Source organism: Varibaculum vaginae, assembly GCF_900604285.1.
Taxonomy (GTDB): domain Bacteria; phylum Actinomycetota; class Actinomycetes; order Actinomycetales; family Actinomycetaceae; genus Varibaculum; species Varibaculum vaginae.
Window position 1 is genome coordinate 403,701 of record NZ_UWNY01000001.1, and the last position, 115,343, is coordinate 519,043.

At 51.3% G+C, this 115,343-nt stretch carries 96 protein-coding genes, 5 tRNA genes, 2 pseudogenes and 1 riboswitch (2 of these 104 cut by a window edge); of the genes and pseudogenes, 55 read left to right on the forward strand and 48 right to left on the reverse strand.

The window, feature by feature from the left end; all coding sequences use genetic code 11:
• The 6 genes from EFB02_RS01685 to EFB02_RS01710 form a co-directional block, all read right to left on the reverse strand.
• Positions 1-183, reverse strand: the 5' portion of a protein-coding gene (locus EFB02_RS01685; protein WP_122819782.1) for a proline dehydrogenase family protein. It extends 3,312 nt beyond the left edge of the window; 183 of the gene's 3,495 nt are visible here — the first part of the coding sequence; it begins with the start codon at positions 181-183; its stop codon lies off the left edge, out of view.
• 182 nt (positions 184-365) lie between these two features.
• Positions 366-2,042 (reverse strand): sodium/proline symporter PutP, encoded by a 1,677-nt coding sequence (gene putP, locus EFB02_RS01690; protein WP_122819784.1) that lies wholly within the window; start codon positions 2,040-2,042, stop codon positions 366-368.
• 369 nt (positions 2,043-2,411) lie between these two features.
• Positions 2,412-2,987: a 2-C-methyl-D-erythritol 2,4-cyclodiphosphate synthase gene (gene ispF, locus EFB02_RS01695; RefSeq protein WP_200831522.1), complete on the reverse strand. Its 576-nt coding sequence runs from the start codon at positions 2,985-2,987 to the stop codon at positions 2,412-2,414.
• Between the two features lie 67 nt (positions 2,988-3,054).
• The gene (locus tag EFB02_RS01700) at positions 3,055-4,062 is read right to left on the reverse strand and encodes an NUDIX hydrolase (RefSeq protein WP_234992691.1); all 1,008 of its coding nucleotides are present in this window, start codon (positions 4,060-4,062) and stop codon (positions 3,055-3,057) included.
• 151 nt (positions 4,063-4,213) lie between these two features.
• Positions 4,214-7,033, reverse strand: a complete 2,820-nt coding sequence (locus EFB02_RS01705; RefSeq protein WP_122819788.1) for an RNA degradosome polyphosphate kinase — start codon at positions 7,031-7,033, stop codon at positions 4,214-4,216.
• 59 nt (positions 7,034-7,092) lie between these two features.
• Positions 7,093-7,716, reverse strand: coding sequence for a hypothetical protein (locus EFB02_RS01710; RefSeq protein ID WP_122819790.1), 624 nt, complete (start codon positions 7,714-7,716; stop codon positions 7,093-7,095).
• A gap of 287 nt (positions 7,717-8,003) precedes the next feature.
• Here EFB02_RS01710 and EFB02_RS01715 point away from each other — a divergent pair, with 287 nt between their 5' ends.
• Positions 8,004-9,440: an FAD-dependent oxidoreductase gene (locus EFB02_RS01715; protein ID WP_122819792.1), complete on the forward strand. Its 1,437-nt coding sequence runs from the start codon at positions 8,004-8,006 to the stop codon at positions 9,438-9,440.
• A 128-nt stretch (positions 9,441-9,568) separates the two neighbouring features.
• Here EFB02_RS01715 and htpX read toward each other — a convergent pair whose 3' ends face one another.
• The 5 genes from htpX to EFB02_RS01740 all read right to left on the reverse strand — a co-directional run bounded on the left by htpX (position 9,569) and on the right by EFB02_RS01740 (position 16,994).
• Positions 9,569-10,450 carry a zinc metalloprotease HtpX gene (htpX, locus tag EFB02_RS01720; RefSeq protein WP_122819794.1) on the reverse strand — a complete coding sequence of 294 codons (882 nt, stop codon included), beginning with the start codon at positions 10,448-10,450 and terminating at the stop codon, positions 9,569-9,571.
• A gap of 213 nt (positions 10,451-10,663) precedes the next feature.
• Positions 10,664-13,510: an ABC transporter permease gene (locus EFB02_RS01725; protein ID WP_122819796.1), complete on the reverse strand. Its 2,847-nt coding sequence runs from the start codon at positions 13,508-13,510 to the stop codon at positions 10,664-10,666.
• A complete protein-coding gene (locus EFB02_RS08795; RefSeq protein ID WP_234992692.1) occupies positions 13,511-14,665 on the reverse strand; it encodes an ABC transporter ATP-binding protein in 1,155 nt (384 codons plus the stop codon).
• A 4-nt stretch (positions 14,666-14,669) separates the two neighbouring features.
• Positions 14,670-16,286, reverse strand: a complete 1,617-nt coding sequence (locus EFB02_RS01735; RefSeq protein WP_122819799.1) for a hypothetical protein — start codon at positions 16,284-16,286, stop codon at positions 14,670-14,672.
• Positions 16,287-16,994: an ABC transporter ATP-binding protein gene (locus EFB02_RS01740; protein ID WP_122819801.1), complete on the reverse strand. Its 708-nt coding sequence runs from the start codon at positions 16,992-16,994 to the stop codon at positions 16,287-16,289. It abuts the gene before it with no gap.
• A gap of 242 nt (positions 16,995-17,236) precedes the next feature.
• On the opposite strand from EFB02_RS01740, the gene EFB02_RS01745 reads away from it, so the two are divergent.
• The 3 genes from EFB02_RS01745 to EFB02_RS01755 all read left to right on the forward strand — a co-directional run bounded on the left by EFB02_RS01745 (position 17,237) and on the right by EFB02_RS01755 (position 19,868).
• Complete coding sequence (locus tag EFB02_RS01745; protein WP_234992693.1) at positions 17,237-18,379, forward strand: sensor histidine kinase; 1,143 nt, start codon at positions 17,237-17,239, stop codon at positions 18,377-18,379.
• Entirely contained in the window at positions 18,376-19,065 is a 690-nt protein-coding gene (locus EFB02_RS01750; protein ID WP_122819803.1) for a response regulator transcription factor, read from the forward strand. Before EFB02_RS01745 ends, EFB02_RS01750 begins: the two co-directional genes overlap by 4 nt.
• A 68-nt stretch (positions 19,066-19,133) precedes the next feature.
• Positions 19,134-19,868 carry a glycerophosphoryl diester phosphodiesterase gene (locus EFB02_RS01755; RefSeq protein ID WP_200831523.1) on the forward strand — a complete coding sequence of 245 codons (735 nt, stop codon included), beginning with the start codon at positions 19,134-19,136 and terminating at the stop codon, positions 19,866-19,868.
• On the opposite strand, the gene EFB02_RS01760 is transcribed toward EFB02_RS01755, so the two are convergent.
• Both EFB02_RS01760 and EFB02_RS01765 read right to left on the reverse strand, forming a co-directional pair.
• Positions 19,865-21,136, reverse strand: coding sequence for a UDP-N-acetylmuramate dehydrogenase (locus tag EFB02_RS01760; protein WP_234992694.1), 1,272 nt, complete (start codon positions 21,134-21,136; stop codon positions 19,865-19,867). The two genes, EFB02_RS01755 and EFB02_RS01760, sit on opposite strands and share 4 nt — an antisense overlap.
• Positions 21,137-21,145: 9 nt before the next feature.
• Positions 21,146-22,147 (reverse strand): sugar-binding transcriptional regulator, encoded by a 1,002-nt coding sequence (locus tag EFB02_RS01765; protein WP_234992695.1) that lies wholly within the window; start codon positions 22,145-22,147, stop codon positions 21,146-21,148.
• A gap of 98 nt (positions 22,148-22,245) precedes the next feature.
• On the opposite strand from EFB02_RS01765, the gene glpK reads away from it, so the two are divergent.
• Positions 22,246-23,772: a glycerol kinase GlpK gene (gene glpK / locus EFB02_RS01770; RefSeq protein ID WP_122819805.1), complete on the forward strand. Its 1,527-nt coding sequence runs from the start codon at positions 22,246-22,248 to the stop codon at positions 23,770-23,772.
• A 128-nt stretch (positions 23,773-23,900) separates the two neighbouring features.
• Here the strand turns inward: glpK and EFB02_RS01775 are convergent, their stop codons facing one another.
• The 4 genes from EFB02_RS01775 to EFB02_RS01790 form a co-directional block, all read right to left on the reverse strand.
• On the reverse strand, positions 23,901-24,572 hold the full coding sequence (locus tag EFB02_RS01775; protein WP_122819807.1) for a response regulator transcription factor: 672 nt from the start codon (positions 24,570-24,572) through the stop codon (positions 23,901-23,903).
• A 3-nt stretch (positions 24,573-24,575) separates the two neighbouring features.
• On the reverse strand, positions 24,576-26,426 hold the full coding sequence (locus tag EFB02_RS01780) for a sensor histidine kinase (RefSeq protein ID WP_122819809.1): 1,851 nt from the start codon (positions 26,424-26,426) through the stop codon (positions 24,576-24,578).
• A 2-nt stretch (positions 26,427-26,428) separates the two neighbouring features.
• Positions 26,429-26,623 (reverse strand): hypothetical protein, encoded by a 195-nt coding sequence (locus EFB02_RS01785; RefSeq protein WP_122819811.1) that lies wholly within the window; start codon positions 26,621-26,623, stop codon positions 26,429-26,431.
• Between the two features lie 93 nt (positions 26,624-26,716).
• Positions 26,717-27,934: a pyridoxal phosphate-dependent aminotransferase gene (locus EFB02_RS01790; RefSeq protein WP_122819813.1), complete on the reverse strand. Its 1,218-nt coding sequence runs from the start codon at positions 27,932-27,934 to the stop codon at positions 26,717-26,719.
• Between the two features lie 213 nt (positions 27,935-28,147).
• On the opposite strand from EFB02_RS01790, the gene EFB02_RS01795 reads away from it, so the two are divergent.
• The 5 genes from EFB02_RS01795 (at position 28,148) to rplA (ending at position 30,868) form a co-directional block, all read left to right on the forward strand.
• Positions 28,148-28,220: transfer RNA gene (locus EFB02_RS01795), tRNA-Trp, on the forward strand.
• A gap of 85 nt (positions 28,221-28,305) precedes the next feature.
• Positions 28,306-28,554, forward strand: a complete 249-nt coding sequence (gene secE, locus EFB02_RS01800; RefSeq protein WP_122819815.1) for a preprotein translocase subunit SecE — start codon at positions 28,306-28,308, stop codon at positions 28,552-28,554.
• Positions 28,555-28,609: 55 nt separating this feature from the next.
• Complete coding sequence (gene nusG, locus EFB02_RS01805; protein ID WP_234992696.1) at positions 28,610-29,473, forward strand: transcription termination/antitermination protein NusG; 864 nt, start codon at positions 28,610-28,612, stop codon at positions 29,471-29,473.
• A gap of 163 nt (positions 29,474-29,636) precedes the next feature.
• Positions 29,637-30,071 carry a 50S ribosomal protein L11 gene (gene rplK, locus EFB02_RS01810; protein WP_122819820.1) on the forward strand — a complete coding sequence of 145 codons (435 nt, stop codon included), beginning with the start codon at positions 29,637-29,639 and terminating at the stop codon, positions 30,069-30,071.
• Positions 30,072-30,151: 80 nt separating this feature from the next.
• On the forward strand, positions 30,152-30,868 hold the full coding sequence (rplA, locus tag EFB02_RS01815; protein WP_122820622.1) for a 50S ribosomal protein L1: 717 nt from the start codon (positions 30,152-30,154) through the stop codon (positions 30,866-30,868).
• 329 nt (positions 30,869-31,197) lie between these two features.
• On the opposite strand, the gene EFB02_RS01820 is transcribed toward rplA, so the two are convergent.
• From EFB02_RS01820 to EFB02_RS01845, 7 genes and pseudogenes are all read right to left on the reverse strand, one after another.
• The gene (locus tag EFB02_RS01820) at positions 31,198-31,410 is read right to left on the reverse strand and encodes a FeoA family protein (RefSeq protein WP_122819822.1); all 213 of its coding nucleotides are present in this window, start codon (positions 31,408-31,410) and stop codon (positions 31,198-31,200) included.
• Between the two features lie 37 nt (positions 31,411-31,447).
• Positions 31,448-31,669, reverse strand: a complete 222-nt coding sequence (locus EFB02_RS01825; protein ID WP_122819824.1) for a FeoB-associated Cys-rich membrane protein — start codon at positions 31,667-31,669, stop codon at positions 31,448-31,450.
• 15 nt (positions 31,670-31,684) lie between these two features.
• Positions 31,685-32,986 (reverse strand): nucleoside recognition domain-containing protein, encoded by a 1,302-nt coding sequence (locus EFB02_RS08800; protein ID WP_327395319.1) that lies wholly within the window; start codon positions 32,984-32,986, stop codon positions 31,685-31,687.
• Positions 32,987-33,277: 291 nt separating this feature from the next.
• Positions 33,278-33,696, reverse strand: a pseudogene (locus EFB02_RS08805) (FeoB small GTPase domain-containing protein); the annotation flags it as partial.
• 201 nt (positions 33,697-33,897) lie between these two features.
• Positions 33,898-34,368 (reverse strand): septum formation family protein, encoded by a 471-nt coding sequence (locus EFB02_RS01835; protein ID WP_122819826.1) that lies wholly within the window; start codon positions 34,366-34,368, stop codon positions 33,898-33,900.
• 17 nt (positions 34,369-34,385) lie between these two features.
• Positions 34,386-35,432 (reverse strand): inorganic phosphate transporter, encoded by a 1,047-nt coding sequence (locus EFB02_RS01840; protein WP_122819828.1) that lies wholly within the window; start codon positions 35,430-35,432, stop codon positions 34,386-34,388.
• Between the two features lie 3 nt (positions 35,433-35,435).
• Positions 35,436-36,059, reverse strand: a complete 624-nt coding sequence (locus EFB02_RS01845) for a DUF47 domain-containing protein (RefSeq protein ID WP_122819830.1) — start codon at positions 36,057-36,059, stop codon at positions 35,436-35,438.
• A 582-nt stretch (positions 36,060-36,641) separates the two neighbouring features.
• Between EFB02_RS01845 and EFB02_RS01850 the strand changes: the two genes are divergently transcribed.
• A complete protein-coding gene (locus tag EFB02_RS01850; RefSeq protein WP_122819832.1) occupies positions 36,642-37,640 on the forward strand; it encodes a LasA N-terminal domain-containing protein in 999 nt (332 codons plus the stop codon).
• 589 nt (positions 37,641-38,229) lie between these two features.
• Here the strand turns inward: EFB02_RS01850 and EFB02_RS01855 are convergent.
• The 7 genes from EFB02_RS01855 to EFB02_RS01885 all read right to left on the reverse strand — a co-directional run bounded on the left by EFB02_RS01855 (position 38,230) and on the right by EFB02_RS01885 (position 45,711).
• Complete coding sequence (locus tag EFB02_RS01855) at positions 38,230-38,874, reverse strand: MusI family membrane protein (protein WP_122819834.1); 645 nt, start codon at positions 38,872-38,874, stop codon at positions 38,230-38,232.
• Positions 38,875-38,909: 35 nt separating this feature from the next.
• On the reverse strand, positions 38,910-39,959 hold the full coding sequence (locus tag EFB02_RS01860; RefSeq protein WP_122819836.1) for a LacI family DNA-binding transcriptional regulator: 1,050 nt from the start codon (positions 39,957-39,959) through the stop codon (positions 38,910-38,912).
• A gap of 103 nt (positions 39,960-40,062) precedes the next feature.
• Complete coding sequence (locus EFB02_RS01865; RefSeq protein ID WP_122819838.1) at positions 40,063-40,974, reverse strand: carbohydrate ABC transporter permease; 912 nt, start codon at positions 40,972-40,974, stop codon at positions 40,063-40,065.
• Positions 40,971-41,816, reverse strand: a complete 846-nt coding sequence (locus EFB02_RS01870; RefSeq protein WP_122819840.1) for a carbohydrate ABC transporter permease — start codon at positions 41,814-41,816, stop codon at positions 40,971-40,973. Before EFB02_RS01870 ends, EFB02_RS01865 begins: the two co-directional genes overlap by 4 nt.
• Positions 41,817-42,045: 229 nt before the next feature.
• Positions 42,046-43,374, reverse strand: a complete 1,329-nt coding sequence (locus tag EFB02_RS01875) for an ABC transporter substrate-binding protein (protein ID WP_122819842.1) — start codon at positions 43,372-43,374, stop codon at positions 42,046-42,048.
• Between the two features lie 264 nt (positions 43,375-43,638).
• Entirely contained in the window at positions 43,639-44,904 is a 1,266-nt protein-coding gene (locus EFB02_RS01880) for a C40 family peptidase (RefSeq protein ID WP_122819850.1), read from the reverse strand.
• A gap of 258 nt (positions 44,905-45,162) precedes the next feature.
• The gene (locus EFB02_RS01885; protein ID WP_122819851.1) at positions 45,163-45,711 is read right to left on the reverse strand and encodes an inorganic diphosphatase; all 549 of its coding nucleotides are present in this window, start codon (positions 45,709-45,711) and stop codon (positions 45,163-45,165) included.
• 126 nt (positions 45,712-45,837) lie between these two features.
• Here EFB02_RS01885 and dacB point away from each other — a divergent pair, with 126 nt between their 5' ends.
• The 9 genes from dacB (at position 45,838) to EFB02_RS01930 (ending at position 55,697) form a co-directional block, all read left to right on the forward strand.
• Positions 45,838-47,277, forward strand: a complete 1,440-nt coding sequence (gene dacB / locus EFB02_RS01890; RefSeq protein ID WP_122819853.1) for a D-alanyl-D-alanine carboxypeptidase/D-alanyl-D-alanine endopeptidase — start codon at positions 45,838-45,840, stop codon at positions 47,275-47,277.
• Complete coding sequence (gene tilS, locus EFB02_RS01895; RefSeq protein ID WP_122819855.1) at positions 47,274-48,371, forward strand: tRNA lysidine(34) synthetase TilS; 1,098 nt, start codon at positions 47,274-47,276, stop codon at positions 48,369-48,371. The genes dacB and tilS overlap by 4 nt, the downstream gene beginning before the upstream one ends.
• Before the next feature lie 18 nt (positions 48,372-48,389).
• Entirely contained in the window at positions 48,390-48,941 is a 552-nt protein-coding gene (gene hpt, locus EFB02_RS01900) for a hypoxanthine phosphoribosyltransferase (protein WP_122819857.1), read from the forward strand.
• Between the two features lie 154 nt (positions 48,942-49,095).
• The gene (ftsH, locus tag EFB02_RS01905) at positions 49,096-51,093 is read left to right on the forward strand and encodes an ATP-dependent zinc metalloprotease FtsH (RefSeq protein ID WP_122819860.1); all 1,998 of its coding nucleotides are present in this window, start codon (positions 49,096-49,098) and stop codon (positions 51,091-51,093) included.
• 3 nt (positions 51,094-51,096) lie between these two features.
• Positions 51,097-51,663: a GTP cyclohydrolase I FolE gene (folE, locus tag EFB02_RS01910; protein ID WP_122819862.1), complete on the forward strand. Its 567-nt coding sequence runs from the start codon at positions 51,097-51,099 to the stop codon at positions 51,661-51,663.
• 97 nt (positions 51,664-51,760) lie between these two features.
• Entirely contained in the window at positions 51,761-52,645 is an 885-nt protein-coding gene (gene folP, locus EFB02_RS01915) for a dihydropteroate synthase (protein ID WP_122819864.1), read from the forward strand.
• Complete coding sequence (folK, locus tag EFB02_RS01920) at positions 52,636-54,570, forward strand: 2-amino-4-hydroxy-6-hydroxymethyldihydropteridine diphosphokinase (RefSeq protein ID WP_160115350.1); 1,935 nt, start codon at positions 52,636-52,638, stop codon at positions 54,568-54,570. The genes folP and folK overlap by 10 nt, the downstream gene beginning before the upstream one ends.
• 4 nt (positions 54,571-54,574) lie before the next feature.
• A complete protein-coding gene (locus EFB02_RS01925) occupies positions 54,575-55,069 on the forward strand; it encodes a DUF3180 family protein (RefSeq protein ID WP_160115351.1) in 495 nt (164 codons plus the stop codon).
• 22 nt (positions 55,070-55,091) lie between these two features.
• On the forward strand, positions 55,092-55,697 hold the full coding sequence (locus tag EFB02_RS01930) for a hypothetical protein (RefSeq protein WP_122819870.1): 606 nt from the start codon (positions 55,092-55,094) through the stop codon (positions 55,695-55,697).
• A 1-nt stretch (position 55,698) separates the two neighbouring features.
• On the opposite strand, the gene radA is transcribed toward EFB02_RS01930, so the two are convergent.
• Complete coding sequence (radA, locus tag EFB02_RS01935) at positions 55,699-57,087, reverse strand: DNA repair protein RadA (RefSeq protein WP_122819872.1); 1,389 nt, start codon at positions 57,085-57,087, stop codon at positions 55,699-55,701.
• 100 nt (positions 57,088-57,187) lie between these two features.
• Between radA and EFB02_RS01940 the strand changes: the two genes are divergently transcribed.
• Positions 57,188-57,856: a potassium channel family protein gene (locus EFB02_RS01940; RefSeq protein WP_122819874.1), complete on the forward strand. Its 669-nt coding sequence runs from the start codon at positions 57,188-57,190 to the stop codon at positions 57,854-57,856.
• Between the two features lie 104 nt (positions 57,857-57,960).
• On the opposite strand, the gene EFB02_RS01945 is transcribed toward EFB02_RS01940, so the two are convergent.
• Positions 57,961-59,337: a TrkH family potassium uptake protein gene (locus EFB02_RS01945; protein WP_234992697.1), complete on the reverse strand. Its 1,377-nt coding sequence runs from the start codon at positions 59,335-59,337 to the stop codon at positions 57,961-57,963.
• Between the two features lie 340 nt (positions 59,338-59,677).
• Between EFB02_RS01945 and EFB02_RS01950 the strand changes: the two genes are divergently transcribed.
• From EFB02_RS01950 to EFB02_RS01980, 7 genes are all read left to right on the forward strand, one after another.
• The gene (locus EFB02_RS01950) at positions 59,678-59,893 is read left to right on the forward strand and encodes a helix-turn-helix domain-containing protein (protein WP_122819878.1); all 216 of its coding nucleotides are present in this window, start codon (positions 59,678-59,680) and stop codon (positions 59,891-59,893) included.
• 91 nt (positions 59,894-59,984) lie between these two features.
• Positions 59,985-60,083: a 30S ribosomal protein bS22 gene (locus tag EFB02_RS01955; RefSeq protein WP_005504750.1), complete on the forward strand. Its 99-nt coding sequence runs from the start codon at positions 59,985-59,987 to the stop codon at positions 60,081-60,083.
• Positions 60,084-60,351: 268 nt separating this feature from the next.
• Entirely contained in the window at positions 60,352-62,187 is a 1,836-nt protein-coding gene (locus tag EFB02_RS01960; RefSeq protein WP_122819880.1) for a glycoside hydrolase family 2 protein, read from the forward strand.
• The gene (locus EFB02_RS01965) at positions 62,187-63,263 is read left to right on the forward strand and encodes a carbohydrate ABC transporter permease (RefSeq protein WP_122819882.1); all 1,077 of its coding nucleotides are present in this window, start codon (positions 62,187-62,189) and stop codon (positions 63,261-63,263) included. The genes EFB02_RS01960 and EFB02_RS01965 overlap by 1 nt, the downstream gene beginning before the upstream one ends.
• Positions 63,260-64,162, forward strand: coding sequence for a carbohydrate ABC transporter permease (locus tag EFB02_RS01970; protein WP_122819884.1), 903 nt, complete (start codon positions 63,260-63,262; stop codon positions 64,160-64,162). Before EFB02_RS01965 ends, EFB02_RS01970 begins: the two co-directional genes overlap by 4 nt.
• A gap of 24 nt (positions 64,163-64,186) precedes the next feature.
• Positions 64,187-65,560 (forward strand): extracellular solute-binding protein, encoded by a 1,374-nt coding sequence (locus EFB02_RS01975; protein ID WP_122819886.1) that lies wholly within the window; start codon positions 64,187-64,189, stop codon positions 65,558-65,560.
• Between the two features lie 104 nt (positions 65,561-65,664).
• Positions 65,665-66,690 carry a LacI family DNA-binding transcriptional regulator gene (locus EFB02_RS01980; RefSeq protein WP_234992698.1) on the forward strand — a complete coding sequence of 342 codons (1,026 nt, stop codon included), beginning with the start codon at positions 65,665-65,667 and terminating at the stop codon, positions 66,688-66,690.
• A gap of 104 nt (positions 66,691-66,794) precedes the next feature.
• Here the strand turns inward: EFB02_RS01980 and EFB02_RS01985 are convergent, their stop codons facing one another.
• Positions 66,795-67,097, reverse strand: coding sequence for a WhiB family transcriptional regulator (locus EFB02_RS01985; protein ID WP_122819890.1), 303 nt, complete (start codon positions 67,095-67,097; stop codon positions 66,795-66,797).
• A gap of 292 nt (positions 67,098-67,389) precedes the next feature.
• Here EFB02_RS01985 and guaB point away from each other — a divergent pair, with 292 nt between their 5' ends.
• From guaB to EFB02_RS02000, 3 genes are read left to right on the forward strand one after another with little or no spacing between them, the layout of a single operon-like run.
• The gene (guaB, locus tag EFB02_RS01990; protein WP_122819892.1) at positions 67,390-68,946 is read left to right on the forward strand and encodes an IMP dehydrogenase; all 1,557 of its coding nucleotides are present in this window, start codon (positions 67,390-67,392) and stop codon (positions 68,944-68,946) included.
• 56 nt (positions 68,947-69,002) lie between these two features.
• Positions 69,003-69,689 carry an exonuclease domain-containing protein gene (locus EFB02_RS01995; RefSeq protein ID WP_122819894.1) on the forward strand — a complete coding sequence of 229 codons (687 nt, stop codon included), beginning with the start codon at positions 69,003-69,005 and terminating at the stop codon, positions 69,687-69,689.
• Complete coding sequence (locus tag EFB02_RS02000; RefSeq protein ID WP_122819897.1) at positions 69,686-70,960, forward strand: hypothetical protein; 1,275 nt, start codon at positions 69,686-69,688, stop codon at positions 70,958-70,960. The genes EFB02_RS01995 and EFB02_RS02000 overlap by 4 nt, the downstream gene beginning before the upstream one ends.
• Before the next feature lie 91 nt (positions 70,961-71,051).
• Here EFB02_RS02000 and EFB02_RS02005 read toward each other — a convergent pair.
• Both EFB02_RS02005 and EFB02_RS02010 read right to left on the reverse strand, forming a co-directional pair.
• A pseudogene (locus EFB02_RS02005) lies at positions 71,052-71,192 on the reverse strand (HAD hydrolase family protein); the annotation flags it as partial.
• Positions 71,193-71,364: 172 nt separating this feature from the next.
• A tRNA-Arg gene (locus EFB02_RS02010) sits at positions 71,365-71,437 on the reverse strand.
• A gap of 118 nt (positions 71,438-71,555) precedes the next feature.
• Between EFB02_RS02010 and EFB02_RS02015 the strand changes: the two genes are divergently transcribed.
• Together EFB02_RS02015 and EFB02_RS02020 are read left to right on the forward strand one after the other, a co-directional pair.
• On the forward strand, positions 71,556-73,670 hold the full coding sequence (locus EFB02_RS02015) for an NAD(+) synthase (RefSeq protein WP_200831526.1): 2,115 nt from the start codon (positions 71,556-71,558) through the stop codon (positions 73,668-73,670).
• A gap of 288 nt (positions 73,671-73,958) precedes the next feature.
• A complete protein-coding gene (locus EFB02_RS02020) occupies positions 73,959-75,302 on the forward strand; it encodes a C1 family peptidase (RefSeq protein WP_122819903.1) in 1,344 nt (447 codons plus the stop codon).
• 30 nt (positions 75,303-75,332) lie between these two features.
• Here the strand turns inward: EFB02_RS02020 and EFB02_RS02025 are convergent, their stop codons facing one another.
• Positions 75,333-75,620, reverse strand: a complete 288-nt coding sequence (locus EFB02_RS02025; RefSeq protein WP_122819905.1) for a hypothetical protein — start codon at positions 75,618-75,620, stop codon at positions 75,333-75,335.
• A 55-nt stretch (positions 75,621-75,675) separates the two neighbouring features.
• Between EFB02_RS02025 and EFB02_RS02030 the strand changes: the two genes are divergently transcribed.
• Positions 75,676-76,944 carry an MFS transporter gene (locus EFB02_RS02030; RefSeq protein ID WP_122819906.1) on the forward strand — a complete coding sequence of 423 codons (1,269 nt, stop codon included), beginning with the start codon at positions 75,676-75,678 and terminating at the stop codon, positions 76,942-76,944.
• A 56-nt stretch (positions 76,945-77,000) separates the two neighbouring features.
• On the opposite strand, the gene EFB02_RS02035 is transcribed toward EFB02_RS02030, so the two are convergent.
• A complete protein-coding gene (locus tag EFB02_RS02035) occupies positions 77,001-78,080 on the reverse strand; it encodes an ImmA/IrrE family metallo-endopeptidase (RefSeq protein WP_122819908.1) in 1,080 nt (359 codons plus the stop codon).
• A gap of 18 nt (positions 78,081-78,098) precedes the next feature.
• Complete coding sequence (locus EFB02_RS02040; protein WP_122819910.1) at positions 78,099-78,401, reverse strand: type II toxin-antitoxin system RelE/ParE family toxin; 303 nt, start codon at positions 78,399-78,401, stop codon at positions 78,099-78,101.
• Positions 78,402-78,604: 203 nt separating this feature from the next.
• Between EFB02_RS02040 and EFB02_RS02045 the strand changes: the two genes are divergently transcribed.
• The 4 genes from EFB02_RS02045 (at position 78,605) to EFB02_RS02065 (ending at position 85,656) form a co-directional block, all read left to right on the forward strand.
• Positions 78,605-81,496: a DNA methyltransferase gene (locus EFB02_RS02045; protein WP_200831527.1), complete on the forward strand. Its 2,892-nt coding sequence runs from the start codon at positions 78,605-78,607 to the stop codon at positions 81,494-81,496.
• Between the two features lie 384 nt (positions 81,497-81,880).
• Complete coding sequence (locus EFB02_RS02055; protein ID WP_122819914.1) at positions 81,881-82,816, forward strand: sugar phosphate isomerase/epimerase family protein; 936 nt, start codon at positions 81,881-81,883, stop codon at positions 82,814-82,816.
• 138 nt (positions 82,817-82,954) lie between these two features.
• Positions 82,955-83,965, forward strand: a complete 1,011-nt coding sequence (locus EFB02_RS02060; RefSeq protein WP_122819916.1) for a Gfo/Idh/MocA family protein — start codon at positions 82,955-82,957, stop codon at positions 83,963-83,965.
• A gap of 29 nt (positions 83,966-83,994) precedes the next feature.
• On the forward strand, positions 83,995-85,656 hold the full coding sequence (locus EFB02_RS02065; protein WP_122819917.1) for an MFS transporter: 1,662 nt from the start codon (positions 83,995-83,997) through the stop codon (positions 85,654-85,656).
• 213 nt (positions 85,657-85,869) lie between these two features.
• On the opposite strand, the gene EFB02_RS02070 is transcribed toward EFB02_RS02065, so the two are convergent.
• Positions 85,870-86,886 carry a LacI family DNA-binding transcriptional regulator gene (locus tag EFB02_RS02070; RefSeq protein ID WP_122819919.1) on the reverse strand — a complete coding sequence of 339 codons (1,017 nt, stop codon included), beginning with the start codon at positions 86,884-86,886 and terminating at the stop codon, positions 85,870-85,872.
• 230 nt (positions 86,887-87,116) lie between these two features.
• On the opposite strand from EFB02_RS02070, the gene EFB02_RS02075 reads away from it, so the two are divergent.
• Entirely contained in the window at positions 87,117-88,301 is a 1,185-nt protein-coding gene (locus tag EFB02_RS02075) for a Gfo/Idh/MocA family protein (protein ID WP_122819921.1), read from the forward strand.
• Between the two features lie 25 nt (positions 88,302-88,326).
• The gene (locus EFB02_RS02080) at positions 88,327-89,325 is read left to right on the forward strand and encodes a sugar phosphate isomerase/epimerase family protein (RefSeq protein WP_122819923.1); all 999 of its coding nucleotides are present in this window, start codon (positions 88,327-88,329) and stop codon (positions 89,323-89,325) included.
• A 12-nt stretch (positions 89,326-89,337) separates the two neighbouring features.
• Here the strand turns inward: EFB02_RS02080 and EFB02_RS02085 are convergent, their stop codons facing one another.
• Both EFB02_RS02085 and ppk2 read right to left on the reverse strand, forming a co-directional pair.
• Positions 89,338-90,024, reverse strand: a complete 687-nt coding sequence (locus EFB02_RS02085) for an SDR family oxidoreductase (RefSeq protein ID WP_122819926.1) — start codon at positions 90,022-90,024, stop codon at positions 89,338-89,340.
• A 30-nt stretch (positions 90,025-90,054) separates the two neighbouring features.
• The gene (ppk2, locus tag EFB02_RS02090) at positions 90,055-90,966 is read right to left on the reverse strand and encodes a polyphosphate kinase 2 (protein ID WP_122819928.1); all 912 of its coding nucleotides are present in this window, start codon (positions 90,964-90,966) and stop codon (positions 90,055-90,057) included.
• 262 nt (positions 90,967-91,228) lie between these two features.
• Here ppk2 and upp point away from each other — a divergent pair, with 262 nt between their 5' ends.
• From upp to EFB02_RS02115, 5 genes are all read left to right on the forward strand, one after another.
• Positions 91,229-91,870 (forward strand): uracil phosphoribosyltransferase, encoded by a 642-nt coding sequence (gene upp / locus EFB02_RS02095; protein ID WP_122819930.1) that lies wholly within the window; start codon positions 91,229-91,231, stop codon positions 91,868-91,870.
• A 241-nt stretch (positions 91,871-92,111) separates the two neighbouring features.
• A tRNA-Ser gene (locus EFB02_RS02100) sits at positions 92,112-92,196 on the forward strand.
• Positions 92,197-92,640: 444 nt separating this feature from the next.
• Entirely contained in the window at positions 92,641-93,690 is a 1,050-nt protein-coding gene (locus EFB02_RS02105; RefSeq protein WP_147471011.1) for a pseudouridine synthase, read from the forward strand.
• A 231-nt stretch (positions 93,691-93,921) separates the two neighbouring features.
• On the forward strand, positions 93,922-94,677 hold the full coding sequence (locus EFB02_RS02110) for a glutamine amidotransferase-related protein (RefSeq protein WP_122819933.1): 756 nt from the start codon (positions 93,922-93,924) through the stop codon (positions 94,675-94,677).
• 10 nt (positions 94,678-94,687) lie between these two features.
• Positions 94,688-95,887, forward strand: a complete 1,200-nt coding sequence (locus EFB02_RS02115; RefSeq protein ID WP_122819935.1) for a glutamate--cysteine ligase — start codon at positions 94,688-94,690, stop codon at positions 95,885-95,887.
• A gap of 234 nt (positions 95,888-96,121) precedes the next feature.
• Here the strand turns inward: EFB02_RS02115 and EFB02_RS02120 are convergent, their stop codons facing one another.
• Positions 96,122-97,597 (reverse strand): amino acid permease, encoded by a 1,476-nt coding sequence (locus tag EFB02_RS02120; protein ID WP_122819937.1) that lies wholly within the window; start codon positions 97,595-97,597, stop codon positions 96,122-96,124.
• A gap of 158 nt (positions 97,598-97,755) precedes the next feature.
• Positions 97,756-97,833, forward strand: a riboswitch (ZMP/ZTP riboswitch).
• A 23-nt stretch (positions 97,834-97,856) separates the two neighbouring features.
• Here EFB02_RS02120 and glyA point away from each other — a divergent pair.
• The 4 genes from glyA (at position 97,857) to EFB02_RS02140 (ending at position 102,127) form a co-directional block, all read left to right on the forward strand.
• Positions 97,857-99,149 (forward strand): serine hydroxymethyltransferase, encoded by a 1,293-nt coding sequence (glyA, locus tag EFB02_RS02125; protein WP_122819939.1) that lies wholly within the window; start codon positions 97,857-97,859, stop codon positions 99,147-99,149.
• A 77-nt stretch (positions 99,150-99,226) separates the two neighbouring features.
• A complete protein-coding gene (locus EFB02_RS02130) occupies positions 99,227-100,129 on the forward strand; it encodes a bifunctional methylenetetrahydrofolate dehydrogenase/methenyltetrahydrofolate cyclohydrolase (protein WP_122819941.1) in 903 nt (300 codons plus the stop codon).
• Positions 100,130-100,143: 14 nt separating this feature from the next.
• Entirely contained in the window at positions 100,144-101,253 is a 1,110-nt protein-coding gene (locus EFB02_RS02135) for a BMP family lipoprotein (protein ID WP_122819943.1), read from the forward strand.
• Positions 101,254-101,260: 7 nt separating this feature from the next.
• The gene (locus tag EFB02_RS02140) at positions 101,261-102,127 is read left to right on the forward strand and encodes an exodeoxyribonuclease III (RefSeq protein WP_122819945.1); all 867 of its coding nucleotides are present in this window, start codon (positions 101,261-101,263) and stop codon (positions 102,125-102,127) included.
• Between the two features lie 52 nt (positions 102,128-102,179).
• On the opposite strand, the gene EFB02_RS02145 is transcribed toward EFB02_RS02140, so the two are convergent.
• Positions 102,180-103,580, reverse strand: a complete 1,401-nt coding sequence (locus EFB02_RS02145; protein WP_122819947.1) for a class II fumarate hydratase — start codon at positions 103,578-103,580, stop codon at positions 102,180-102,182.
• Between the two features lie 172 nt (positions 103,581-103,752).
• Between EFB02_RS02145 and EFB02_RS02150 the strand changes: the two genes are divergently transcribed.
• On the forward strand, positions 103,753-104,634 hold the full coding sequence (locus tag EFB02_RS02150) for a hypothetical protein (RefSeq protein ID WP_122819949.1): 882 nt from the start codon (positions 103,753-103,755) through the stop codon (positions 104,632-104,634).
• A 184-nt stretch (positions 104,635-104,818) separates the two neighbouring features.
• On the opposite strand, the gene ppgK is transcribed toward EFB02_RS02150, so the two are convergent.
• The 3 genes from ppgK to EFB02_RS02165 all read right to left on the reverse strand — a co-directional run bounded on the left by ppgK (position 104,819) and on the right by EFB02_RS02165 (position 107,472).
• Positions 104,819-105,577, reverse strand: coding sequence for a polyphosphate--glucose phosphotransferase (ppgK, locus tag EFB02_RS02155; RefSeq protein ID WP_122819951.1), 759 nt, complete (start codon positions 105,575-105,577; stop codon positions 104,819-104,821).
• Between the two features lie 3 nt (positions 105,578-105,580).
• On the reverse strand, positions 105,581-106,492 hold the full coding sequence (gene map, locus EFB02_RS02160) for a type I methionyl aminopeptidase (RefSeq protein ID WP_122819953.1): 912 nt from the start codon (positions 106,490-106,492) through the stop codon (positions 105,581-105,583).
• Positions 106,493-106,647: 155 nt separating this feature from the next.
• Positions 106,648-107,472, reverse strand: coding sequence for a substrate-binding domain-containing protein (locus tag EFB02_RS02165; protein ID WP_122819955.1), 825 nt, complete (start codon positions 107,470-107,472; stop codon positions 106,648-106,650).
• 193 nt (positions 107,473-107,665) lie between these two features.
• Here EFB02_RS02165 and pheS point away from each other — a divergent pair, with 193 nt between their 5' ends.
• Positions 107,666-108,751, forward strand: a complete 1,086-nt coding sequence (gene pheS, locus EFB02_RS02170; protein WP_122819957.1) for a phenylalanine--tRNA ligase subunit alpha — start codon at positions 107,666-107,668, stop codon at positions 108,749-108,751.
• Positions 108,752-108,753: 2 nt separating this feature from the next.
• Complete coding sequence (pheT, locus tag EFB02_RS02175) at positions 108,754-111,402, forward strand: phenylalanine--tRNA ligase subunit beta (RefSeq protein WP_122819959.1); 2,649 nt, start codon at positions 108,754-108,756, stop codon at positions 111,400-111,402.
• Positions 111,403-111,496: 94 nt separating this feature from the next.
• On the opposite strand, the gene EFB02_RS02180 is transcribed toward pheT, so the two are convergent.
• Positions 111,497-111,571: transfer RNA gene (locus EFB02_RS02180), tRNA-Ile, on the reverse strand.
• A gap of 56 nt (positions 111,572-111,627) precedes the next feature.
• Between EFB02_RS02180 and EFB02_RS02185 the strand changes: the two genes are divergently transcribed.
• The 3 genes from EFB02_RS02185 to cas9 all read left to right on the forward strand — a co-directional run.
• Complete coding sequence (locus EFB02_RS02185) at positions 111,628-112,146, forward strand: hypothetical protein (RefSeq protein WP_122819961.1); 519 nt, start codon at positions 111,628-111,630, stop codon at positions 112,144-112,146.
• Between the two features lie 39 nt (positions 112,147-112,185).
• Positions 112,186-112,257 (forward strand) — tRNA-Asn (locus EFB02_RS02190).
• A gap of 293 nt (positions 112,258-112,550) precedes the next feature.
• Positions 112,551-115,343 carry the 5' portion of a type II CRISPR RNA-guided endonuclease Cas9 gene (gene cas9, locus EFB02_RS02195; RefSeq protein ID WP_160115352.1) on the forward strand. The gene runs 558 nt beyond the window's last position, so 2,793 of the gene's 3,351 nt are visible here — the first part of the coding sequence; the start codon lies at positions 112,551-112,553; its stop codon lies beyond the right edge, outside the window.

Consider the following 115,343-nt stretch of genomic DNA (forward strand, 5'->3'; position numbering starts at 1 on the left):
TACCGTAAAGTCCAGACCAGCTTGATCCTCAAGCACTTGGGATAAGAGTTTAGCTGCTCGATCTTCCGGATATTTCTCGGATTCCCGTACCCATTTTTGAGCACGCGCGACCGCTAAATCCGCCAGGTGGCGGCAGTCGTCAGTTTCCCCGCCGACTTTGGGGGGAGCCACGCTTTCTGACATTTTTTCAGTCCTTTCTTAGGAAACTGTGAATAGGTATCGAGCGCACCTAAAGGTGTAGAGAGTTTTGCTTGGTATCATCGAACCCTCTAGGTACTTATATGTTCAAGGTAACACTAGATGCGCGGGAGTGTACCCCGATTACTGGGACTTTTTTCCTAGTGCATATTTTATTAAGTTTTCGGTCAGGAGATGGCTTGATTATTGCCCTCTATTTTCGCAAATGGGGTGACGGTCACCGGGGTGATTTTACGTCCCTCTAAAGCGGAAGTAATTTCCTCCTGGGAAGCCCCGGCCAGTTTGGTTGCGAGATCGAACTCCTGGTTGATTTCCTGATTTGGCTTGTAAGTGAAGCGAGATACCAGCCAGGAAACCAGTAGGTTTAGCAAGAATCCAGGCAGAATCTCGTACACCTGGAAGAACATTGGGAGGGTGTCGGGAAGATTGCCCCAGATTCCCACGGTGATGGCACCCACGGCCATACCGGCAGCAGCTCCTTGCCAGGTATATTTGCGCCAATAGAGGCTTAGCACTACCACCGGACCGAAAGCAGCTCCGAAACCAGCCCAGGCAAATGCCACTAAACCTAGAATCGAGTCGGTACGGAACCAAGCGAAGATAGCAGCGATAACCGAAATTGCTAACACCACCATCCGGCCTGTATTTATCCCTTTGGCTCCCAAGAGACGCTTCTTCTTAATGCCGCGGTAAATGTCCTCTACTACAGCTGAGGAGGTAACCAGTAGCTGGGAAGAAACGGTAGACATAATCGCCGCTAAAATAGCTGCCAACATGAAACCAGCCAGCACAGCGGGGAAGAGATTTTCTCCCATCACCAGGTAAATGCTTTCTTGTGGGTTTATTTTTACTCGATTCAATGCTTCTTTGATATCGCCAAGATCGTTTTCGACGAGGGCGCGTCCGATGAGGGCAGTTAGCGTAGCCCCCAGTACGCACAGGAACATCCAGCCGATTCCTAGGCGTCGTGCCGCCACTGCTTCCTTGGGGGAGCGTAGTGCCATATAACGCACGATCACATGAGGCATGCCCACGTATCCTAGACCCCAGGCTAGACCGTTAAGCATGGAGAGTTTGCCGACAGCCCCATCGCCCACGATAGAGAACATCTGTCCCTCTAGGCCGTTTAGGGTATGGGTCATTATGCCGAATCCGCCCAGGGCGACCACTCCGAAAACCGGAACCAGTAGCAGCGCGATTAGCATCATGATGCCTTGCACCATATCAGTCCAGGATACGGCTAGAAACCCGCCTACCAGGGTGTAAAGAATAACGACCCCAGCGACGATTACCATGCCTACATGGTAGTTAACATGGAAAATGGATTCGAAGAATACCCCTCCGGAGACCATGCCACTGGCCACATAGATGGTGAAGAAGAAAAGAATGATAATCCCAGCGATGAGTTGGATAACGAATTTATTGTCCTTGAGACGGGCTGACATAAACGAAGGGACGGTAATAGAGTCCCCGGCAATCTGTGAATAGGAGCGAAGCCGGGGAGCCACCCATTTCCAGGAGCACCAGGAACCTATAAGTAGTCCGATTGCAATCCAGGATTCCACGAGACCGGACAGGTAGAGGGCGCCGGGTAGTCCCATCATTAGCCAGCCAGACATATCGGCAGCGCCCGCCGAAAGCGCGGCTACTAAGGGAGGTAGGGAGCGTCCACCCACCATGAAGTCATCCATAGTTTGGGTACGGGTGTATCCGTAGATCCCGATTAAGATCATGGCTACGAAGTAAATAACCATGGCAATGGCGATTCCGCTAGTATTCCCACTACTAATAAAATCTGCCGCACCGACGGTGGGCGTCAGTAATGCTGAGAATGTACTTATCATTTGCTCTCCATTGGGGTAAGTGCCGAAACTTTCGGCTGCGTAACATAATATCTTGCTGTCAAGCAAATCACAATAAGACACGGGACTTTAGGTATATGAGAGGTGGGGGTCTTTTTATCCCGTAAAGGGGTAAAAAGCCAGAAAAATAGGGGTTTAGATAACATGTTTTTTAGGTAGAAATTTCTTAAAAAATATAGGTCTAAAGGCCTGGGTGTCCATGGTTGGGATTGCTCGGCTCAGAAGTTGGGAAGGTGTATCCGGGTTAGATGAAATTGGTATTTCTTACTTAGTTTTTAAAAAGAAGAAATATTATTTACTCTAACTACGCTAAGGCGTTAATGTCTATAAGAGTTTCATGTGGAACAAAGTTTAGCGCTGGGGATATACCAAAGCCGTGGCTATCGCCGCTGCGCCCTCCCCACGTCCGGTGAATCCCAGATTGTCTGAGGTAGTCGCAGAAATCGAAACCGGTGCTCCCACGGCTTCCGAAAGTTCGGCTTGAGCCTGTTGGTAGCGCGGCCCCATTCGCGGTCGATTCGCGATTACCTGAACAGCGGCGTTTCCCAGCTCCCAGCCTGCCTGGTGAATAATCTCCATAGTGGCTGCCAGAAGCTGCTTACCAGAGGCGCCCTGCCATTGCGGACGATTGGTGCCAAAGTGGGAACCCAAGTCGCCTTGGCCGGCAGCCGATAAAATCGCATCGCAAAGCGCGTGAGCGGCCACGTCTGCATCAGAATGTCCCTTTAACGGTATTTCCTCTGGCCAGGATAGTCCCGCCAGCATACAAGGGCGCGAAGTAGCTTCGGGGTCGCTGGGATCCGCGAAAGCATGAATATCGCTGCCAATCCCTACTCGAGGTAGGAAAATAGGTGCGGGGTGCCCGGTGTTAGCAGAAGAAGTTTCCGTCGAATAATCTGGGCGTAGCCCGCCGTGTGAATCGCTCATGTCCTCAGTCTAGCGGGGCTTTCTATCTGAAAGCACAATCCATGGCTTTCGGAGTGTACATCCATCGTTAAGGATCTAGGCGAAATACTTCCAGGTCAACGATCCGGGGTTCCGGATAATCTGCTATATGTGCCAGCAGCATGCCCGCAGTCTTTAAATAGGGGTCCGTTTGGGGCAGTAACCTGCCTAAGTTATTAGGAGTTAGCGGCGCCAGTTCCCCAATAATACCGGGGATAGTGGGACGGTGGACACACATCGCCAGCGGTGCGGCGGGAGCGTCTAACCGACCTTCCATAATTATTTCTCGTACTACTGCGCGCATCTGTGAAGGGTCATTGCGATAGGCATCCTCGGTAAAGGAGGCCTCTGTTTTTAAAGGAATACCCGAAAGCGTAGCGTAGGGTGCTACGGTAGCAACGCAGCGACGCCAGGGAGAAGTGATTATACGATCAATTCCCAAAGCTGAAAGTGCTGGAATCAACCGCAAAACCTGAGAAGATCCTCGGCGGGAAAGCGGCCGAGCCATTTCGGTACCTTCCCACTGGGAACGCTTAGTAGCTTTTGCATGGCGTAGCACTGCCAGGGTGCGGGTACATAAAGTATGATCTGTCAGCCGGGTAAGCAGTTCCTCTAGCAAGCGTCGGTCTCCGCGGCGGGTTAAAATTCGCATTGCCTTGCGCACCCCTACCCACTGGCATTTATCAATTTCTTTAGTCGAAGCTAGGGGAGCGAGTGGGCGTGTACGTAAAGTTTCCGGGGACACATCCGGGAAACCAACCCAGTAGTGAACCTCTTTAGTAACCCGTGCCCCCAGGCGGTATCTTTGCACCGTTAAGGGCGCCCCCAAACGAATGGGGACTCCGGTTTCCTCTTCAACTTCGCGCACTGCCGTTGCCGGTATTGCCTCCCCAGGTTCACGTTTACCTTTTGGCCAAGACCAGTCATCGTAGCGAGGACGATGCACAACTAGCACCTGGATATCTTGAGTTTGGGCGGGGATCAGGGTGCCGGAAATGGGGTTGGCTTCTGGCCGCAGACGCCAAACTAATGCGCCTGCAGATCGTACTATCCGCATATGCGGTGGCTTAGGTCGAGCCGTCATTGTAGCCACTTGCCTTTCTCGTAATCTGTCTCTATTGTCTAACAAATTACTTACAAGGTCATTCTCCCAGGTATGAGGGTTGCCAATTGCTTAAAGGTGAGAAGTCAGCAGGAAAAATCTGCCTCTAGCGTCCTTTCATCCGCGAGTTAGCCTTGTTAATTAGATATTCCTGAATGTCCATAAGTGGAGTACCATCCTTGGCGTTAATGTGACGCCGCCAAGTTCCATCTCGACGCAAATGCCAAGAGGAAACCTCCGGCGAAGCCTCAAGTTTAACCAAATCCATAAGTTCCGCGGTCATCTCGGCATCTTTAATTAAAATCAGTGCCTCCACCCGGCGATCCAGGTTGCGGTGCATCAGGTCAGCAGAACCGATCCACACTTCTGGCTGCCCGGCATTTTCAAAAGCATAAATTCGCGAGTGCTCCAGGAAACGCCCCAAAATAGAGCGAACCCGAATATTTTCCGATAGACCGCGCACCCCGGAGCGAATCGTGCAAATGCCGCGCACTACGATATCGATAGGTACGCCCGCTTGGCTGGCCCGGTAGAGGGCATCAGTTACTGCCTCGTCTACCAGGGAGTTTACTTTAATTCCGATATAAGCGGGCAATCCTTTCTGGTGATTTTCCACCTCGCGTTCGATACGCTCGATAATTCCGGGACGGATGGATCGAGGAGCGACCAACAGACGGTAGAAGGAAGTACGGGGTGCATAGCCAGACAGCTGATTAAATAGGCGAGTAAGGTCTTGGGCTACCTCGCGGTCGCAGGTCAGCAAACCAAGATCCTCGTATCCGCGCGCGGTCTTGGGGTGATAATTTCCAGTTCCCACGTGGCAGTAACGCCGAAGACCATCAGCTTCTTCCCGAACCACCATCGACAGTTTACAGTGGGTCTTCAAACCCACCATGCCATAGACCACGTGCACCCCGGCGCGTTCTAATTTGCGCGCCCAAGAAATATTGGCGTCCTCATCGAAACGAGCTTTAATCTCTACAATCGCCAACACTTGTTTACCGTTCTGTGCCGCCTCAATCAGGGCAGATACGATCGGAGAATCCGAGGAAGTACGATACAAGGTTTGCTTTATGGAACGCACCTGCGGATCTTTAGCGGCATAGGTGACGAAATGTTGTACCGAGGTAGAGAAAGAATCGTAGGGGTGATGCAGTAGCACATCGTGGCTACGAATCATCGCGAAAATATCGGTGGGTCTGGCCGATTCCACTTCGGCTAGCCCGGCCGCGGTGGCCGGAACAAACTTCTTGTACTTTAGTTCTGGCAAATCTAATTCATGTAATTCGTCCAGGCAGCGCAAGTCAATAGGCTCAGGGAGGGAGAAAACGTCTTCCATCCCGATCTCTAGTTTGGCAACCAAGAAGTCTAGTACCGGGCGGGAGATTCCTTCGGCTACCTCGAGGCGGACTGCCGGGCCAAACCGGCGCCGTAGCAGTTCTTGCTCCATAGCGGTAAGCAGGTTTTCGGCATCATCTTCTTCGACTTCCAGATCCTCGTTACGGGTCAAGCGGAACACATGATGCTCTAAAATTTCCATACCTGGGAAGAGATGATCCAGGTGTGGGGCGATAACATCCTCCAAGGTGATGAAAGTAGCTTCCCCCTTGGTGTCTAGCGCATCCTCTGGGGTGACTTGGTCTATTGCCTGTTCCACGCAGATAAGGCGCGGCAGACTCTCTGGGATTTTTACCCGGGCGAAATGTTGTTTTCCAGTCAGCGGGTTACGGAGTACTACCGCCAGGTTTACTGACAGTCCCGAAATATAGGGAAAGGGGTGCGAGGGGTCAACCGCCAAGGGGGTTAGGATGGGGAAAATCTGCCGTCGGAAATAACCGTGCAGAAATTCTTGCTGTTCTAAGGCAAGATCGTTCCAGCGTCGCAGCTTGATTCCTACCTTTTCCAGTTCGCCTAACAAAGTGTGCTGTACGAAACTGGCTTGCCGGGTGCAAAGAACCTGGGCGCGTTCAGTCACCAGGTCGAGTACTTGGCGGGGGGTGAGGCCAGAGGCGGCGGTGCGGGCAATTCCCGCGGCAATCCGACGTTTAAGCCCAGCTACCCGCACCATATAGAACTCATCTAAGTTGGAGGAGAAAATAGTGGTAAACCAAGCGCGCTCCAAGATAGGAAGACGCTCATCCTCTGCCTGTTCTAATACCCGCTGGTTGAATTGCATCCAGGACAGTTCCCGATCCCCGAAGCGTCCCTTGGGGAGAGGCTTGTCTTGACCGAGAGGACCGGCTTGCGCCAATTTGTCAATACCAGGAGCTTCTCGCAAAGTGGAGGGACTGATACTGGAAAGATCTTCTGGACCATCAGTTTGCGCGTGACCCTCGTTCACGGTCAGCTGGTTCCCTTCCTGCTTTTGGTTTGTGGGTATCTGATGATCGCGGTTCGGAGTGGTCTTCTCCCCAGTTTTTTTCGAGTTAGGGGCGGCAGGTTTTACTTTTACGTCAGGAATCTCTTTAGGGTTTTCCGTGTTATCTGTTATTCCATTAGCTTCCCCGGACGGAGAATTACTGTGTTTAGCAGTAGCTTTGGACTTAACACCCTTATTAGGAGTGGGGGTTAAAGTTTTTTCCGGTCGCGGCAAAAGTTCTTCGTCAGTAGCCTTTTTCTTGTCCTCTGCAAATAGAGAAGCCTCCGAAGGGAAGTCGTAGTCGGCATCATCGTAATCAGTACCGGGAAACTGTTCGGGCGAGATCTTTGAAGAAATTAGCTCATCGGCAGTTGCGGTCTCAAAATTAGATTCCGCCGCTACTCGATCGGCTTGGGTAACTACTTCAGTTTGCGGATTTTCCTTATAAACCCGGGCGATATCGGCAGGGGAGGGTACGACGTGCGACTGGCCGGTTGCGTCTTCTTTAATCTTGGCTTTCCCCACTTTGGGTTCTGGCCTGTTGCTAATATTCTGTTTGCTTTCCATGCCAACCCCTTCCAAAATAACGGCAATGTTTCTTCAGGAATATTCTTAATGAATCTGATTTAGTTTAGGCGATTTGCTTTCGCGGCACGGGCGGAAAGTTTCAGCTCATTTGCGGTTTTTAGCAGTGCGTGGGGGCGTAAAGTTACCGGATCCGCCAGTTCGTCTCGAGTATCTTTAATCCATTCAGCGCTTACTCCATTAGCAAGTATCTGCAGGAAATCGGAGATGCTATCGAGCAAAAAAGTCAGCTGGTCTATCGAGGTTTTTGCTTGCCAAAGGGTAGCTAGCTTATCCATAAGAGCGGATACGGATTGTTTGCAGTCTTCCTGAGAGATAACTTCCCTGGTTCTCAGGGCCGCAATCCCCTGCTGGAAACGATGATTTACTAGCTGGGAATCCCGCAAATACCACTGATATACCAGGTAGAGACGCCAAAGCGTGCCGGGTAAAGTTGTGGCTGGAGAGTTCGACCAGAGTTCACTGACTGTATCTATCTCGCCGGATTCCAGCAGTTGGCGTAACCGTTTAACATTTTCATCGTTTTCTTTTTCTATCCCTAGCAAAGTTTGGGCTACAAGGTGGGCGACCTCCGAGGAGATTGCCCCATCCTCGGCGCCGGGAATATTTTCTGCTTGTTCCGCATCCAACATTGCCGGCCTACGCGGAGTTAGCCTGGTGTTCATCTATTTCCTCCTTGACTTCCTTTATTGTCTCTCAACCGGACTCCCTTGCGGGTGACTTTGCCTTGATTGCAGCCGATAAGTTCTAGTCAGCAATCTAGGTTGCTGTTTTGGTCGAGCGCTAGCCCGGGGTTTTATGCAGTTTGGATATCACTATCTTGCTTGCTGCTCCATAGTGTGAGACCGCTCAATAAAATGCAAGATGAAGCTCTTTCGCGGCTACAATAGGGGAGGTTTAAGGTGCTAAAAGTAGGCATCACCAGGTTGATAATGCAAAAGGAAGGGTTTTAGTGTCTGACCGTCCGCTTAGTGTAGCCGTAATTGGAGCCGGCCCTGCCGGAATCTATGCCTCCGATATTTTGTCCAAATCTGGTCTAAATGTAGAAATTGACCTTTTTGAACGCCTGCCTGCTCCCTACGGTTTGGTGCGCTATGGGGTGGCTCCGGATCACCCCCGAATTCGGGCGATTATTACCGCTCTTTACAAGATTTTGCAGCGCGGAGATATTCGTCTGCTCGCCAATGTGAATGTGGGGGGCGAGGACGCCGATATCACTGTTGAGGATCTGCATGCTCACTATGATGCGATTATTTTTGCTACCGGCTCCGATCGGGATAAACCGATTGAGCTGCCCGGTCAAGACCTCCCGGAATGTTACGGCGCCGCGGATTTTGTTTCCTGGTATGACGGTAACCCGGACTACCCGCGTTACTGGCCGCTTGAGGCCAAAGAGGTAGCGGTTATCGGAGTTGGTAACGTCGCCCTCGACATTGCGCGGGTAATGGCGAAACATCCGGCGGATATGCTAAAAACCGAGATCCCCGAGAATGTAGCGAGAGAACTCTATAAATCCCCGATTACCGATGTACATATTTTCGGGCGGCGCGGACCTGCCCAGGTGAAGTTCACCCCCTTAGAGCTGCGTGAACTCGGGCAACAGCCGGGAGTAAAAGTTATTGTTTCCGAGGAAGATTTCGAGTTCGACGAGGGCTCGGAGCAAGCGATTGCTGCTTCCAAGCAAACCAAAATGGTGGTAGATACTTTAATTAACTACGCCATGGACGAGGACGACCAGGAAGCTGATCGCCGAATTCACTTGCATCTATTCTCAGCTCCCAAAGAGATCTTGGCCGATGAGGACGGGCATGTGCGTGCCCTGGTTACCGAACGTACCCAGCTGAACGGGGACGGAACAGTTTCCGGTACCGGCGAGCTGCGGGAAACCCCGGTACAGGCGGTTTATCGCGCGGTGGGGTATTTCTCCTCTCCGATTGCGGGGCTACCTTTCGATGAGCGCCGCGGAGTGATCCCCAATCAGGAAGGACGGGTTACCGATCTGGAAGGAACTCCTTTGACTGGCATTTACGCTACTGGTTGGGTCAAACGTGGCCCGGTAGGGTTGATTGGTTCCACCAAGTCTGATGCGCAGCAAACTATTGCTCACCTGGTAGAAGATGCGGAAGCTGGCAAGTTAGTGGCTACCGGTAAAGCGGTGGGTCACGACGCCATGATTGAGCTACTTGAGCAGCGGGGTGTCCCCTTCTCCACCTGGCATGGCTGGGAGCTATTGGATGAATACGAAAAGCAGCTAGGTGCAGATTTTGGCGAGGTCGAGGGCGGTCGCGGGGCGCGCGAACGCGTCAAAGTAGTTTCTCGTAAAGCTATGAGCGCGATTTCTCGCGGCGAGGATGTACCGGAAGATTTAATCGGTCAGGACGGAGAATAGTCCTATTAGCTTTTTCGCCAGGTGTAGTAGCGGCAACTGCTGGTGCTGCAGCTAGCAATTAACTGCTGAGAATATTGCTATGGACTCAGCCAGGCACGTTGTCTAGCTGCCCGGAGGTATTCCTTTAGCTAGTAGCCCGCCATTTCCTCTAGGCGGCGAATCCGCTGATCCATTGGCGGGTGGGTAGAAAATAGTTGCTGCATGCCCCTTACCCTAAAGGGGTTAGCAATCATCATGAAACCGACTTTCTCAGTCTGTGGGTTTTTCACCAGCGGACGGGCAGTGGTTCCTGCCTCTAGTTTCTTTAAGGCGCTAGCCAGGGCTAAAGGATCGCCGGAAAGCTCCGCTCCGGTTTGATCCGCATCGAACTCGCGGGTACGTGAAATTGCTAATTGGGTCAATGTCGCAGCTAGTGGAGCCAGGAACACCATTAATAACCCCCCGATAGCCCCCAGGGGACCAGAGTTTTCCTCATCGCGGCGTCCTCCTCCGAAAAAGAACATCATCTGAGCGACAGAAGTAATCAAACCGCCGATAGCGGCCGCAATTGAAGAGGTCAAAATATCGCGGTTATATACGTGCATCAGTTCGTGGGAGAGCACTCCGCGCAGTTCCCGTTCATTTAGAATCTGCAAAATTCCCTCAGTACAGCAAACTGCCGCGTGGGAGGGGTTTCTACCGGTGGCAAACGCATTCGGGGTAGCAGTGGGGGCAATATAGAGGCGGGGCATTGGCTGTCCGGCGGTTTGGGACAGTTCGGTTACTATCTTTACAATCTGTGGATATTGCCCCGGATCTAGCGGATAGGCACCCATTGCCTTAATCGCTAACTTGTCTGAATTCCAGTAACTGTAGAAGGTGGAGGCTAGCCCAATCACCGCGAAAATCCATAGGAACGCAGAATTATTAGTGCCGTAAGCAATCAGGTATCCAATACCGAGCAGAATCGCCCACATGATTCCTAGTAGCAGCACGGTCTTTATGCTGTTTCCAAAACGTTTTCCCGCCATATTTCCTCCTTTATACTTAAATCTAACAGCCCAAGCTGAGGGCATCCTGGCAAGGAGCTTGACTTTCTCTATTAGCGTTGTGTTTTTGAGTTTAGTAAGTAACTAGAGCTTGCAGGGATAAACGTGAGTGTTCCGCAGGGGGAAACCGGAGCTAAAACTCGTTGCCGTTGCCGGAATGTAAATTATGTTCGCGCAATAAAGTTTCCTTAAATCTTACTGGTCGGCGGCATTTAGAGCCTCGATGGGACTGGCCTTGGCGGCGCGCCTACCGGGTAGCACCGATGCTAAGAAACAGAAGAGTTCGGTTATCAGTACTACCAGCCCTACCCAGAGCCAAGGAATCTTAAGTTCAATATTCTTTTGGGAGATCAAACCAGCAAAGGGCATACACTGCATCACAAACCAGGAGAAGAGTACCGATAAGGCCATTCCCACTATTAAGGCGCCGAATCCAATCATGGTGCCTTCGGTAATTAGCATCCTCCTAATTTGAGTGCGAGTGGCACCCACTGCCCGCAGCAGCGCATTTTCTTGGGCACGATCAACCACCGACAAACTGAGGGTGTTTGCCACCCCTACGAGAGCGACGATGGCAGAAATTCCCAGCAGACACAGCAAAATCACCATCATTACCCGTAAAACCATAGTGACAATGGAAGAAATCATCGCGGAACTTTCCATACTCGCTGATGGTAACTCCCAAAACTGGTTGGTGAAGTCTTGAATCGTCTGAATAGTGTCGGTGGTGCCCCGCGACAAATCAAATTTCGCCATCACCCCGTAGCTTTTGGCTTTTGCGCCCTTGGAGGTTAACTGCTCAAAGTCTGCCCGGGAAATCACCCCGTAGACCGTGCTGTAATCAGCGGGAAACCCACTGGCGCTAGCAGGTATCTTCTTCGCCTTGACGCCTAACTTTCCCCCTCCCTTGAAACTTAGGTTTACCGGTTGCGATAAGGATTTTTCTACCTCTCCTACCAGCCATATTTCTCCGCGCTGAGGCTCTGTAATCCTTTTTCGAGTTAAAGAATTAACCATGTCAGGCAAAGTGACTACTACCAGTGAGGACACCTGGGGTTTTTTACCGCCCGCGCCCTCGTTAGCGTCAGCAGTCTCGCTACCGCCGGTTTCGACGTTTGTTTCTGGGGTGGCGCTGCTAGTAGATCCGGAAGTTTCGGTTCCCGGTTCCGTATCTGCTGGTTTCGCCTCCCCCGGATTTTCGAGAGCTCTGCCCGTCAGCTGTCCCTCGCTAAGCGGTATGCCCTGCGTATCTGTAATCGCCTGCGTAACTATTCCGGGGATTTCTCCAATAGCGCTAACCCCCTCAACCTGGGCAGCTTTCTTTAGTTCGTTCTTGGGTAAAGGGATGCTCGGGTTGGCTGATATCAGGGAATAGTCAACTGTGAAGCGCCGGTTGATTTCATCATTTACGGTTTTTTGTACCGAGGCAGTGCCAATCAAAATGGTTGCCATCAAAGTAACCCCCAGCACCAGGGCAGTAGCGGTAGCTCCGGTGCGATGAGGATCCCGTTTCACGTTTTCACCAGCAAGTTTAGCGGTAGCGGACTTACGGGCGAAGGGGCGAGTAAATAGGGCGGTAAATGCTGGCAATAGGAAACGACAGATCATCAGGGCGGCGCACATCAGGATTAAGGCACCGGCGATTGCTCCGCCCAACGCTATTAGCTGATTCTCTCCGTCTTCACTGCCATGATTCCTCCAGGCCAAAACCCATAGTCCGCTTCCCAAAATGGTGAAAAGCACGGTTATTATCCAGTGCAAAATATGCCACTTGGGTTTGCCTTTCTTATTGAGTTCCTGGATATTCAGGGCTGCAATCGGACGAATTTTCCCGAGTCCAAAGGTGGGGCGTAAAGCACCAATTAGAGGCACCAGGATCCCAGTGACCAGTGATAATATTGCCGGGAAAATCCCGGTTATCTCTAGGGTTTGCGAAAGGGAACCGATCATGCCACTGCCATAGACCAGGCTGATTGACCCCAGCCAACCAATTAGAGTCCCAATTACTGCGGAAATTATCCCCACCAGCAGGCATTCCAAGAAAGCCGCGCGGCGTACCTGGGCAACGGTGGCGCCTACGCAGCGCAACAGCGCGGTTTCCCGTCGCCTTCTAGCCAATACCACTTCAAAAGTAACCGAAACAATCCCCATACAAACCAGCACCGCTAGTAGTGGGAAGAATAGGACAATCGCCTGGAGCGCGATTTGCTCAGCTTGGCCAGAAGCGGTTTCGCTTTGTTGCTGGGCAACGGTAACCACCGCTAAGTTTTCCGTGAGTAGCTGTTTGTCATTTAGATATTTACCCAGTTTTAGCGCAAGCTCCGCCGGGTCTTGATCAGTATGAACCAAAATCTCATTAATTCCCACTCCGGTGGCTCGCGCTAATTGTTTACCCAGTTCCGGGGAGAGATAAACATCGGGAACTTGACCGATATACATTGAGGAATCGCGCTTAATGATCCCACTAACCGTAGCTTTTAAGGTTGTAGGCTGCGCACCCTCTTTATCGTCAGGGGGAGGAACCTGAATTTCGATACTGTCTCCCACCCAGACGCCGGTTTTCTCTAAATAGCTCGCGGCCAGGGCAATCTGATTTTTGCCGGTAGGTGCTTTCCCTTCACTAAGGGGAGGACGATAGAACTGGGGCGGAAACAGCCCTATCCCTTGCATCTGTATAAATTTCTTCCCGATGTTAGCAGCGACACCGGTCTGATAAACCGGCTGTAATTCCAGGTCGGCCCCATTTGCCTGACGAATCCTCGTGCGATCAGCCAGAATCTTCGCTAGTGGATCGCCTTGATTCGTTTCCATATGGACTTTGCCATTTACGGCTGCTCGCGAATCTTCCTGGAAGCTTCCATCGGTAATCACTACCTGGGTGTTCTTCATCAATTGGGTTTCTCCCGAACCGATAGTCCACCCCATAACGGATCCAAAGGAGCTGGCGATACAAATGAAAATGCAACAAATGATAATAGCGCAGGCAGTAGCAATATATTGCCGCGAGTGGGCTTTCAGATTGGCTTTAGTTAGGAAACGCATTTAAATCACTTGGGAAAGTTGTTGACGAGTGGGATGAGTCAGTTCTTGGGTGATTTTTCCGTCTTTGACGATCAACACCCGATCAGCAACCGCTGCCGCATCCGGATCGTGGGTAACCATCACCACCGATTGACCTAGTTCACTGGCGGCGTTGCGCAGCAGTTTCAGGACTTCCTGCGAAGAGGCCGAATCTAGGTTTCCGGTGGGTTCATCTGCTACCAGCAGCGCAGGCTTGGTAACTAAGGCGCGGGCGACCGCCACGCGTTGCTGCTGTCCTCCAGAGAGTTCGGATGGCTTATGAGTTAGCCGGTCTTTGAGGTTTAGGATTTCAATAATCTGGTTTTCCCAGGTGGGAGAGATCTTTTTGCCCGCTAGTAGTTGGGGAAGCCGGATATTTTCCAAGGCAGTCAGGGTGGGCATCAGATTGAAGGATTGGAAAACAAACCCGATGTGATCCCGCCGGAATTGGGTGAGAGTTTTGTCGTTCATTTTGGCCAGGTCTTTACCGGCGACTCTCACCGTTCCTTTGGTGACACTGTCTAGGCCGGCAAGGCAATGCAAAAGCGTGGATTTCCCCGATCCGGAAGGTCCGACAATCGCGGTAAACTGTCCGAAAAAGATTTGTAGATTAATACCGTCGAGGGCGCGTACCTCAGTTTCACCCTGTCGATAGATTTTATAAACATTATTGAGGTTGACTACCGGCGCCCCCTGTGGCATGTTATCGCTGGTAGTTACAGTATTTTGGGGGCGTGATGTTCCACTAGGCACGGCAGTATGCGGGGAAGCCAATGGTGGTAGTTGCGGGCTAACTGCCGCCGGAATTTGCTGCCCGCTTGCTTGCGACTGGGGGAAAGCGGGGCTTACCGCTTTTGCAGTTTTCGGTATAGCCGGGTTTGCGGCTTCGGGAGTGCCAGTTTCTCTGAGTAGGGGGTTTGCCAATTGTGAGCTAGAGGCTTGCGTGGCAGGGGGGCGTTCGTGAGCTGCGGGGAAATTCGGCTGCGGGTTCGGCTGTACTTTTGGCTGAAGTTGGGGTTTGACTACGGGCATAGCTGGAGGAGGACTGGCAAAAGCCGGCGGCGTTACGTGGCGAGGCTTTTGGTAGCGGTGGAACTCCTCGGGAGTTGCTGGCGGGAAGGGCTGATTATTGTTCACCGGTTTACCTTTCATTTCCTTGCAAAAGATTGGTTGCGATTTCGCTAGAGCTTTCCGAAGTTATTGAAGATTCCGGAAGTAAAACAGTCGGATCGTGCGGGCTTACTCGCTGTCTAGATTGTAAATTGCAGGGTTTAAAATGCGGGAGTATTTCGGTATTGCGCACCCGCGTGAGCGTCATAAATACCAGGGCTTGTAACCCTAAAACCCCAATCATCATCCAGGTGAGGGGGGTTATTGCTGAGGTCACGATTCCCCAAGTGCTAATCGGAGGAGAAACGCGCATCGAGAGAGTAGCGATAAACAATAGGCATGTGCATCCCGCTACTAGTAATAGCCCAAAAGTGTAGACGAGGATTATTTCCCACATACGCGCCCTGAAGATTACTGCGGGTGGACATCCAAGCTTTAAAAGCAGATTGGTTTGCTCTTGTTCGCGACGATTAGAGGCCATCACTGTGGTAGCCAGGGAAAATGCAGTAATTAGCGCCACTATTGTCGCAGTTAAGAGCCAGCCGGTTTTCACGTCTTGTTGCACCAGGTGTAACAGTAAGTAATGCAGCTGCAAAGTTGCTTGAGATTGGCTATCTATACTGTTAGAGCGGGCTTCTAGGCTTAAAGAATCGGTGTAGCTAGCTGCTGCCGCAAGGAAGGAAAGAGATAACAAATAGGTGGCAAACAGGGAAAGTACCGGTGCCAAAGCTATCCAAAAATGTGAAGCATGAGCACGAATAGAGCGGGCTGCTAATAGAATCGCAGGGTGGCGGCTGAGAGTTAACGGCCAAACCGCCAAAGATAACAATTTTGCGGGTAGCCAGAATAGCAGTACCCAAAAGAACGTTAGCATCAGGATTGGCGCCAGAAGTATCGCTGATAATCCCGCGATTACGATCCCAACTAGGCCAATAGGTAGTGCCAGCAGAATTAACCAGAAAAAGGGGGAACTCTGAAACCGAGAAGGAAGAAAAGAGCCAGTAAAGCTGTGTCGAGAGTCCACGGGAACCCCCCGATGCTGGCGTAAAAGTAGATTGATTTTCCAGATTGGTAGTACCAGCAAAATTCCAAGAGACAGGGTCAGAATCCAGCGAGGGGGAAAGAAGTCTTTAGCAGTGGGGTTAATACCGAGAATCTGGATATTTTCAAAAAGCGGTAAAGAGAGCGCATAACTACCAGCTCCCAGTATGAATCCCGCAAAAATATTGCCATAAATCGAGTAGCAACTAAAGAAAAAACGAGTTCCCGTGCTCGCTCCCAGACGGTGTAGGCTAACCAAAGCATCCCCTAGGCGTTGCCCATCTAGTTCCAGGCGGTTCCACCAAAGCGCTAGCAGTGGAAACAAGATGAGGAGGACGGCGAAAAGGAATAGCGAAACATAAACTACAGATATGGCTTCATGCTCGTAGCTGCGAGATTTACTAGGAAGTGCCGCCAAGGCGCGCCCAAAGGTATCGGTACCTGCAGTTAAGCGGGGTAAGCGCTTAAATAGAAAAGCGTTAACCCCCCCTAGTAAGGAAAATAGGCAGTAAAAGGTAATCGCTGCTGAAAGTACTGAGACTGCTTCGGCTTTGCGGTCTTTAAACTTCCGCCCTTGCCACGATAAAATTATTCGGCTCAGAGCCATCTATGCGTCCTCCACCTGAAATCTGGTTTCCGAGGAAGATTCGCGCACACTGTCTTGTGCAATCAACCCGTCACGCAGAGTGATAATTCGCTGACACCAGGAAGCTACCTGTGGATTTACGGTAGAAACTAAGAGGGTAGCACGGGTGCGGGTTGCTGCCAGCGATAAAGCCTGCATTGCTTCTTGCCCAGCAACTGGATCTAACAACGAGGTGGGCTGGTCGGCAACAATCACCTGGGGGCGGGGCGCTAAAGCGCGGGCAATCGCTATCCGTGCCGCCTGCGCCGTACTAACATGTGCGGTTAGGTGATAAGCAATATTTTCCAAACCCAAGCGTTCTAGTTCCTGTCGAGCCCGCTGCTTAGCTTCCGTGCGTCCAAATCCTTGTAACAATAGAGGTAAGGCCACATTTTCTTGAACCTGCAGTTCTGGAAGTAGCTGTTCGGATTGGAAAATAAAACCAAACCGTTCACGTCGTAGTGCCTGAATTTGGCGGCGAGACATTTTTGATAAATCCCGACCATCTAAAATTACTGACCCGGAAGAAGGGCGTAAAATTCCGCTCAACAGGTAAAGCAGGGTGGTCTTGCCTGCCTGAGTAGGCCCGGTAATCGCCACCTGCTCGCCCTCACCAATAGTTAAATCAATATCGGCGAGCACCGTGTGTGAACCATAAATTTTGCTCAGTCCCTGGGTTCTAATCAACATACTCCTATTTTGAGGGGTTGGCTCTTTTGCTGACAGCGGGTAGAAACTAATTTTTAGGTAGAGCTGGCACTACCCAAAAAGTAGCCAGGAGGCGGTGTTCTTATCTGGGCACGCCCTCATAAAATAAAGATATGCAGCGAACCGATCCCTATTTTCGCGGAGTAACCTACCGCCGAGTCCCACTCGTGCGCTCTACTCTCCTACTAGGGATACCTTTCCTAGCAATAGAGCTTTTTTCCCTGGTGGTACACATTGTTGCAATGCTGGTTATGTTCCGCCGTTCACGAGAGGTACTTTTCCACTACACCGCGGTGGTTCGGTACCGTGCCAGCGCGATGCTAGGGCGGCAGGATGCCTCTATCTGGCATTTTTGGAAAATCCCCGGAGAGGAAAGTGTGCTTGACAAACATGCCCAGAGCGCCCCGGAGTACATAAATTTCCGTTCCATCCCGATTTTCCTGTTTTGCCTATTAGCAAATCTGGTTGCTTCCCTGCCGCTACTCAATTTATTGATCCTGATACTTAGGTACCTCCTGGGTATGAGAATCTCCGGTGACCAGCGAGGTTACTTGGCGTTGGTTATGTTATGGCTACTGTTTGCGTTAGCCAGCGGAATCTATGCTCGCTTAGTTTTCGCTATTGCTGCTTCCGGCCCGCTAAGTGCGAAAGAAATTATCCAGCTACACCGTTCCCGCCGCGAGATCGTAGATGCTTTCGAGATCGAACGGCGTCGTATTGAGAGGGATCTGCATGATGGCGCCCAGCAATACCTGGTGGCAGCCTCGATGAAAGTGGGCGAGGCGGAACTAAACCTAGAAACGCTGGCATCCTCGGAAGGGACGGGGGATCGCCCGGAAGGGGACGCTGCGGAAGAATCCCGCACTGTAGAACAGCTGAAACAGATTTTAACTCTTTTACGAGAGGCGCAAGATGCCAATGACCAGGCCTTAGCGGCGCTGCGACGTACGGTTGCCGGGGTGCATCCGAAAGTTCTCTCTGATAAGGGACTGGCCGAGGCGGTACGGGATGTCTGTGCAGAATCTGTACTAGATGTGGATTTACGGATGCCCTTCGAGTTGCCCGAATTGCCGCCGGGAGCCGCCGCTGCAGCCTATTACCTGGTGTGCGAATCTCTCACCAATGTGGCGAAATATGCGCCACAAGCGCAGGTCTCGGTATTGATTGTGGCAGGTTCTTCCCTCGTGCTTTCAATCACTGATAATGGTGCAGGGGGAGCAAGTATTAACCCCGGTCATGGCCTCGCGGGATTGCAAGCGCGCCTGGAAGCCTTCGGGGGAACGCTACGGGTTATTTCCCCGACAGGAGGGCCGACTACGGTGCGTGGAGAAATTCCGATTTTAGTATCCGCGGAGGAGACAGCATGAAAATCATTTTGGCTGATGATGCTACTTTGATTCGCGAAGGGTTAGCCGGGCTACTCGAGCGCCTGGGGCATCAGGTGATTGCACAGGCCGAGGATGCGCCCGGGCTGATTGCCGCCGTGAGACAGGCGGATAAAAATGATCAGCTCCCGGATGTGCTGGTAACCGATGTGCGGATGCCGCCAGGCATGAGTGATGACGGTTTGCGGGCAGCAGTGCAGATTCGCGAAGAGTATCCCGACCTGGGAATCATGGTGCTCAGTCAATACGTGGCACCCGCCTACGCGGCGCAGCTTTTTAGTACTGACCAACTGCCTCCACCGGGACAGCGTGCTGCCGGTACCGGGTATCTGCTAAAAGAACGGGTCTCGCGGGTTGCCGATTTCTTGAACGCTTTGAATACCGTCGCCAGTGGCGGGGTAGTAGTAGATCCGGAAGTAGCCGTGAAACTGGTGCGGGAACGTGGCTCCACTCTCGCTAGCCTTACTGCTCGGGAAAGCGAAGTTTTAGGGCTGATGGCGCAAGGTTTATCCAATGAGGAAATCGCAAAGAAACTGTTCTTATCGGGTGCTTCCGTGGCGAAACATATCGCCAATGTGTTTATGAAACTGGGACTGACTCCCGATGAACCTAACCGTCGGGTGCGCGCCGTACTCGCCTATCTAACCGCCACCGGTTTGCAGTCCTAAAAAGTTCCAGTCATATTTCCCGAAAAATGCTTATTATTACGGGGTAGCAACTAGAAAGTGATTTGAAAATGGATATACCTAATCGGGTTTTTGCGCATCGGGGCTTAAATACTTTGGCTCCCGAAAATACTATGGCAGCTTTCCGGAAAGTGGTCGAGCATGGTCTGAACTGGATTGAAACCGATGTTGATATTTTGGGTGATGGAACCGTAATCATCTGCCATGACACCACTTTAGATCGCACCACCAATAAATCGGGTGGTTACTATGGGCTCACTGCTGCAGATTTGGAATCGATTGATGCCGGCAGTTGGTTTAGTTCCGAGTTTACGGGAGAAAAGCTTCCCACCCTGCATCAACTGGTTGACTTTATGAATGAAACCGGACTAAATGCCAATATCGAAATCAAATCCAACGAAGCGGGAGCAGCTATGACCCGCCAGCTGATTAAAGCAGTAATCAAAGAACTGGGAAGACTTAACGGTCCAGAAGTGATTGTTTCCTGCTTTAATCACGTACTACTATCGGAGTTTCATGCTTTAGCGCCGGAAATACCGCTAGGTTGCCTATATGAAACCTGTGCGCTTTATGATGACTGGCGCTCCGTATTAGAACTGGTGGGAGCCAGCTATATTCACCCCGGAGATAACGGTTTAACCCGTGAAAAGGTGCAATCTTTCCGGGATGCCGGATTCGGAGTCAACGTGTGGACAGTTAACTCGCCTGCTCGTGCCAACGAACTATTTAATTGGGGTGCAACTGGTATTTTCACCGATGTAGCCCATTTGATTTCTCGCCACTAGTTAGCCTCGGCCGCTACCCACACGGGTTCAGGTTCTAAATCCACATTGAACTTGGCTTTTACCTTATCCTGTACCGCGCGCGCCAGTTCCACAATGTCCTTAGAAGTGGCGTTATTGCGGTTGGTGAGCGCGAGTACGTGCTTAGAGGACAGCGCGGCTCGCGGCGCTCCTGCGGCTGGGTTTGAGCTGGGGGTGGCGAATCCCTTTTCCAATCCTGCATGTGAAATCAACCAGGCAGCAGAAGTTTTGACCAGTCCAGATATTTTGGGAGCCTCGCCGGTTACTGCGTTGCGCAGTTGCAGATTAAATACCGGGAAGCGTGGCGCCTGAGGCGGAAGTTCTTTTGCCTCCTCGGAAGAAATTATGGGGTTAGTAAAGAAAGAACCGCAAGAGCGGGTATCGGGATCAGCAAGATCCAGCACCATCCCTTTAGAGCGACGCAGCTCCAAAACTGCCTGTCGCACTGCGCGCATATCTGCGCGTTCACCCAACTTAACCCCTAATTTGTCTGCCAGCTGTTGATATTCGATAGGCGCGGACAGAGAGGCATGTGCTAACTGAAAATCAGCCGAGAGCACCACGTAACGTCCGGTATATCCCCAGCTACGCCCGCCTCCGGCCTGATTGTCGTGTAAAGAACGTTTAATAATCGAAGTGCGGTACCCCAGCTGTAAATCCCCGACTGGCAGTACTCGAATCCCATCTTGTAATCGATCGAAAACTCGCACTGTAGATAGGGTTTCCGCCACTTCATGTCCGTAGGCACCAATATTTTGTACCGGGGCTGCGCCCACCGTTCCTGGGATACCGGACAAAGCCTCTAACCCCATCTGATCTTCATCAATGCAGGCACACACGAACTCGTCCCAGGATTGGCCAGCAGGTGCGCTCACCAGGGCGCCCCCGCAAACAGTATCTTCCGTTACGGTTACTCCCGTGCGTAGATCCTGTACCACCACTAGGTCTGATAGATCTTCTCCACATAACAGATTGGATCCTCCCCCCAGCACCAGTAGTTTGTTGCCGGCACGATCCGCCTCCCGCACCGCCGCTACCAGCTCATCCTCGGAATCTACCTGGTGAAACGCTTTCGGTTTTCCCCCGGTTCCGATAGTGGTCATATCTCTTAAAGCCGGAATTTCGCCGTCCGGAGTTGCAGAACCGGCATCTTCAGCTTTCCGATACCAAGCAGGAACCGGCATTGTAGGTTGGTGATCAGTTCGGGGAGCAATCCACTCGCAAGCGTCGGTGAAATCGGTTTTTACCATATCTCCATTCTAGGGCTTTGCTAATGCCCACACTTTTTCTGCGACCGCTTTGTCACAAACTAAATCGGTGACAACCCCGGCATTTAAGGCTCCTAGTAGGGATTGAGCCTTAGCTTTGCCTGCAACTACACAAAAACGCCTGGGGATGCGTCGTAGCTGTTCCGGGTTAGGTCCGGTGGCTCGTTTGTTTAGGGAAATATCGCTCCAGGAGCCATCGGGTCTGATTAAAACGGTACAAACATCGCCGACTACTTTATCGAGTGCCAGTTTATTTAGTTCACTATGTGTTAGGTAACCCGCTGCATACACATGGGAAGGAATTTCAGCTCGCAGCGCTCCGACACTAAAGACCGCCAAGGTGCATTTTTCTTGCCATTTGAGGACACGTCGCACCGCGCCCTCACGCCACAGAGCTTCTTTCGTGGCGGGATTATCAAAGAAAGTCGGCACCGGGAACTGTACTATATTGGCTTTCCACTGGTATGCCATCTGCGCTAATATTCCTCCCACATGCGCAATCCCTGAGGTGTCGGTAGAGGCGGCGCCGTTTAACTGCACTAAAGTTACACCATCCACGTCCTTTTTCTTGATATGAGCAGCCATTTCGGTGGTAGTGTTCCCCCAAGCTATGCCGACTATTTCCCCATCATTAACCATTTGTCCCAAGATTTGGGCAGCCGTTTTAGTCACGGTTTCGAGGACGCGGTTTTGGGTAGTGTCGGGAGATAGCTCCACGATATCTACATTTACCCCAAAGCGTTCTTGTATCTGGCGTTCGAGGCGGGTGTGCGGCTTATTCGAAGTTTGTACTGAAATAGTAACTATTCCCCGTTTACGGGCATAGGAAAGCAGGCGGGAAACTGTGGAACGGGAAACTCCCATCCGTCGTCTAATCGCCTCCATGGTCTGTCCTTGTACGTAATAGGCGAGTGCGGCGCTGCGTGCCAGCTCATCACGTTCGGTGGAATATTCATTAGGGTCAAGTTCTTGCCGCTGCTGATTATTTGCCAAAAGTTTTACCTCCGCGCCCGCGGCGCACGTTTGCTCCTCCTTGTTGAACAATAGTGCTAGAGGGCGAAAAATGGAAAAGAACCTTAAATGATGAAGATATGACCGAGAAAAAATATGTAATGGCCATCGACCAGGGGACTACTTCTTCCCGTGCAATCTTATTTGATCATGGCGGACAAATTGTGTCTTTGGGGCAAAAGGAACACGAACAAATATTTCCTAAGGCTGGTTGGGTTGAGCATAATCCGATTGAGATCTGGGATAACATCCGCGAATGTGTAGCTGACGCCCTGCAAAAAGCAGAAGTTAATCGGCATGAAATCGCGGCAGTGGGGATTACTAACCAGCGTGAAACCGTGGTGGTTTGGGATAAAAACACGGGAGAACCGATATATAACGCGATTGTTTGGCAAGATACCCGGACTTCGCAGATTATTCGCCAGCTTGCGGGTGAACAGGGGCTGTCCAAGTATCGTGACATTTGTGGGCTTGATTTGTCCACCTACTATTCCGGACCAGAAATCAAGTGGATTTTGGACAATGTCGAAGGCGCGCGTGAAAAGGCAGAAGCCGGTGATCTGTTGTTTGGGAACACCGATTGCTGGGTGCTATGGAATATGTCTGGTGGTGTACAGGGGGGGGTACACAAGACTGATGTCACCAACGCTTCGCGTACCATGTTGATGGATATCCGTACTTTGCAGTGGCGGGAAGACATTTGCAAAGACTTTGGGATTCCGATGTCGATGTTACCGGAGATTTGCTCCTCCTCTGAGGTTTACGGTTATGGCCGTAAGAATGGTCTGCTAATTGACACCCCGATTTCCGGGATCTTGGGCGACCAACAGGCGGCTACTTTCGGACAGGCCTGTTTTAGGCCAGGTATGGCTAAGAATACTTACGGTACTGGCTGCTTCGTCCTGATGAACACCGGGGAGAAACCGGTTTTCTCCAATAACGGTTTACTTACTACCGTGGCCTACAAGATTGGTGATAATCAGCCGGTATATGCCCTGGAGGGCTCGATTGCGGTTGCCGGGTCACTAGTACAGTGGCTGCGCGACAACCTAGGATTGATCCAAAAATCGGATGAGATTGGGAAACTGGCGAATACTGTTGCTGACAATGGTGGCGTGTATTTTGTGCCCGCATTCTCCGGTTTATTCGCCCCCTACTGGAAGGATGACGCTCGGGGCGCTATTGTCGGTCTGACCCGCTATAACAATAAGGGTCATATTGCGCGTGCAGTGCAGGAGTCTACTCCGTACCAAACCCGCGAGGTTTTTGATGCCATGATGGCGGACTCTGGTGTAGAGCTAAAGGAGCTACGGGTAGATGGCGGGATGACCAAGGATGACATGGTTATGCAGTTCCAGGCAGACCAATTGGGGGTGCCGCTAGTGCGGCCGCAGGTTTTGGAAACCACCGCGTTAGGTGCGGCTTACGCTGCTGGCATCGCCGTGGGATTTTGGGATGGCGAGCAGGACGTGATTGATAACTGGGCAGAGGGCAAGCGTTGGCAGCCTGGTGAGGATCGAGAAGAGTACGACCGGAACTATCGGTTGTGGAAAAAAGCGGTTACCCGCACCTTCGATTGGGTAGACACCGATGTAGAGAACGCCTAATCACTGTCGCGAAACAAATTGAATAGCAATATAGGTATTCCGGGAGCCTGGAGGGTATCCAGGCTCCCGGAATACTGCTTATAGATTCAGATGATGCAGGAAGATACAGGTTAAAACCAAAAGAACTACTACATCACTACCAGGCGATACCCCATACCACGTACGGTTACAATGCGTTCTGAACCGATCTTGCGGCGCAGATAACGCACATATACATCCACTACATTAGAACCCGGATCAAAATCGTATCCCCACACCATATCTAGCAATTGGGAACGGGAAAGCACCTGATCAGGATGTTCCATAAAGGCTTGTAACATAGTGAACTCGCGAGCCGATAGCTCTACGGGATCTCCGTTAATGGTGGCGCAGCGTGTACGCAAATCCAGATGTAGACCCCCAACGTTAATTTGCACCATATTGGAGGGATCCTCTGAAGTGGCATTACGCAGGCGCAGGCGAATGCGCGCTAGTAGTTCCTCGAAGCGGAAAGGCTTCGACATATAATCATCGGCACCCTGTTCCAGACCGCTGACAGTGTCCTCTACCGAAGAGCGGGCAGTCAGCACAATAATCGGTAGGGTGGCACCTTGACCGCGAATCTGTTCAAGCACTTCAAAGCCATCCATATCGGGTAGCCCAATATCCAGGACGATTAGTGAGTAATCGCCTCCCAAAGCCCCGGAGATTGCGTCCGTACCCTTGTCGACTACGGTTACGTTATACCCGGCGGAGGTTAGTCCTTTAGCGACGAAAGAGGAAATGCCAGGCTCGTCCTCTACCACCAAGATGCTTGTCATGTTTTATTCTCCTTGTATTTCATCTTTACAATCATCATCTGAAATCGGCAGGCTGATATTAAAGACCGATCCCACCGAAAGCACAGAGCGGACTTGTAGGATTCCGCCATGCGCCTGCGCGATGGCGTTCACGATTGATAACCCCAGCCCAGATCCGGCATAGGAATGGTTGACCCGCATAAAGCGGCCGAAAACCTGTTCTTGATCTTTCGGGTCGATACCTATTCCTTGGTCGCGCACCCACAGGTTGAGACGGTGGGTACCTACTACCGAAGGAACTTGTGGCTGCATCTGGAGGCTAGGAGCGGTGATAGTGGCCGCCTTCAACATGTTTCCCTGCTTGTCTAAGAGGGGTTGTTGATAATCTATTCCCGCTCCCAGGGCAATGACCGTTCCGGGAGTAGCGAATTTAGAAGCATTTTGGGCGAGAGCAAGTAGGGCTTGCTGCAAACGTTGATGATCCGCGGTAGTCTTTACGATAGTTACATTGTCGATTCGCCAATTGAAATCTCCCAGTTGGGTGGCATTTTCAAAGGTATCCATAAGCAGATCCCCGATATCTACCCGTTCGGGACGAATGAAGTCAGGGCGGTCACTCTTGGCTACCGTAATCAGATCTTCGGTAAGACGATGCATTCGAGAGAGTTCTTCTAAGGCTAGTTCTCGAGTGCGAGAGGTGTCTTGGGGATCATTGGGATCCAAAAGTTCGAGGTGTCCGCGAACCACTGTTATCGGGGTGCGTAGCTCGTGACCCACATCGTTCAGCAAATTACGTTGCTCATCAAAAGTGGATTGTAGACGAGAGATCATCGAGTTCATCTGGCGGGTAACATCCGCGAGGTCATCATTGCCTTCTACTGGCAGGCGCTTAGTAAGGTCCTGCTCGCTAGAAATTGAAGCCATCATTTCTCTTAGACGAGCAATAGGTGCCAACAACGATTGCGAGGCACGAACATTTACCAGTCCTACCAGGGCTAATACTAAGAAAGAAATGCCGGAGAATAATAGGAGCTGCGTCTGGGTGGGCGCAATATCGGCAGAATAGTTAGAGACTACCGCCAGTAGGGCGTCATCAGTGCCCGCGGCACTGATTGGTACGATTCCTACTGCATAGGTGGCCTGGTCGGTGCGCAGCATAAACATTTTTGCCGAACCCATATCCGCGTAGCTGGCTAGCTGCTTCAACAGTTGCTTATCCTGATGTGCGGCAGAATCCCGCGCGCACTTATGCGCGGTTAGTTTCCCCTCTGAAAAGCCTAATAAACTGCCGTTATAGGGCGCATCGGCAGCATTTATAAACTTGGTTACTGCATCCTTGGCTGAAGCGAGACCTCCGGTGGATTTGGCGTTCTCGACTGCAGTAAAGTTCCGCACGTCGGCAGTAATTGCTTCGGTTTGGGTGCGCTCCGCATAGGAAATCTGAAACATCCCGCTAATCAGTAAAATGAATCCCACTATGGTCAGGGATAACGCTGAAATTAGTACCGTGTGTATCAGCATGCGGTTGCGCAGATTAGAAATCCGCAGCTTATGGGATTTGCCCTGGGTGGTAACCGTCTTTTCTATTACCCGTCGTGGACGAGCTTGATAGGCTGCGCGTTTAGCAGGCGCTTGTGAAGAGTTTACCTGTGGTTGCAAAGTTTGCGGTGAGGGCGCGGATCCAGTTCCACCGGTACCCTCTAGAATTTGCGGCAGGGTCATTTCCCCAGGTAATTCCACTTCAGAGGTGGGGGTGGTAGCCGGGTTCGAGGGTAATGCTGCCTGAGGCTGAGCAGCGGGAACTGGGGGCGTAAGCGATGAGGAAGCAGACCCGCCGGGAAAACTAGTTTCCGGGTAACTAAGCCTTTCACTCATGATTACTCCATTCCCTCGGGAGACGGAGAAAACGATTCTACCGGCGGTGTCTGTTGAGTGGTTGCCGGTACCCGCGGTTCAAAACTAACCGCGGGGCCTAACTCATGAACCCCGTTGATTAACAGGGCACGCATTCCAATCAGGATGGCCAAGGCGAGCGCGATAATGACTATTGCTACTGATGCAAACTTGCGCACGCCGAGCCCCTTCTTAGTAATCCTAAAATCTTTAAGGACGCGCTTACGCCCTTTCTAATGATTATAGGTTATAGACCGGCAACTAAGGACAACCTATTTTACTTGATTAAGAAAATCGACTATCCGTCCCACGCCTTCCTCAAGGTCGTCATCACTAAGCGCGTAGGAAAGACGGAAGAAACCGGAGGGACCGAATGCCTCGCCGGGCACCACCGCTACCTCCACCTTACGTAGCATTAAATCGGCCAGCTGTGCCGAGGTCTGCGGAGTTTCACCCGCGATTTCTCGGCCTAGAATCCGTTCTACGCTGGGATAACAATAAAAAGCTCCCTGGGGCATAGGAACTTCCAGATCAGGAACCTGGCGCAATAGCTCCACCATCCGCTGGCGGCGGCGGTCAAATACTTTGCGCATTTGCTCAACTTTATCCAACGGTCCATCGACGGCCGCAAGAGCAGCGCGCTGCGCAATATTTGATACGTTTCCGGTGGTGTGGGATTGGAAAGCAGCACAGGATTTGATTACATCTTTAGGTCCAATCATCCAGCCCACACGCCATCCAGTCATGGCATAGGTTTTAGCTACCCCATTCAACACCAGGGTGCGTTCAGCTAGTTCTGGAACCAGGTTCACAATATGTTCAGCGCGAACACCGTCGTAAGTCAGATGCTCGTAGATCTCATCGGTAATCACCCAGATACGATTCTCCACTGCCCACTGCCCGATGGCTTTAAGTTCTTCCGCGTCATAAACCGCTCCGGTGGGGTTAGAGGGGCTAACAATCAGCAGTGCCTTAGTCTTGTCAGTCTTGGCAGCATCCAGCTGTTCCACTGTGACTTTATAGTGTTGATCTGCTCCCGCCATCACCGGAACCGGGACGCCGCCCGCTATTTTGATAACTTCCGGGTAAGTAGTCCAGTACGGGGTGGGCATAATGACTTCGTCGCCCACTTCCACTATTGCAGAAAACGCCTCAAAAACAGCCTGTTTACCACCATTAGTAACAATAATTTCGGTGTTAGGATCAACCTCGTAACCAGAATCCCGCAAAGTCTTTTTAGCGATAGCTTCCCGTAGTTGCGGAAGTCCTTTCCCCAAGCTGTAATGGTGCATTGCGGGGTCAGCGCAGGCCTCTTGCGCAGCTTTCACAATATAATCAGGGGTGGCAAAATCGGGTTCCCCTGCGCCGAATCCGATGACTGGACGCCCCTGAGCTTTAAGTTCTTTTGCGGCGGCATCTACTGCCAAAGTTGCAGAGGGGGAAATCTGGGCTAGACGATTCGAAATTATGTGTTCTTGCGGTTTAGTCATGCTCTCATTTTGCCACGCCCATCTGTTTCTTAACTAACGAGACCAAAATGCAATAACTATTTTGAGCAGTATTACTTGTTAAATTGTTATTTTCGCGGGTGAGAGAAATAAAAGGATGCGTTTTTCCCCACTAAGCGACTATTTTGGTTGGACGCAATCCATAAAACCTCATAAACTTGTTTAGCACCGTATTCGGTCAGCCATTAGGCTGGAAGGGCAGTGGCGCAATTGGTAGCGCAACGGTCTCCAAAACCGTAGGTTGTGGGTTCGAGTCCCGCCTGCCCTGCAAATTTGAAACCTGTGCCGGGCCCGGTACAGGACGAAATAGGGGCTTCGACGGGAGCTCCAAGACAGCAAGTGAGGAAACGATCTTGGCACCTAACGAGGGCGCGGCCTCCGTAGAGGCAGATGCCAAAACGGCAAAAAGTGGTTTTTGGAGCCGCATCGTGCAGTTTGTGCGGCAGGTTATCGCGGAATTAAAGAAGGTTGTCTGGCCAACTCGTGATGAGCTCACCACGTTCTTTGTGGTCGTGATTGTATTTGTACTGGCGATGATGGCCTTTTCAGGGGTTATCGACGTATTGACCGCCTGGGTAGTCAGCAAAGTATTCGGCGGTTAACTTACTTAAGGAACAAGATTTGCAAGTAGGCAATAAGGAGCAGGAAGAAAATACCGTGAGCAACGATCCCGTATTCTCCTCGGAGGAAGGTGCCTCCACTGGCGCGAACTCGCTAGCCGAAGTGGACGTGCAGGTCAGCGCGGAAGCAGCCGCGCCTTCAGAAACAGTAGTAGAGCAGGAAGCTCCCATCTCGGAAGCAGCCGCAGATCAAGAGGCTGCCCCTGCACTTGAGATTACCGACACCGCTCAAGACCAAGAGCTCGCACCTTCAGCCACCGCTGAAGAGCTTTCTCGAGCCGAACAAGACAAACTACGGGAAGAACTAGAGTTCCTTCCGGGGTATTGGTATGTGCTGCACACTTATTCCGGCTATGAGCGACGAGTGAAAGCGAATCTGGAACAGCGAATTGTCACCTTCAATATGGAAGATCAGATCTACCAGATTGAGGTGCCGATGGAAAAAGTCGTCCAGGTAAAGTCCACTGAACGAAAAGTGGTGGATCGGGTACGGATTCCCGGGTATGCCCTGGTACGTATGGAGGCTGTTGAGGATGCCCCTGATGCCTGGCGGGTAGTTAAAGACACCCCCGCGGTAACTGGATTCGTCGGGGATTCGCAGCATCCGATGCCGCTAAGCGAGGACGAGGTAGTGTCCATGTTGGCTCCTACCCCTGCCTCTATTAAGGCTGCAGAGCTGCAGGATGAACGAGCTAGCAAGACTAAGCAACCAGAACAGCCAGTTATTGAGGTTGATTTCGAGGTCGGCGAGAACGTTACCGTTACTGACGGTCCGTTCGCTACCATGCCGGCTACTATCTCAGAGATTATGCCTGACCAGCAGAAACTAAAGGTTCTGGTGGTAATCTTCGATCGGGAAACTCCGGTAGAGCTAGGATTTAACCAGGTAGCAAAGATTTAATTGCTCACAGTGAGCAGTCCTAATTGGTTGTAAGGGTGGTTGCGCCCTTAGAATGGACGACTGTGCTGGCAGTTTTTCCTGCGGGAAAATTGCCAGACAGTAAAGAGTTTCCGGCAACCGTCGGGAAAGTAAAATCAAGAAATTATATTGAGAAGGACCCTATATGCCTGCCAAGAAAAAGAAGGTAATCGGCCTGATCAAATTACAGATCGAGGCCGGTGCTGCAAACCCGGCGCCCCCGGTGGGCCCCGCGCTTTCGCAGCACCAGGTAAATATTATGGAGTTCTGCAAGGCCTACAATGCGGCTACGCAGGATCAACGCGGAAACGTGATTCCGGTAGAAATTAGTGTCTACGAGGATCACTCTTTTGATTTCGTTCTTAAGTCTCCGCCAGCTGCTCAGTTGATTAAGAAAGCTGCTGGTATCGCCAAGGGCTCTGGTACGCCGAACACCAATAAGGTGGCGAAACTGACCCTGGCTCAGGTTAAAGAGATCGCCGAGCAAAAGAAGGATGATCTAAACGCGAACGATATCGATGCGGCAGCAAAGATTATCGCGGGAACAGCTCGTTCTATGGGAGTTGTCGTCGAGGGCTAACCCGGCGAGTACCCAAAGTAAGACTATAAACCGTGGAGGGGAATGTGCGCCCTCACCACAACCTGCAAGGAGAAAAGCAGATGAAAAAGCACTCGAAGGCCTTTAAACAGGCCGCTGAAAAAGTTCATAAGGATCGGCTCTATCAACCGCTAGAGGCTTTCCGCTTGGCGAAAGAGATCGCTTCCACCAAGTTCGATTCCACCGTTGATGCGGTTTTCCGTCTCACGGTTGATCCGCGGAAATCGGATCAGATGATTCGCGGTACCGTTTCTTTGCCCAATGGCACTGGTAAGACCGTTAGGGTCCTGGTTTTTGCCAATAGCCCCAAGGATAAAGAGGCGTTAGCTGCCGGAGCGGATGAGGCTGGCGGCGACGAGCTAATCGAAAAAGTTCAAGGTGGATACCTGGATTTCGATGTAGCGGTAGCTACCCCGGATATGATGGGCAAGGTAGGACGCCTCGGGCGTGTTCTAGGGCCGCGTGGCCTAATGCCTAACCCCCGTACCGGTACCGTCACTATGGATGTAGAAAAGGCGGTTAAAGAGATCAAGGGTGGGCGTATCGACTTCCGGGTTGATAAGCACGCTAATCTACACGTCGTGCTGGGTAAGAGTTCTTTTGATGCCGAGAAGCTGGCAGAGAACTACCAGGCTGTTTTGGATGAAGTTCTACGTTTGCGCCCGGCAGCTCTAAAGGGGCTGTACATTAAGAAGGTTGCGATTTCTACTTCTATGGGGCCATCCATTACGTTGGATAGCTCGCTGACAAAAGAGCTAGCGACTGACGATCCTCGCTAAGGATTGTCGCGCCCGGCTTTGGGCGTGACGAAAATAGCTGAAAACATATAGGGATCCCGCCGGGGGAATTTTTCCCCGGCGGGATCCTTTTTTGCTTTTTGCGGTAATTCTGAATGTTTGCTTCATAGGGGCATGGCCGGTAAAAGATACAAGAGTAACACCACGCTAGCCGGCAGTATCCTGTTTAGTCGTAAACAGAGCTATTTGCCTTTTCTTACAGCTCCCTCTCCTCGCTTAAGTGAGGAGAGGAAGCCCCTAAGTGCTTTTACCTAGCCATTCCCTGGACGCAGGGAGGAGGATAACCACTAAAGAGGCACTCTGTCGGCACCCTAGATCATGATAGCTTCCGCAATCTGGTTGTCGATACTGTACCGGCTGTCTTTAATTACCACGATGCACATTTTACGTTTACGAGAAATAACCGTGATTTCTTGGCCGCTATAGCATCCTAGACGAAACAGGAAACTGTCCATCTCGGGGTCATCAGTGTCTATATCTTTAACGATATAGGTTTGCCCCTCCACGGCTTCCAGAAGATTCATTTTGTCCTTTGTTTCGTCAGTCTGTTTGCCTCACAAGCTAGTGACAGTGACACTTCTGCTCACCAGCTGGATTGGTAATATCTGCAATATCCAGATTGTGATGCTTTCCCGGGTTAGCTGCAAGATTAGGATTCAAGGTGCAGTCCGCGGAAACCGGGCAGCCGATACACTTGGTACCTTTGCGTTTCTCTTTCACGATGTAGGTAAGGGCTCCCCCTACAATCGCTACCAGCGCTAGGCTGGCAATAACGGTACTCAACTTTGATCCTCTTTCTTAAGCAGCCTTTTGTACCTGTTGGTGCAGGTTGTATTTAGCAGCGAAATTCGCGTGGATCCGGTGAGATATCAACGCAATAGCACCAGCCATTACCACTACCGCAATCAGCCCTGGGAAGAATCCCGCAGCTAGGTGGCCGTGAAGAATCAGGGTTCCCACTTGGTTAACTAAGAACGCTACAGTGTACCCGGTGGAGAACTGCAGTCCAATGGCGCTCCACAGCCAGTGACGATCGCGCATCTCGGAGTTCATAGCGCCCATAGCGGCGAAGCAGGGCGGGGTGTATAGGTTAAAGAACAGGTAGGCGAGTGCGCTTACCGAGGTCAAGCCCATAGTAGCCGCTACAGTATTGGCGCCTCCAGTTATTGCTAACTCATCGGTGTCGATAAAGCGGGTAAGCCCATAAACCACGGCCAAGGTACCAACCACGTTCTCTTTGGCAATAAACCCGGTAACCGCGGCAGCTGCCAACTGCCAGGTGCCGAAGCCTAGCGGGATTAATAAAATCGAGAATGGGGTGGCGATGGAGGCCAGGATAGAGGTGTTTTCGGCGCCTTCTTCTACTTCTTGGAAACTCCAATTGAAAGTCTGCATTAGCTGGACAACCAGGTTACATACCAAAATAATGGTGGCGGCTTTAATAATGTAAGCCTTGGCGCGCTCTAGCATCGATAAGGTGGCGTGCCATAGGGAAGGAACTCGGTAGCGGGGAAGTTCCATAATGAAGAAAGATTTGCGGAACTTGTGTCCAGTTACCATCTTCACCAGCAACGCGCCGAGGAAGATCAGGCAAAGACCAAGGAAGTAGCTGACCCAGCTCACCCAGGCAGATCCGGCAAAGAATGCTCCGCAGAACAGTGCGATTACCGGGATTTTTGCCCCGCAGGGAACGAAGGAAGCCAACATAGCGGTGGCTCGGCGTTCGCGTTCATCGCGGATAGTACGGCAGCTCATAATGCCAGGAATGGCGCAACCGGTGCTGATCACGATGGGGATTACGGATTTACCGGATAGACCGACGCGCTTGAAAATGGGGTCGAGCACCGCGCTAACCCGTGCCATATATCCAGATTCTTCCAGCAGTGCAATCAAGAAGTACATCACCATTACGAGTGGAAGGAATCCGATAACTGCGCCGACACCTCCGATGAGCCCATCAGCAATAATGGTGCGTAAAACGGCAGGACTATCGGCCATTTGCTCACTGGTCCAATCCTGGAAGGCTTCAATCCAACCCACTAGCCAATCAGCGATAAGCGGTCCGACATAGGTTTGAGAAATGGCGAATACTGCCCACATGATCGCTGCAAAAATCACTATTCCCGCAAATTTATTGGTTAGTACTGCGTCTAGTGTGTCTTGGCGAGTGTGGGCAGCTACCTTCACGGCCCGTTTTTCTACCGAATCGACTACTGAGTCAACAAATTCGTAGCGACGTCGATCTTCCTTATCGACTGCCTGCTTATCGGTAAGATCAATATCTTTTTGTAGGTAGGGAGCTTTTTGCCCCTTTCCTTCTTGCGCGAATACTTCCTTTAGAACTTGGTCTAGACCGTTGTTTTCCTTTGCAGTAGAAACAGTAGGAACCACCGGGCATCCCAGTTCGCTCTGAAGTTTTTGGGCATCAATCTGGGTGTGTTCCTTTTCGTTAATGTCGCTCTTATTCAGGGCAACCACTACCGGGACGCCCAGTTCAAGGAGCTGGGTAGTGAAGAATAGGGATCGACGTAGATTGGTAGCATCAACGATGTTGACAATCGCGTCCGGGTTAGCATCATGGACGTATTTGCTGGTGATACTCTCCTCCGGAGTGAAAGGGGACCTGGAATAAGCCCCTGGCAAATCTACTGCTATGGCTTCTTTACCTTCACTAAGCTCCTTTTTTAGCTTAGCCTCAGCTTGGCCAACGGTAACCCCACCCCAGTTACCAACTTTGGCCTTTTCCCAGTAAGAGCGTTAAACATAGTGGTCTTACCACTATTAGGGTTACCGGCAAAAGCAATTCTCATGATCCAGTCCTCTCATAGCTTTGCAGAATTGATGTAAAAACTAATGCTCACCTAAGCAATAACCCTAGTCGTTGTAAGGTAAACCTGTCTGGGAAGTAAATCCTGGATATTTACCCGTGAGTTAGGAGGAAATCGCAGGTTAAACCGACCTTTCAGCTATGAATGTTTGTTAGCTGACAGGTCTAGGCAAAAGCAGCTCGCTTATTTTTTGGAATTTTCCAGCGATCTCTTTTGTTCGGGAATAGTCAGAGCCACACAGGTAAGTTTGCGTTCGGCCTTATCCTTCCAACTGGTTTCAGTGGGTGACAGCGGATATAAATCCCATTGAGAATCGCGATAACTGCTTCCCACAAAGTCTTTGAAATCTTGCGCGCACTGCTTAAGCGCTAAATCATAGAGCTGTTTTTGCCCCGGATAGCGGGTATCCGTTAACTCTTTGATCCCAACTACTTGAGAGTTGTGGGAGTGTGAACAATCTACCCGTTCAACTTGCCCGGCGGGCTGTGTTCCGGTTAGCACTTCCTGAGGCATATTAAAACAGTCGCCAACTTCCAGTTCCGAAGTAGCAATTGGTTGCGAGGAACAGCCTGCTAAAAACCCCAGGCTAAGGGGAACAAGGACAGCGGAAAGGGCGAGACGTATCCGCAGGCGGGGGAAAGAAAAAGCACTCATTGTTTCCAGACTAACCCCTAGTAGGGGAAAATCGCATGAACTAGGAAGTAACTGAGCGCTCCAATCAGACCCGCTCCTGGCAAGGTTAAAATCCAAGCGATAGCAATATTGCCAGCTACTCCCCAGCGCACCGCAGATAGCCGCTTGGTGGCGCCTACTCCCATAATCGCAGAGGAAACCGACTGGGTGGTTGAAATCGGAGCATGCCACAGGAAAGCGGTTATGTAGAGGATGGAGGCGGAAGTCGCTTCAGCTACAAAGCCATGAGCAGGGGTAACATCAATAACTTTCGACCCCAGGGTGTGCATGATGCGCCCACCGCCAAAATAGGTTCCTACGGAAATAGCTCCGGCGGCAGCCAGCTTAACCCAGAAAGGAATCTCCATAGAGCCGTCAGCATTAGTTGCATGGTAGCCGGCAGCTAGCAGTGCCATAGTAATAATTCCCATGGTTTTCTGGGCGTCCTGCAGGCCATGTCCAAGTGCCATTGCTGCGGCTGAAAAACGTTGCATAAGACGGAAATTATTCATAGTGCGGTGATAACTCGCCCGCTGTAGAGCAGAAAGCAAAAACCGCATAACGAAATAGGCAGTGAAGAATCCTAGTAGGGGAGAAATCACCATAGGGATTAGCACGTGACTTACAATCCCCATCCATTGCACGCTAATGGCTGCGGCTAATCCCACTCCGGCCATACCGCCAATTAGGGCGTGGGAAGAAGAAGATGGTAAGCCAAAATACCAGGTGATAATGTTCCAGATGATTGCCCCAACTAAGACAGCCAAAATAACCACCAGGCCATGCTGGCGATCCGCCATCGAGGCTGAGTCAGTGAAATGGGAAATGTCGATAATCCCGTTACCGATGGTTTGTGCTACTCCAGTACCCAGCATTGCCCCAATCACATTCATGATAGCTGCCATTAAAAGAGCGGCTTTAGGGCGCATAGAGCGGGTAGAAACGCAGGTGGCGATAGCGTTAGCGGCATCATGAAAGCCATTGGTGAAATCAAAAATCAGAGCAATGGTGACTACCGCGATCACCAAGGCCAAGGTGGTGTCCACGGGTTACGACTCCTTGATATAGATAGCCTCGACCGCGTTGGCCAGGGTTTCAAAGGAATCGCAAGCGGTCTCTAAGGACTCGATTACGTCCTTAATCTTAATGACGTAAATAGGGTCTGTCTCCGAAGTGAAAACCTCTGCCAGCATCTTCCGGTACTGTTTATCGCCTTTGTTCTCTAGGCTGTTGATATGTACGGTGAAGTCTTTGAGGTCGCGTCCTCCCCGCAGCTTGGGGATAGCTAGCACGGTTTCGTGTGCACACTCGCGTAAAATTTTTGCCTGTTTTTCCAGCCGTCGTGGAATGTCTTGAATTTCGTAGAGGACGATTAAATCCCCGGCTTCGTCAATGCCGTCCATGCAATCATCTAATGCCCCGGTCAGCAGGGAGATATCTTCCCGATCCATGGGGGTTACGAAGGTGGCGTTCAGCATGCTCATGGTGCGGTGCGTAATCACGTCTGAGTCGTGCTCTAAATCGTGGAGTTGGGCACGCAGTTCTTTGCGTTCCTCAAAGGAATCAACCTGGGTGATTTTTAACAACAATTCAGCGGCGGCATCTAGATTCTGTGCCGCTTTGGTGAACAGGTCGAAGAAGTCTTCTGTCTTCCGTTTCTTTTTGAACAGCATCGGTGCCTCCTTGGAGAAGAACTATCCTTTATCAAGGTTATCCAACTTTTCTCTGTAATCTAAAATTCTTTTCCTATTTACTTTGGTAAAGAAAATTTTTTGGCTTATCTGCGATAAAAGATGCTCAAACAATAAAAAGAGTAGGACTTTATAATCATGCCAGAGCGGGCAGTATTGTACTGTAATAACTTTTTTGCCGGGGAAAATGTCAATGAAGTTTGGCTGCTGCTTTTCTAGGGTGGACCATCGACCTAAAACCAGGTGGGTGGATAGTGCTTTTGTTAGCGAAAGCGTTTACAGATTTAGCGGCAATTGTCCCCCGGGAGGAAGTGGGGTCATAAAAATAAACAGGGCTTAGGGGCGAGGTGTGAACGCCGAGCCGAGAAGCGCCAGTCGGCGCTGAGGCCGCTCGTAGCGGCAATTTTTGGAGCCCGGGGCTAAACGGCTCGACGCCCTTACAGTCTAGCGAAAGCCCTCATCCCTTGCATCTGCCACGGTAGGGAAGACGGGCGCAGATCTTTGACAGGAGTGGATGCGCAGCTTCCTTTGCTCTGGAAACGTTAAGATTGCGATAATAGAAAGGTGATTAACACTGCCCGTAAATATCGCTTACGTCGCGTAGCGGCACTGATGCTATTGATAGCATTGCTGGCAGTGATTTCCCTAGTAGCGGCATGGGTTTATGGTTTTGTTAAGGAAGAAAAATCTGCTGTTCCTATTCCCGAACCTATGATGCCTCCGGTCAGCGCAGAAGGATTCAACGCCGAAAATCTAATTAGCGAGACAGAATTTACTCGTTGGGATTCTCTGTCTGCCCGGCAGATTCAGGCGTTTATTAGCGATTGGGGACACGGCTGTCGTCCCGGAAAAGCAAAAAGTATGCCGGAGAATACGGGTATCGCCAAAGAGGATATCGGCAGTGAAAAATCCCTGGTATCAGTGCCTTGTCTTAAAGATTTTCGGGGACGGTTGGCTCCCCGGGATGCTGATCGCTATTGCCCGCAGGCGCTGCAGGGTGGCGGGGATCTTAATGTGGGAGAAATTATTGCCCAGGTGTCCCATAGCTGCCAGATTAACCCGAAAGTCATTTTGGTAACCCTCCAAAAGGAGCAGGGGCTGCTTACTGCCTCCTCTGCACGGCTACGTCCCAGCCGGTATCAAATTGCGATGGGGTACGGCTGTCCCGATCATAAGCTTTGTGACTCGGAATTTTTCGGTTTCGGTACCCAGGTCTACTATGCAGCACGACAATTGCGGCGCTACCAGGTAGATCCGCAGGAGTATCTGGTGCAGGCAGGAAAGTCAGCCACTTTAGGATTTGGCCCAGATTCACGCTGTAACCGCGGAGAAATCGTTGCCCAAAACTGGCCGACGGCCGCCCTCTATAACTACACCCCCTATCTGGCCTCAGAGGATGCGCTCGCGGGGCTCAGTCACGAGTGCGCTCAGGCAGGAAACCTGAATTTCTACAAGTTTTACAAAGCCTGGTTCGGTGATCCCGTAAACGGCAACGGGGAATTACTCACCCGTAAAGCCTTGTCGCGGCGTCAGGAACAGCAAAAAGCAAAATCCGCTAATTAGTGGTGTAATTGGGTAACTATTCAGTATTTATGCAGGAAACTGCTATAATTGGCGCGAGCGTTTGCAAGTTGACGCTCTGGCAGGACAATTTGGGAGGTGTCCTGCTCTCAGGGGAGGATGCCAGGTATTTTCCCCTTACTCGGATCCCTACCGAGCTGTTCTAGGGGCTTTGGGGCTCAGGCAAGATGCCTGAGCCCCAAAGTAATTCCCCGCCCACCCTTGAATGCCTCTTGTCGGCGTGTTTCCCCTTCCTCAACGACCGCTGACTCCCGAGGTAACGCGCGGAGGCTATATTCATCTTCCCGCCCCAAAACTCGAAAAAAGAGCAGGTCTTTTTTCGAGTTTTACGCCCGCCTAGCCTGATCGGACAAATATAGCCTCCGCGCTCACTGGCATCGCACTCAAGGGTCGCGATTTTGTATGCGGGGAAAAGTTATCCGAGTGGGTGCGGTGGGCATAAGAATTCGGAAAACGCCGCTACGTTTTCCGAATTCTTGGGCAGGAGGAAAAACTTTTCCCCGCATGTAACCGCATACACCAGCGAGTAGCAGTACCGATTAGAACCTAGGGAATTCTCACTTTGGTGCAGTTAGTCGGTGGGGTCGGGATTTTTTAGGGCGGATAGGGGAGCGTTTAGAACCAATGCCTGCAGGTAGAAAATGAATCCCGAGCCGAAAAGAGGCATCAAGATAATGCCACTCCAGAAGAGACCGGGGCGCAGGTAAAGGACAACTAGCGGCAGGATTGCGAACAGCAAAGCGCCGAGGGTGCGTGGCAAGCGTCCGATGGCGAGCAACGCCGCATTGCGTAAAGTTTTGGAAAACGAGGCTGAGAACTGAGAGGTGTACGCAAAGAACCAGATGCCTACGGCAGTTATCACTGCCATCCCCAGCATTACTCCCGCACGCATTATTAACAGCCAAGTGGGGGATGCCGGCAGGTACTTGATTAGTTGTAGCTGGTAGGCACCTAATAGCAGCAGGGCGACTAATATAATTCCCCCGCCAAAAGCAGCTCGGAAGTCAGCGCGAAAGCGTCGCCAAAAAGTAAAACCGGGGCGAGCGCCCTCCTCACGAACAATCTGAAATAGCACATAAAAGCCAGCACTTAAAGCCGGACCAATCGTTATTACCGGGATAGAAGCGACGGTAATAAAGGCACTAAGTATAGCCACATCTGCAATTAGGGTTAGTACGGCTGCAAAGGATCCATAGTGAGAAAATAATCGGTTCATGGTAGCTCTAAAGTATCGCTAACTAGGGGTGATGGCTAAACGTGAGGAACATGGCCGGTAGAGTCCCCAACTAGCAGCTTGCCCGGTAATAACACCTGCGGATTTTCTAGAGGATCGTTTTTTATCTTGGCGAATAGCAGGCGACAGGAGTGTTCAGCTAATTGGTGGATAGGTTGTTCAATGGTTGTTAACGCGGGATTGGTGTACCGTGCGAATTGAATCCCATCAAATCCAGTTACCGACACTTGGCGAGGAATTTCCAGTCTCGCGTCTATCAGTGCTTTTTGAGCCCCTAAAGCAATTACGTCACTAATCGCCGCTACAGCGGTAAAAGGTACCTTACGTGCCAATAACCTGCGTGCCAGCTCATAGCCGTAGCTGAATGAATAGGGATCATCGCTTTTAGCGCCCCGCACGATTAAGCGTTCGTCAGCCCTAATCCCGTGGGTTTTTAAGGAGGAGATAAATGCCTTTTCGCGGATAGCGCCTACAGATCGTTCTGCCTGGTCGGGGCCAATAAAAGCGATTTGGCGGTGTCCGAGGCTGGTGAGGTGGGAAACGATTAGAGAAATTCCGTGGGCTTCATCCACACTAACAGCGGCAATGGAGGTGTCCCAGGCGGGTGCAGGGGGGATAGTGCACAGTACGAAGGGTAAGGGAAAGTCGTCGAAAATGGCGGTAGATTCACGAGCCTCGCCGCCTAAGAAAAGAACTCCGGCGGCTCCGGAATCTGGATAGGCGCCGCGGCCAATAGTAACTTCATTCTCTTCATGGGAAATTCGCAGGAGCGACATTTGGTAACCATGAGCGCGGATGGCTTGTTCTATCGGGTCGATTAGGGATAAGAAAAAGGGATTGGACGGGCCCTTCATTACCACAGCAATGTTGTTTAAGTGTTGAGCTCGCAGGGTTTGAGCGTGCCGATTAGGCTGGTAGTGTAGCTCTTTCGCAATTTTGAGGATCCGTGCCCGGGTTTTAGGAGAAATCTCGTTCTGATTGTTCAGAGCCCGTGAAACAGTGGTGATACCTACCTGGGCGGCAGCGGCGACGTCCCTGATGGTGACGGCGGGCGACGGGTGCGGCATGGAAACGGATCCTTGATTCAAATGAGTGGTTTATTGTGGCTGACGATAGCGAGGATTGGGGTGGAAACATTCTTGTTTCCACCCCAATCTCTGAACGTAAGGTTTAACCTTTTACGGCGCCGGCGGCGACACCTTCGATAATGTACTTCTGCATAAAGATGTAGAAGATAACAATCGGGATAATCGCCAATACCAGCATTGCCATTAGGGCTCCCATGTCCCGGTTACCGTTCGATCCCAGCAGGAACTGAACCACAATCGGAATGGTGCGATATTCGCTGCCTGGCCCCAATACCAGATTGGGGAGTAGGAAGTCGTTCCATACCCACATGGTGTTTAGAATAGCCACGGTAATCGCGGTGGGTTTCAACATCGGCAACACTACTCGGAAGTAGGTTTGTACCGGGTTGCATCCATCGATGGTGGCCGCCTCTTCAATGTCGACCGGAATTGATTTTACGAATCCGGCAAACATGAAAACGCTTAGTCCAGCACCGAACCCCAGGTAAAGCACCATCATTCCCAGGGGGTTCCCCAGACCCAGGATGCTAGAAACCTGAACGGTGGGGAACATAACCATCTGGAAGGGAATCACCATCGAGAAAACGAAAATGTAGTACAAAGCGCTGGTCCACCAACGTTTTACCCTGGTGATATAGTAAGCGGTCATCGCGCATAGCATCACGATAATCGCTACCGATCCAATAGTGATTACGAACGACCAAAGGATTGAACTAAAGAAATTAGACAGCTGCAAACCGGTTACGTAGTTTTCAAGCCCTACGAAAGTTTCTCCCATAGGTAAGCCGAAAGGATTGTTCGATAGTTCGAACTTCGACTTGAAGGAGTTCATAACCACGAACAATATTGGCCCAAGGAATACACAGGTCAAGGCCACCAAGATGACATATAAGATGATCTTGCTAATCGGGTTGAATCCGGAATCTTTGGTACCTTTAGCGGGCTTTTGCTTAGCAACAGGCTGCGCGGGGGCAGCGGTAGTAGTGGTGCTCATGCTTCAATCTCCCTTGAACGAGTTGTCCGTAGCTGGAACATGGCGATGGCCACCACGACTACTACGAAGATAACTGCTTTGGCTTGGCCAACGCCTTCCATGCCCACCTGGTTAAACATGGAGTTAACGATGTTGAGGGCGACCATTTCGGTTTTACCCGAGGGTGCGCCGGCAGTTAAAGCCAGGTTCTGGTCGAACATTTTAAAAGTGTTCGACAAGGTTAGGAAGAGGCAGATAGTAATGGAGGGCATCACCATCGGAATGGTGACGTTTCGTAACACCTGCCAGCGGCTCGCTCCATCAATTTCTGCAGCCTCTGTAAGTTCTGGAGGAACGTTTTGTAGACCGGCAATATAGATAATCATCATGTAGCCGATTAGCTGCCAGTTGATCAAGATGATTAACCCTGCGTAGCCGTATTTCCAGTCTGTAACTAGGGTCGCCCCATAGTTCTGCAAAACAGCGTTGATAATAATCTGCCAGGTATAACCCAAGACAATGCCGCCAATTAGGTTAGGCATAAAGAACACGGTTCGGAAAAAATTGGTACCGCGTAGTTTGCGAGTTAGTACCCAGGCGATCGCGAAAGCAAAGAGGTTTACGGTAATGACCGAGACTATTACTACCAATACGGTGAACAAGAACGCAGAGGTGAATGTATCTCGAGAATTAAAAACCTCTACATAGTTCTTAATTCCGACAAAGGTCGCATCGGTGATAGTGGTGAACTCACAAAATGATAGGAAAAAACCAACGACGAACGGTATCAGAAAGGCGATCATAAAGGCTGCCAAGGTGGGCAGCACAAAAAGTGGAAAATAATATTTTAAATTCGACTTCATTATCTATCCATTTCCTTTGACCGGTGGATAAAAGATTTTAGCAAAAACCGGATTTACTGAAGTTAATCTAGCGGACACCGGTTTAATTTGCATGTGTTTGCGCCTTTGAAGGCGGGGAATTTATTGCTGACAAGGGGAGGTGGCAGATAAGAACCGGGCGGTTCCCATCTGCCACCTTGTCCCTTGTAGGGCATTCGCCCTCTTTTATCTAACCGAGGTTATTTCTCAGTTATTTCTTTTCGGCGGCCCAGCCGTCTTGGAAGTTCTTTACTACCTTGTTCCAGTCCAGGTTGCCAATGGCGTACTGTCCCAGATCTTGGCCAAAGTCATCCTTAAACTTCTGTGATGGGTAAGTAGTGAATACCCACGGTACGGTCTTCAACTTGTCGTTGCTGATGGAAGCCGCGATTTCCTTAGCCAACGGGTCATTCGGAACCTCGTCAGCAGAGAAAGACTTGAAGGGAGCAATGAAGCCCAGGTCTTCGACCACGAACTTCTTCCCCTTGGCATCGGTGAAGAGCCAGTTGATGAAATCAATGGTGGCCTTCTGGTCAGCTTCAGAGGCTTTAGCGTTAACTGCCATGAAAGCTTCAGTACCTACTGCCAAGCCTTGATTTTCTTCACCCTTGTGACCGGTGTAGATGGGCATCATCTTAATCTTGTCTTCCTTAACAACGTTGCCCTTCTCCTCGGCGACTTGGCTCCAAGCCCAGTTACCGTTTTGCACCATAGCTGCTTTGCCCTGTGCAAACTCAGCCATGGAGTCGGCTACGTTCTTGTTAGGAGTTAGCTTGCGGTCAACGGTGGAGTTGTCCAAATAAAGGTCGAAGATGTTCTTGAATTCTTTGTTGAATTTGAACTCTGCCTTGGCCTTATCGGTTACCTTATCTGCTTGGTACTCGTAGTACATGGGGATATTGGAAAGGTGGGTCTGCCAGCGCCAATCTTCGCCTTTAGCAAGCGAAGTTGAGGCAAAGACGCCGTCAATCCCCAGGTCGGCCTTGTGAGCTTGCATATCCTCAACAACTTCTTTCAGTTTGGCGAAGTTATTGATTTCATCCATCTTGGTGGCCTTGGCACCCGGCATGGCAAAGTACTTGTCCATGATTTCTTGGTTGTAGACAATGCCGTAACCTTCTACTGCCAGGGGTACCCCATATACTTTGCCGTCTTCGCCTTTGAGCGCCAGGTTGGGGTCGTTTAGATCCTTGGCAAACTTGGTGTCGGTGAGGTCGGCAGTGTATTTTTGCCAGCTCTTCAGGCCTACGGGACCGTTTACGTTGAATAGGGTGGGAGCGTCAGATTTAGCCACTTCGGACTTTAACTGCTGTTCGTAGTTTCCAGAACCTACGGTTTGAATTTTGACTTCTACGCCTTTGTCTTTGCTGTAGGCTTCAGCAATTTTCTTATAGGCTTTTTCCTGCTCGGGTTTCCAGTTCAGCATGTAAACCTTGCCCTTGCCATCGCCAGCATCAGAGCCTGAGGAGCAGGCCGCCAAGCCGGTTAGCGCAAAAGCACTGGCAACAAAGGTTGCCAGAATTCGAGTTTTCCTTGACATTAACGTCCCCCTTTGGACCATCGAATAATAAGTGTGGGTAGAACCGCACACTTCATCGGAAACGTTTCCGATGAACATTTATACCGTATCAGTTAGAAGTCGTTAAGTGAAGTGTGAATCTTAGAATTGTTATCGTCTTGTTAACTTTCGTGGGGTATTTATTAGAGGACGAGCATAAAAAACGGTGACGGCGCGGGGTAAATCCATCCGCGCCGCCACCTGGCATTGCAATTTTCAGTTGTTTATAAAATGTACTTGATTTTCTTAAAGCACCCGAACATATGTAGGACTGCCATATACCCGAGATATTTTCACGCTGTCACCCGGTTGGGGAGCGTGGATCATATACCCGTTGCCCAGATAAATTCCCACGTGGGTATAGTAGTTAACCATGTCTCCGGGTTGAGCCTGTCCCGCCGAAATGTGGCGACCAGCATTAAGTTGTGCCTGGGATACGCGGGGCAGATTGACTCCCACCGCGTTGCGATAGACGTACTGAACTAACCCGGAGCAATCAAAGCCCGAGGGGGTAGTGCCGCCCCAAACATAGGGAACGCCTATAAACCGTTTGGCGTAGGCGATCACCGCTGCCCGGGAGCCACCAGAGTTAGTGGCTGGAGGATTAGGGTTACTTCGGGGAGCAGCCTGAGCCTGCCGCGGTGCAGCTGCAGCCGGTTGGCTCTGGCTGCGAGCGGCAGCAGCCTGTTGTTGCTGTGCCCGTTGTGTGGCAGCGCGTAAAGCAGCTTGCGCCGCAGCCTCCTCACGAGCCTTCTTCTCGGCAGCAATTTGTTCTTGGCGCTCTTTTTCTGCCTGTTCGGTTACGCCTCGCGCTTCTGCCAGTTTCTTAACTAGCTCTTCGCGTTGAGAACTCAGCTGCGCCAACTTGTTCTCCGATTCCGCTTTCAGTTGATCCGCAGCGTCTTTTTGTGCTTTTACGTCCTCGGCGGCCTTTTGCTTCTCGTCTTTGGCGGTGTTAGCACGGTCTTGTAGTACCCCTGCTACCTTCGCTATGGAGTCGAAAGTCCGCATCTGCGCATCAGCCTTAGAACCAAATAGTTCTACGGAGACCTTTTTCATCTCCACAGTCTCTAAACCGTCAGCATTCAGGTATGGAGTAAGTGAAGACAAAGATCCTTGGGTGGTGTAAACCGTCCGCGCCAGTCCCGCTAGCGCCTTGCGTGCCTGTTCAACCTTGCCTTGTGCGTCCTTAGAATCCTGTGCGGTTTTCTCTGCCGCCTGTTTGGCAACAACCAGGTTAGAAATGGCATTGTTGTAGCTGGCTTCCGCTTCAGAGGCGAGATCCCGAGCGTTCTGGGTTTCGGAATTTACCTGAGCAAGTTGCGCCTCAATGGCCGCTACCGAGTTGGCAGCAGAATTCTCCGCATCTTTGGCGATTTTTACTTTGTCATCCGCTGGTGATGCAAACGCCGTCGGCGCAAAAATCGAAGCGGACGCTGCTAGCGCAAAACTGGTCGAGATGACTAGAGCGCGCCTTCCCGCTTTCCTTCCCGCAAATATGTGGGGGTTCATAGATTTCCTCCTAGAGCGACTTTGGGAGTTATAAGTCGGACTAGATGTCACAATACCGCTCTTTCTTACCTCTAACAACAACTTTCACATTGGCAACACATGCAACAGGAGGGTAAAAAATAAGATTTTGGTAATGAAACTAGCTTCAGCGTGGAGAAATGTCGATTCAATAAAGGAAAACACGCGGGAAATACCAAAATGTGAAATAGCCCACTAAAAGGCTTTTTGGTGTTTCCCGCGTGTTTCGAGAAAAGAAAACTACTCGGTTATTTGCCCATCGAAAAAGTCGGCAACCAGACCAAAATACTTTTTGTTGTTCTCTGCTTCCCATTCCTTCATACGTTCTCGGGAGCGGAGAATCTCTGCTTCAGCCTCTTTGCGTCCAACCCAGTGGGCTCCCTCTACCGATTTACCCGGCTCTAAATCTTTATAGACTTCAAAGAAGTGCTGGATTTCCAGACGGTGAAACTCGGAAATATCTTCAATCTCGGTACGCCACGAGGCACGCTGGTCAGCAGCAGGAACACAAAGAACTTTGTCATCACCGCCATTTTCATCGCGCATCCGGAACATTCCCAGCGGACGGCAGCGGATAACGCAACCGGGGAACGTGCTTTCTTCGAGAACCACCAGAGCGTCTAGAGGGTCTCCGTCCTCGCCCAAAGTGCCATCAATAAATCCGTAGTCATCGGGATAGCGAGTCGAGGTAAACAACATTCGATCTAGCCGAATACGGCCAGTTCCATGGTCAACCTCGTACTTATTTCGGTTGCCCTTCGGAATCTCGATAGTAACGTCAAATTCCATTTCCGTTTCCCTTTCCCGCCTTGCCAGGCGAAGTGTGCGACAATCGTAGCGCAGTAAATAGCGCGGAAGTCGTGGCATCTGCTTTATATTTAAGAATACGTGCAAAATCCATCAGCGAGGGAAAGAATGCGAAAATCTGTACTTTTACCGCTGATGCTTCTGTTTGCCTTGCTATTGGGTGGGGTCGGATACGGTATTTTGGACGCTTACAACGTGGTTCCCGGGGTGCTTACTTTAGAAAAACGCTCCGTAAATCTTCCGGATACTGTCCAGTTGCAGCTCAGTGAGAAACAGGTTGCGGATGCTACGGGAATAACTACCAAAGCCCGCCCGATTACAGCTGAACAAGTTAAACCGCTACTAGATAAATTGACGGCCGAGGCAGCTCGCAGCGCTGATGTTAGCAGTCAAACCGAGGATGACGAAGCTACCCCCGCCAATAGCGAAACCCGGGTGGGGGCAGTAGTGATTGATACCGCCAGTGGGAAGATCATTGCCGATTTAAATGGGGAGCAAGCCCTTACCCCGGCCTCCTCCACAAAAGTGATTGCGGCCGCGACCGCACTTCGTACTTTAGGGCCGCAGTACCGTTTCACTACCTCTGCTCATCTAGCAGACAAAAAACTTTACTTAAGAGGCAACGGGGATCAGCTGCTGTCCGCGGGTGCTGGTAATCCTACCGCTATTACCGGTCATGCGGGATTAGGGGATTTAGCCGCGAAAACTGCGCAAAAGCTAAAGAAAAAGAAAATTAATTCTGTGCAACTCTTCCTAGACGAAAGTGTTTTCGGGGAACAAACGTTGTTGCCTAACTGGGTAGAGCAGGGAAACAGCAACTATGAAACCAAACCGGTTCCATTAGCGATTCGCAATGGACTAGCGCATCCCGAGTTGACTTACGGATATGTAGAAGACCCCGCGCTAACAGCCACCCAAGAGTTCGCAACACGACTCAAAGAACAAGGCATTGAGACCGGCGAGGTTGAAAGGGCAGTAACCCCCAAGGAAGCCACGAAAGTGGCTCAGGTGGAAAGTGCCCCTTTGCATGAAGTGATTCACGATACCCTGAAAGAATCAAACAATATGCTGGCAGAGGTACTTTGTAGGGCATCTGCAGTGAAAGCGGGGACAGGAGCAAACTTTCCCGGGGAAATAAAAGTAGCGCAAAAAGTTTTGGGAGACCTGAAACTAGAGGCAAAAGGATTTGAAAATCAGGACTGTTCGGGGCTATCAACTGAAAATAAAATCAAACCGATCCTGTTGGCTTCTGTGACTCAAAAAGCTGCACGAGGTGGCGATCTCAAGTTACGCTCCCTGGTTTCCTCACTCCCGGTTTCCGCACTAGATGGCACTCTTTATAATCGCTACGTGGGATTGCCCTCTGCGGGGAATGTGCGTGCAAAAACTGGATATGTACAGGCAGCGAATACTTTAACCGGTCTGGTAGCAACAAAAACCGGCAGGGTTCTCACTTTTTGCGTGATGATTGATTCCTCGCAGCATCCGATAGCGGGGGGAGCCATCAAAGTTATTGACAACTTTGTAGATGGACTGGCGGAACTGTGATCGGAAAAGTGCTCGGTGCTGGGGGAAGAATAGAAAGAGCTGTTCTGGCGCAGTTAAAACGATTAGAAAACTTTCAACCCGGGGTTACTTTGCTGGTGGCCTGTTCAGGGGGACCAGATTCTCTTGCTTTGGCCGCCGCCTGTGCCCGCCTGGCAGCTTCGCGTACTTTTAAACTAGTAGCTGCCACTGTGGATCATGGGTGGCGCCCAGAATCGGCGGCTCAGGCTCGGCGGGTGCAAGCAATGCTTAACGGATTAGGCTACCGAGAAGTCACCCTCTTGGAACTGTCCCTCCAAGATTCTGGTGGCGGTAAAGAAGCTGCCGCTCGCAAAGGACGTTATCAAGCGCTAGTAAAGGAAGCCAGTCGCTATGGAAAACTAGGTTCACAGGTGTTTATCATGCTGGGGCATACCCGTGATGACCAGGCAGAAACCGTCCTGCTGGGGCTAACTCGCGGGAGTGGAACCCGCTCGATTGCAGGAATGCGTAGCTGGGGAGCTGGTGAAAAAGCTGAAGAAAAGGGTATGCCCGAAAGTAAAAGTAGCTGGCAGACAGGATATTTACGACCGCTTCTGGAACTGCCCCGCCAGGATACGGTTGCTGCCTGCCGAGAATGGGGGTTGCCTTATATAGATGACCCCTCAAATTATCCCGATGGTCCGGTTAAGGCGGCGGACGGATCTGCGTTACGTCGTGCTGCCTTGCGTCACCAGGGGCTACCCGCCCTCGAAGAAGCTTTAGGGATGGATCCGCGACCTGCTCTCGCTCGCACCGCGTCCCTTTTACAGGAAGACTTAGACGCCCTTGACGTTTTAGCTGGAACCTGGTTTACACGGGTTAAACAGGAAGAATCTGAGGGGATTAATTTGGAAACTAGCCAGCTACTTTCACAGCCAGCTGCCATCCGTAAACGGGTATGGCGCCTGGCAGCATTGGCGGCGGGGGCGCGGGCGTCAGATATACGGAAAGTGCAGCTTGATGCGGTGGATTTCTTAGCGACCACTCGTAGAGGGATCGGCCCCATTCAGCTGCCCGGAAGAGTCAACTGCACTCGGGTGTCGGGGAGCTATGAACTCCAATTTCGTGCGCAATAGAGAGGATAGAATGGGAAAATGGACGCAAACGATATGGGCGATGCGCTGGATCGGGTATTAATCAGCGAGCAGCAAATAGCAGACAAACTTCGCGAAATGGCAACCCAAATCGACCAGGACTATCGTGGACGCGAGATATTACTGGTAGGCGTACTCAAAGGCGCCACTATGGTGATGGCCGATTTAGCACGTCTTATTCACACCCCCTTGGAAATTGATTGGATGGCTGTTTCCTCCTACGGGGCTTCCACCAAGTCTTCCGGAGTGGTACGGATTCTAAAAGACCTGGACAGCGACTTAGGCGGTCGGGATGTGTTGATCGTAGAGGATGTGATTGATTCTGGGCTTACCTTGGATTGGCTTACCCGCAACCTGAGTTCCCGGGGCGCGGCCTCGGTAGAAATTGCGGCGCTGTTACGTAAACCTGAGGCGGCTAAAGTTGATGTTGACGTGAAATACGTGGGTTTCGATATTCCCAATGATTTTGTGGTGGGATATGGCCTAGATTATGCGGAAAAGTACCGGAATCTTCCTTTCGTTGGCACTCTTGCTCCGCACGTGTACCAATAGAAGCCTTCTTGACCGTTGTGATGAGGCTGCGCCGAAAGCGTAAAATTTGTCTGAAGGCGCCCAGAATAAGCAATTAGGTACTAAACCGTTTAGGCTTGTCTTTATAAAACAACGCCGCTACGCGGCACCGGCTAATAAGGTATGAAACCGATAAATGGCGAATAAGAAAAAAGAGAATCAGAAGTTGTGGCTCAAATGGGGAATCCCAGCGATCCTGATAGTCGCGGTATTTTGGGCAATTTCCCTAGTCATGGCACCTACTGTAGTTGACACCTCAGAGGGGATTACGCTGCTTAAAGGGAAAACCGTGCAGCGGGCAATAGTAAATGACGGCACCCAGCAGGTAAAGCTAGAGCTATCAAAGAAGTACACTCCTAAAAACTTGGGGAAAGATGCTCAGGTGATTCCACCTAGGGGCTCTAAGGAAGTTACTTTTACTTTCGTGCAGTCTCAGGCGGAGCAGATAAATGACTTGATTCAGGACGGGGATCTTAAAAAAGGCTATAACTCGATCTTCCCCACCGGATCTTGGTGGTCAGCTCTCTTACAGATGATGCTGCCTCTGCTGCTTTTCTTCGCCCTTATCTGGTGGGCAATGTCCCGCATGCAGGGTGGTGGAATGCTGGGATTTGGTAAATCCAAATTCAAAAAGTTTGATGCCAGTGCCCCCAAGATTACTTTCGGCGATGTTGCTGGAGCTGATGAAGCAGTAGAAGAACTGCGAGAGATTCAAGAATTTTTAGGAAACCCCGCGAAATTCCATAATTTGGGAGCTCGTATTCCTAAGGGGGTCTTGCTGTGTGGTCCGCCAGGAACCGGTAAAACCCTGCTGGCAAAGGCAGTAGCCGGGGAAGCTAAAGTTCCTTTCTTCAGTCTTTCCGGTTCCGAGTTCGTAGAAATGTTCGTAGGTGTAGGTGCTTCGCGCGTGCGCGATCTATTCGGACAGGCAAAGGAATCTGCACCCGCCATTGTGTTCGTTGATGAGATTGATGCAGTGGGACGTCACCGCGGCACCGGCATGGGCGGGGGGAACGATGAACGAGAACAAACCCTAAACCAGCTGCTAGTGGAAATGGATGGGTTTGACGAGAACACCAACGTGATCTTGATTGCCGCCACCAACCGCCCTGATGTGCTCGATCCGGCGCTGCTGCGCCCGGGACGATTTGATCGGCAGATAAACGTGGATGCGCCGGATATTAAGGGTCGGAAAGCGATTTTGCAGGTGCACGCGAAGGGCAAGCCGATGACCACCGACGTGGATCTCGAACAGATTGCTAAGCGCACTCCCGGATTTACTGGAGCTGACCTGGAGAATGTACTTAACGAGGCGGCGCTACTCACCGCCCGCTCTAATGCGGATTTGATTGATATGCGGGCAGTCGACGAAGCCATCGACCGGGTGATTGCCGGACCACAAAAACGTACCCGGGTAATGAATGACCATGACAAACTAGTTACTGCCTATCATGAGGGTGGACATGCGCTATGTGCTGCTGCCTTGCGCTATACCGACCCAGTTACCAAGGTTACTATTTTGCCGCGTGGGCGTGCCCTGGGGTACACCATGGTGATGCCCACCGAAGATCGCTATTCCCGAACTCGCAACCAACTACTAGATGAACTGGTTTATTCCATGGGAGGACGGGTAGCTGAAGATCTGGTGTTCTTGGATCCGTCTACCGGTGCGTCCAACGATATTGAAAAAGCTACCGTCACCGCGCGTCGGTTAGTAACCGATTTTGGTATGTCCGATAAGGTGGGGCCGGTAAAGCTGGGAAAGGATGATAGTGAACCCTTCCTAGGTCGTGATGGCTTGTCCAGCAGGAACTATTCCGAGGCGGTGGCAGGCACCATTGATGAAGAGGTACGAAACTTCCTGGATAATGCCAATCGCGAGGCCTGGGAAATTCTTACCCGCAACCGGGAAATTCTCGATGATTTGGCATCCCGGCTCATAGAAAAGGAAACTTTGCTAGAGGATGAGCTCAACGAGATTTTCGCACCGGTGCAAAAGCAGCCTGAAAGGGCTGTTTGGTCCTACGGAAAAGAGGGCGCAGTGCCAGGAGCTGTAATTGGGCATCCGGTTAAACAAACTCAAGCGCCGGCCACCGCTCCGATTCCTGAGCATTTAGAAGTAGAGGGTAAATAGCTGGTGACTTATAACCAAAAAGGGGTAGAACAGGCTATTCGTGACCTTCTGGTAGCTATTGGCGAGGATCCCGAGCGAGAAGGATTGCAAGAAACCCCGGCACGTATGGGGAGAGCCTGGAAAGAAATTATTTCCGGGATGCATTCTGACCCGGCGCTTCCTCTGGAAAAACAGTTCCAGGTTGATGATGGCGAGATGGTGATGGTGCGGGGGATACCTTTCTATTCTTTGTGTGAGCACCATTTGTTACCGTTTTTCGGAGTGGCACACGTGGCCTATATTCCGCGCGATGGCCGGATTACCGGGCTATCGAAACTGGCGCGAGTGGTAGAGGGATTTTCTCATCGATTGCAGGTGCAAGAAAGATTGACTGCGCAGATAGCGGATGCCTTAATGGAAAGACTTAAGCCGCGAGGGGCAGCAGTAGTTATCGAGGGTGAGCATCTTTGTATGTCCATGCGAGGCATTAAGAAGCCGGGAGCAAGCACCACTACCTCGGCTCTACGTGGAGTCATGCGTTCCGATCCCCGCTCCCGGGCGGAAGTACTTTCCTTGATTCGGGGAAACTAACCCCTCTGCGAGTACTTTTCCAGGGGAAAAGAAGATACACGCTATTTTCCGCTGTCTCCAGAACAAAAGAGCGTTTAATGACAGGTAGGCTAGAATCATGAAGATTCTGGAAATTCCTGACCTCTTGACATCCGGCCGTACCAAAGTGATGGGGATTGTTAACGTAACTCCAGATTCTTTTTCTGATGGCGGACAGTGGTTTGAACCCGAAAAAGCGATTTCTCATGCCCTTGAATTAGAAGCGGCTGGCGCTGATATTCTTGATATAGGAGGAGAATCTACCCGTCCTGGAGCCGAGCCCTTAAGTGCGGTGCAAGAACAGGAACGTGTATTGCCGGTGATTCGTGGCTACCTGGATAAATCCTCCAATCCGTGCCCTATTTCTTTAGATACCGTGAACGCGGAAACTGCCCAGGCAGGGATAGCGGCCGGAGTACAAATAGTTAACGATATTTCCGGGGGCACAATGGATCCCCAGATGCTGACGGTGGTGGCGGAAAATGATGCCTACTATATCTGCCAACATATGCGCGGTAATCCCCAAACTATGGATAGCCTGTGTAATTATGGTGGGGATGTAGTCGGTGGGGTTTCTCGGGGATTAACGGAACGCATCCGAGCCTGTGAAAAGGCAGGGGTTAATTTGCGAAGACTTATTTTGGATCCCGGATTAGGGTTCGCTAAAAGCGCGCAGCAGTCCTGGGAATTACTGGGAAACCTCGATAAGCTGGCGAAGCTAGGCTATCCCCTGCTGATTGGGGCTTCCCGCAAGCGTTTCTTAGAGATGGCTGTGCCTGCCCAATGGGATAATCACCTGCCTGCAGGCCTGGAACCGGGAGCTAGACGGCGAGAGGCCGCCACCACTGCGGTGAGTGCGCTTTGTGCGCAGGCAAGCATCTGGGCAGTTAGAGTGCATAACGTTGCGGCTTCAGTTAGCGCGGTAGCAGTCGGGCGTTTATGGAGGGAAATATCATGTCGCTAAACCAAGAAGAAATTAGTCAGCGTCTAAAATATCTCGACCATATTAGCCTGGTGGGGATTCAGGAACATGGTTGGCATGGGGTACTTGACCACGAACGTCAAGACGGACAGCTTTTCTTGGTGGACGCAGATATTTACCTGGATCTACAAGATGCGGGAGCCAGTGACCGGATCGAAGATACGGTGGACTACTCGCGGGTATCTGAGTTGATTAGCCGAATTATTACCGGTCCCCCCTGTGACCTGCTAGAAAAAGTGGCTACTCAGATAGCCGAAGAAACTTTGCAGCTGGCGAAGGTGCAAGCAGTGCGGGTTTGCTTACATAAACCGCAAGCACCGCTAGGGATAGAAAAAGAGGACGTGTCGGTAACTATTTGGCGCGGCCTAGACAATTTGCTGCCTGATCCGGAAGTTTCCCAGATAGAAACTGCTGCTCTGGACTTAAAAGAGATTTACGCACAAGATCCTGCCGGAATTAGCGAAAGCCCGCTAGATGAATCCGAGAATCCCATAGAGCAGACCCCAGATTCTCCTCGACAAGTGGTAATTGCCATGGGTGGAAACCTCGGGGAAGTCAGCGAAACTTTCCGGAAAGCACTCAGTAAGCTATCCCAGGCTAGCGGGGTCGGAGTAGTAGAAGTTTCCCCGTTGGTACGCACAGCAGCCGTATTGGGCGAAGGGCAGGAAGAACAGCCCGATTACTTGAATGCGGTAGTAATCGTTTCGACTGTCCGTTCTCCTCTTAATCTGTTACGCCTGCTGCAAGAGATAGAAAATGAACACGGACGGGAGCGAAACGAACATTGGGGAGCGCGCACCCTCGACCTCGATATTATTGATTACCAGGATGTTGTCAGCAAGGATGAACGGCTAGTGCTACCGCATTCGCGGGCTAGTCAGCGTGCTTTTGTCTTGTTACCTTGGTCTCTGATAGCTCCCAAAGCTGAGCTCGCGGGCGCTGGGGAAGTCGTGGTTTTAGCCGACTATGCCCCGGATCGCGATGGGGTAAAAGAGATCTACCCCGATTGGATAACCGATAGCCATTCGCAAACTGAAGTTGGTACGGGATCTATGCCTTTGCCCCGGTGGTCAGCGGTTTCTAGACCTTCGCTACCTCCACGAGTATTAGATGATGCCCGCGAGTTGCATCCCAGTGGACAAATTCCCCAAATTTCAGAAAAAACAGCAGAGACGACAGGGGGGCAGGAGACATCACAGGCGGCAGCTCCATCACTTCCGATTCCCTACCCCGACGCTTCCAATTCGGTTCGGACTCCAGCTGCTAGTTCCCATCCGTTACCTCGCATATCCACTGAGGAACCTGCAGAAGCAGTGATATTAGATGAGGGGCTACCGTTAGAGGAAATCGAAGAGATTTCAGCGAAGCAACCTCTTGAAGAGGCATCTAGTAAAACTGGCCTCTGGCAGCGGATTAAAGCGTTTTTTACCGGTAAAAAGACCGAACAAGAAACCCCGGTAGACGCGCTGATACCGGCGGTAGAGCCAGATGAAGATGTAGATCTTCCGAGTCCGGAATGGCAACATGTGCCAGATGAAGACAGCGAAATATCAGAAACTGTAGCTGAGTCAGAGGAAGTAGTTATCGAAGATCCAGAACCAGTAGCCGCTACGGAACAAGAGGTGACAAATGCCGAATATGGCAGTGGACGCCATGCCGGGCGTCTGGTTACCGGCTCTATTCCCGAGTTTGAAGAATCTCCGTTGCCACAATCTCTAGAGATTGCCGAGCAACAGCTGAATACAGGCGATGACCTGACCGCTAATGGCGGCGAAGCAAAATCTACGGTGGAGCGGCGTTCTATTTTGCGTCCAACTACCACGGGAGCGGTTCCCATACTTAAACCGGAAGGTGACCGTGCCGATCAACCCACTGCAGCTTTCGATCCGCTACAGGAACTTAAGTAATAACATGCGACCGCTACGGAAATTTATCTTGTCGTTGCTGGCGTTATTTGCTCTGATAGTCGGTTACTTTCTTAGTGATTTAGCGGTAAAAATGGGAGGTAGTCCTCTCCAATTTAGCCCCATACTGACCTTGTTAATATTTTGCGGTGCAATTGTATTAGCAATTTTTGGACAGGCGGTGAAGCGTTTGCGGGATGGGAAAACCTCCTGGGTACAGTTAGCTAAAGCGCCAATGGTGGCGTTGGTAGCCCAGGCTTCAGCCGTGTGGTCATCGCTGTTTATTGGATATTTACTTTCGCAATTAATCCTGATTTACCAGCTACGGCATGCCGGAATGGTCGGTTCCTTTGCCGCTAGCACTATTGCTTTAGCTTTGGCTAGCCTGTTTTTATTGGTGATTGCACTGCTAGTGGAATCTTGGTGCATTATTAACGATGGCGAAGATGGTTCGGCTGGCAGAAAAACACCTCCTGGGGGTGCCAATCCAGCTTCCGCCTAAAGGGCTAGGGTAACCTGGGGACATGAGTCCAGACCACCCCCAGCGCCGTTCCAATCACACGCGTCCCTCGCAGACAACTTTTTGGGTACGCCGGATAGTGGCATTGCTAGTTTTAGCGATATTAATTTCCCTGGTAGTGTTAATCGTTCGTTTTGCCTGGTCATGGATGCAAGCCGCAGATGATAGTCAGCAACGGGCGAAAGTGCAGCAGAATAAAGAACAGCTGGTTACTCAACCCGTCGCTTGCAAAATGACCAATATAGCCTACAAGTTAGAGCCGGAAAAAGCGGAAAATCAGGTGGGGACAGGAGTTAATTTTAAGGTAGCCTTGCGCAACACCAAAGGGAATCAGCCCTGCACCATGAACGGCGCAATAGATAAAGTAGGCGTGAAAGTCGTTACCGGTGAAGACACAGTTTGGGAATCTTGGAAATGTCAGGAAAAGGTTGATCCCCAGCCTTTACTGCTAGGAACCGGCATGGAATACAACACCACTATTACCTGGGATGGGAAGAACGTTAGCAAATGTAAGGCTGGCGATATCGCGCAGGCGGGAACTTATCAGGCGATTCCGGTATTAAATGGTAAAGAAATCACCGAAGGCAAAGAAGTCTTTACTTTGAAGTGATTTACTCTTCAGGTAGGGCAATCATTACTGCTTCCGCCAGGTTGGTTACCGGGTGTAGCGTCATTCCTTTAGGGGCGGAAACCTCGTCGGCTCCCAGGCGAGGAATCAGAGCGTGACGAAAACCTAACCGCGCAGCCTCGGATAGGCGCCTTCCGCACCCCACGGTAGCGCGGATTTCCCCGGTTAGGGAAACTTCCCCAATAGCCACCATTTTTTCTAAAGGGGGACGCGTCTGGGCGGCACTGGTGATTGCCAACGCTACTGCTAGATCAACTGCTGGTTCGCTGGTTTTTGCTCCGCCTACGGTGGAAACGTAAACGTCACAATTAGAAAGTGCTAGTCGTAAGCGGGCTTGCAGTACCGCTAAGGTCATAGCCACCCGCGAATAGTCGAGTCCCGAGGTGGTGCGTCTGGCCGATCCTCCGGACACCAGTGGTGATACTAGAGCCTGTATTTCAGTAGGCATCGGGCGTCGCCCTTCCAGAGTTACGGTTACGCAAGTGCCCGGTACCCGGGAGGAAGTTTGTGACAGGAACAGTCCTGAAGGGTCAGCTAAGCCAACAATTCCCTGCTCTACTAGTTCAAAACAACCAACTTCATCAGTGGCGCCATAGCGGTTCTTTACCGCTCGTAGTAGCCGTAAACGGGTATGGCGATCCCCCTCGAATTGGGTAACTACATCAACCAGGTGTTCCAGGACGCGCGGGCCAGCGATTCCACCAGATTTGGTCACGTGTCCTACTAGTAGAATTGGGATTCCGCGACTTTTGGCGACCTCAATTAAAGCCGAGCAGACGGCGCGTACCTGAGTTACATTCCCGGCTTGCCCACTGACTTGCTGGGAAGCAATAGTTTGTACGGAGTCCACAATCACCAGCGAAGGGGAGCATTGATCGATATGCCCCAGGACGCTTTCTAATTCGGTTTCCGCAGCCAACAATAGATTGTTAGCCAGGGAACCAATCCGCTCGGCTCGTAGGCGTACTTGCGCCGCGGATTCCTCTCCGGTTACATAAAGCACTGACTTGTTTGACTTACCCGAGGCAATTTTTCCGGCAACGGCTAACAGTAGGGTTGATTTGCCTACTCCGGGTTCGCCCGCCAATAAAACCACTGATCCGGCAACCAGGCCGCCTCCGAGTACCCGGTCAAGTTCTCCGATTCCCGTGGGGAGGAATCTAGCGTCAGCAATATCGACTTCATTAATGGATTGGGCTCTTCTCTGGGGGGTTCTACCTGAAATTTTATTGCGGGAAGAAGTTTCCGTAGCTTCTGTAGGTATGGTTTCTTCGAGGGTACCCCATGCCCTGCAGTTACGGCATTGTCCCAACCACTTGCTTGATTGCCACCCGCACTCGGAACATTGATAGCTAGTCTTTACCTTGGCCATGCCTTTACTCTAGCGCGGCATGCCTGCGAAATAATGGGGCACGGTAGGCTGGAAGTAGCAGGCGTGATTATTTATACCCGGGGACAGTAGGAGGACGCAGATGGCGAAGCGGGATTCTGGTGCATCTGGAGTGCTAGTTATCGGTTTGGGGCGTTTCGGTTCGGCAGTGGCCGCCTCTCTAGAGAGTTTAGATCGAGAGGTGTTAGCGGTGGAAAAGTCCCCGCGGATTGTTACCCAATGGCAGTCGCGTCTGCCGGTGGTGCAAGCGGACGCTACCAGTGCCGAAGCCTTGGAACAGCTGGGTGCCACCGATTTTCAGGCAGCTGTAGTAGGGGTGGGAACTGCTTTAGAGGCCTCGGTGCTGATCACTGCAAATCTGGTGGACTTAGGTATCGGATCAATCTGGGCGAAAGCCACTTCTTTAGAACATGGATCAATCTTAAAGCGAATCGGCGCACACCACGTGGTTTACCCTGAATATGATGCCGGGGTGCGCACTGCTCACCTGGTGGGTGGGAAGATGCTGGACTATATCGAGATGGATCGTAAGGGATTCTCGGTAGTGAAAATGCGTCCTCCGAAGGCCTGTCACGGTTTCACTTTGGCAGAATTGGATACTCGCTCCCGGTATGGGGTCACGGTTATCGGGGTGCTTTCTCCTGGTGAACCCTTTGAATATGCCGCTCCCCAAACTCGTGTTGATGCCAATGACATCATTATCGTTTCTGGGGATGCCGAACTTTTGGAGCAGTTTGCGCAGCTGCCGTAGATCTATTTGTTCACCTGGTATTGGTAGCTTTTTTGTTTAGGAAGCGGCACGGATAAATTTCCTCAACTGCGGCAGACCAGGGTGTGCTCGTAACCTGGATAAAACTATCCGATGATAGGGCGTTCTTCGGGCATTCTGATTACTCTGCGACGTTCGCGTAAGGCGAGAGCCGCCGCTACTGTCATAGTTCCAGTCCTGCCCGCGAACATTAACAGTACCAGCGAATATTTTCCTATTATTGGCAAATCTGGCGTGATTCCGGTTGATAAACCAACAGTGGCGAAAGCAGAGATTACTTCGAAGCCGATGACGTCCATCGAATAGTCGGTTACCGAAAGTAAAAAGAAGATAGCGGTCACCACCATGATGGCGCCCAGACCGGTTACGGCTACCGAAAGACGCACTACTGAGGGGGGAATCCGGCGATGGAAGGCCTCCACGTCTCGATCCCCGCGTGCCTCGGCCATAATCGCCAAAATCATTACTGCTAGCGTGGATACCTTGATGCCGCCGGCAGTAGATGCAGATCCACCTCCGATAAACATCAGCACATCCAGCAGGAACCAGGAACCTCTGGTCATTTGTCCCACGTCGATTGTACTGATCCCGGAAGAACGGGAATTCACTCCGAAGAGGATGGAAGTTTGCAGAGATTCTGAGGTACTCATGGAGCCAAAGGTTCCCCGGTTGTTCCATTCTGAGCAGGCGATAACTACCGCGGTAAATACCCAAACAGCAAGATAGGTAGTGATGGTCAGTTTAGAGTGCAAACTGAGTTTATGAGGAGAACGCCAGTTTTCTTTGAGATCTAGCATCACTGGGAACCCCAGAGCCCCCAGGAATGTTCCCAATATTACCGGGGTGATCATCCACCAATCCCCCAGGTGGGCGTCTACCCCCTCCGGTAGGTTAATCAGCCCAGCGTTATTAAAAATGGAGATGGATTGGAACAGGGCGTGCCAGATTGCGGAGCCTATGGATTCGTTCAGGGTTAAGAACCGGGGTAAAAGGGCGATGAAAATAATAGCTTCACAGGTAAAAGAGGTAACGATAACCGTGCGGATTAGGGCACCAACTTTACCGAGGGAGGAGGTTTTTTCGATGGCTGCCAGCATTCTTTGGGTAAGTCCGATGTGACGTGATACTGCCAGTGCCAATATTGAAGCCAAGGTCATTACCCCGAGCCCGCCAATATGTATGCCTAGCATAATCACTATTTGGCCAAATAAAGACCAGTAGGAAGCAGTATTGACTACGGTAAGTCCAGTTACGCAGACTGCCGAGGTAGCAGTAAAAAGTGCATCTATTAGTGGAGCGGGTTTGCCGGTAGTGGTAGCGATTGGTAAACACAGTAGTAAGGTCATCACGAAGATGATGCCAGCGAAAACCATCAACACTAGGCGGGCAGGGGAATTGCGGGCGAGATGGTCGATGGATTCGCGAAGCCTTGCGCGTTTAGAAACGGTTTTTTTGCGTGGCATCATCCCTCCCCCGCTAAAAATAGAAACAATTCCTGCCTAGATAGTAACCCGGGGCCAGTGGTTTTGGTTAGGAGAAGCAGGGGGCTTGATCTTTTGGTCAAGTAGTGTCTCCTCTCTAGCTTCCTGATTAAAGAAAAGGCAAAAAATATCGGGAATATTTTGGGTAGATTTGGGTTAGATGGTTATTTTCCAATAACTTTCCTGTGGCAGTTGTGAAAAGTGGGTTAGATGGGGTAGCTTTAAACGTGGATACGCGAAAGTCTAGATTTTATCTAGGTTTTCCATCTAAGCTATTAGTGACAGCCCCTAACCGGCATGGATTAACTCAGGACGGAACATTATGGCACAGCAGCAAGCTCCGCGCTTCGTAACAGTGGCAGAAGTCGCGGATCTGATGCGTGTGTCGAAAATGACGGTCTACCGCATGATTCATGCTGGCGATATTCCCGCAGTTCGGGTGGGTAAATCATTCAGGGTTCCCGCCGCCGCGGTTGATCAGATGATGGGGCAGGGCTTCGGTAACTGGGAGCAGAGCTCCGGGGTGGCCAATAGTTAACCTCCGCCTAAGTTGTTGTATAGTAGGGCGAGAAAAATACTTCAAGTTGTAAGGGCGCCGCGCGCGCACTAAGAAACAAAAGGAGGGCCTAATGGGCTCGGTTATTAAGAAGCGCCGTAAGCGTATGTCCAAGAAGAAGCATCGTAAACTGTTGCGTAAGACTCGCCATCAGCGTCGTAACAAGAAGTAACAGGCTAACGCTTTAAATGGATCCAGGTTTATCCCCTGGATCCATTTTTATTTTCTCTATTGTGCTTGTGGGAGGGTATCTGATTTAGAAATAAGAGGTATCGAATTTACGTTTATTTCCCAATAGTTTCTTCGCTTGTTCGGGAATCTATTCTTAAAAAGATAGCGAATACTGTGAAGGTGACCTTTGTGGGGTCAAAAAATGAGGAAGTTCGAGAAAAATATTATTTCAGTTTGCTACGTAGCAAATTGTGTATTAGGCTACTTATATGTCGATCAATGAAGATTTACAATTGGATTTTGGGTATCCCCGACCTCAATTACGTCGTAGTGACTGGACTAGTTTGAATGGGTATTGGCAGTTTGCAGAAGATCCTGAGGATGAAGGTCTAAAAGAGAGTTGGTTTAAATCTGCCTCGGTTTTTAACCGGGAAGTACTCATTCCTTTCCCTCCCGGAAGTCAGCTGTCTGAAATTACAGATTTTTCGGATTGTGATGTGGTTTGGTATCGACGAATCTTGAAACATCAAGATTTGCCTCCCAAAGCTGATGGAAATGAATGGTGTCTCAACTTTGAGGCGGTTGATTTCTTTGCTGATGTCTGGGTCAATGGGAATCATTTATGCAAGCACGTCGGGGGTGGCACCTCATTTTCGGTAAAACTTCCAGAAGACGATGAATATGAAGTTGTTGTGCGAGCGGAAGACCGTAGGCTTGATCAGAGTCAACCGCGGGGAAAACAAGATTGGCTCAAACAACCGCATGACATCTGGTACAGACGTTCTACCGGAATTTGGCGAGATGTGTGGGCGGAGTCCGTTCCCTGCCATGCGGTAGAGCAAATTTGGTGGAAATTTGATCTTGATCGAGCAATAGTTACTGCTGAATTTGCCTTTTCAAAATGGATTCCTCAGGGACACATTCGTATTAATTTAAGATTGCGGGGGCAAGAGCTGGCTGCGGTTGAAACCGATATAAAAGGTATGTCTGCAACCGTAATCGTAGAGATTCCGCAGGTGCGCAGTCGAACGGAATGGAATAATCTACTTTGGTTCCCCAGCTCACCTAACTTGATTGATGCTGAAGTTGCGTTAAAAGTTGGTAGCCAAGAAGACAAGGTCCTTTCTTATCTTGGGCTTCGTGCAGTAGATATCAAGAATGGGTATCTGCGAATTAACAGAAAACCTGTATATGTTCGCGGAATCTTAGATCAAGGGTATTGGCGGGAAAGCTTTTTTACAGCGCCTAGTTGCGATGCTCAAATTCGTGATTTAGAGCTAGTTCGGGACATGGGATTCAATACGATTAGAATCCATCAGCGCACTCCAGATAGACGCTATCTTGCTATGGCTGATTATCTGGGAATTATGGTGTGGGCAGAGTTTCCTGCCGCATTTGAGTATTCCCGCCGAGCCATTAATTGGACCTTATCGCAGTGGAATTCAATACTTGACCGAGATGCATCCAGTCCTTCGATTGTGGTATGGGTTCCTTTCAACGAGAGTTGGGGAGTTGACGCAATCTCCACTAATCCCAGCCAACGCCACTTTGTAAACTCGATAGTTGAATTAACTAGAGCGAAGGATCCCACCCGTTTGGTAGTTGCTAACGATGGTTGGGAACAACTCGATACGGATATTGTGAGCACGCATGATTATGCGACCACTGCAAATGAATTGGAAATTGCTTACCTAGAACCTGGAAATGCATGCCAGACTATTCATGGAATCGGGCCGCAAGGAAGACCCATCCTGTTGAATTCTTCAACAGAGTTAGGGGATCGTCCGATGATGGTCACAGAGTTCGGAGGAATTTCTTTACGTGAGGATAAAGAATCTTCCTGGGGATATGAGGTAGTCTCAAACACTAAAGATTTCGAGGAAAGAGTATCGTCACTCTTCAGGGCACTTTACAACTCATCCGTACTAACGGGGTGGTGCTATACCCAGCTCACTGACACTCTTCAAGAGACAAATGGCTTATTGAAAGAAGATCGGACGCCTAAAATTCCTATCTCTCAGATTAAACGGTTTGTCCTGGGTGATAGTTTTCAAAATCAAATTCGTCCTCGAAGGTTTAACCAACCAGCAGGAAGCGAGGAATAATGCGTTTACCGTCAAAGACTAAGTGTAAGGACTGGCTGGTTAATTTCAGCTTTGTCGTTCCGTTCTTGCTTTTCTATCTGGCATTTATTGTCTATCCTGTCATTCAGGCCATATTGATGAGTTTCTACGATTGGCAATTACTGGGCAACGCGCCAGTTTGGTTAGGTCTAGACAACTACTTGAAGATGTTCGGTGGACAAAACATTGAATGGTCTTTGAGCGCGCAATGGTTTGCAAGGCTATTACTGTTGTCTTTTGCTATCTATTGGGCTTGGCGAACGAGGAAAACTCGTAATGCTGGAGATATCGCGTTGATGGTCTCCGTAATCCTTATCGTTCTCCTGATGGGATTCCATCCTGGAGAACATGGGTCATGGAACGATCCTCGATTTTGGAATGCTTTTAAAAATACGGTTATTTTCACGGTTGTTTCCACACCGATTATTGCTGGATTGGGATTAGTGTTCGCATTACTTCTTAATAATCCCAGACGGAAAACTAACGGATTGTATCGGGCTGCGCTATTCCTTCCCTATGTTTTACCGGTATCGGTAGCGACTTTGATTTGGGGATATTTGCTTAATCCTTCACGCGGTTTGGTTGGACGATTGAGTGAGATACTAGGTAGAGAGCCGATTGCATGGCTCTCGGATCCGCGATTTGCTATGGGTGCAATCATAGTTACCACAGTTTGGTGGACTGTTGGGTTCAATATGATTCTGTTTGGGGCAGGCCTTCAGGATATTGACCCCGTATTGTATGAGGCAGCGCAATTAGATGGAGCCAGTAAATGGCAACAGTTCCGCCATATAACGCTGCCGGGTCTGAGCCATGTGTCCTTGCTAATCATGGTTACTCAGATTATTGCATCTTTCCAGATTTTCGGGCAGGTAAATATTATGACGGGCGGAGGCCCAGGTAATACCACAGACGTTGTAGTTAGGTATATCTATCAAACGGGATTCCGGGATATGCAGTTAGGATATGCATCCGCAATGTCACTATTCCTCTTTGTAGTTATGGTTTTGGTTTCCCTTATCCAATTCCTGATGTCTCGCGAAAGGAAAGCGCAATGACGGTGTTACCTCAGCAGCAGGAAAGGCAGTTTGAAGTGGTCAAGGGAAAAAGGTTATTCAGTTCCGCTTCTAGGAGTACTAAGCGTTCGTTTAGTTTGTATCAGCTGGCGATGATTGTTCTTTGCCTGCTGTGGATACTTCCACTAGTTTGGATTTTTTCTTTGTCGTTGACGCCTAACGAGGCGTTGAAGGTGAGTTCGCAGCATATACTTCCTCAGGGTTTGACTTTGAAGAACTACGCTGATGTGTTGAACACCAGTTTAACCATGAAATGGTTTATGAATTCGGCTATCGTAACTGTGATTACTACTGTGCTTACGGTGTTCGTATGTGCAACTGCAGGATATGCTTTTTCTAAACTGCAGTTTCCGGGGCGCTTACTTGTTTATGCCCTTACGCTAGCTGGGATGATGGTTCCCAAAGAAGCCATGTTTATCCCACTGTTCATGATGTTTGCGGATGTGGATATGCATAATACCTACGCCGCGCTAATAATTCCGCGTGTGGCTTTCCCGCTTGGGGTGTTTATTATGACGCAGTTCTTTAGCCAAGTGCCACGCGAGTTGGAGGAGGCCGCGAGAGTAGATGGAGCGTCACAATGGAAAGTATTTTATTCCGTGATGCTGCCGATGGCCGTGCCGTCTATGATTGCTTTGGCAACCTTCACTTTTGTTCAGAGCTGGAATGATTATCTATGGCCCCTTGTTTCAGCTACTAAGCCAGAGATGTTCACCATCACAACTGGATTGGCATCTATGCAGGGAAATTTTGCCCAAGCTACAGAGTTAGGGTCGCTCATGGCTCGGGGTGTCCTAGGATCTCTTCCACTCTTGATAGTGTTTCTGCTTTTGCAAAAATATCTGATTCGGGGAATCTCAATGTCTAGTGGTGGAAAGTAAAACAACAATGGAAAGGAATCAACAATGAGGATGATTAACAAGATAACGGTAGGAGTGGTTGCGTCTGCTCTGCTCCTTACTGGCTGTGGTGCAAGTGGAGGAAGCGCGAGCAAAGGAGCTGCGAACTCCAAAGATATTGCATCCAAGATAAAAGCGGTAACCGATGATCAGCTTAAAGGAACCACGATCAATTTGGCTCGTTTCTTTGGTGACTGCGATGACACAACAAAAAACGTCACAGATATTTCCAAGGCGACCACTGAATGTGAAGCAATTCAGATTCTTACAAATAAGTTTGTAGCAGAAAATAAGTGGGGAATTAAAGTTAAGCGACTAGGTGGGGCTACCTGGCATTCTTTCTATGATGGTTTAAATGCCGCCTTAGCTAGTACAGACCGCCCAAACGTAACGGTAATGCATGGAGCAAATCTTCCCGATTATGCCTCCCGGGGGTTGTTGTTAGAACTGGACAATAGCTTAGGGATCGATCTGGCCGACGCCACAGATGCTGCTAAAGATGCTATTCGGTACGAGGGTAAGAACTATGCGGTACCTTTCGACACGCACGCAATAATCTCTCACCTTAATATGGATATTCTTGAAAAAGCCGGGCTGACTAATCCCGATGGGACATATGACATGCCCACATCCCCCGAGAAATTCCTTGCCGATGCAGAGGCCGTTAAATCAAAGACTGGAAAGAACTTTATCGATATTGCGCTTTCTAAGGATCCTATGGGCGAGCGTCTATGGATGTCTTTGATTTGGCAACAGGGCGAAGAGTTTATTGATGCTAAGACCAAGACTGTTAAAGTAAATTCAGAAGCATCGAAAACTGCTTTGAAGTTCATGAATGAACTAGTCAAAAAAGGGTATACCACTCCAACTCATGATTATGATGCATCGCAGCAGGCTTTCATGAAGGGTGAATCCGCGATTATGTACAACGGGGTTTGGGCTGTGGATCAATATACCAAGGAAGTTCCCTTCCATTATGAGACTACCAATGCTCCCATGCTGTTCTCTAAGAAATTCACTTGGGCAAACTCTCACACCTGGGCTATCCCGGTTCAAGCTAATAATGATCCGGTTAAGTATCGGGCAGCTTTGGAATTTGTTAAATTCCTTTACGGGCACACTGGAGATTGGGCAGTAGCAACCGGGCATATGGCTTCAACAAAGACGGCGCTAACATCTGATGCTTACAAGAATGCGCCTCACCGTGCGCAGTATTTCGATACCGCCACCAAGTATGCTCATATGCAACCGCGCCTCGCAAAATGGCCTGCCATTGGCGATAAAATACAAGAGGGTATAGAAGCAACTTGGCTGAATAACGAGCCAGTAGATTCCGCACTTAACAACCTGCAAACAGATATTGAAGGTATGCTTAAGTAGCAAGGTTTACTAACTAGCGTTGACGATGGGCCAGGCGAGAAAAAGCCTGGCCCATCGCTTTAAATGGGACTCGTTAATCATGCAACCGGAGAGGTTGGTAATTGGTGACTAAAAGAAAAAATCCAAGACCCAATATGATGGATGTAGCCAAGAAGGCAGGAGTTTCGCAACGGACAGTATCGAATGTTGTGCGAAACTATCAACATGTCGCTCCCCAAACACGTGAGCGAGTTTTAAAGACAATCGCAGAAGTTGGGTATCGTCCAAATAAAGCAGCGCGGCAGCTGCGTAGTGGCAGAACTAAATTTATTGCCTTAGCGGTTCCGGACATAACCTGGCCTTATTTTTCAATGCTGGCGCAGGCTATCCAGACGGAGGCTAACCGGCTAGGGCTAACTCTGATAGTCCGAGAAACTAAAGGAAGTGCCAATGTAGAGCGGCAAACATTGGAGAATTTCTATACCGGTTCGGTTGATGGGCTTATTATTTCTCCAATTGAACTTTCTGGACAGGAACTGCGTGAACTGGATCTAGGAATACCGGTAGTTTTACTGGGGGAAAGAATCCACGACGCTGGATTACTACATCTTTCTATCGATAACATTGGTGCTGCTAGGCAGATGATGGGACATATTCTTGACAGAGGCGCAAAGTCTTTCTGGATTGTTGGTGATTCTGACACAATGGCAACCCGTTCGGCGGGAAAACTCAGAAAACAAGGGTTTATAGAGACTGCAAGTTTGCGTGGAGTTAATGAAAATGCATGGATACAGCTTCCTGCTTCACCATGGACACTGGAAAACGGGTACCAGGCGGTCTCAAGTCAACTTGGAAAGAGTACTCCGCCGGATGCCATTATTTGTATGAACGATTTACTCGCTCTGGGCGCACTACGGGCTTGCCAGGAAGCCGGTTTTGTAGTGCCGAGAGACACCATGATTTCGGGGTGGGATGACATCCCCTTCGCCGCTTTCTGCACCCCTCAGATCACTACAATTTCTGCTGATATTGCGACTATAAGTCGTAAAGCAGTTAGCGGTTTACGGATGCTATTTGATGCGCCAGATTCCCAGTTGTCTGACGTTACAGTGGGGTACCAATTGTTAGTTAGAGAATCAACGAGCGCATGATTTTAATGGATTAAGTGGCTCTTTCTGCAATTACACTTCTGCAGCGTCATAGAAATTTTGAAATAAAGCCCTGCATACAGTTTCCCGCATCCTCACTACCTTTATCAGGCGCTACGTCGCTGCGGAACCTGGTGTTTGATGCGAATAAGCTCACGACGTTCTTCCATAGTTAGTCCGCCCCAAATCCCGTAAGGTTCTTGGGCAGCTAGCGCATATTCCCGACATTCAGTTATTACCGGGCACTGGGCGCAGATGGCCTTAGCGGCATCATCACGTCGCTTGCGAGTTCCCCCGCGTTCGCCCTCGGGATGAAAAAACTGTTCGGTATCCAAATCCCTACAGGCTCCCTGGTATTGCCACTCCCATAAATCCGCCACCGGTCCGGGAAGTCGCGAGAAGTTACTCATAGGTGCTCCTTGGTAGTCCCTCAAGTTATGGCTCACTATGAAGAAAGTAGCTTACGGTTTTCTGAAAAAAAGACTATTGTTCAATGAAATCTAGGAAAATAAAAGCTTAAATCGCAGTTCAGAAGAAAAATAAATGTAGTAAGCGCTCAGCGAATTTACTACTTTGCAGCAGAAGTGGGGCTTTAGGGATTACAGGTACTTCCAACTAAAACAGCGTGCTGAGAATAAAAACTAGATACAAGGTAAGACGGGTCACATTCAGGGGTAAAGCTGCTGGAAAATGCGTTAACAAATGAATAAAGGTGGCGTCAACCTGGTGCTTCGGGATAACCTTAAAAAGGTGATTACCGAACACCTGGAAGCCCTAGAAGGGCTAACTTATGACGACGTTCTTTTACTTCCCGAAACCACCGATGTGGTTCCCTCTGCAGTCGATACCTCCAGTAGGTTAACTAAACGAATTACCCTGCATACGCCGGTAATATCTGCGGCCATGGATACCGTCACCGAGGCCAATATGGCGATTGCGATGGCTCGGCAAGGTGGTATTGGAATCGTGCACCGCAATTTGCCGATTGCTGAGCAAGCCGCACAGGTGCGACAGGTTAAACGCTCTGAATCTGGGATGATTACCGATCCGGTTACTATCGGACCGGATGCCACCTTATTGGAGCTGGATAAAGAATGCGGGCATTACCGAGTCTCTGGTTTGCCGGTGGTGGATGATGATCGCAAGCTCAAAGGGATAATCACTAACCGTGACCTAAGGTTTATTCCTGCCGACCAGTGGGCGACGGTTAAGGTTCGCGACGCGATGACTCCGATGCCGCTTACTACTGGACGTAAAGGGATGCCGCGTGAGGAAGCGCGGGCATTGCTGGCGGAAAAGAAAATTGAAAAACTTCCGCTAGTTGACGAGGAAGGTCGCCTTACCGGCCTAATTACGGTAAAAGATTTCGTGAAAACCGAACAATACCCCAATTCCACTAAGGATGAGGAAGGTCGCCTGCGGGTAGGTGCCGCCATCGGGTATTGGGGAGATACCTGGGAACGCGCGGAAGCCTTAGCGGAAGCAGAAGTAGACGTGCTGGTAGTCGATACCGCAAATGGTGGGGCGGAACTCGCCCTAGAGATGATTCGGAAATTGAAAGCCTCCCCAACTTTTGCCGGGATCGAAATTATTGGCGGGAATGTAGCCACTGCCGAGGGTGCGCAAGCGCTGATTGACGCCGGGGTGGATGCAGTGAAAGTCGGGGTGGGTCCCGGGTCTATCTGTACTACCCGAGTAGTTGCCGGAGTTGGGGTACCACAGATTACCGCGATTAACTTGGCGGCTCAGGCATGTTCGAAAGCGGGGGTGCCATTGATTGCCGATGGTGGTTTGCAGTATTCAGGCGATATCGCTAAAGCCATGGTGGCAGGCGCCGATACTGTGATGTTAGGTTCCCTGCTGGCTGGATGTGAAGAATCTCCAGGCGAGCTGGTATTCGTGAATGGTAAACAGTATAAGCATTATCGTGGCATGGGTTCGTTGGGGGCAATGAGTTCGCGTGGACGTAAATCCTATTCCAAGGATCGATATTTCCAGGCGGAAGTAACCAGTGATGCGCAAATAGTTCCCGAGGGTATCGAAGGGCAAGTACCCTTCTCGGGCGCCTTATCGGCGGTGCTTTATCAGCTGATCGGGGGGCTGCGACAATCCATGTTCTATACCGGTTCCTCTGATATAGCCACCTTGAAAGCACGGGGACGTTTCGTGAAAATTACCGGTGCAGGACTGCGAGAATCTCATCCGCACGATGTGCAGATGACCTCAGAAGCCCCCAACTACCACTCGGCAGTTAAATAACCGCGTATTATTTGAAGCGAAAGCGCAGAAAGCGCTGGTGAGGTAAGGAGTAGCGAGTGGGCTGGATTGATGGGCCATTTATGGGTTTCGACACTGAAACCACAGGAGTAAAACCCGCCACTGATCGCATAGTTACCGCTGCCTGCGTGGAATGGCGTCATGGTCAAACCCGAGAACAAACCTGGCTGGCCAATCCTGGTATTCCCATTCCCGAGGCGGCCCAGCAGGTACACGGAATTTCCACCGAGTACGCTCGCGAACATGGACGCCCCTTAGAGCAAGTTGTGACCGAAGTTGCCCAGGTGCTAGAAGCCTGCGGTCAGGCGCAAGTTCCGGTAGTTATCTACAACGCCTCCTTTGATTTACCGCTATTAGATAGTCATTTGGAACGTCTAGGATTACCGACAATGCGTCAGCGGGTAGATTTCTTGCCGGTAATTGACCCGCTAGTGCTAGATCGGGCGCTAGATCGTTATCGGCGTGGGAAACGCACCCTGGAGGCGCTCGCAGAGTTTTACCGGGTGCGCGGAGAGGATAATCTGCATGATGCTCTAGTGGACGTGCGACAAACTATTGCGGTCTTACGGGCAATTTGCGCCACCTATCCTCAATTGGGGCAGATGGATTTGCGGCAATTGCAAGACTATCAGCGGGATCAACATCGTGAGTGGGCGCAGCATTTTAACCAGTTCCTGCTGTCTAAAGGGCGCAGCGCCGATGTAAACGAGGAGTGGCTAGCGTGAGTGAACAGCCGGGTTATGGTGCTCGCGGCGCGGGCGAGCCGCAGATGAATTCGCCGACTTCCCCCGCGGGGCAAGGACGCTATTTTCCTCCCCGTAACCCCAATCAGCGTCCACGGTCAGCTAGTCTTCCTCAGTCGCAGGGGTCGGGAATCCCGCAAGTTTCGAATAGCCCGGGAGTAGTTCCGCATAATCTTGGTGAGCAACCTCTTCAACATGCAGCAGCCCCGCGCCCAGCACGGCCTCTTCGTAAAAACAGTGGATATTCCTCCGAGACTGCGCAGCTAGCTGCGAGTTATCCACAAGCTCATTCGGATCCGTTGTCAGCTGCAAGCAGACAACGCCCTTCCACGGCTAGCTCCCAGAAAGCCACCGTAGAATCTGCCTCGACGCCACCATCTGCAGGTGGCTACGATGCTCCCGCCTCTGTGTATGGAGCTTTGCCTACTAGCGGGGTGACTCCCATTCGGAACTTTGCCGCATCATCAGCTGGAGCAGTGACCGGTCAACCGTCGCCCCTAATGCCAGGTGTTTCTTCTGCAGAAGATCAGCAGGTTAAATCTCCTCGGCGCTCTCCGCTATGGCTGTTATATGGACTGGTAGTCTTGCTTCTTATTGCTTTAGTGAGTTGGCAAATCGTGCGGCTCAGCACCGGGAAAGTTCCTTCGGCGATTCCTCTGGGTGTACAGCCGAATGCTACCGAAACCGTAGCGGCTCCGGAACCTAAACCGATTGCTACCGCTCAAAGTGAACAAGTTAAAAAGGTGTTAGCCGCGCAGCCGGTAAGTCCCGCGCAGTTAGGAGGGGACAAGAAGCGAGTAACTTTCCGTTCCCAGTCCGGGATTGTGGTTTGTACGATTGCACAGAAACTCGAGGATGGGGTGCCACCGTTAGTTCCCTTGGCGGCTGATGCTTCGGGTGTGCTGGCTAGCGGCAGCGGCGTGATTTGTGCGACTGCCAGTAACTTTGATGCTGCTGAGAATGTGGGGAAATGTAACGAAGGCGACTTGCGGCTGTCGGTGTTGGGGATGTGGGATGCTTCCTCGGGTATTGGAGGGTGTGTGAATGGTACTACCCCCCTCTATCAGGATGTAGTCGCTGGTCAAACCGACAATAGCGGTAAACGTTTTGACCTGCAATCGCTAGGGCCTGGGCAATATACTCAACTCGGTAAATATGCTTGCACTTTTGGCGGCAGTGATGTTACCTGCTTAAATGTTTCTACCGGTAAAGGCTTTAGCTTCGTTGACCTGGGAGGATATAAGTTCTTCTAATATTCAGGCGGGGTCGAGACCGTGGAAGCGTGCAAACGTTGTAGCCACCCCTCCGCTTTAACCGAGAGAACAATCCAGTCCTTGATTTCGCTTAGCTTTTTGCCCCAGCCGCTAGGGTGATTCCCATATCTGCCTCTCGCACCAGTTCAAAGTCGTTTGCGGAATCCCTAATCGCGATTGCTTGGGTCGGGGAAGACCCAAAATGCTGCAGAACTTCACGCATGGCGGTGCCTTTATTGACGCCTTATACTCCTAGTTCCACGATTTCCCTACATAATCCAGGGATTACAGACTTCCATAAATATAATCCACTGATGCATCCGGGCTATTTTAAATGCAAACTAAGTCGCAGATAGGGACAGTTATTAGCAGATGGGTAGACGGTTTTACAGAAAAGCATTTAGTGCCCCGAACAGGATTCGAACCTGCGGCCTTTCGCTCCGGAGGCGAACGCTCTATCCACTGAGCTATCGGGGCTGGACTCCAACGATTCTACACATTTACCCCGGAGCGTACTAAATCAGGGCTCTCTAATTAGACGCTGATTACACTTATGGACGCGGAAGCTGGCGAGTCTGAGTGCAATAATATGAGCATGACTTTTTCTAGCCCTTATGACCATGGCTTCGCCCGGGTTGCTGCCATTACTATTCCCAGCCATCCTGGTCAGCCGGATCGGAATGTTCCTGAAATCGCGGAGGCAGCTAGAAAAGCTGCCCGCCAGGGTGCCTGTGTAGCGGTGTTCCCAGAGATGAGCATCTCTGGCTACACTCTTGATGACCTGGTGTTTTCTGAGCGGCTACTGGCAAGCGTGGAAAAAGGGATAGAACTACTGGCTAAAGAGACTTCGGATTGCGCGCAGCTAATCGTAGTGGGAGCCCCGCTGCGGATAGCGGGTCAAATCTATAATTGCGCAGTATTTCTGGCACGTGGAAGAGTAGTTGCTCTGACTCCGAAAGTTTTTCTTTCCAGTGCGGCTTATGAAAAACGCTACTTTACTTCCGGATCTCACCTAGCTGCAGATGCATGCTGGGATGCAACCCAAATTCCGGGAGCCAGCGAAGCTCCTATAGGGAATGGGACAATCACTGTCGAGGACGTACCAGGTTTAGCGGTGGGAGCAGAAGTCGGTTGCGAGGGGGCTGCAGCGTATTCCCTGGCGCTGCCACTTGCTCTGCAGGGGGCGAGCATAATCGTGAATCCAGCTGCCTACCCAGCTACTTTAGAGGGGGGAGAACAGCAGAAACTGCTGGCGGAAGCTACTTCTCGACGTGGGATTTGTGCCTATTTACATGCAGGAGCCGGGAACGGTGAGTCTTCCTCAGATGCTGCTTGGGAAGGACGAACCTTTATTTTCCAGAATGGCTCTAAACTGGCGGAAACGGAGCCTTTCCCCAGTGAAACTCAGATTGCGCTGGCCGATATTGATTTAGCTCTCCTCGCCAATCGGAGGCGGCGCGAAAGTGGTTTCACGGAGGCTAAGGCTAGGCAATCCGGGAAGACCTGGGAGGTAAGGATCCGCCTGGGAGTGGGAGTTGCGGGTGCGGCTACCGCCTTTGATCCCTGGGAGAATTATTTACACTCTGGTCAGGTCGAAGGCGAAGAGGGGGGAGTGGAACTGATTCCTAGGCCGGTCAGATTCCCGTTCCTGCCCACCGACCAGGAGGGTATCGACCGTGCCTGTCGGCAAGCGTTCCAGATTCAGGTTTACGGCCTGCAAAAACGTTTACAGGCCGTAGGTAACCCCAAGATGGTATTGGGAGTATCTGGGGGACTAGATTCCACCCAGGCGATTTTGGTTTGTACTCAGGTGGCAGCCCGCCTCGGTCTCGAAAAATCCCAGATCTTGGCCTATACCTTGCCCGGTTTCGCTACCTCGGCAGGCACTAAATCTCACGCCTTTAGGTTATGTGAATCCCTGGGGATTAAATGCGAGGAAATCGATATTCGGCCGGCTGCCCGGCAAATGCTTGCCGATATGGATCATCCCTTCGCCCAAGGGGCTGCCCAATATGATGTGGCCTTTGAAAATGTGCAGGCGGGGCTGCGTGCTGATTACCTGTTTCGGATTGCCAATCATCAGGGTGGATTGGTGATTGGAACCGGGGATTTATCCGAGGCTGCATTGGGCTGGTGCACTTATGGGGTCGGCGATCACATGTCGCACTATTCGGTTAATCCCGGAATCCCCAAAACCATGCTGCAATACATGATTCGCTGGGTGTGCCGACAAAACCTATTTGGTGAAGCCTGCACGCAAGTGTTGCAAGAAATTTTGGCGCAAGAAATTTCTCCGGAACTGATCCCGGGCGGCGGGGAAAAACTGCAATCCACCCAGGACACTATCGGCCCTTACGAACTGCATGAGTTCTTTCTCTTCCACCTGCTTTCAGGACGCGACCCCCGTGATATTGCCTATTTGGCGTATCAGGCGTGGGCAGATAAACAAAAAGGAATGTGGCCGGCAGACCTGCCCGAATCAGATCGTCACGAATACGATTTGAAAACTATTTTGCGCTGGTTGCGTGAATTTTTGCATCGCTTCTTCACTTCCCAATTCAAACGGACTTGTGTTCCTGGCGGACCGGGAATAACTGACGGATTTGGCCTTAGTCCGCGCGGTGACTTCCGGATGCCGTCCGATATTTCTGGACGAATCTGGATTCATCAGGTAGATGAACTAATTTCGGCCTTGCAGGACGAAAAATAAGCTATTAAACGTATTCCTGGCAGTGACCGCATTTGCCGAGGGGATGCTTTCGTATGTCTTCATTGCGCCCTTGCCTCCTCCCTACGAATATTTTTATATACGCAGGAATCAGTGAGGCTGGCGAAGAGAGGTAGAGCACCCCAAATTAACTCTGCGGGGACGATGGGATATTTTGGAAGCAAGCAAGAAAACGGTGAAACGGTGGTGCTAACCCCAGTCCTCAGTTGCTACCCAGGATAGTTTTGCCCATGAAAATGGCGGCATGCCGCCCCAAGTATAGGAGGAACAGTGAGCAAACGTGAAGCTACACTAACCCCGGAAGTATTGTCTGAACTGCGTAAAGACTTTTCTTCGGATCCTCGCGGTCAGCTAATGCAAAACGCGGTGACTAACTCAGATATTGACCAGGTGGCGCAAAATCACCAAGTGGTGGCTTTCGCGGATCGTTCCATGTCGCACAAACTAGATGCGTGGCCGGTGGCTAACCAAAAGAAATCGGGGCGCTGCTGGCTGTTTGCCGGTTTGAATCTGCTACGTTCTTCAATGATTAAGCGCCTAAATGTCGAAAACTTTGAGTTCTCTCAGGCGTACCTGTTTTATTGGGACAAACTGGAAAAAGCAAACTATTTCTTTGAGTCTCAGATTGAGCTGGCCGATCGCGATATTGATGACCGTACGGTGGCTCACCTGCTATCTGATCCGATTGGGGATGGTGGCCAGTGGAATATGTTTGTGGCGTTAGTCGATAAATACGGGGTGGTTCCTAAGTGGGCAATGCCAGAGACTGAATCTTCTTCTAACTCGAGAAAAATGGATAGGATTCTGGAGCGTTACCTGCGAGAAGGGGCACTTACGCTGCGGAAAGCTGTGCAAAAAAATCCCGAAACCATAGGGCAAGTAAAAGCGCGCTTGCTGGGTGGGGTACACCGGATCCTGAATATCCATCTGGGAACTCCGCCGGAAAAATTCGTCTGGCAATACAACGATAAAGACAATAAGTTTGAGCGGCTAGGAGAGGTGACTCCTCAACAGTTCGCGGATAAATATATTGTTAATGACCTGCGTAACTATGTTTGCCTAGTTAACGATCCCCGCGAAGCTAACCCCTACGGGAAGACTTACACCGTGGATCGGTTGGGTAATGTGTTGGGGGCAGCGCCGGTGCGATATCTAAATGTGCCGATACAGGTAATGAAGGACTGTGCGGCTACCGTGTTGCAGGCCGGGAAGCCGGTTTGGTTTGGTTGTGACACCGAGCAGCAGGCGGATCGAGTGTTGTCGCTTTGGGACAAGAATCTCTACGACTATGGCGGGGTCTATGGGGTACATTTCGGGATGGATAAGCAAGAACGCCTGCTTTCCCACGAATCCTTAATGACGCACGCCATGCTGTTCGTGGGGGTAGATATGTTGGATGGCGCCCCTCGCCGTTGGCGGGTTGAAAACTCTTGGGGCTGCGAAGAACGTGCTGACCGGGGGTTTTACACTATGAACGATTCCTGGTTTGATGAGTACGTTTTCGAAATCGCGGTACATCGGGATCGGCTTCCTGCAGAATATCGGGAGGTTATTGATTCCGAGGATGCGCCGATAGTTTTGCCGGCTTGGGACCCGATGGGCTCGCTGGCCTAGACTTAGGCGGTAGATTCTGGGTAGTTTTCCCTAGATTCCGGTAGGCATAATCATGCCACCGTAGGGAGCCAGAATAAACAGCATTATCGACAGGGCGAAAAGGGCGAGGCAGTCAAGCCACCAGGAACGCACCGCACACCAGGCGTTTGGGGAGCGGTCAAATAGCCGATAAACCCCCAGTAGCAGTAGCATTAGAGAAAACATACGGCTGGCAAACACCGGATGTCCGCTGAACCCTAAGGTAACTATGCCGATAATTCCTATCAGTAGCGCCGCGGTACAGCTGCGACGCCAGAGACGATTATTCGACAGATTCATGCCCCCAGTTTAACTGGGGCGAGATAGAGAGTAGCTAAAACAGTAGGCTGGAGTTGTGTTTAAGACCTATCGAGAGATTTTCGCCTATCCGGGTGCGCTCAGTTTTTCTATCGCCGGGGCGATAGCGCGCTTTCCTATGGCGATGGCAGGGCTTTCTACCCTGCTAATGATTTCTACTCTATACGGGGAATATTCCCTGGCGGGGCAGGTGAACGCGGTAGTGGTAATCGCTATGGCGGCGGCTTCACCAATCCAGGCGCAGCTAGTGGATCGGCATGGGCAGGCTAAAATTCTGCGTCCCCTAGTAGCTGCTTCGCTGGTGCTATTGGCTGCTTTAACCGCAGCGACCCTCTATCACGCGCCACGCTGGACGCTCTATGTAATTGCTGCCCTATCTGGGGCTACTACCGGATCTTTTGGGGCTTTTGTGAGGGCGCGCTGGACTCATCTTTTAGCCGGTTCCCGCAAGCTAAATACGGCCTATGCTTTTGAAGCTGCTCTCGACGAAGTTATTTTTATTTTCGGCCCGATTATTGCCACTGTCCTGGCCACGGTAGTACACCCGGCGGCGGGGATTGTGGCCTGCCTGCTAACTTCGGGAATTGGGGGTTTCTGGTTTCTGGCGCAGCGGCAAACGGAACCTACTCCGCGTGGGAAGGCTGATTTTTCTCCCGAGGAGGCCAAACCGCTACTTAAATCAGCGGCGATGGTGGTACTGGGGACCATCTTTATGCTCTGTGGCCTAACTTTCGGCGCCTTAGATTTATCCGTAGTGGCCTATTGTCGGGAAATCGGTATGCCACAAATAGCGGGCATCCTGCTAGCCATGTTCGGGGTTACTTCCTTTTCGGCGGCAATAATCTATGGTGCCAAGGAATGGGGAATCTCGGCTTTGCGCCTGTTCGTAGGGGGAATTATCCTGATGGCAATGGGGTTTTCCACGTTTTTCTTCGCTTCCAATGCCTGGATTTTAGGGCTTTGCCTGGCGCTTACTGGCGCCACCTATGCACCTACCATGACCAATGCGACCAATATTTTGGCGAATCTGGTTCCCCCTTCCCGTTTCACCGAAGGTATGGCCTGGCTAAACACTTTCTTTACCTTGGGAATCTCTGCGGGTGCCTGGATTGGGGGCAACGTGGTGGACGCGGGCGGGGCTCGGGCTGGCCTGTGGGTCGTCATTGCTACTGCCTGGGCGATTCTCGCGGTTGTCTTGGCAGGTTCTCTGCCCTTGCGTAACTCGCTGCGCCGCGCCTACAAACGTCGCCTAGTGGCGGTAGATCTGCACCTGGCAAAGCCGGATTCGCCCTCCAAAGATAACTAGGCGAGGATGCTCACGCTGGTTTCTACTCCTGGGATTAGCAAAATTCTCGGCTTGCTCTAGGCGTCTTGGAGATGAAAATCCGTGAGTTCGTGCCAGTTAATTTTTTGTTTTAGCGAGTGTCCCCAACCGAAATCACCGGTACTGTGTTGCGCTTGCCCAAGGATGATACTGGGCGCTACTCCTATTTTCCCAGCCATTTCCTTGACTAACTTAAGATCGCGTTTTTTAGGTAAGGATTTCCGATAGGGCTCCGGAATCAAAGTTCGAGCCGCAAAAGCATCAGCTTCTTCCTCTGCCTGAGAATCATCATCACTGATAAATAGCTGTGTATCACTGTGAAGCAGCACGTGACCGATTTCGTGAAAAAGAGTGAACCAAATCTGGTCATCGGTTTTATACAGTGTTGATAGCTGTATGACTGGGGAACCATTGACCCAGCGGGTAACTCCATGTATCCCCAAGCCGGTAATGGCAGGAATAATACAAAGCGCCACTCCCACTTCTTCTAAGTAGCGCCGCGCTTGTGGCAGGGCTTCTTCATTCCGTCTGCAAGTTAGCTCACGAAGCTGGGGTAGTAGAGCTTTAAGCGCAGCCTTGTCTAATGGAGGAAGATTATCCGGAATCTGTTTTTCCCCCAGGAGTAGCCAAGATGCGAGAGAGGGAAGATCTGTTTCACGGGAGGCTGCCCGGCGGCGATACGCCATACTACTTTTTGTCCAGCTGGCGGAAAATGCGCTAAAACTGGCGACTCCTAAAAAGGATAGTAGTTGCGAAACAGTTGCAGCCTTATCTCTGGCATTTGCAGTAATTACCCCGACTTCTCTGAGGTAGGTTAACGGGAAACTTTTTGCTACCGCGTAGGAGCTTTCTGCCTGGTTGCGCTGTTGTTCACGAAGTAAAGCATCCTGGTAACCGGCCTCGTAGCGGTTCCATATCCGGGCGGGAACCCCGGTTACCCGCTCTAAAGCAATTGCGATTGCCGGAGTTAAGGCCGCTTTCCCCTGCAGTAGCTGGCTGACATGCTTACGGGAAACTCCCAGGCGCCGCGCTAGTTCAGCCTGGTTAATCTGGGTTTCGTCCATCCACTCTTGGATAAACTCTCCCGGAGCGGCAATAAAATTGTATTCGTTATTCATCTCGCTCCCTCCTTTTCTTTAGTGGTAGTCCTGTATGTCTACCACTTCGACTACTACTTCGATTTGCCTTGTCGTGTTTTCTGGTCGCACAATCAGTCGCCAATTTCCGCTAAGGCGAGCTGACCAGTGACCGGCAAAATTACCGGTTAATCTTTCCCATTTTCCAGTTCCCTGCAATAGGTCGTTCATATTTTCTGCGTACTGTAACTCAGCTAAGCGAAGCCTGAGAGTATTGGCTATCTGACTACCGTATGCGCGTTTTCGATTTGCCTGAGTGCTGCAGGATTTCTGCAACTTGGTTGAGGAAAATCGAATCAACATGAATTAATGTTACCAAATAGGTAACATTTAGGCAAGGGTGTATGTGCTCTTTTTCCTGCTGGTTGTTGTGTTGGGTAGCTGTAGCGGGGTAGTGACCGGACGTGAACCGAAGAAAACTGGGGGATTGCGGGTAGGCTGGCAAGGTAACCAAAGCGAGGTAGCGTGACTGGTGACGGTAACGTTAGGCCATAAAGGAAAACGTGGTGAGTGAAGTAGGCGGCCGGCGGCGGGCGGCGGAGCATTTCGTGCAACAGTGGACAGGTCATGGCTACGAAAAAGGCGAAACCCACAGCTTTTGGCTCTCCCTGCTGCAAGATGTGTTGGGGATGCGTGAAGTTTCCACCAAGTGTCGTTTTGAGCAGCGCACCCGGACTCGCGGATTTATTGACGTGGTGATTCCATCTGCGCGCACTATCGTGGAGCAAAAATCTTCTGGCGTGAACCTTGATGCGGGTGAGCTGCGCCAGGGACAAATAGTTACCCCTTTTGAACAGGCTAAACGTTATGCCGATGCGCTACCGAATCGCCAGCGCCCAGATTTTATTATTGTTTGTAACTTCGAGCGTTTCCGGATTCATGACCTCAATAAAGAAGATCCGGCCGGCGATTTTATTGAATTTTCTTTAGCGGAACTGCCCGAACAGTCTTATCTGCTGGATTTTTTAATTGACCCGGCATATTCGCGCACGGAAAAGGAACGCCAAGTCTCTATCTGCGCCGGGGAACTGATCGGCAAGCTACATCGCGGCCTGCTGGAGCAATATCAAGACCCCGATTCTGCCTGGTCGCAGCACTGCCTGAACGTGCTGTGTGTGCGTTTGGTGTTCTGTCTTTTTGCCGAGGACGCGGGGCTTTTTGGCAAGGACGCGCTGCTGCGTTACCTGCGAGGATTTACCGCTTCTCAAACCCGGGTGGCGCTGCAACGCCTGTTCCAAGTCCTAGACACCCCACTTGAGCAGCGAGACCCCTATCTGGAGGAAGAGCTCGCGGTTTTCCCCTATGTGAATGGGGGACTGTTCCGGGACTCCGCTGCCGGCGCTCCGAACTTAACGGATGCGGGGGAAAGTTCGGGTGAGGAAGCTACTCAGGCCGTATTTCCCTCTTCGTTTGCGGGGGAGCCGGGACGAAGTTTAGAGATTCCGAACTTTACCGAGGAGCTGCGTGACTTGCTGCTTAATGAGGTATCGCAGGGAACTGACTGGTCACAGATTTCTCCTACCGTGTTTGGGGGCGTTTTTGAGTCGACTTTGAATCCGGAAACTCGCCGCAGTGGAGGAATGCACTATACCAGTCCGGAAAATATCCACCGGGTGATTGATCCGCTTTTCCTTGACGGTTTAAAGAATGAACTAGAAGGGATCCTGTCTGATCCGGGGATTTCCGATAGGTCGCGGCGGGCGAAACTGCGGGCTTTCCAAAACCGTTTAGCTAGTTTGACCTGGATGGATAGTGCCTGCGGATCCGGGAACTTCTTAACCGAAACCTATATTGAGGTGCGGCGCTTGGAAAACCAGGTGATTGCGGAGCTAGAGCGCGGGCAACAGGCTTGGGAATTCGAGCAGGAGGGCGCGGCGAAGAACCAGATTAAAGTGAATCTGGGACAGTTCTACGGGATAGAGATTAATGATTTCGCGGTCGCGGTGGCGTGTACCGCGCTGTGGATTGCCGAGCTGCAGGCTAATGGGGAAACGGCGGCAATTTTGCAGCGGGAAGTAGCGGATTTACCGCTCCGCGATGACTCTAACATTGTGCTCGCGAACGCGGTCCGCCTAGACTGGGAGCAGCTGCTACCTGCAGAAAAGTGTTCATATTTAATTAGCAACCCTCCCTTTATTGGCTACTCCAATCACACCCCGGAGCAAAAACAGGATCGGTCAGACCTATTTGGCAAGCGGGGGGGGGGACTGGATTATGTAGCCTGCTGGTATCAGAAAGCCGCCAACTATATGCAAGGCACCGAGATCCGGGCAGCCTTTGTATCTACCAACAGTATTTGCCAAGGACAGCAAGTTACCCCGCTGTGGCGACCGCTATTTGAGCAAGGGGTTCGCATTAACTTCGCCCATCGCAGTTTCGTCTGGGACAATGAAGCCGAAAATCAAGCCCATGTACACGTAGTAATCATCGGATTTTCTTATCAGGATGATCATCCGAAATATCTTTTCGAGCACCCGAAAGAAGGGGAATCTCGCCGCCAGCAGGTAGGACATATAAATGGTTATCTAACAGATGCCCTGGATGTGTTTGTGGACAGACGGGCTAAACCGCTGTGTGAAGTTGTTCCGATGGTTGCGGGTGGTAAACCCACTGAGGGTGGAAACTTGCTGCTGTGGCAGGAAGAAAAGGACGAGTTAGTAGCTCAAGAGCCAGCTGCGGAAAAGTGGATTCGTCCCTTCTCCATGGGAGCTGAGTTCATTAATGGTAAGCCGCGTTATTGCTTGTGGCTGGTTGATTGCTCGCCGCAAGAGTTAGCTCACCTGCCGCTGGTGTTGGAACGGGTGCGCCGGGTAAAAGAGATGCGCCAATCCTCAGCCAAGGCGGCGACCCGCAAGAAGGCGGATACTCCCTGGTTATTCGATGAAATCCGCCCCCCGCAAGGAGATAAGTATATTGCGGTGCCTAAAGTTTCCTCTGAGCGGCGTGGATATATTCCCATAGGTTTCTTAGATACTGCGCATATTCCTGGAGATAAACTATTTTTCGTTTCAAACGCAGGACTATACGAGTTCGGCGTCCTCACTTCCCAGTTCCATAACGCCTGGATGCGGGTGGTCGCCGGCAGGCTGAAAAGCGATTATAGCTACGGGAATACCACCGTCTACAACACGTTTATTTGGCCAGACCCCACCCCGCAGCAAAAGCAAGTGATTGAAGAGGCCGCCGCCCTCGTCCTCGAGAAAAGGAAAGTCTATGCCCCGGCTACCTTGGCGGAGCTATATGACCCGGACAATGATTTCCTCTATCCCGATCTAACCCGGGCGCATGCCCAGCTAGATCGGGTAGTAGAAGCCGCCTACGGGGTGGACTTTGCCGGTGACGAAACCAAAATCACCTCCCACCTGTTCACCCTCTACCAAGCCGCCACCACTCCCTAACCCGCAGTAAAATCCCAGTTCCGGTGGGGAAATCCTCTAAGAACCGTGAACCCCGATACGCTAATAACCTCACTCGCGATTCTTCGGGAAGTGGAGTGTTTTGCCTCTGGTTAGATATGCACGCGGCATAGCTTCTACGCAGTAGCGGCAGGGACGCTGCACCCCGAATAAAAACGGCAACGATCGTACCAGCTCAAATAATTGGCGTAACAATTTTGCTAATCCGCTTGACCGAAACGATTTTGTTCGCTATCGTGGCATTTACCGAACCGATTCGGTAAAGTATTGGCAAGCTTCTAGCAGGCAAGAAAAATGGCTAAAACCAGGACTTGCAGTCAAAAACCGGCGGGGTAGCCGGGGGAAAGTTAGAGAAAGGAAACTGCGATGGCGCAGAGCAAAGCAATAAATACCAAGGATCCCAAATATTCCAAGTTATCAATCGGGGTGTGCCCTGACCAGTGGGGAGTATGGTTCCCTAAGGATGAAAAACAAATGGATCCTCGGCAAGCCTGGGAGGAAATGGCGGAAGCTGGATTCGAAATCATCGAAACCGGACCGTTCGGTTATTTCCCGACTGATCCCAAAGAACTACAAAAGTGGTGTGATGAATTTGGGATGAAGGTAGTAGCCGGCACTGGTTGGGGGATTCTCCACAAAGCCGAAGCCTGGCCGGAAACTTTGAAAACTTTCCGTGCGATTGCTGAAACTCACGCGGCAGTAGGCGCGGAATACATCGTGCATCTACCTCCGCTTTACCGAGATGATAAGACTTGGGAATGGACAGATGACCGCGTCCTGTCCGATGATGCCTGGAAGCTTTATGTAGAGCACGCCAACGCCCTAGGGCAAATGTTGCTGGACGAATATGGATTGAAGATGGTGCTGCACCCTCACGGAGATTCCCATATTGAAACCCCCGAGGAAATCGCCCGCATTTTTGACGCCACCGATCCCAAGTACGTTAACCTCTGCCTGGATTCTGGTCACGTAGTCTACGGTGGCGGCGACCCGGTCGAACTGATTAAGAAATACCCAGAGCGGATTACCTATGTGCATATCAAGGCATTCGATGAAGCCATCACCAAAGAGGCACACGAAAAAGATTGGCCCTTTGGTGAGGCCGTGGCTAAAGGTGCTTCGGTATGTCCCCCTGCTGGGCTGCCGGAAATGCATGAGTTTGTTGATGCGCTTGCAGGACTAGATCGCGAGATCTACTGCATTTGCGAACAGGACTGCTACCCGTGCGAACCCTCATTCCCGAAGCAGAACGCCATCAATATGCGTGAATACCTGGCCAGCTGCGGGCTGGGATTGAAGTAACCATTTCTAACTTTATCGATACCTGCGGGAGCGGGATATTTGTTCCCCCTCCCGCAGGTATCACCACTAAGTAGCTTTATAGCTGCGACCGGCTGCGGCGAGGCAACCGGGAAAACCACAGACTCATAGGGGAGAAAAATGACATTAAATATTGGTTTAATCGGTGCCGGCGGTATGGGACGTGCCCACGTAGAGCGAATCGAAAACGAATTGACCGGCGGCAAGATTGTAGCGGTCGCCGACCTCAACTTAGAGGCTGCTAAAGAAGTAGCGGAAAAAGTTGGCGGCAAAGCCTACGGCTCAGGCGAAGAACTAATCGCAGATCCGAACGTAGATGCCGTCCTGATTGCTACCTTCGGTCGGGTGCACAAGCCCGATGTAATCCGAGCGATTGAAGCCGGAAAATACGTGCTTTGCGAAAAACCGCTGGCAACCACGGCTGAAGATTGCCGCGAAATTATGGAGGCCGAACAAAAGGCTGGGAAGAAACTAGTAACTGTTGGGTTTATGCGTCGTTTCGACCAGTCTTATGGCATCTTGAAAGCCAAGATGGACTCCAAAGAGCTGGGCGAAACCACCATGGTGCACTGTCGTCACCGTAACCCCACTGTTCCAGAAAACTACCTGTCTTCCATGGCGATTGATGACACCGCTATTCACGAAATTGATACTTGCCGCTGGTTAACCGGTGAAGAAATCGTGAAGGTGCGGGTAGATATCCCCCGCTCCACCAGCTATAAGTTTGAACATCTCACCGACCCGATTGTGGTAGTCATGTACACCGAATCCGGGATCCGAATTGATGACGAAGTGAATGTGAACATCGGCTACGGCTATGACATTCAGTGCGAAGCGGTAATGGAACAGGGCACCGCCTACCTGGGAGATCAAGAAAAAGTGTATGTGCGTTCCAGCCAAGAACGTTCCAACGCTATCTGCCAATCCCATATTGACCGTTTCCATGATGCCTTTAACCGTGAGGTACAGCAGTGGATTAACGCTGTTAGCCAGGATCGGCACACCGGTTCGAGCTCTTGGGATGGATACGCGGCAACCTGTGTGGTGGATGCTGCCCTGGAATCATTAGAATCGCGCGAGTCCAAATTGATCTCCGTGGAATTAATTGAACAGCCAGAGTTCTACAAATAACCCGAATCGCTGTTAAAGGAGAAAATAATATGAGCAATGAAGCTTATAAGGAGAAACTAGCAGAACCGCCCTCTCCCGCAAAAGTTAAGGAGATGGTAGCTAAGACCCCGATGTCAGGGCCGCATCGTGGCACCGTTATTTTGGCTGCCACCGCCACTTTCGGGTCGCTACTATTCGGGTATGATACCGGAGTAATCGCCGGTGCATTGCCCTATATGTATATGGACAATATCGCCGGAGGATTAGCGTTAGACGCTCTCCATGAGGGTTGGGTAAATGCGATGCTGGCAATCGGGGCTGCCTTTGGTGCCTTGATTGGCGGGTGGCTAACCGACCGTATAGGGCGCCGTACCAATATTATGGTGCTGGCCGTAATCTTCCTGGTTGGTACCTTGGGTTGTACTTTCAGTCCTAATGTGTGGGTTATCTACCCCTTCCGCTTTATTTTGGGTTGGGCAGTAGGAGGTGCGTCCTCATCGGTTCCCCTGTATCTGGCGGAAACTGCCCCCAAGCGAATCCGTGGTCCGCTGGTAGCTGTAGACCAGTTCATGATCGTGTTTGGACAGTTGGTTGCTTATATCTGCAACGCCGCACTTTCGCAAGCGCATAACGCCCCCGAGGCGACCATCAAAGCTATTACCTCTGGTGTTACTTGCCCCAAGGGTTCTCCAGATGCAGGCAAAGCAGTGCAGGTGGGTGGTACCTACACTTGGGACTGTCTGTCAGGGCTTTCGAATAGCGTCCAGGATACTATTGTTCTTTCCGGTGGCAACGGTAATGCCTGGCGCTGGATGCTGGTAATCGCCACTATCCCCGCCATCTGCCTGTGGGTCGGGATGCGAGTGATGCCGGAATCGCCGCGTTGGTACGCGGCTAACCAGCGCTACTACGAGGCAATTGGTGCTTTGAAACGAGTGCGCTACACCGACGAAGAGGTGGAGTTCGAAACTAATGAAATGATTGAACTGCACCGTAAAGAAGAGGAAGAAGAACAGTGGGGCTTTACTCGGATTTGGCGCACTCCTTGGACTCGTAAAGTGCTGATAATCGGGGTATTCTTGGGAATCTTTGACCAGACCACCGGAATTAACACCGCTATGTGGTACATGCCGAAGATTCTTACTGCTGCCGGTTTTGATACTGGTCAAGGCATTATGCTCAACGTAGTAACCGGTGCTTTCTCCGCGATTGGTTCGGCAGTTGGCTTCCTGCTGATTGCCAAACTTTACCGGCGTACGGTAGGTATTTATCAGGAAACTGGGGTGGCGATTTCCCTGTTGGTACTGGCGGGAGTGTTCTATTGGGGTATTGAGCCGCATATGGATGCTAATGGCAATGTAACCACTACCATCCCCAGCTTCTTGCCCTGGACGGTACTTATCTTGGTGTCGGTGTTCCTATTTATTAAGCAGTCGGGAACTATTCACTGGGTACTGCTTTCGGAAATTTTCCCGGCGAAGATTCGGGGAGTTTCGCAGGGGATTTCGGTTTGTGCCCTCTGGATCTTCAACGCTATCGTAGCGGGAACCTTCCCCTGGATGATTGAAAATCTGGGTGGTTCCGGTACCTACTTGGCCTTCGGGATTATCAATGTGGTTGCCTTGTGCTTCTACATTAAGTTCGTTCCGGAAACCAAGATCTACACCTTGGAAGAGGTGGAACAGAACCTGGAGGCTAAGTACTCCAAGTAATAGGTAGACACCCAGCTGCCGCCCTGGCCTGTCGGTAAACTATTCGTTAGTTTGCTGGCAGGCCAGGCTTTTGTATACCCGAGTTTATTCTCAAATTTGTGAGTATGGGTGCGAGTTTCTTGAGGGTGGGTCTGGGTGCGGTGTGTGTAGCCGGATTAGCTTTTTGTTTGATTGGAAAGGGTCGGCCTCGGGCTCTGAGCTCCCAAAAGTCTTTTAGCGCGGTTTTTTGCAGGTGGTGGCGCGCTGTAGCAGGGAGGGTTGCAGCGCGATTTCTTGTCCCGGGCCACCAGGGGCGGCGTAGCGGGTGGCAACTGCTTTAATTGCTTCTTTGCCCAGCTGGCAGACGTGCTGATCGATAGAAGTGATAGAAAATTCTTCTAGCTTCCCCAAGTAGGTGTCGTCATAAGTGATTAACCCGCAGTCCCTGCCCGGCTCCATTCCAAGGGCACGCAATGCGGTACAAGCCTCAATCGCAATCAGGTTATTGTGCGCAATGAACGCTGGTCGTTTTGCTACCGATCCCTCGAGACACTGGCGAATCTGTTCGCCCGGTTCTAGGTCGGGGAGCAATGCCTGGAAACCGGGGAATTTATTTTTCTTTTTGCGTAAGTTTTCAAAAGCTGTCCGTTGGGCTTTACGGCGAGTAACTACTGCCTGGTCAACGCTTTCCGGACTGGAAAGGGAAAAGATGCGGTCGTATCCGCACTCAGCCAGGTGAGTTATCGCCAGCCGGGCTGCCGCTTCCTCGTCCATATAGATGGAGTCGATTTTTCCCGCCACGTACTTTGAACCCAGTACCGCCAGTGGGAAGTTTTCAGATAGACGTGCCAGGCGTTCTTGGGAAGAGGCAGGAGAGGTGAGGATGACTCCGATGGTTTGCATCTCTTGGTAGCGATTTATTAGGTGCCATTCTTTATCTGGATCCTGACGTGCCGTGGACACTAGGGATAGTAGCTGGTTTTCTTCAGCGGATAGACGCAGCGCGTCCTCTACCTCTTCGAAGAAAGGATTTTGTAGGTCGGGAAGAATTACTCCTATGAGATCGGTTCCGGAGGTTGACAAGAACGCGGCGTTTTGGTTACGTACATATCCCATATCGGAGGCAACGCGCAGAATGTTGGCTTTAGTTTCCGCATTTACCCGTGGGGAGTCAGACAATGCCAAGGAAACTAATCCACGCGACACTCCCGCCTTGCGGGCTACATCTGCTTGGGTAGGACGAAAACTCATAGCTCAAGTATAAGATAACGTGCGCTAACTTTTATCTTGGGATGCGTTTAGGTGAGGAACTTGTGTTACCAGACGGGATGTAACCCCCAAACCAAAATATTGGGAATTGAGTCTTGATTTATGGGGAATCCTCCCTTACTATGGACAGTAGTTAACACGTGTTAACAACGGTTCGTTGTGGCGACCGTCAAAGCGTTTCCGGCACTAACGGAACTCAAAGAGGAGAAAAAATGACTAAAGAAACCCTATCAGTGGCGGTGATTGGCGCGGGTATGGCAGGGCGTACTCACGCAGACGGTTGGCGTCAAGCCAACACGGTATTCGCATCAGAGCTACCCCGGCTACGCCTAGCTACCATCGCGGATGCTTACCTACCCTTTGCAGAGGCCGCTGCTCGCGATTATGGGTACGAAAAAGCCACTGACAACTGGAAAGACATTGTTGATGATCCCGATATTGACATTGTTTCCATTGTGGTGGGCAATAAGTTGCACCGCGAAATGGCGGAAGCGCTAGTTAAAGCGGGCAAGCACGTCCTATGTGAAAAGCCCCTTACCGATAACCTAGAAGATGCCAAAGCCATGGCAGAATTTGGGGCAACGGACAAAGTAGTAACCGGTCTGGGCTACTGCTATCGGCGCAATCCCGGACTGGCAAAAATCGCGGAAATGGTGCAAAGCGGACAGTTGGGTGAAGTCACTCATTTTGACGCGCGTTACTGGTGTGACTATGGCTGTGACCCCAACACTCCGATTGCCTGGCGCTATAAAGGGCCAATGGGTTCCGGTGCCCTGGGGGACGTGGGTAGCCACCTGGTTGACGCTGCCGAGTTCATTTGCGGTCCGTTAAAGTCTGTGGCAGGAGCTCAGCTTTCCACGGTGATTAAGAAACGTCCCCCGGCTCAAGAGGGAGTAGCGGGCGGTCGTGGCACCTCCTCGCAGGCAGAAGCCACTGAAACCGTAGAAAACGATGACGTTGCCACCTGCACCCTGAAATTTGAAAACGGGATCATCGGAACCTTCTCGGTATCGCGGGTAGCGTTCAATTCCCCCAACTCGATGCAAATAACGGTAAACGGCACCAAGGGGATGGTTTCCTTCGATATGGCACGCGCCGGCGAAATTATGGTTGATGACCAAAGCGCTCCTGCCGGACTTGGTGGCCCGCGTCGCGTACTGGTAAACCCCGACTTCCCCTACTTCAAGGGCGGATCCTCTATGGACTTCGGGGGAGTAGGCGTTACTCAAATCCAGCAGTTCGTATACCAGGCACATGCTTTCTTGCAGCAGGTAGCAGGAGTTAAAGATGGGCTGCCCCCCACGCCCGACTTTAACTATGGATACCGCTCCATGCGCATCCTGGACACCATTGCTAAATGCGCAGCCAACGGTGGCGCCGAAATGGAAATCAAATAACCCAAATAACGAAAAGGAGAAAACAATGGCTATGAATCTAGGTGCTTACACCGCTTGTCTACACAACTTCACCCTTTCCGAGGCACTCGATCACTTGAAATCATTCGGGCTGACCGGTGCGGAAGTAAACGTGGGAGGTTTCATTCCTTCCCCGCATTGCCCGGTTGATCTGCTAATCGGTTCAAAAACAGCTCGCGAAGACTACCTGGGGATTTTTGAAGAAAAAGGAATGCGGCTTGCCGGGCTAAACACTTCGGGTAACGTCGCCGACCCGCTGCCTGATGTGGGGCCGCGCCACACCTATGATCTCAAACGAGCCATCGAACTGGCTGGAAAACTCGGAGTCGGGGAAATCGTATGTATGTCCGGGCTTCCGGGTACCGATCCAGACGCCAAATATCCGGCATGGGTGGTCAACCCCTGGAATGGCGAACAACTAGAAGTCCTGGAATACCAGTACGGCGTGCTAGAAAAGTTCTGGAAAGAAATGGATAAACGCGCCCAAGATGCGGGAGTGAAATTAGCGTGGGAGTTACACCCCACCAACACCGTGTTCACCCCTACCCAGTTCCTGGAGTTCAATGAACGGGTCGGCGGCTTTAAGAACATCGGGGTAAATATGGATCCGTCCCACCTGATGTGGCAAGGAATGGACATTATGAAGTCGATTGAGCTACTGGGCGACAAGATCTTCCACGTGCACGCAAAAGACACCAAGATTGAGCCGGGCGTAGCCACTCGCGGAGTGCTTGATCCCTCCTTCGGGCCGGTTCTCGAGGACGAATCTGCACGTACTCCTGTAGGAATGGAGCACTATTGCTCTTCCTGGCCTTCCGACCCTGCATGGCGTTTCGTCGCTATCGGCGAAGGTCACGACGTGCCCTGGTGGAGTGAATTCCTAGCTGCAATCGCAAAGATTGATCCGGAAATGAACATCAACATTGAGCATGAGGATGCCGCCTATGACCAGCTAGAAGGAATCCGCCTAGGGGCTGAAAACCTAATCGCTGCAGACCGCTCCTAAAGAGAAAACTGCTTAGCGACCTACCTGCCGCACCGGGCGAATCGATATCGTTTCCACCATGGCGTTTTCCGGAGAATCAATAGCGAAACGAACCGCTCTGGCGATAGATTCCACAGTCATGTGATCTGCGGGATCATAGTAGTCAGCATCCTCCTGCAAAACGTGTTGCATATCGGTATCGACTCGCCCGGGGTGGATAGAGGTAACTCGGATCTTGCCTCGCTCTTCCTCACGGAGACGATCGGCAAGGGCGCGCAGTCCGAACTTACTAGCTCCATAAATCGCGGAACCTAGGCGGGAATCAAAACCTGCTCCAGAGTTCATGAAAATAACTTGCCCTTTGCTGGCGCGCAGCAAAGGAATGCATAGGCGGGTTAAATCCATGGGAGCTACCAGATTTAGCTCTAGGTCATCACGCCAATCCTGACGGCAAGCGTCAGCCACATCTCCATTGCGGAGCCGCCCGGCATTATTCACCAGCACATCCAGGTGAGTAAGCTGGGCGGCTTTCGCGGCGAGAGCGTCCTCGTCACAAATATCAACTACCCAAGGCTCGGCAGAGGGAAGAGAGGCGGCTACTGCCCTCGCCCCCTCTTCAGTGGTTGCCCCCACCAAAACATGGTGGTCACGAGAAAGCTCCTTACAAATGGCGGCGCCGATTCCGCGTGAACCGCCAGTTACCAGTGCAATTTTGTCCATGCAGCCACCCTAGCGGCTATTTTTTGGAAATCAATTTTCGTGATCGCGATACTTTTTCAGGTCTTCCTCTTTGCCCTCAAGCTTATTTTTCTTGTGGATGCGCACCGCTTCACCCGCGAAATCAGGGACGTATTTGGAAACCGCCACCGAGGGACGTACGTACCCATTAGATTCGGGGCGCGGAGGAAGTGTAATCGGTTCTGCTTGCCGTTCGACCTCCGTATAGGGGATGGAATTCAAGAAGTGGTGAATCATGTTTAGGCGTGCCTGCTTCTTGGAATCAGAGAGCACGTGATGCCAAGGTGCAACTGAAGTGTCAGTATGTACCATCAGGTCATCTTTAGCGCGCGAATAGTCCTCCCAACGGGTAATGGACTCCAAATCCATAGGGGAGAGTTTCCATTGACGCAAGGGGTCGCCAAGTCGGGATTGGAAACGCTTGTATTGTACTTTGTCAGACACGCTGAACCAGTATTTACGCAAATAAATTCCGTCCTCGACCAACATTTGTTCAAAAATAGGGCATTGGCGCATAAAAAGTTGCACCTGTTCAGGGCGGGCAAATCCCATCACTTTTTCTACCCCGGCTCGGTTATACCAAGACCGGTCAAAGAACACAATTTCCCCGGCAGCGGGCAGATGCTCGATATAACGCTGGAAATACCACTGGGTCTCTTGACGCTCAGTAGGTTTGGGGAGAGCCACAATCCGAGCCACCCGCGGGGAGAGATACTCGGTCATCCGTTTAATAGTGCCTCCTTTACCCGCAGCATCGCGCCCCTCGAAAATAACTACAATCCGGGCACCGGTAGCTTTCACCCAAGTCTGCAGTTTGCCTAGTTCTCCCTGTAAACGGTAAAGCTCCGCCTCGTAAATTTTATTAGGGATTTTCTGCACCTTGATCTCGTCAGCTTCGCTAATCCTGTTGTACTTATAGCTCATCTGTTTCTCCCGAATTGGCGTCAATTCATAGGTTAGAACAGCGCAAGGTTGCTCCGGGGCAAAACGAATAGCAGATTCGTCCGCTAATTTATTTCCTGAGATTGATGCGGATAGAGAGGGGGTAGTGCGTTGGTTCTGAGGCGAAGGTGAGTAGGCTATCACGACGTTATCTCTGGGCGGAAGCGCGAAACTTTTGGGGTTTTCGTGCGGAGGAATCGCCAAGGGGTAGCCGCGCAGAGCCAAAACGGGATAATTTGGGGTTATGGAATTTAAAGTCATTGATCATCCCCTGGTTAAACATAAGCTAACCGTTCTGCGCGATAAAGACACCCCTTCGTCGGTGTTTCGGCAACTAGTTGATGAACTGGTTACTCTGCTGGCTTACGAGGCCACTCGGCACGTGCGGGTTAGCCCCAAACAGATAGAAACCCCGATTCAGCCGATGGAAGGCGAAATGCTTTCGGCTCCGCGACCAATCGTGATCCCAATTTTGCGTGCCGGTTTGGGAATGCTATACGGCATGACCTCGCTACTCCCCACGGCAGAAGTTGGTTTCTTAGGGATGAAACGGGACGAAAAAACCCTGGCAATCGAAACCTACGCGAATCGGCTGCCGCAAGATTTAACTGATCGCCAGGTGTTTCTGGTCGATCCGATGCTTGCTACCGGCGGTACTCTGGTGGCTGCCATTGATTACGCCCTGGAGAGAGGTGCGCGTGATGTGACCTGTATCTGCCTGGTGGCAGCGCCTGAAGGAGTTAAGCACGTGGAAGAACATGTCGGTCAGCGGGCAAATGTCACCGTAGTGGTGGCGGCTCTGGATGATGGGCTCACCCCTGAAGCTTATATTCGTCCTGGTCTAGGCGATGCTGGTGATCGTTTGTATGGATTGGTAGACCAATAGCTAGCTGTGGCGGAGTGTCACTGATGCCGTTAGCGTAGGTAATCGACCAGTGTAGTGGCCAGTCAGGTTGCCGCGGGAGTGGTCACATTTCGCATCCAAAGTTTAGTTCTAGCGGCTATATCCGCTAAACTTTTGAAGGTCTGTTAACACAGACACTGGTGGCGGTTCCTCGCTTTTGCCTCAGGTACCTTCGGTGCCTTCGGCCGCGAGTAACCAAACCAACAACTTAATAGAAGTATCTGGTAGCGTGTCCGAGCGGCCGAAGGTGCAGCACTCGAAATGCTGTGTGGGGCAACCCACCGTGGGTTCAAATCCCACCGCTACCGCAAGGAGAAAAATGCCCCGAGCGCTTGCGCTTGAGGGCATTTTTCGACGCGGCGGTATGTAAAACTGCGGAGCGGTTTTACAGATACCGTAAGGTGTTTGGTGTGTTGTGTTGTGTTGGGTGTGTTGCCCCGAGCGCTTGCGCTTGAGGGCATTTTTCGACGCGGCGGTATGTAAAACTGCGGAGCGGTTTTACAGATACCGCAAGGTGTTTGGTGTGTTGTGTTGTGTTGGGTGTGTTGCCCCGAGCGCTTGCGCTTGAGGGCATTTTTCGACGCGGCGGTATGTAAAACTGCGGAGCGGTTTTACAGATACCGCAAGGTGTTTGGTGTGTTGTGTTGGGTGTGTTGCCCCGAGCGCTTGCGCTTGAGGGCATTTTTCGACGCGGCGGTATGTAAAACTGCGGAGCGGTTTTACTTTTGCCGCAAGGTTTTTAGTGGGGTGTGGTGGGCAGACGTAGAAAGCGCAGGCCAGGGGAGCGCCCGCCCGCGCGGCGGGGAATTGACCCGGTGGGGTTTACTTTTAGTGGTGAGGGCTCGTTGAGCCAGCAATTGCAAGCCCAGCTGGAACGCAAATTATCGCTGTCTACCGCTGAGATTGCAGATTTTGTTGCTAAGGCGTTCGCGGCGGGGGATGTGGTTTCCCCCTTGGGGATTGCTCTTCCCTCGGACAGTAAGCTCTTGGCAGGTCAGCGCTACTATCTGCATAGAGTAGCCCAGGATGAGGGTACTGCCTTACCGAAGCTGCAGGTTCTTTGGGAGGGCAAGGGGGCAATCGTAATAAATAAACCCGCCACCCTGGCAACTATTCCCCGCGGATCCTGGGTTGCCCGTTCGGTGCTGGTAGCGGCTCGCCGTCAATTTCGCAATGATCAAATAACTGCCGCGCATCGCCTAGATCGCCTCACTACCGGATGTTTACTGCTGACCCTCGATCCGAAATATCGGGCGCGTTACCAGCAGCTATTTGATTGCCGGCAGGTTAAAAAAACTTACCTGGCGCGCAGCCGGGGAGTTGCTAGTGGAGGAGAGGACGGGGTTCCTCAGGTGGGGGAGTGTTTCGATTTTCAGCTTGCAATGTTTAAGGAAACCGGCTCGTTGACAGTGTCTATTGGGCAGCCCCCGGTAGGACGGAAGGTAGCCCACTGTCAAAGCCGAACTCGAGGCCTCATTCTCAGAGAATTCCTCTTCCCCGAAAAGACAGGGGGAGAGGGAGACTTAAACCCGGGAAGGGAGGCCGCAGCAGGAAAAGAATTGTTATGGCAGTTGGAGCCGGAAACCGGGTTCACTCATCAGTTGCGTGCTACCTTGTCACATTTCGGGTATCCCATTCTGGGAGATCCCCTCTACCCGGTAGTGCAGCCCGCGAATGCCCCAGAAAACATGGAGCCCCAGCTGTGTCTACATGCCCAAGAACTACAGTTTCCTGACCCGGAAAATCCCGGTAACCTCGTAACTGTCACTGCCCCCACTCCTGTCTGGGCTAAGGTGTCTTAAACTAACTAGTTGCACTCGAAAAGTTAAAGAGAATTTCAATTTATTAAGGAATATGCAAAAAACACGTAAAATGTGCGGGCAAAATATCTATACGGCACGTAACAATTACTTAGCTAGTGTAGCTGCAATAATTCCTGTTGTCTGTGCTGGTGCATCCGTTAAATAGAGAATCAGCTCTCAATATCTTCCCTGGCTAAGACAGGGCTGACGATACCGCTTAAGCTATAACCCATGCGAGAAAGGCTGCCGTTTTTATTTATTCAATGCCGTCCCGCGGGAAAAATAGCGCGTGACGAGCTGCAAAGTGTCTCCGAGGTGACTGGACTTGGGGTTGGCCAAGATTTGCAGTCTCACCTGTTGCCTGAAGAAAGCGACCTTGACCTACTACGCGACTTGGATATTGCGAATGCGTATAGCGCAGTTATTATTTCTGGTTCTCCATTTCGAGCACAACTGCCGAACAGCTCCGAAAAATCCATGTCAGGGCAGCTATCTAACCAGCTAATGCCGCTCATACATTATTTGCTAGAACAGGACTTTCCTACTTTGGGAATCTGCTATGGAATGCAAATGTTAGCGTTGGCTTCCGGCATTGCTTTAACTGACCACACCGGGGAAGATCTGCAAGCGGTGCAGGTTAGATTAACCACGGAGGGGCAAGCTGACCCGGTAACTGGGCAGCTGGAGCCAATAATCCGCTCCTACACGGGGCACGGGGATTCTTTAGGAGACCTTCCCGGGGGTGCAACTTTGTTGGGCAGCGGGAAACATTGTCACTACCAACTACTTCGCTTTAAAAATAATCTTTATGGCACCCAGTTTCACCCCGAAATCACCACTGCGGGAATGCAGATTCGTATCGACCAATATGGTAATGCCTATTATGCTGCGGCAGAACGAAAAGCGGTTATTGCTCGCTGTATGAATCAAGACGTTACCAGCTCTCATCGGCTGTTATCAGCCTTTACTGAATATTTTCGTCGCTAGGAGGTACCTGATGAGCATCAAATTTTCACAATCGGAGCGTTCCACCATCGGTATCGAATGGGAACTACAGTTAATTGATAAAGACTCCTATGATCTGCGCCAATGCGCAAGCGCGGTAATAGAGGAAGTTGAGCGTTTACACCCGCAGAACTCCCTAGTGCACCGGGAAATGCTGCTTAATACGGTGGAAGTGATCTCTCGTCCTCGCCGCAACGTGCATGATTGCCTGATGGATTTGCAAGAGGGAATAAACCTGGTGCGTCCAGTCATCTCTGCACTGCGGGTAGAGCTGGCCTCCGCGGGATCCCACCCCTTCGCTAATCCCAGCTACCAGCAGGTCACTGACAGTAAACGCTATGAAGAGCTGGTTAACCGTACCCAGTATTGGGGACGTCAAATGTTACTTTTCGGTACCCATGTGCATGTGGGGGTAGAAGATCGCGACAAAGTTTTGCCGATACAAAACTATTTGATTAGTAAGCTGGGGCATATTCAAGCTTTGTTTGCGGCCTCTCCCTTCTGGGCAGGAGTCGATACTGGGTATTGCGACAACCGTGCGATGGTATTTCAGCAGCTCCCCACTGCTGGCAAGCCCTATCAATTTGAGACCTGGGAACAGCTGGAAGATTTCACTGCGGCGATGTTAAAAACCGGAGTGATTAATTCCTTTGACGAGGTGCGATGGGATATTCGTCCCTCGCCCAAGTTTGGCACTATTGAAGCACGAGTAGCGGATGCCTCCTCAACTTTGAAAGAGGTCGCAGCCTGTGCCGCACTTACGCAAGCCTTGGTAGAGACAGCTTCGCGGCAGCTGGACGCAGGTAAACAGCTCCCGGTACTGCCCGACTGGTTTGTACGGGAAAATCGTTGGCGCGCTGCCCGCTACGGAATAGATGCCGTCTTGATCGAGGACGGGCAGGGGGAAGAATGTCTGCTCACCGAATACCTGCCGTCTTGGCTGGAAGAACTTACTCCCGCCGCCGAAGATCTAGGCTGCGCCGACGAACTCTGGTCGCTGCTCGAGATAGTAAAACTAGGAGTCGGCTACCAGCGGCAACGAGTCATTTATGAGCGCACCCATTCTTACGAGGCGGTAGTAGCTTTCCTGATGGCAGAAATGAAAGCAGGCGAGCCGCTAGACCCAGGACATTTCGTGGATAAGTCCCTGCACCAAAGCGGGGTCAAAGGGTGGAAAGTCCGCGCCCGCTAATCACGCGAATCCACAAGTGTCTTGATTTAAAGAGGGCGCGGGGGAGGGATTCTATCCGAGCAGACAGACTGCACATTACCAGCTGTGATGCTCGGAAACTCGGAGCTAAAATCATAAACTTATACGTCTTAGTGCATAAGAAATCGGGGAGAGACTAGGTCTCTCCCCGATTTCTTGGGCAGGAGGAAAAACTCTTCCCCGCACTTAGTTTTAGGGATGTATCGCGCTTAAGCGCTACTGATTATCTGGAGCTCCGGTTTCGGCGGAAGTGTTCGCAGTAAACATGTCATGGTCAACGTAGTTGCGCACCACCAGCCAGGCCAGCGCCAACACTACCGTCACCGAAGCAAAAGCGATAATCGCGGCCGGTCCGAGTCCTCCCTCGAACCACATTAAAACGATCATCGCGGCTAGCACGGCTAACACTAGATAGTTGGTGTAAGGTGCCCAGGGGACATGGAACTGCGGGCGCTGCAATCCGTTACGGCGGCAGTGCCGCACGAAAAGGATATTTGAAATCATCACCGAACCCCACATGGAACAAATCCCGATACCAGCCATATAGGCGATAACATCAAATGCTTCGGTGGGGTGGATCATATTGATCAGCACCCCCACTAGCCCGACAGTACCGGCAGCAGTGATGGCGGCAAAAGGCACCGCATTACGGTTCATGCCAGCTAAGAAACGCGGAGCTGAACCTGAAACTGCCAGGGAGCGTAATCCGCGCCCACAGGTATAAAGTTCGGCGTTAATCGCACTGGCAGCTGCCAGCATTACCACGATATTCATGATGCTTCCGGCGGCGGGAATACCAATAGCGGTAAAGAAAGTAACGAAAGGAGATTCATTCTTGTCGTAAACGTTATGTGGTAATAGCAAAGTGAAGAGCACGATGCATCCCATGTAGAACAGCAGAATCCGCCACATCATAGAGTTAACTGCTCGCGGCATTTCCTTTTGGGGATCCTCAGCTTCTCCAGCGGCAGCTCCTAAATATTCGCTACCGCCGTAAGCGAAAAGAACCCCTAGTGACATGGTGACCATGGTGAATGCTCCCTTGGGGAAGAGCCCACCGTGATCGGTAATCGAGCCCACTCCCGGTTGGTAAACCTGGCCGCCCACGGTCAGGTTGATACCGAAAATTAAGACTACAATCGCCAAAAGCATGAAGATTACGATGGCCGCGACCTTAATCATCGCGAACCAGAACTCGAACTCCCCGAAAAATTTAACGGAGGCGAGATTAACTATCACCATCAACGCTAGGGCAATGAAAGCCCAGCCCCACTGAGGAATCACCTGGAAAATCTTCCAGTAATGCATATAGTTAGCGATTGCGGTGATATCGGCCATTAGCGCAGAAGAATAGGTGATAAAAGCAAACCAACCGGTGAAATAGGCCCCACGCTCACCCATAAACTCACGAGCATGGGAAATAAATCCGCCCGAGGAGGGACGATACAGGCTAAGTTCGGCGAGGGCACGCAGCATTAAGTAGGCCACCCCGCCGCAGATCGCATAAACAATGGCTACTGAGGGACCGCCCTCAGAGATACGTCCTGAAGCCCCAAAAAACAGGCCGGACCCGATGGCCCCGCCCAGCGCAATCATGCGCATGTGGCGAGACTTTAAAGCCCGGCGGTATCCGACATCGGATTTGTCGCGGTGAGATGCTGTCCCCGCTGCCGACGGTTGAGTTTCGCTCATTAAATTTCTCCTAAGTTTTACCTATTAGTGCTCGATAACAGAGCACATAGGGAGTATAGGTGAGGTGGGTGCCAGACTTTAGAGGCAGTCAGCATTTGGAATCGAGCGTTTAACAACAAACTATTTAGGTAAAAGCGTCCTAGGTCACGGTAGACTAAAGAGGTAACCGTGACTGGCGTAGGTGGGATACCACCGGGGAGCAAGTTGTTAATCAGTCGCTCGCCTGGGCTGATTCAGCACTAACAATAAGGAAGAGTCAATGGGAGATAAACTTCTTATCCGATCCATCTCGCAAGTGGATCCCGAAATCGCAGCAGTTTTGAACCAAGAGTTAGAGCGGCAACGCGGCACCTTGGAAATGATTGCTTCCGAAAACTTTGTACCGCGCGCTGTATTGCAGGCGCAAGGATCTGTCCTCACCAATAAATACGCGGAAGGCTATCCGGGGCGTCGATATTACGGAGGATGCGAGGCGGTAGATGTAGCTGAGAATCTGGCTCGCGATCGAGCTAAAGAAGTATTTTCCGCCGACTTCGCCAATGTGCAACCCCATTCGGGGGCTCAAGCCAATGCGGCTGTTTTATCGGCACTGGCAAAGCCGGGTGACACCATTATGGGGTTGGCGCTAGATCATGGTGGACATCTTACCCACGGTATGAAAATCAATTTTTCCGGCCAGCTTTATAACGCCACCGCTTATCAGGTGGATAAGGAAAGCAGCTGGGTAGATATGGATCAGGTACGTGACGCGGCCTTGAAATACCGTCCGAAAGTAATTATCGCGGGCTGGTCGGCCTATCCTCGCCAGGAAGACTTTAAAGCTTTCCGTGAAGTTGCAGACGAGGTGGGTGCCTATCTGTGGACAGATATGGCTCACTTTGCGGGGCTGGTGGCTGCCGGTTTGCACCCGAACCCGGTGCCGTATTCCGATGTGGTTTCTACGACCGTCCACAAGACTTTGGGGGGGCCGCGTTCCGGGATGATTTTGTCTCGCGATAAAGAGCTTGGTAAGAAAATTAATTCCGCGGTATTCCCCGGTCAGCAGGGTGGCCCCTTAATGCATGTGGTGGCGGCAAAAGCAGTCGCGATGAAGATTGCGGGCAGTGAGGAGTTTAAAGAACGGCAACAGCGCACGCTCGAGGGCGCGAAAATTTTGGCGGAACGACTAACGCAACCGGATGTGGCTGATTGTGGGATTTCTCTTTTGACCGGGGGAACCGACGTGCACCTGGTGATGGTGGATCTTCGCAACTCCCCCCTAGACGGCCAGCAAGGTGAAGATTTGCTACACGAGTCCGGCATTACCATCAATCGCAACACGGTACCTTTCGATCCGCGTCCTCCTCGAGTAGGATCCGGGCTGCGCATTGGTACCCCGGCACTGGCTACTCGTGGTTTCGGAAAGAAAGAGTTCAGTGAAGTATCCGAGATTATCGCCGGAGTTTTGGTGGATGCCTGCAAGGGGAAGGTTGATACTTCTAGCTACCGCGAGCGGGTGAAGGCTCTGATCAAGCGCTTCCCCCTCTACTTGGGGATTAACCAGGTTGTTTAGAGCTAAATAGATAAGTTTTTCGGATGGCGCGGGCAGATTATTACAGTCTGCTCGCGCCCTCAAGCTAAGGAGAGCAGATGCGTAAAGGATGGAGCGGGGACGCGATTTTGCTGGATGGGGCGGCGCGGGCTCAACAGTTGAAAGAACAGATGTGTCACCAGGTAGAGCAGCTGCATCAACGGGGAATTAAACCGGGTTTGGGAACCATTTTGGTGGGTTCCGACCCGGGATCAGTTTCCTATGTAGCAGGAAAGCATCGTGATTGCGCCGAGGTAGGAATCGAGTCGATTCGGGTGGAACTGCCCGATACGGTTTCTACTGACCAGGTTTTGGCAGAAATTGAAAAACTCAACGAAAATCCTGCATGTACCGGCTATATTGTCCAACTTCCGCTGCCACGCCAAGTCGATGTTAATCAGGTACTAGAGGCAATCGATCCCGATAAAGATGCTGACGGTTTGCACCCTATGAACCTGGGAAGGCTAGTGTTGCGAGTTAAAGAGCCGGTAACCTCACCCCTGCCTTGCACCCCGCGCGCCTGTATTGATTTGCTGCAGCAATACCAGGTTCCTTTAGAAGGGGCACAGGTATGCGTAGTAGGTCGCGGCACCACGGTGGGGCGTTCCCTGCCGTTGATGCTCACCCGTAAAGATATTAACGCTACCGTCACTTGCTGCCATACCGGAACTAGGGATCTAGCCGCCTATACACGAGAAGCAGACGTGATTGTAGCCTGCGCGGGATCGGCGGGAATTATTAAGCCGGAAATGGTAAAAAAGGGCGCGGCGGTACTGGATGTAGGAGTATCCCGCGGCGCGGTTAATCCGGAAACCGGGAAAGCTTGCTTAGAGGGCGATGTAGCCGAGGGGGTAGATCAGGTAGCAGGTTGGCTTTCTCCAAACCCGGCAGGCATCGGGCCTATGACTCGGGCGAATCTGCTGCTCAATGTGGTGGAAACCGCTGTCCGGCAGGCAGGTTAGGTGGGAAATAACCCATGCGTTTGCGTAAACTTTCGATTCCTGTAATCCTGCTCGCTACTCTTGCCCTTACTCTGGGGGGATGTGCCTCCTCATCAAAAGTCACTTCCGGTGCGAAACCTACGGGCGGAGCTAAAACAAGTGGAGTGTTCTGTCTGGTTGAGAGAAAGAAGTCTCAAGATATGCGGGCGGCAGCACTCACTAAAGCTATGAAAGAGGCGCTGGCGAAACCAGAAAACAAGAAAAGGTTGCAGGCTGAAAAGATCAGCGTAGAGAAAACCTCGCAGATTAGCAGTCAGCTAAAGAAAAAGAAATGCAAAAATGTGCTTTCCGTAGAGCCGAAATTTGCGCAGGAAATGGTACGGATCGCTAAAGGTAAAACAGAAATAAACTTTGCAATCATGGGGGCGATAGGGCAGGTTAAAGCGTTACCGAATGCTTCCGGAATTGATTTTGATTTGCGACAACCCGCATTCTTAGCCGGATATGCTGCTGCCGGAGTTACTAAAAGCGGCCAGGTGGGGGCAGTTAGTGATTTTCTACGGGAAGATACCGGTACAAACCCGGGTAGAGCCCTCGGAAACGACCCGGCTTCTGCTTGGGCAAGCGCGTTTCGCCTGGGCGTTGAATACTATAACCAGTTCAAAGGCTCGGGGATTAAATTCTTTTCTGGCGAGCAAAGCGGAGGTGGGGCACTGCGGGTAAAAACTGCGCAACTGCATGAACAACTACTGAAACTCGCGGATGAAAAGGTTGATGTTATTTTCGTGGTGGCCAATCCGTCAGAAACCGGGGCAGTAGCGGAGCTGGCGGCTAAAGATGCGGCAGCTATCTGGACTGGGCAAGACCTGGCAGCCAGGACCCCCGATTTGAAAGCAAATGTGCTCACCTCAGTGGTTATTGATGCTTCCGGATGCACGAAAAAGCTGCTAAAACAGTTGCAAACCGACTCGATTGCCGGTAGCGACTACCGGGGGACTCTCAAAAACACCGGAGTTAAACTAGCTGGTTGGGGTGAATATGCTCCCAGATTTTCTGACAGTCTTACTGCGGAACTAGCCGGAATCCGTAGCCAAATCGACAGCGGAAAAATAGATATCGCGAAACTTGAGGCTCATCGCGGCTAGACGAGAAATGCAAGGTAAAGGGGGAAAGTTGCTAAAAGTTGCCACCGTTAATGTGAATGGAATTCGCGCGGCATTTCGGAAAGGGATGGCTGCCTGGCTGGAACGCTCGGAGTCTGATGTGGTGTTGGCTCAAGAGGTACGAGCTAGCCAAGAGATAACCTCGGAACTTTTTGGGGATGACTGGCAGGTGACGGTGAACGCCTCCCAACTTAAAGGGCGCGCCGGGGTGGCGGTAGCAGTACGTAAATCATCGCCCTGGTTCCTAGCATCATCAGAGGCGGACACGGTGCCGGTTGAGGTTCCCTCAGATGGAGGGCGCTGGTTAGAAGCAGTTTTAACCCGCGAAAACGAATCTGGGGAAGTGGATACATGTCTGCGAGTAATCTCGGCCTATTTCCATTCTGGGGAAGTGGGAACTGAAAAACAAGAACATAAAATGGCGCATCTTGAACGGATCGGGGAGCGTCTGAAGCAATTATTACCCGCTGATGATACCGCGGAAAATGGGGAACCCCTAGTGCTGTTAGCTGGGGATTTCAACGTGGTAAATACCGAGCGGGATATCAAGAATTGGAAACCAAACCACAATAAGCGTGCCGGAGTCTTAGACGAGGAAATCGCGTTTTTAAATTGCTGGCGCGAGCAAGGGTGGGTGGACGTGGTCCGCGCCCTTGCCGGTGAGGTGCAAGGTCCCTATTCCTGGTGGTCATGGCGAGGTAAAGCCTTCGATAATGATGCCGGGTGGCGCATCGACTATCAGTTTGCCACCCCGGCGTTGGCAGAGATGGCGCGCACTCAGCAAGTTGACCGCGCACAGGATTATGATCAACGTTTTTCAGATCATGCCCCCGTGGTGGTTACCTACGAAATATAAAGTCGCGCCTGCCAATAACTCTCCTGGCAGGCGCGACCTAAATAGCTACTGCTTACTTACTGGCTTTCGGATGAGTCATATCGGCAACGTTGAGGGCATTATCTAGATCTGCCTCACTTATTTCTCCACGCTCGACAAACCCCAAATCCAGAGCCGATTCCTTTACTGTCATCTTTTCTTTCACCGCGTGTTTAGCGATTTTAGCGGCATTTTCATATCCGATGTAACGGTTAAGGGGAGTTACTATCGAAGCCGAAGATTCTGACAGTTCTAGACAACGCTCTGGGTTAGCTACGATTCCATCTACACAGCGTTCCGCGAGTAAACCAGCAACCGCTCCCAGGCAGTTAATCGACTCGAGCAGGTCAATTGCCATCACCGGCAGCATCACCAACAGGTCGAAGTTGCCTTGTGCGCCCGCGAAAGCGATCGTCTGGTCGTTACCAATAACCTGCGCAGCTACCTGTACGGTTGCCTCCGGCAAAACCGGGTTAATCTTTCCGGGCATAATCGAAGATCCCGGCTGCAAATCTGGCAAAGTGATTTCGCCGAGGCCGCAGCGCGGTCCGGAAGAGGCCCAACGTAGATCATTGGCGATCTTCACGAAGGAAACTGCTACTACCCGCAGCGCCCCCGACATCTCGACGAGGGAATCTTGCGCTGCTTGGGCTTCGAAATGGTTATCTGCTTGACGGAATGGCAAGTCCATATTTTCAGCGATGAGGGCAATAACGCGCTCTGAGAAACCTTCGGGAGTGTTAATTCCGGTACCGACGGCAGTACCCCCTAAAGGTAGCTCTGCTAGGTTCTTTTCCGCATCCTTGACCCGGTCAATCCCCTTGCGTACCTGAGCAGCATAACCGGAGAACTCTTGCCCCAGCATAATCGGGGTGGCGTCCATTAGGTGGGTACGCCCCGCCTTGACGATATTGGCAAACTCTTTGGCTTTCTTTTCTAGGCTGGTAGCCAGCTGATCCAGCTTCGGGAGTAGCGCGTGTTCGACTGCCTCGTAAGCGGCAATATGAATCGAGGAAGGGAAAACGTCATTAGAGGACTGGGAAGCGTTCACATGGTCGTTGGGGTGAACTTTGCTGCCCTTAAAACCGGTGGCCAAGGTAGCTACTACCTCGTTGGTGTTCATGTTTGAGGAAGTGCCGGAACCGGTCTGGAAAATATCAATCGGGAACTGGTCGTCATGCTTGCCAGCAATAACCTCTTCCGCACCTTTGACGATGGCATCGCGGGTTTCAGCATCGATCACCCCTAGTTCGGCGTTAGCAATCGCAGCTGCCCGCTTGATTTGTCCTAAAGCCGCGATGTGATGGCTGGAAAGGGTGCGTCCCGAAATCGGGAAGTTTTCTACCGCCCTTTGGGTTTGGGCTGCGTAGAGAGCATCTTTGGGAACTCGAACTTCCCCCATAGTGTCATGTTCGATGCGATATTCTTCGCTCACGTTTAGCTCCTTTAGTGTTTTTTTAAATACGGTTACTTACCTTCTAGCCTACCGGGGTTAGGTGCGAAGAACGTCCTAAAAATCCGGGGAAATACCTTTAAATTCGGCGCAGGTGTGATTTTGGAGGTGGAAGCACCTTAGACTGGGACTATCGACAGAAAGCAGGAGCAGTATGAGCAACGATGCCTCAGAGGATAAACCTACCGAATACCTGCCCGGTGGGGCAATGGAAAATGCCTATGTCCCCCATGGCCGTCAGGTTAATCGGCGGATTACTCGACGGGTAGCGCAACCGGAACCAGATAGCGCGGAGCAAAGAAAAATAGCGGTACCGAATCCACCTGAGGGTGCGCCCTCAACTACTCCTGCCGCTGTTGCTTTCGAAGGCCAACCGCCGACTGAAGTTATTCCTCCAGTGAACCATTCCCCAGTCGGTGGGGTGAGTGCCATGTCCTATCCGGATGGTAATAGTGGGGCTGTCCATACGCCATCCACCCAGGTTTTTGGAGGTTCTGGGGCACCTAATTCTGCTGCGGGAGCTGCCCCGGTTCGCAGGCAATCGATAGATCCTGCTGCCACCACTCCGCAAGTAGAGTCATACCCGCAGGGAATACCGCCCGCCTATGATCCAAAGTTTGATCCGGAACAGTTGCGGGAAGACCAAGAATACGAGGAAGAACGAGCAGATAAACGCCGTTTGGTAAAAGTAGCAGCGATAGTGACAGCAATTGTAGCCATCCTGGTTGGAGCAGTGGTGATTATTGCGATGACTATCTCCGCTAAAGAAGTGGTGCCGACCGAACAGCAAACTAGTCCGGTAGAGAGCGTTTCCACCAGTTCTTCGGTCCCTGAAGCTACCCGGACAACTACCCACACTCAGCAACCCACAACCAGTAAACCCATGACCAGTAAACCAGAACCTGAGCAACCGAGTGCGACGCAGAATACTCCTGCTGTCCCGTCTTCCCCCACGAAGGCGACACCTACTCCCGCTACTAATTCTCCAGGTACGGAAACCCCCAGTTCGGAACCTAGTGATCCTGCCGGAGACTAAGACATGGCGATGCAGTAAGTATTTGGGGAGCCCACGATTAACTCACTTTCTTTCAGGTCAACTTGTGAGTCTTCGAAGCGCGCATATCTAGCGCAGGACTCGATTTTTGGCAGGTAAAGAAGCACGCCCGGGGTCGGTGACTCCAGGCGTGATCTTGGAAAGTATCCAGGTAAAAGTGGGAAAACTATCCCTGTTTATGTTGGTGGGCAGCCCCGGCAGCCGCTGCCCCCACAATCCCAGCAGTATTCCGCAATTTGGCGGGAATAATTGGGGTGGAGATATCGATTAGGGGCAAGAATTTCTCGTGTTTGCGGGATACGCCGCCACCTACTACGAATAGATCCGGGCTAAAGAGTTTTTCCATTTCTTGGTAATACTTGGTTAGCCGTTTCGCCCATTTTTTCCAACCCAAATTTTCGCGTTTGCGCACCGCGGCGGAGGCGCGGGTTTCCGCATCATAACCGCCGATTTCGATATGTCCCAACTCAGTGTTGGGAAGCATTACCCCATCCACGAAAATCGCGGTTCCAATCCCGGTGCCTAAGGTAGTGAACACGGTGACTCCCGGCTGGTCTTTGAATACTCCGTACTGTTGTTCAGCTAGACCTGCAGCATCAGCGTCATTGAGGGTAGCTACTGGACGGCCAATAGCTCGCGAGAAAACTTCCACCGCGTTCTGTCCTACCCATTCCTGATCCAGGTTTGCCATGAAACGCACATTTCCGCCCGGAAGCGGACCGGGGAAACAAACTCCTACTGGTACGTCCTCGGGAAGCTCAAAATGAGCCAGTACTTCCGCGGCCGTTTTGGATACTGCCTGCGGGGTAGCTGGGTAGGGGGTATCAATCCGGAAACGTCCCTGGGTTAATTCTCCGGTCTCTAAATCGACTGGGGCGCCCTTAACGCCCGATCCCCCGATATCAATACCAAATGCGATAGCCATGAATTACTCCTTGCTAGGCAGAGTCAGAATTTGTGCACCATCTTCGGTTACTACCACAGTGTGTTCAAACTGAGCTGTGCGTGAGCGATCTTTGGTGACCACTGTCCATCCATTATGCCATTGTTCCCACTCGATTGTCCCTAGAGTAAGCATGGGTTCGATAGTAAACACCATTCCTGGCTCCATTACGGTGTCATAGGAAGGAGCACAATCATAATGAGGGACAATCAGACCGGAATGAAAGGCTTCGCCGACGCCGTGACCAGTGAAGTCGCGTACCACTCCGTAACTAAAACGCTTCGCATAGGCATTAATTACCCGGCCAATAATGTTAATTTCACGTCCTGGCTTAACCGCTTTAATTCCACGCATCATGGCGTTATAGGTGCGTTCTATCAGGAGCTGGGATTCTTTATCTACCTGACCAACGCTAAACATGGCGCAAGTATCCCCATGTACCCCGTCCTTGTAGGCAGTAATATCCACGTTGATAATATCGCCTTCCTGCAGTGGCTTATCATCGGGTATTCCATGGCAAATTACTTCATTCACCGAGGTACATAGGGATTTAGGGAACCCCATATAGTCTAGGCAAGACGGGTAGGCGCCCTGCGCAACGATATAGTCGTGACCGATTTTATCCAGTTCATCGGTAGTTATCCCCGGGCGAACGGCCTTTCCTACCAGCGCGAGAGCATCGGCCGCAATCCGTCCGGCAGCGCGAATCTTTTCGACAGTTTCCGGGGTTTTAGTGTCAGAGGCGGTGATTCGTTCGGGACCGTCATGAAAAAGGTATTCGGGACGCTCGATTTCTTTGGGAACATCCAACTTGGGGCTAACATTTCCAGCCTCTTGATTTCCGAGTGGGGCGCGTTCAGCTAGTTCTTTCAGGCTAAGTCCTTGGTATTCATTCATGTCTCCATCCTACGCGGGCAGGCAAATGTATCAGACTTAAAACATTCGTCGATGTAAGGATACGTAAAAGGGAAAGCACCGGCAGTTTTAAGGAATCTTAGGACTAACGCGCAAGTTTGAAACAGGCAGAATAGCTGGGTCGGAGCCGGTAAACACTAAAGGGAGTCGCGGGGAATGTACTGCAGCAGTTTCCCACTGGGAGCTTGACCGAGGTTGAGGTCATCGCCCTCGCGCTGCGCAATATGCATCAGCTCTTGGTAGGCGAGCGCCTGAGTATCAACCTTTATGGAAGATATAGGAGGTCGTGATACCTGGCCGGCAGGAGAATCGAAGCCGCCCACAACTGAGCCGTCCTGGGGAACCATCCTGCCGCATTCGCGTAGTCCATGCACAATTGCCATCGCAGTCGTATCGTCAATCGCGCAGAATCCATCCAAACTGGGGTGCTTTTGCGAAGCCCCTAACAGGTAGGAAGCAATGCTAGCGGGATCTTCGGGGAGTGCTAGTTGGATAGGAGCCGCGAGCCCTGTAGCCTGGCACACCATTTGAGCAAAGAAGAAATAGACGGTAGCGGCATTTTCAGGGTATTTACCCTGCCAGTGCACGAAAGCTAGATGGCGACGATTTCGTTTTACTTGGGCATCCACCTGAAGTTTAGCCATCTGGAAGGTAACTAAACTAGCGGGATTTTGCCGATCCTTCCCCTGTAGCAAAGAATCAATAACCGTTGCCCCGCATTTTGTTAGTTCCCCCAAAGTCTTGTCATCCAGCGGGAAAAGCGGCAAAACGGCGGCGTCCGTTCCCCTGATAGTAGAAAGTAAATTATCGGGATGATCTTCTAAGTGAACTGTGCAAACGACGCTAATCCCCGCGCGGGCAAGCATAATTGTCATGTCGCGAAGTAAGCCAGAGTGAACCTCGCCAATATCGACAGAAGGCACAACGATATCGACCTTCGTTTTTCCAGCTAGCGTCGCCAAAGTGCCTCCTCAATTGCAAGTTTGATTTCATTCTACATATTAACGCTGTTAATCGTGCCTATCTTCACTCAATATCTTTATGACATTTACGTCTACGGAAAGTTTGATTTGTGGCCTGAAATTACCCCCGAATTTGCTTGGCAACTAAAGTGTAAGACAAACGAGACAACAAATATTTAAGAAAGGTGAACCTGTGTCTGACGCGACCACACCTATCTCCCCGCTAGATCAAGAGGGAATAGCCCAGGCAGTTGCGGCTGCGGAAGCCGATTTTTCTGCTGCCGGCTCACTAGAAGAATTAAAGAGGGCGCGTGGGGCTCACCTGGGCGATAACGCGCCCATCATCCTGGCTAACCGGGAGATTCGCAACCTTGATAAGGCGGACAAAGCCCAGGCAGGAAAGAACCTGGGTGGGGCTAAAAAACAGTTACATGCCGCCTATGACCAGTGTCTAGCTGCCCTCGAGAAGGAAAAAGAAGCCCAAACCCTGGCGGCGGAGGCACTGGACGTAACCCAGGTAGCGCGGCGTTACCCGCAAGGCGCCCGCCATCCCCTAGAAACCTTGATGGAAGATATTTCTGACTTCTTCGTCTCTATGGGGTGGGAAATCGCGGAAGGTCCGGAAGTTGAACACGAATGGTTCAATTTTGATTCTCTCAATATCGACCCGGATCACCCGGCGCGGCAAGAACAAGACACTCTCTATATTGATGGACGCTCCTTGGGGGGAGAAACCCCAGGTGAGGGCAAACTGGTATTGCGCACCCATACTTCGCCGGTGCAGGCGCGAGTTATGCTTTCACGGGGAGTACCGGTCTATATTGCCTGCCCTGGGAAAGTTTTCCGCGCCGATGAACTTGATGCTACCCACACCCCGGTTTTTCACCAGGTAGAGGGGCTTGCAGTCGATAAAGGTCTGACTATGGCGGATCTTAAAGGCACCCTGGATCATTTCGCGCAATCCATGTTCGGGATGGAAGCCAAAACCCGGTTACGTCCCTCCTTCTTCCCCTTCACTGAGCCCAGCGCAGAAATGGATCTGTGGTTCCCGCAAAAGAAAGGCGGGCCAGGGTGGATTGAATGGGGTGGGTGCGGCATGGTCAACCCGAACGTGCTGGTCGCCTGCGGAATCGACCCGGATGTGTATTCCGGTTTCGCCTTCGGGATGGGGATTGAGCGCACCTTGATGCTGCGACATGGAATCACTGATATGCACGATATTGTCGAGGGCGACGTGCGATTTTCTAAACAGTTCGGTACTACCGGAAGGGGAAACTAGCAATGCCATTTGTAGCGCTTGATTGGCTAAAAGATCACGTCGAGGTAGTGCCGGGCACGGATATCAAACAGCTTTCCTATGACCTGGTAAAGGTAGGTTTGGAAGAGGAAACGATTCATCCGGCCTCGGTAATCGGGCCCTTGGTGGCGGGAAGAGTGTTAACTCTCGATGCCCAGGAACAATCCAATGGGAAAGTTATTAACTATTGCCGAGTAGATGTTGGCGAGTTTAACGATCGTCCCGGTGAAGGTAAAGAGCCCTCTGAGCTACCTAGTCGCGGCATTATTTGCGGCGCCCACAATTTTAAAGTTGGTGATTTGGTAGTGGTTTCGCTGCCGGGAGCGGTTCTGCCGGGTGATTTCCAGATTGCGGCTCGCAAAACCTATGGACATGTTTCTGACGGGATGATTTGTTCTCAGCGGGAATTAGGTATTGGCGATGACCACAACGGGATTATCGTCCTGGAACAGTTGCTACCCGAAAAGGCCGCAGCCGGGGAGCTGCCCGCTCCTGGCGAATCAGTGATTGAATTGTTGGGATTAGGGGAAGAAACCCTAGAAATCAATATCACCCCTGATCGCGGTTACTGTTTCGCAATGCGCGGGGTGGGACGCGAATACGCCCATTCCACGGGAGCTAAATTCACTGACCTGGGGCTGGCAGAAAATCTGCCTTCCGGGGCAGTACCGGCGGCCACCGAGGATGGATTTGCGGTTAAAGTCGCAGACGAGGCGCCGGTTAACGGCAAGGTTGGGTGTGATCGTTTCGTCACCCGCATTGTGACCGGCATTGATGCCCAGGCTGCAACGCCGGATTGGATGGTACGTCGCCTAGAGCAGGCGGGGATGCGTTCTATTTCTTTGGCGGTAGATGCCACCAACTATGTGATGCTGGATTTGGGGCAGCCCCTGCATGCCTACGACCTGGATAAAGTATGCGAGCCGATCGTAGTTCGCCGGGCAAAAGCCAGCGAAAAGCTAACTACCCTCGACGAGGTAGAGCGCAGCCTGGATCCCGAAGATTTACTGATTACCGACTCCCCGGAAGGTGTGGAAGGTTCCCGTGTGCTGGGGCTGGCCGGAGTTATGGGAGGCGCCTCCACCGAAGTGACTGTCGATACCGTGAATGTACTGGTAGAAGCGGCACATTTCCACCCCACTTCGATTGCGCGTACTGCGCGGCGGCATAAACTGCCTTCCGAAGCTTCCAAACGTTTTGAACGTGGCGTGGATTTCGAGCTAGCACCGGTAGCTGCCCAGCGGGTAGTAGATATTCTGGTGGAATACGGTGGAGGCACCGACAGTGGGCGGGTCAGCGACCTCAATAACACTAAGCCGTTTGCGCAAATCGTAATGCCGCTGCACGAACCGGCACGGCTAACCGGGGTGGAATATGATCAGGAAACCATCACTCGCCTGCTAAAAGACGTGGGATGTCAGGTGCAGGTGGAAGACGGCAAGGTGATTGCCCAACCGCCTTCTTGGCGCCCCGATTTAACCGGACCGGCACACCTAGTAGAAGAAATTGCTCGGCTGGCCGGCTATGACACTATTCCTTCGCGCAGGCCGCGCCCGATTGCCGGACGTGGATACACTCCCAAGCAGCGGGCTCGCCGGGATGTGGGGCGGGCACTGGCGCAAGGCGGCCTGGTGCAGGTACTTTCGTATCCCTTTATTTCCGAGGACGTATTTGACGCTGAACTGCTAGGGGAAAAGGATGTGCGCCGCCAAGCGGTGCGGGTAGCAAACCCACTGGCAGACGATCAGCCGTTGCTGCGCACTTCCTTGCTCGATACTTTGCTGGGGGTTGCCCGGCGCAATATTGCCCGCGGCAATGAGCAATGCGCGATATTTGAGACCGGTTTGGTTACTCGAGGGATGGGAACTGAACTCACCGGTTCTTTCGGGGTGGAACAAAAACCGGATCCCGATCAGCAGCGCGCCCTCGAAAAAGGAGTTCCTTACCAGCCTGAACATATCGCCGGTGTTCTAGTGGGACAAGCGGAACTTGCCGGTGCGCTGGGCACTGGACGCCCCTATGATTGGGCGGACGCGTTGGAATTCGTCCATACGGTGGCGCAAACTTTGGCGGTACCGCTGCGCGTGCAAGGCAAAGATGGTCGCCAGCGTTTAGCCAACGATAACGTGATGGGCGAGCCGGGTTCGCCCGAAGCAGTCGCACCCTTCCATCCGGGGCGTTGCGCCCGGATCGTGGTGCGGGGTGCCTGCGTTGGGTTGGCAGGGCAGCTGCACCCGGCAGTTTGCCGCAACTTCGGGTTGCCGGAATCTGCTTGTGCGTTCGAGATCGACTTCGAGAAGTTCACTGCCGCTATGCCGAAGAAAGATTTGCAGGTGAAGCCAGTGTCCTCCTTCCCGCCCGCGAAAGAAGATATCGCGTTGGTGCTGGATGCCGATATTCCCGCAGCTGATGTGCAGCAGGTGATTGAGAAACAGGCGGGAGATTTGCTAGAGGAAGTACGTCTTTTCGATGTTTTCAGTGGCGACCAGCTGGGCGAAGGCAAGAAGTCATTGGCGTTCTCGGTGAAGATCCGCTCTGGGGAAGGCACGCTCAGTGCTAGCGAGATTCAGGCAGTACGCACCCGGATCATCAAGGCTACCGCGAAGAAGTTTAAGGCTACTTTACGCGCCTAACAAAGATAATCCTTGGCGGCGGTGAGGGCGTAAACTCGCCCTCACCGCTAAAAATATCAAAAGTGAACGGCGTGGGGAGCAAGGAATACATGGGTGCCCCGTGCGGGACTTGAACCCGCGACCCACGAATTATGAGTTCGCTGCTACTAACCAACTGAGCTAACGGGGCGAATCTAGCCTACCGGATAGCGGGCGGATTATTTAATTTCGTCTAGGGTGGAGAACGTGATCAACATTTTGCGAAAGTTGCAGAGGCGCAGGATTCCGTATGCGGTTAAAACCGTCCTCACCTCCTCTGATAGGGTTTTTGATTTCTTGGAGGTAGCGGAGGATTGCTTCCTGGTGGTGACCATGCAGGCATTAATAGAAGTGGAATCTGGGCAGGTAAAGTCCCGTTTTGGCTGGGATGAAGTTTCTCACGTCCGTTGGGATAGCGAGGCGGGCACGCTGCGGATTGCTTTTCATGAGGGCGAAGATATGATTCTTTCTCCTGTAGAGGCACCTAAACACAACTTTATGGACATCATTCGGGAAGCGCTCAGCGAGGCGCAGGTCTTCATCACTCCGCTGGAGCTACCTTCTGGTCAGAGAGTTAGCGCACAGATTCTGCGTGACGATAACCGCAATTTACGTTTACAGCCGCCTATATCAAGCTTCGAAAACCTGGGTGACCAGCAGTATTTACGTTCGGTAGTGGCTGAATGGGAACAGAAATTGGGGATTGTTATAGACGTGGAAGATTAGGAATTTTTCGCTCTCTCACGGTAGGCTTATTCAAGTCGATCCCCCATAGCTCAATGGTAGAGCATTCGACTGTTAATCGAAGGGTTACTGGTTCGAGTCCAGTTGGGGGAGCTCAAAACCTCAGTGCTTGCTGGCGCTGAGGATTTTTTATTTTAATGCTGGTGATAGGGGCGGTCGAAGCTAATGTCAGGTGGGCGTTTTCCCTGATAAATAACGCTGCTAAGCAGAATTGCTTGCTCTTTTTTAAATTTGACCTTAGAGTTAAAGAGAACTGAATCTCAGTAAGCTTCGCCTCGTTAGCGAAGTTGAATGCTCAGCCTTTTGGCTATTATTTCCACTCCATCTTTTTGGGGTGGAAGTGTGTTTTCTCCCACTTTCCTATGTTGTTTGCTTATCCTTGTTCTATGAACGACAAGGAAATTTCCCCTAAAGATAAGCGGCGTTATCGGATTGGCATTGATGTAGGGAGGAACTCTACTGGCTTCTGTGCTCTCGAGATTGATGATGACGACAATCCGATTTCCTTTTTGAATCTTTCAGTGCTGCTGCACGATGCCGGGGTTGGTAAAGACGGCGGTAAAACTCAGGAAACTCGGAAGGCTATTTCTGGAAGAACTCGCAGAGCGCGCCGTCTGATTAGGAACAGGCGGAGGCGGCTCGCGGAGTTGGATAAGTTTTTGGCTGATCTCGGTTGGCCGCTACCGGATTTGGAAAAGTATCCCGACCCGCACGAACCGTGGAAAGTCCGTGCCCTGCTGGTTGAGGAATATATAGAGGATGAGCGGCTACGCCAGGAAAAATTGGCGATTGCGATCCGACATATAGCGCGGCATCGAGGCTGGCGCTCGCCTTGGGTGTCGGTTAGCAGTCTGCATGTTTCGCACCCGGAATCCGATGAAGTCGTTGCTTTGCAGTCGCGAGTTGCAGAAAAAACTGGGCGAATTTTGCCTGAGGGTTTAACCCCGGGACAGCTGCTTTACCTGCTTGATCGCGGGGAAAAGATACGCGGGGATGCCGGTATTTTGGCTGGTAAACTCCTACAAAGCGATTACGCCACAGAACTAAAAAAGATCTTTTCCCGTCAGAAAATAAGTGAAGATTTGGGGGATCAGTTAATCGATAGAGTTTTTGCGTCAATATCACCCAAGGGTAGCGCTGCCGAAAAGGTGGGGAAAGATGCTTTGCCAGGGCAGGAACATTTAGATCGCGCGGAAAAGGCACATCCGGCTTTTCAGCGTTATCGAATCGCCACCATTATTGCTAATCTGCGGATTCGCGAGGGTGAGGATGGACAGAAAGAACGTCGCTTGACTGGCGAAGAAATGAGTTCTTTGTTCAAGTTTTTAAGCGACCCAGACCGCAAGAAGGTTCCCACCTGGATAGAGGTGGCTAAAGTTTTAGGGATCGAGCGTCAGGATTTGCTCGGAACAGGGAAATTGACGGCGGATGGAGAGCGAACCGGGAATACTCCGCCGGTTGATGAAACGAATATCCGTTTGACTAAGTGCAGCATCAAGCCAGTCCAACAGTGGTGGCGCGCAGCTAGTTACCAGGAACGATGTGCGTTTATTGAGCAGATTTCTCGCGCATCCTCACCCGGGGAAGCTACCAGCCGCGAAGAACAGATAGCTGCTGATTTTGTTGCCAGTCTGAATGATCAAGACTTAGAGAAATTGGAGTCATCGGTGAGGCTTCCAATCGGCAGGGCGGCCTATTCAGTAAAAAGCTTGGGGCGAATAACCGAACGAATTTTGGCCGATAATGTCGACTTGCAGCAGGCACGGGAAGTAGAGTTCGGGGTTTCCCCGGAGTGGAAGCCTCCCGCAGTTCCGGTGGGTGAACCGGTGGGAAATCCAGTGGTTGATCGGGTTTTGAAGGGCGTTAATCGCTGGTTGCTGCGAGCAGAAGCCGAATGGGGCATACCTCAACAGGTCAATATCGAGCACGTACGGGAAGCGTTCATGTCTAAGGCGAAGGCAAATGAACTGCAACGTTTCCAAACACACCGTTTTAAGAAGAACGAGGAGGCGCGGCAGCAGATAGAGGGGAGCCAGAATCTTTCAGGATTGCCCCGTATCGCTGCGATTCGCAAGCAACAAGCGCTGCAGCGGCAACATTGCGAGTGTCTCTACTGTGGAACCCATATTACTTTTGCCACTGCCGAAATGGATCACATCGTCCCACGGCGAGGGGTGGGATCTACGAATACTCGGGATAATCTGGTGGCGGTTTGTAGGCGATGTAACCAAGAGAAAAGCAATATTCCTTTCGCGGTTTGGGCTGCTCAAACAAATATTCCGGGGGTTAGCCAGAAGGAGGCGATTTCTCGGGTAAAAGGTTGGTTTACCGATACCTCTGTCCAGGATGATAAACGTTTACGGGCGGGGGTGATTGACAGGTTATCGCGCACCAAAGCAGATCCCGAGATTGATAACCGCTCTATGGAAGCAGTCAGTTGGATGGCGCGTGAACTGGCTCATCGAATTGAGCAGCGTTATCGCACCTCGCACGGTCAGTTGGCTACAGGGAATGACACTGGCGGAGGGGAAGAACTGCAGTCTGACAATAAAGTTAAGGTACGAGTGTTTAATGGCTCGATTACTGCTGCTGCCCGTAGAGCTTCAGGTTTTGAAGGACGAGTTAATCTGATTGGTGGACGAGGAAAAACCCGTCTGGACAGGCGCCATCATGCTATGGATGCCGCCACCATCGCGATGATGCGCCCCGCAGTAGCGCAGACTCTGGTGGAGCGAGAAAACCTGCGGCGTGGCCAGATTATGGCTGGTGGTGAGCAAAATTGGAAGAGCTGGAATGGTAGCACTTTTGCTCAGCAAAAGATCTATGCGGTTTGGCTAGAGCAGATGCGTTATCTGACAGAAATCTATAACCAAGCATTGGCTGATGACCAGATTCCAGTGTTCTCCAATTTCCGGTTGCGGCTCGGGGACGGGAAACTGCATGAGGAAGTGAAGAAACTTCATTGTAAACAACTTGGTGATGCCTGGTCGATGTATGATATTGATCGGGCAGAAACCCCCGCTTTGTGGTGTGCTTTGACCCGCTTGCCTGACTTTGTGTGGGCAGAGGGACTGCCGGCTAATCCGGAACGAAAAATAGTGGTTAATGGCAGTCATTTTGCTGCAGATGACAGTGTCGGAATTTTTCCAACTAATGCCCCTATGATGAAGCTGCGCAAC

Coding starts and splice junctions, on each gene's coding strand:
- EFB02_RS01985 (WP_122819890.1), bottom strand. CDS start 67,097: ATGAGTAACTTCTCGCGACTTCCCGGACCGGTGGCGGATTTATGGGAG.
- dacB (WP_122819853.1), top strand. CDS start 45,838: ATGCGAAAATCTGTACTTTTACCGCTGATGCTTCTGTTTGCCTTGCTA.
- EFB02_RS02115 (WP_122819935.1), top strand. CDS start 94,688: ATGAGCATCAAATTTTCACAATCGGAGCGTTCCACCATCGGTATCGAA.
- ftsH (WP_122819860.1), top strand. CDS start 49,096: ATGGCGAATAAGAAAAAAGAGAATCAGAAGTTGTGGCTCAAATGGGGA.
- EFB02_RS01780 (WP_122819809.1), bottom strand. CDS start 26,426: ATGAGTGAAAGGCTTAGTTACCCGGAAACTAGTTTTCCCGGCGGGTCT.
- folK (WP_160115350.1), top strand. CDS start 52,636: ATGTCGCTAAACCAAGAAGAAATTAGTCAGCGTCTAAAATATCTCGAC.
- glyA (WP_122819939.1), top strand. CDS start 97,857: ATGGGAGATAAACTTCTTATCCGATCCATCTCGCAAGTGGATCCCGAA.
- EFB02_RS01700 (WP_234992691.1), bottom strand. CDS start 4,062: ATGCGGATAGTACGATCTGCAGGCGCATTAGTTTGGCGTCTGCGGCCA.
- rplA (WP_122820622.1), top strand. CDS start 30,152: ATGAAAAAGCACTCGAAGGCCTTTAAACAGGCCGCTGAAAAAGTTCAT.
- EFB02_RS02120 (WP_122819937.1), bottom strand. CDS start 97,597: ATGAGCGAAACTCAACCGTCGGCAGCGGGGACAGCATCTCACCGCGAC.
- EFB02_RS01845 (WP_122819830.1), bottom strand. CDS start 36,059: ATGCTGTTCAAAAAGAAACGGAAGACAGAAGACTTCTTCGACCTGTTC.
- EFB02_RS02035 (WP_122819908.1), bottom strand. CDS start 78,080: ATGAATAACGAATACAATTTTATTGCCGCTCCGGGAGAGTTTATCCAA.
- EFB02_RS02015 (WP_200831526.1), top strand. CDS start 71,556: ATGACTTTTTCTAGCCCTTATGACCATGGCTTCGCCCGGGTTGCTGCC.
- EFB02_RS02075 (WP_122819921.1), top strand. CDS start 87,117: ATGACTAAAGAAACCCTATCAGTGGCGGTGATTGGCGCGGGTATGGCA.
- EFB02_RS01750 (WP_122819803.1), top strand. CDS start 18,376: ATGAAAATCATTTTGGCTGATGATGCTACTTTGATTCGCGAAGGGTTA.
- EFB02_RS01735 (WP_122819799.1), bottom strand. CDS start 16,286: ATGGCTCTGAGCCGAATAATTTTATCGTGGCAAGGGCGGAAGTTTAAA.
- pheT (WP_122819959.1), top strand. CDS start 108,754: ATGCCATTTGTAGCGCTTGATTGGCTAAAAGATCACGTCGAGGTAGTG.
- EFB02_RS01950 (WP_122819878.1), top strand. CDS start 59,678: ATGGCACAGCAGCAAGCTCCGCGCTTCGTAACAGTGGCAGAAGTCGCG.
- guaB (WP_122819892.1), top strand. CDS start 67,390: ATGAATAAAGGTGGCGTCAACCTGGTGCTTCGGGATAACCTTAAAAAG.
- EFB02_RS01865 (WP_122819838.1), bottom strand. CDS start 40,974: ATGAGCACCACTACTACCGCTGCCCCCGCGCAGCCTGTTGCTAAGCAA.
- EFB02_RS02135 (WP_122819943.1), top strand. CDS start 100,144: ATGCGTTTGCGTAAACTTTCGATTCCTGTAATCCTGCTCGCTACTCTT.
- EFB02_RS01755 (WP_200831523.1), top strand. CDS start 19,134: ATGGATATACCTAATCGGGTTTTTGCGCATCGGGGCTTAAATACTTTG.
- hpt (WP_122819857.1), top strand. CDS start 48,390: ATGGACGCAAACGATATGGGCGATGCGCTGGATCGGGTATTAATCAGC.
- EFB02_RS01940 (WP_122819874.1), top strand. CDS start 57,188: ATGGCGAAGCGGGATTCTGGTGCATCTGGAGTGCTAGTTATCGGTTTG.
- htpX (WP_122819794.1), bottom strand. CDS start 10,450: ATGGCGGGAAAACGTTTTGGAAACAGCATAAAGACCGTGCTGCTACTA.
- EFB02_RS02140 (WP_122819945.1), top strand. CDS start 101,261: ATGCAAGGTAAAGGGGGAAAGTTGCTAAAAGTTGCCACCGTTAATGTG.
- EFB02_RS02110 (WP_122819933.1), top strand. CDS start 93,922: ATGCGAGAAAGGCTGCCGTTTTTATTTATTCAATGCCGTCCCGCGGGA.
- EFB02_RS02150 (WP_122819949.1), top strand. CDS start 103,753: ATGAGCAACGATGCCTCAGAGGATAAACCTACCGAATACCTGCCCGGT.
- EFB02_RS01740 (WP_122819801.1), bottom strand. CDS start 16,994: ATGTTGATTAGAACCCAGGGACTGAGCAAAATTTATGGTTCACACACG.
- EFB02_RS01725 (WP_122819796.1), bottom strand. CDS start 13,510: ATGCGTTTCCTAACTAAAGCCAATCTGAAAGCCCACTCGCGGCAATAT.
- EFB02_RS01870 (WP_122819840.1), bottom strand. CDS start 41,816: ATGAAGTCGAATTTAAAATATTATTTTCCACTTTTTGTGCTGCCCACC.
- ppgK (WP_122819951.1), bottom strand. CDS start 105,577: ATGGCTATCGCATTTGGTATTGATATCGGGGGATCGGGCGTTAAGGGC.
- EFB02_RS01965 (WP_122819882.1), top strand. CDS start 62,187: ATGCGTTTACCGTCAAAGACTAAGTGTAAGGACTGGCTGGTTAATTTC.
- EFB02_RS02065 (WP_122819917.1), top strand. CDS start 83,995: ATGAGCAATGAAGCTTATAAGGAGAAACTAGCAGAACCGCCCTCTCCC.
- EFB02_RS01820 (WP_122819822.1), bottom strand. CDS start 31,410: ATGAATCTTCTGGAAGCCGTGGAGGGGCAAACCTATATCGTTAAAGAT.
- upp (WP_122819930.1), top strand. CDS start 91,229: ATGGAATTTAAAGTCATTGATCATCCCCTGGTTAAACATAAGCTAACC.
- EFB02_RS01955 (WP_005504750.1), top strand. CDS start 59,985: ATGGGCTCGGTTATTAAGAAGCGCCGTAAGCGTATGTCCAAGAAGAAG.
- map (WP_122819953.1), bottom strand. CDS start 106,492: ATGAATGAATACCAAGGACTTAGCCTGAAAGAACTAGCTGAACGCGCC.
- folP (WP_122819864.1), top strand. CDS start 51,761: ATGAAGATTCTGGAAATTCCTGACCTCTTGACATCCGGCCGTACCAAA.
- EFB02_RS01880 (WP_122819850.1), bottom strand. CDS start 44,904: ATGAACCCCCACATATTTGCGGGAAGGAAAGCGGGAAGGCGCGCTCTA.
- EFB02_RS01705 (WP_122819788.1), bottom strand. CDS start 7,033: ATGGAAAGCAAACAGAATATTAGCAACAGGCCAGAACCCAAAGTGGGG.
- EFB02_RS01925 (WP_160115351.1), top strand. CDS start 54,575: ATGCGACCGCTACGGAAATTTATCTTGTCGTTGCTGGCGTTATTTGCT.
- EFB02_RS02080 (WP_122819923.1), top strand. CDS start 88,327: ATGGCTATGAATCTAGGTGCTTACACCGCTTGTCTACACAACTTCACC.
- EFB02_RS02070 (WP_122819919.1), bottom strand. CDS start 86,886: ATGAGTTTTCGTCCTACCCAAGCAGATGTAGCCCGCAAGGCGGGAGTG.
- EFB02_RS02085 (WP_122819926.1), bottom strand. CDS start 90,024: ATGGACAAAATTGCACTGGTAACTGGCGGTTCACGCGGAATCGGCGCC.
- EFB02_RS02060 (WP_122819916.1), top strand. CDS start 82,955: ATGACATTAAATATTGGTTTAATCGGTGCCGGCGGTATGGGACGTGCC.
- EFB02_RS01855 (WP_122819834.1), bottom strand. CDS start 38,874: ATGAACCGATTATTTTCTCACTATGGATCCTTTGCAGCCGTACTAACC.
- radA (WP_122819872.1), bottom strand. CDS start 57,087: ATGGCCAAGGTAAAGACTAGCTATCAATGTTCCGAGTGCGGGTGGCAA.
- EFB02_RS02055 (WP_122819914.1), top strand. CDS start 81,881: ATGGCGCAGAGCAAAGCAATAAATACCAAGGATCCCAAATATTCCAAG.
- ispF (WP_200831522.1), bottom strand. CDS start 2,987: ATGAGCGATTCACACGGCGGGCTACGCCCAGATTATTCGACGGAAACT.
- ppk2 (WP_122819928.1), bottom strand. CDS start 90,966: ATGAGCTATAAGTACAACAGGATTAGCGAAGCTGACGAGATCAAGGTG.
- putP (WP_122819784.1), bottom strand. CDS start 2,042: ATGATAAGTACATTCTCAGCATTACTGACGCCCACCGTCGGTGCGGCA.
- rplK (WP_122819820.1), top strand. CDS start 29,637: ATGCCTGCCAAGAAAAAGAAGGTAATCGGCCTGATCAAATTACAGATC.
- EFB02_RS01875 (WP_122819842.1), bottom strand. CDS start 43,374: ATGTCAAGGAAAACTCGAATTCTGGCAACCTTTGTTGCCAGTGCTTTT.
- EFB02_RS01930 (WP_122819870.1), top strand. CDS start 55,092: ATGAGTCCAGACCACCCCCAGCGCCGTTCCAATCACACGCGTCCCTCG.
- EFB02_RS01960 (WP_122819880.1), top strand. CDS start 60,352: ATGTCGATCAATGAAGATTTACAATTGGATTTTGGGTATCCCCGACCT.
- EFB02_RS02130 (WP_122819941.1), top strand. CDS start 99,227: ATGCGTAAAGGATGGAGCGGGGACGCGATTTTGCTGGATGGGGCGGCG.
- EFB02_RS02040 (WP_122819910.1), bottom strand. CDS start 78,401: ATGTTGATTCGATTTTCCTCAACCAAGTTGCAGAAATCCTGCAGCACT.
- EFB02_RS01790 (WP_122819813.1), bottom strand. CDS start 27,934: ATGACTAAACCGCAAGAACACATAATTTCGAATCGTCTAGCCCAGATT.
- EFB02_RS01760 (WP_234992694.1), bottom strand. CDS start 21,136: ATGGTAAAAACCGATTTCACCGACGCTTGCGAGTGGATTGCTCCCCGA.
- EFB02_RS08800 (WP_327395319.1), bottom strand. CDS start 32,986: ATGTGGGCAGTATTCGCCATTTCTCAAACCTATGTCGGACCGCTTATC.
- EFB02_RS01970 (WP_122819884.1), top strand. CDS start 63,260: ATGACGGTGTTACCTCAGCAGCAGGAAAGGCAGTTTGAAGTGGTCAAG.
- EFB02_RS01945 (WP_234992697.1), bottom strand. CDS start 59,337: ATGCCACGCAAAAAAACCGTTTCTAAACGCGCAAGGCTTCGCGAATCC.
- EFB02_RS02025 (WP_122819905.1), bottom strand. CDS start 75,620: ATGAATCTGTCGAATAATCGTCTCTGGCGTCGCAGCTGTACCGCGGCG.
- glpK (WP_122819805.1), top strand. CDS start 22,246: ATGACCGAGAAAAAATATGTAATGGCCATCGACCAGGGGACTACTTCT.
- EFB02_RS01885 (WP_122819851.1), bottom strand. CDS start 45,711: ATGGAATTTGACGTTACTATCGAGATTCCGAAGGGCAACCGAAATAAG.
- EFB02_RS01835 (WP_122819826.1), bottom strand. CDS start 34,368: ATGAGTGCTTTTTCTTTCCCCCGCCTGCGGATACGTCTCGCCCTTTCC.
- EFB02_RS01775 (WP_122819807.1), bottom strand. CDS start 24,572: ATGACAAGCATCTTGGTGGTAGAGGACGAGCCTGGCATTTCCTCTTTC.
- EFB02_RS01860 (WP_122819836.1), bottom strand. CDS start 39,959: ATGCCGCACCCGTCGCCCGCCGTCACCATCAGGGACGTCGCCGCTGCC.
- EFB02_RS01710 (WP_122819790.1), bottom strand. CDS start 7,716: ATGAACACCAGGCTAACTCCGCGTAGGCCGGCAATGTTGGATGCGGAA.
- EFB02_RS01975 (WP_122819886.1), top strand. CDS start 64,187: ATGAGGATGATTAACAAGATAACGGTAGGAGTGGTTGCGTCTGCTCTG.